We start from the raw sequence: 115343 nt of genomic DNA on the forward strand, positions 1-115343 counted from the left end.
GGTCTTGTGCTAGCGGCTCGTTGTACACATCAATATCTGTGCGGCCTGCAATAGCGTAGGCTACAACAAGTGGTGGCGAAGCTAAAAAGTTCATTTTCACATCTTGGTGAATACGACCTTCAAAGTTTCGGTTACCTGATAAAATAGAGCTGACTACCAGTTTGTGCTTTTGAATGGCTTCGCTGATCTCATCAGCCAGTGGGCCAGAGTTGCCAATACAGGTTGTACAGCCATAGCCAACAAGATTAAAGCCTAACGCATCTAAATCATCCATTAAGTCTGCTTTTTTCAGGTAGTCAGTCACTACTTGAGAGCCAGGTGCCAATGAGGTTTTAACCCAAGGTTTCACTTTTAAGCCTAATTGTTTTGCTTTTTTAGCGACTAAGCCCGCTGCTAAAATAACACTGGGGTTTGAGGTATTTGTACAGCTTGTAATTGCAGCAATGACACACGCACCGTCATTCAGCTCAAACTCCTCGCCTTTAAAGTTAACCTTAGCCGCCCCCATAAATTGTGCTTCGTTTACTGGCTCATCAGGGTTGGTTGTAGGGCCCTCATCTTCAATGCGCGCCTCTTGAATATCGCTTTTATCGCGATGCTGCATACGTTCATCTTGGAAGCCCTTTAAGTGCTCACCAATGATGTCGCCCGCTTTATCAAGGGCAATTCTATCCTGTGGACGTTTAGGACCCGCAAGGCTTGGCACCACATCATCAAGCGATAGCTCAAGAGTATCGGTGTAATGAGCTTCATCGCCAGGGTTTCGCCATAAGCCTTGATGTTTTGCATAATCTTCTATCAACTTAAGTTGTTTATCATCGCGGTTTGTTAAGCGCAGATAGTTAATGGTTTCATCATCAATAGGGAAAATACCGCAGGTTGCTCCATATTCTGGTGCCATATTGGCGATAGTAGCACGGTCAGCAAGTGGCAAATCGGCGAGTCCGTCACCATAAAACTCAACAAATTTACCCACCACACCATGCTTACGCAGCATTTCTGTTACGGTTAGCACAAGGTCAGTTGCAGTCGTGCCTTCTGGCAGACGACCATTTAGCTTAAAGCCGATAACTTGTGGGATCAATAAGCTGATTGGTTGGCCTAGCATGGCGGCTTCGGCTTCAATACCACCTACGCCCCAACCAAGTACACCAAGACCATTAATCATGGTTGTGTGTGAATCTGTGCCGACAAGGGTATCTGGGTAAGCCAGTGATTTACCATTTTTTTCATCATTGAACACCACACGGGCTAGATATTCTAAATTGACTTGGTGAACGATACCGGTTGCTGGTGGCACAACTTTCAAGTTATCAAAAGCGGTTTGTCCCCAGCGTAAAAATTCGTAACGTTCTTTATTGCGCTCGTATTCAAGTTTCGCATTTAAGTCGAATGAGCCATCTTCACCGTAGCCATCAACTTGCACCGAATGGTCAATCACAAGTTCAGCGGGTGAAAGAGGGTTAATTTTTGCTGGATCGCCACCGAGTTTTTCCATGGCGTCACGCATCGCGGCTAAATCAACAATGGCGGGCACACCTGTGAAGTCTTGCATGACAACACGGGCAGGCGTAAACGCTACTTCTGCTGATGGTTTAGCTTGCGGATCCCAGTTTAATAAAGCTTCAATATCTTGCTTTTTGATATTAACGCCATCTTCATTACGTAATAGGTTTTCGAGTAAGATTTTTAACGAGAATGGCAAGCGCTTTGCTTTATCGCCTAAGCCTTGTAAAGAGTGAATATGGTATTGTTCACCATTGATTGTAAGCTGTTTTTGGGTATCAAAACTGTTATTCATTATTTGCCCCTGTGGTTTTAACAAGCCGAGCTTGTTTTGTGTTTCCTTTTCGAGATATACACTAGCCTGTTGCAAACTTAATACCAGCTAGTAAATTTATTTTGCTGACGAAAAAGTATGCTACTTAAATAGTGTTGATGCCGACACGATTTATTTCAAGGGCAAAAAGATAAATGGTCAGTTAACTAAGTAAGGTTTTTATAGATAAGTAAGTATCTTTAGTCGAGCCAGTGTTTCTGTTTGCCTATATGGCTGACAAACATAAGTACTAAGCCAATAATAATGACACAAAATGGCGTTGCTAATGCGCTTACGCCAAACATACCAAGGCTATCAATCACCACAAAATTATAATATTGCTGGACTAATACGGCGATAAACGAGATTAAAAAGAGCTCTCTGGCAAGGGCTTTTTTTGCTAGCAATAAAATGCTCGCGAAGCTTGCTGTAAATACGGCTATCGCGAAGGCAGACGTTGACCAGAGCGGGATATCACGGTATGCAGCTTGTTGCTCAAGTGGGAGTTGGTTAATCATTTCGGGCGTGATTAATTGCTGCATTATAAATGCAATGACGCCTAAAAGATTCCAAACAAGAGCTGCCCAAGCAAGTGGCTTAAGCCAAGCGGGAGGAGTCATAAATCACCTTTTATTGTTGTTATTATCGCATTCAATTAAAGGTGATTTATGTTAACTAAGCAAGCTCTAGTTAACCAAAAGAAATAGGGCGACGGCCTGTTTTTTCGTCTACTTTTGGTTTTTTAGTACGCTTGCGTTTTGTTTTTTTCGGTGCCGTTTCGCTCGTTTCCGGTTGCGCTTTTTTCGGTGTTTCTGGTGGACGAGGATTCGGTGTTGCATCTTCGCTTAATGTTAATTGAAACAACTCACCATCAAAAGCGAGCACATCACCACTGTATAATTTTTTCCGTTTTATTGTACAAATTTCATGGTTTACTCCAACATAACCTTCACCTATTAGTGCTTTTGCCTGGCCTCCGGTTTCGACTAGGTCGAGCACTTTTAGCAAATTGCATAACTCTATAGGCTCTTCTTCTAGTTCAATTTCTATGAAATCTTCGTTCATGTTGGTCTCTCGTCATTTAATCCTAGCCATTATAAAGCCTAGCACTGGATTGAACCAAGATTAAATTTTTAACTTCTTAAAAGGGTTAAAACTGCTTTCGGAAAAATAATGATATTTTTTCAAAAGTAGTAAAAAAATTGCAGCATTTGCTGGGTACACTGCGCCCGTTCTAAATTGGTGTACTAATTGCTATAAGCAATCTCGTTTCATTTTAAATTCGTTCTGGAGAAGTAGTAATGGGCGTAAGAACAGCACTAAGAAAAGAGTTAATGGGGTTACAGGATTCGTCACTATTAGCCGCAGATGATGTGCGAGCTTTGCTTACAAAAGCAATCAAAGCTAAGCCCGAAAAGTCAGAACAAGGCTTCGCGTTAATTTCACGATTTAATGATAATCACAGTCAACTGGTTTTTGGTGAAAGTAATAAAGAAAAACTACTCGAATACCAGACCCATCGTTTATTCAAAGAGATTTTATACACACGAAAAAGTTTTGATAAGTGGTTAAATAAATATTTAAATTAATTGTATTGTTTTCTCATTTAGATTACATTTGTAATCTTTGTGGGGGAGCACTATGAAGAAGATTTATATACTATGCATGCTGTTTCTGTTAGCTAGCTGCCAGCAACCTACGGTCTACGTTTACACCGAAAATCTTGATGCACAAAAAAAGAGTCAATTAGAGTTAGCACTACGCAACCAAAGTTTGCCTTACGAGTATGTTCAGCTTGATATTCCACGGGAGTTCTCTGAAGCCACACTCATGCTTTCGCAAGATAAAATACTGACTCATGAAGCAGAGCAACTAGGTGACATTATGCTGCAGCTTGGCTATCAACCCGTTATTAAATACATCACTGAAGCAAATCATGTTTACAAAAATGGTAACATCGGCTTTTACTTGAAAGAGCCAAGTGAGCAAGGCGAGTTTTCAATGCCTAGTCGCGTTTTAACAACGGGGTGTGATGAAGATAAGTTCAATGATCTTGTTGTGACATTCACAGATACACAGGCAGAGTTCACACTTAGAAGCGGTACGAAAGTGGTGCTCAACTGGGAGTATTTATACGGTTACCTAGTTATTTACTATAAAAATTACTCGCAAACGTATGCGCATTCTCAGCCTTTTATTAACACCCCATTTGGTGAAAAGCCCTCAGACACCTATTGGTTTACTGCACGGGTTAATGAACCAAGCTGGCTGAATTGCTCGTTACAAATTGTGTATATGGATTAGCCGCGTGACTCTAAATAATTACTGAGCTTAATGATGCGTTCACTCATTCCTTCGATGATACGATCTTTTATTTTCTCACGTATTACGTTTGGTAGGCGAGTAAGCGCTTCTGGTGTGATTGCAAGTACGATAGTATCGATCTTAGCCCGCGCACTGGTACTTCGTTCACGGTTATTGATAAACGCGCCTTCACCAATAAATTCACCAGGCTCTATACTGCCTAGCTCAACTAAATGGCTTTGCTTAAACACGGTAAGAGAGCCACTTAGTACAATATAAAGACGTTTGTCATTATCAAATTGTTTAAAAACCGCACGGCCTTGTTGTACTAAATATAAGTGACTAAACGATTCTAATAACACCTGTCGTTCACTAAGAGAAAACTCTCTAAAAAACGACAGCCTGTTAATAATTTCCATTTGTTTAATAAGCGGAATATGCTCGATTAACTTCATTGATTCACTGTGTTCATAGTGTGAAATTTAGCTAATATTGCGCTCTTTTAGCTTGCGGGTCAATGTATTACGCCCCCAACCAATTTTGATGGCTGCTTCTTGTTTGTGGCCTGCACAGTTTGCTAGTGCGGTTTTAATTAAGCGAGTTTCTAATTGTGCTTGAATGGCAGGCCAAATATTCTCTTTACCTTGTTTAAGTTCAAGATTAAGCCATTGTTGAAATGCATCTAGCCAGTCGCCTTCATGCTCTGTAGGGGCTGCGGCAATAATTTCGGGAGGTAAATCTTGCTCGCTGATAAGCTCACCTGGCGCCATAACAGTTAACCAACGGCAGGTATTCTCTAGTTGGCGAACATTGCCAGGCCAATTGAATAGGCGTAATTGCTCAGTGGCTTTAGGGCTTAATATTTTGCTTTCGACTTGCAGTTCTTTAGCACTTTTATGTAAAAAATGTTGTGCGAGGCGCTCAATATCTTCGGTACGTTCACGCAGGGCGGGTAGGCGTAAACGCACCACGTTTAAACGATGGAATAAGTCGTCACGAAACTTTCCTTGTTTTACCAAGTCTTCAAGGTTTTGGTGGGTGGCGGCGATGATTCGTACATCGACCTTAATGCTTTGATGACCGCCAACACGGTAAAATTCACCATCGGCGAGTACACGTAATAAGCGAGTTTGCACATCAAGTGGCATATCACCAATTTCGTCTAAAAATAATGTGCCGCCATTTGCCTGTTCAAAGCGGCCTTTACGAATGCTGTCAGCTCCTGTGAATGCGCCTTTTTCATGGCCGAATAACTCTGACTCCACTAATTCTTTAGGAATGGCAGCCATATTAAGGGCGATAAACTGGTTTTCTTTGCGTGGGCTATGGTTGTGTAAGGCGCTGGCGACAAGCTCCTTACCTGTACCCGATTCGCCATTGATTAACACACTCATACTTGAAGCTGATAATTTACCAATCGCACGAAACACCTCTTGCATAGCAGGTGCTTCACCTATGATATGCGCATTGGTTTGCGGTGCTAATTTACGTTTGGTTTTTTTTGTTGAGTTAGCACGACATGCGCTTTCTACCAATGCTACGGCTTCATCTAAATCAAACGGTTTGGCAAGATACTCAAAAGCCCCCTTTTGAAACGCATTAACTGCTGAGTCGAGATCTGAGTGGGCAGTCATGATGATCACAGGTAAGCCAGGATTTTGATCAGCAATTGTTTCTAGCAATGCCATGCCGTCCATACCTGGCATACGCACGTCAGAGACGAGCACTGTGGGCTGGCTAAATTTTAATGCATTAAGTACATCTTGTGCATTTGCATAGCTTTGGGTTTCAAATCCTGCTCTTGCCAGCGCTTTTTCTAATACAAAGCGTATTGAGGCATCATCATCAACTAACCAGACTGTTTTCATGATTACTCCAAAAAACCATTAATCCGTAAAAGGCAAATAGATATTAAATTCTGTATGACCAGGCCAACTGTCACAGTCTATGTGTCCGTCATGTTGGTCAACCAAGGTTTGCGCGATGGATAAACCAAGCCCTGAACCATTTTCTTTATTGGTGATCATTGGATAGAACAAAGTTTCTTTTAGATTCTTATCTATACCTGGACCATTATCCGAAATTTGGATCAGCAAGGTTTTTTTCGGCGCTTTACCAGGACGTCTATGCTGGTGGTTAATACGGGTTTTTATTCTAATTTCACCACCATCAACGAGAGCCTGTTGGGCATTACGAATAATGTTCAACACCACCTGCTGAATTTTACTTTGATCGATATACACATTAGGTATGCTCGGATCATAGTCTTTTACTAGGGTGATATTCGCACTATTATCTAGCATGCTTAGCTTGATTACTGACTCAAGTGCTTGGTGAATATTGCCATAGGATTTGTGTGGCAACTGATTCGGACCAAGTAATCGGTCGACTAGCTCTCGCAATCTGTCTGCTTGCTCAATAATAAGCTCTGCACATTGATCTCGTTCTTGCTGATCAACCTCGTACTGCAATAATTGCGCCGCTCCGCGAATTCCACCTAACGGATTTTTTATTTCGTGCGCTAAACCGCGTATTAAATTACGCGCAGCTTGATATTGATGCATTTGATTGGAGGCTTGATCATGACGAATTTCATCGTCCATTTGGCGGCATTCAAACAAAATGTAGTTTTCATTTTTGCTGCTGAGCCGTCGCGTACTGATTGTTAATTTAGCATGACGAGAATCGATGAACACCACGTCAGCTCTATGCTGGTGGCAATCAACACCATCGAACAACGAGTACTGGGCGATACGTTTTAAATCAATTGAGTGATAGTTAAATAGATTATCGAATGGTTGGTTGATAATACGTTTTGGGCCTAAACCTAAAAGCTCACTTGCACTGTCATTTGCATAAACCAGTTTGAAGTTTCGGTCGAGCAAGATAACTGCAGTACTTAAATTTTTCCAGATACTGTCGAGTATTTCTGAGTCGAAGGGAGTATTACTGAGCATGTTTGCACCATTTTAGTGCGTTGCGATTAAGCATAGCTTAGCACAGCCATTCTGCATTGTGAGGTATCTATTATAAAAAGTTAATTGCCGTTTAATACAGATGCTCGATGCATAAAAAAGGTGCTTACTGGGCTAACCGAAACGAGTTTATTGTTCTCATTAAAAAGCTTAGCTTGCAGTGTGTGTTCGCCTCGATTGACTTCTCTAAGTGCAAAGGTTGTACTGCTACTGGCAACACCTAAAGGAGTGCCATCAACAAAGAGTTGTACCTTAAAGCCTGTTGCAAAGCGTGGGCTAATACGAGTCGTTACATAAACGGAACCGGTATTCTCTCTAACGGTGGCTTCATTTTCAGGTGAGGCTATTGTCACTTTAAAATTAACCGGTGTAACGTTAGGGCTGCTATCTAGAATGCTCGTATCGGTTGCTGGCATAGTGAGATTTTGCGTATTTAGCTTTACTTCAGTTGCGCCTGGACGTGGTGTATCAGAAAAGACTAAAACACCATTTCTATCCTTCCACGAATACACTTTCTTCTGAGCGGTACCATGACTAAAAGTACTAACAAAAGTTAGTACTGCTAACAATAAAGTTATGCTTTTCACTCTGCAACCCTGCATTTCTTAATCTATTTAAAACTGTAGAGGAGAATACGTCGAATTACCATTAAAAAAGCCCGCAAAGCGGGCTTGAGAACACACATTTATTATCTGATATAGATAATTCTGCTACAGCGTAATTACACGCTGTAGTACATTTCAAACTCAACTGGGTGAGTTGTCATGTTAAGCTTTTCAACTTCTTTGTTCTTCAGTGAGATGTATGCATCGATTAGATCGTCAGTGAATACACCACCTTGGGTTAAGAACTCACGGTCAGCGTCTAAAGAAGCAAGTGCTTCGCTCAGTGAAGAGGCAACTTGTGGGATCTCAGCAGCTTCTTCAGCTGGTAAGTCGTATAAATCTTTATCCATAGCGTCGCCAGGGTGGATCTTGTTTTTGATACCGTCAAGGCCAGCCATAAGCATTGCTGAGAATGCTAGGTATGGGTTAGCTGTTGGATCAGGGAAACGTACCTCGATACGACGTGCTTTTGCAGACGGTACCACAGGGATACGGATTGAAGCAGAACGGTTACGTGCAGAGTATGCAAGCATTACTGGTGCTTCGAAGCCTGGTACTAGACGTTTGTACGAGTTAGTTGACGCGTTAGCGAATGCGTTGATTGCTTTAGCGTGCTTGATGATACCACCGATGTAGTAAAGTGCTTCTTCAGAAAGACCCGCGTATTTGTCACCAGCGAAGATGTTTACACCATCTTTACCTAAAGATTGGTGACAGTGCATACCAGAACCGTTATCACCTACAAGTGGCTTAGGCATAAAGGTTGCTGTCTTACCATAAAGGTGAGCCATGTTATGGATAACATATTTCATCTCTTGGATTTCGTCTGCTTTTAATACCATGGTATTGAAGCGTGTTGCGATTTCGTTTTGACCCGCAGTTGCAACTTCGTGGTGGTGAGCTTCTACAACTTGGCCTAGTTCTTCAAGAACTAAACATGTAGCTGAACGCCAGTCGTGTGATGAATCAATAGGTGAACATGGGAAGTAGCCACCTTTAACACCTGGACGATGGCCTTTATTGCCACCTTCGTAGTCTTTATCTGAGTTCCATGCAGCTTCGATATCATCAATTTTGTACATAGAACCAGACATGTCTGATTTGTATTTTACATCATCAAATAGGAAGAACTCTGGCTCTGGGCCGAATAAAACAGTGTCAGCGATACCTGTTGAACGCATGTATTCTTCAGCGCGCTTTGCAACAGAGCGTGGATCACGCTCGTAACCTTGAAGTGTTGAAGGCTCAACAACGTCACAACGTACGATTAAAGTAGCTTCTTCAGAAAATGGGTCCATTTTAGCAGACTCAGGTACAGGCATTAGTACCATGTCTGATTCATTGATGCCTTTCCAGCCAGCAATTGAAGAACCGTCAAACATTTTGCCATCTTCAAAGAACTCTTCATCAATTTGGTGATGAGGAATAGAAACATGCTGTTCTTTACCTTTGGTATCAGTAAAGCGTAAATCAATGAACTTAACGTCATTTTCTTTGATAAAATCTAAAACCGATTGTGACATGTGTCCTCCAATTGTTGGGTTTTATTTTTGCTGCATTATTGCTTTTGTTTTATATAAGCTGATTTCATGCCATATTTTTAACATGTTGTTTAGGCTTATAAAAAAAAATAGAATAGGGTTTTGTTAAAACTTTTTGCACAATTTTGGTGCGTAAAAGTTTCATTGTGGTGCATTGCTTTTTCACGATGCCAAATGCACAGAAATTGAACATACCTAATCGTTGAACTCTGCGCTTAATTTACTCTCAAAATATGGCTCATTACTCAGAATATCGCCAGTTTTTACTATTTGAAATGAATAAATTTCATAAATTTGTCATTTATAAAACAGATACTTAGAAAAAGCCTGAAGAAAGTTTATAAATTTATATTGGATAAACTTTCATCCATGCCATTATTAAGGGATAATATGCGCCCTTTTAAATCCTATGCTGGGACATCTGGTGAAAACTCAGATGAGTGCGTAGATCTTGCAGGATCAATGAGATTCAATTTCTCTGAGAAAAAATATGAGCATCGAAAAGTTAAGAAATATAGCGATTATCGCCCACGTTGACCACGGTAAAACAACTTTGGTTGATAAACTGCTTGAGCAATCAGGCACATTAGAAACGCGCGGCGGTAACGAAGAGCGCGTAATGGACTCAAACGACATTGAGAAAGAGCGTGGTATTACCATTTTAGCTAAAAATACAGCTATCTCTTGGAATGACTACCATATCAATATCGTAGATACCCCAGGACACGCCGACTTCGGTGGTGAAGTAGAACGCGTACTTTCGATGGCTGACTCAGTATTACTACTTGTTGATGCTCAAGAAGGTCCAATGCCACAAACGCGTTTCGTAACGCAAAAAGCATTCGCACAAGGTTTAACGCCGATTGTTGTTATCAACAAAATCGACAAACCAGGTGCACGTCCTGACTGGGTTATGGACCAAGTTTTCGATTTATTCGATAACCTAGGTGCAACTGACGAACAGTTAGACTTTAAAGTAATCTATGCATCAGCTATCAACGGCTGGGCAACAATGGATTTAGACACGCCATCTGACAACATGGAACCTATGTTCCAGATGATCGTTGACGAAGTATCTCCACCGGATGCAGATCCTGAAGGTGCTCTTCAAATGCAAATTTCTCAGCTTGACTACAACTCATACATCGGTGTTATCGGTGTAGGTCGTATCAAGCGTGGTACTGTTCGTCCTAACCAACAAGTAACGATTGTTAGTGCAGACGGTACTAAGCGTAACGGTAAAGTTGGCCAAGTAATGAGTTACTTAGGTCTTGAGCGTCACGAAGCAGAATCTGCCGGCGCGGGTGACATCATTGCTATCACAGGTCTTGGCGAGTTAAAAATTTCAGACACTATCTGTGATGTAAATACCGTTGAAGCATTACCACCACTAAGCGTTGATGAGCCTACAGTAACAATGACGTTCTCTGTAAATACATCACCATTTGCTGGTAAAGAAGGTAAATTCGTAACTTCACGTAACATCCTTGAGCGTTTACAAGCTGAGCTTGTTCACAACGTTGCGCTACGTGTTGAAGAAACTGACAACCCTGATAGCTTCCGTGTTTCTGGTCGTGGTGAATTACACTTAGGTATCTTAATCGAGAACATGCGTCGTGAAGGTTACGAGCTTGCTGTATCTCGTCCACAAGTAATTTTACGTGAAGTTGATGGTCAAAAAGAAGAGCCATACGAAACTCTTACAATCGACTGTCAAGAAGAGCACCAAGGTTCTATCATGGAGCAAATTGGTCTTCGTAAAGGTGAACTAACAGACATGTCTCCAGATGGTAAAGGCCGTGTACGTATGGACTTTATGATCCCAAGCCGTGGCTTAATTGGTTTCCAAACTGAATTTATGACATTAACCTCTGGTTCTGGTCTTCTTTACCATACATTCGATCACTATGGTCCACATAAAGGCGGTACTATTGGTGCACGTAAGAATGGTGTAATGATTGCGAACGCAACGGGTAAAGCACTTACTAACGCGTTATTCAACTTACAAGACCGTGGTAAGCTATTTATCGGTCACGGTGTTGAAGTTTACGAAGGTATGGTTATTGGTATCCATAGCCGTGATAACGACCTAACTGTAAACGCACTTAAAGGTAAGCAACTTACAAACGTTCGTGCATCAGGTACTGATGAAGCGCAAACATTAACGCCACCACTAAACTACACGCTTGAGCAAGCGATTGAGTTCATCGATGATGACGAGTTAGTGGAAGTAACACCTGAGAGCATTCGTATTCGTAAACGTCACTTAACTGAAAGTGACCGTAAACGTGCGAGCCGTCAAGCTAAAGACTAATAACGTCTTTTAGTTTTAAAAAAATATAAACCGCCGTATTGAAAAATACGGCGGTTTTTTTAGGCCTTTAAAATAAAGAACTTCTAGCTCCAACCTTTAACTTGTAAAATAAGGCTGCCTACAAAAACAAAGGAATCGATTTAATGGACAAGGATCAAGTGGACGCGCAAATTGCTTTTTCTCAGATGCAGCATAATGAATCCATCAATGAGAAAATAGATGCGCTCAGGCCTAAGTGGTGGTCTATTATCAGTAAGTATGCAAGTTTTATTTTCACGCTTTTAGTTGTGCAATACTTCTTTCCTGAAACGATTGACCAGCCTGTTTTCTACTTTATTTTACTAATGATTTTTAATGTAAGTACTGCCCAATACTATGCAGATAAACAATTACATAAACGATTAGACTTACTTCATAGTTTAATAAAAGAGACGAAAGTCTAACCGCTTTAGTGTGCTAGATTGATAGGGGCAAGATCTTACTACAGTGACACTTGCTCACCTTCATTCAATATGTATAGAGGAACTTGGCTGCTCATGGCCTTTTGCATGTGCAGTAATCGCAGTAATGCAGAGTGACTAGAATGGTCGCCCATTTGCCAGCTTGAGTTACCATACCCCCATGGGATCATCACTTTACAGCTTAGCTCCTCAGCTGCATTTAACGCATCTTCAGGTGTTGTGTGTACATAGCGATACCACTTGCCGCTTTCTTGGTGGAAATAGGACGCTATCGGCATCAAACACACATCAATTTCGCCGTATTTTTGTTTAATATCCTGAAAATGTTTTGAGTAACCGGTATCGCCAGCGAAAAATAAGGTTTTTCCGTTTTGTTCGAGTAACCAACCATTCCATAAATCTTTATTGTGATCTTCATAAATAAAAGGCACTAAGATACGGCTGCTAAAGTGGTGAGCTGGCACGGCATGAATCGTTAAATCATTAATTTTAGTGCTTGCGTACCACGCCATCTCTGAGATAGTAAAACCACCGGTAGGAAAGTTATCTGCAAATCCTAAAGGCACTAAATAGCGTGGAGCATTGCCAATTTCTTCTATATCCGCTTTGTTAAAATGATCATAATGGATGTGTGAATACATCACCGCATCTAGGCCATCAAGCTCTACTTTTGTTGGCCAAAAACCAGGTTTGCGATAGATACCGCCTGCGAGTTTGAAGGCCAAGTCTACAGGTGAGTCAAACTGATCCTTAACGGGGTCAAACAACAACTGCTCACCACTGGGTGATTGAATATAAAAGCCTGCATGACCCAACCAGCGAACTGTAAAGCCTGAATCGACTTTAGGTACTATTTGTTCGCCTTGATAGTGGCATTGTGAGTTGCTGTCGTTGCATACAAGCAGTTCAGACGTTTCATAGCAATTGTCGGTGCAGGTTGTTGGGTATTCTTTGTCACCGGGGTAAAGGTTATGGTAACGACCTGCCTGCTCTCCTTCGGTTTTTAACGGGGTAATCGTACCTTCGCCAGCAATAACATCAACAGTGTTAGAGTTGCTACACGCTGCTAAAAGTGCAGCGGCGATAAGTGTAGGAAGTGTTTTTAAATGCATAACATGCTTACTTTTTATTCTTTGCCATGAGTTTAGCAAAATAAGATTTAAGATAAATCATTAAAAAGTAACAAGAGGTTACATAAAAAAGCCTACGTTTAAGTAGGCTTAGTGAAATGTGCGTAAGATGACTAGCTTGCTTTATTCATTTGCTCAATGAATTTATTTGAGTCTTCAATCGACTTATTCATGTCATCCATTAAAATTTTGATGTCGCGTTTTAGATTCGTAAACTCGCCTTTGATAGCTGTTACAGCTTGTGCATTAAGATTATGTTTTAGATACAGCACGTTATCGTGAAGCGATGTTAATACAGGCTCCATTTTACTCTCAGCACTGCGCATTGAGCGTAACAGTTGGTCAAATTGGCGCTTGGTTGCATTAAGCTTTTTGCTGCTTTCACGCTTTAGAGAAGCGCTTTTATATTGTTCAAGCTCATCGCTCCATTCATCGAATAGCGCTTCGGCTACATCTTCAACTTTGTTGATGTTGGTGGTTACTTGATTCGCAGCTGCAAGGCTTGATTCATAATCATCATTGAGTTGGTTGTAGGCATCTTGTAGTTCGCCACCATCAAAGTTGATTAATGTGGTCAGCCTCTCTAATGCTGATTGAAATTCTTCTTGTGACTCTTGTTGAGACTCTTTAGTTTCTTCAACACGGTCAACTAAAATATCGCGCTTATGGACACCTACAGACTCCATGGCTGAATAATAAGCTGACTGACAGCCTGATAATGCCATGGTAACTGCAAATAGTGGTGCGCTTAAAAGTGTCAGTTTTTTCATTGAGTTCCCTTTTTGGATGCCTGTCATTTCAAATTATGTGGCGGATTGCTATGATTATCAAAACATTTTAGCAGAAAGTTGATTCTATGGATGAGAAGCTCAGTCGTTATAAGCTGCAAATAAGTATTTTCCTAAAGCAGCAACCTAGTTGGTGGATGCAGTATTTGACGCGATGTATCGATGATCAAATTACGGTTAATGCTGGCTATTTGGCGTATGTGACCTTGCTATCGATTGTGCCACTTGTTGCCGTAGGCGTAGCGATATTTTCAGCATTTCCTGGGTTTGAGAGTACCTTAGTGACAATCGAAAACTTTCTATTTACTAACTTAGTTCCCACATCGACCGATGTGATTAAGGAGCATATCAGTTCTTTTGCTGGTAACGCAAATAAGATGACGGCAGTTGGGGTCGGCTTTTTAGCTGCTGTGTCGTTGTTATTGATTAGAAATGTCGATGCCACTCTCAATCGTATTTGGCGAATTAAGAAAAAGCGGCCGATGATGATTTCTTTTGCCGTGTATTGGATGGTTTTAAGCTTAGGGCCTGTGTTATTGGGCGCAAGTATTGGCGTGACCTCTTATATTGTGTCGTTAGTGTCGTTTGCTGATCAAGGAATCCCCGGTTTTAGTGGATTCCTATTAAAGCTTTTACCTTACGTTATTTCTATGGTGGGCTTTATTATGCTCTATACTTTAGTACCTAACACACGAGTTCCATTTAGAGCGGCAATACCAGGGGCTTTATTTGCAGCTATGTTGTTCGAGCTGACTAAAAAAGGCTTTGCACTGTATATCAGTCATTTCCCATCCTATGAAGTTATTTATGGGGCCCTGGCGACCATTCCTATTTTGTTTGTATGGGTATATTTGTCGTGGATTGTTGTATTACTCGGTGCAGAGTTTACGGTCTGTATCAGCCCAGAAAATATTGAAGACACCCCTGATATAGATATCTAAACTGACTGCACCTAAGGAGAACGAGGTGCAGTTTCATCCACAATACGTAGCTAACCGCGACTATCATCTGAGTGTAGGGGATGGTCATCAAATTCATGTTCAGGAATTCGGAGAGCCCAGTGGCATTGCTGTCGTTGTCTGTCATGGGGGACCTGGTTCTGGACTATGTCCTGAAAACTGCCGATTTTTTGATCTTCAGCGCTATCGTGTAATCATGTTTAGTCAGCGAGGATGCGGTCACTCTACACCTCACGATACGCAAGCGAATACGACACAGGATTTGATCTCTGATCTTGAATTTTTACGTATCCAACTTGGCGTTAAAAAGTGGCTTGTTAGTGGTGAATCTTGGGGGGCAACATTGGCTTTGCTTTATGCTATTAGTCATCCTGAATCCGTTGCAGGGCTGCTTTTACGAGCTAGTTTCTTAGCCTGTGAAAGTGATTTTGCATGGTTGTATTCACAACAAGGTGCAGGCGCCCAATTTTACCCAGAAAGCTATAGAGAATTTGCAGGAGAACTACACGATTGGTCGCAGCTATTAGATTTTTATCAATGCCAGCTTAGTAGTGAAGACCAAATAAATGCTAATAAGTATGCAAAAAGATGGTGTCATTGGGAGCAGGTTTTATGTCACGCCGAGCCATGTACAAGCTGGTGTATATCTGAACCCCACTCAGCACTGAATCAAGCACGATTAATGGTTCACTACTTTCGTCATCGTTGCTTTATTGAGGATCACTATATTACGAAACACAGTGATATATTGGCACATATTCCTACTTGGTTTATTCATGGTCGAGCTGATTTGGTGTGTCGTTACAGTGCGGTGCAGCAATTAGCAGAGCAGCTCAATGCGCAATTGTTGATATTAGATGGCATTGGGCACAGCAGTGATAATCAGGTATATTTGGCGGCAATGCGACGTGCCGCAGATTTAATGTATATCAAGTTATCGAGGGATCAATGCAAGGCTTAATTCAAAGAGTTACACAAGCGAAAGTTGAAGTGGCAGGCGAAGTAGTGGGTGAAATTTCACAAGGTATTTTGCTGCTATTAGGTGTGGAAAAACAAGATTCTGAGCAAAGCGCTCAGAAGCTTTTACATAAAGTTAGTAATTACCGCATTTTTACCGATGAACAAGGAAAGATGAACTTAAGTTTGAATGATATCAAGGGAGAGCTTTTAGTGGTTTCGCAGTTTACGCTAGCGGCTGACACTAAAAAGGGCATGCGTCCAAGCTTTTCAAGTGCAGGCACACCAGCGCAGGCAAATGAGTTATATGAGTATTTTATCGCTCAAGCAAAAGACGCTGGTTTACGTGTAGCGACTGGGCAATTTGCAGCTGACATGCAAGTGAGCCTGCGCAACGATGGCCCTGTAACGTTTAACCTATCAGTATGATTACTTTGTGATCATGACGATATGATTGACGTAGTTAGGGATTTTTTCAATACTTGGGCGTTTACCAAATTCAGTGATGAGTAAATGCTCAAGTTGTTTTAGTTGTGATGGGTGGTTAGATAAAAAGTTGATGAATAGTAAGCCATTTTTTGCCATTGCTGCACGTAACTTGGCATAAAATTGATGTTTAAATAAAAATAATGGTGCATCTACTTCACTGAATAAATCTAAAATAATCCAATCATACTCATGCCCTTGCTCTAACACCTGCTGAGCATCGAAACAGCGTAAATTATTATCATGATGACCACCAAAATAACGTTTGTAGCAGTGAATAATATCGGGGTTTTTATCAACAGAAGTTAAGTGGCTTTGTGGGTAGGTATGCTGTAAATAATTTCGGATAGCACCTCCACCTAACCCCAGCTCGAGTATTTTGTTGGGTTCTTCTAACTCTTGCCAAAGCCTTGCAAGGTACTGTAAGTGAGGGAAAAGTAATCGTGCAGGGCGGCGCTTTTCGACTACAGATTGTAATGTTTCATTAATTAACAGCCAGCGAAACTGGTTCATTTGTCTTACTTGAATAGACTCTCTACCTTGCTTGTGCCAATAAATAAGTTGCCCGAGCCTGTGGCAATCTTCAATAAAACACTGTTTTATCGCGCCACTGGGTTCAAAAAAATGTTCCATATTTCGGGCCTTTAACTTTTTATGTATAAAGTATGACAATTACTTCAGCATAGACTAGCCTCGCTAAAGTGCCAATTGTGCAGTAGTTTTTACAGCGAAGAATAATAATTTTGGCTAGGTCACCAAAGTATTATTCCAACTTGATGGAAGATAGCGTATCGTAATTTGCATTCGTTAGGCCACGAAAAAACAACATGAGATGGCTGAATTATCACAGGAGTATTTATGTTTAAAGTGACCACCCCACAAAGCAGCGAAGATTGGCAAGCGTATTATTCATTGCGTTGGCAGGTTTTAAGAGCGCCATGGGGCGAGCCGCGCGGTTCTGAACAGGATGATTTAGAACAAGACGCAGAGCACCGCTTTATCAAAAATAATGATGGTGAAGTATTAGGTGTGGCACGCCTTCACTTTAATAATCATCAGCAAGCGCAAGTACGTTACATGGCGGTAGCCGAAGGTAACCGCAATCAGCATATTGGTAGCCGTTTATTACATGAATTAGAAAAAATCGCATGGACTCAAGATGCCGATGAGCTCGTGTTGTTTGCTCGTGAGCGAGCTCTTGATTTCTATAAGCGTCATGGCTATGAGTTAAAAGAAAAAGCGCATTTAGCTTATGATGACGTACAGCACTGGAAAATGGTTAAACAAAAACCTTCTGAACCAGGCTGGTTCCGCCACCCAAACTGGACACAAGTACTACAAAATACATGGCGTGAATCAATTCCAATTAGTGATGCGATGGGTATTAAAGTTGAAAGTTATACTGATTGGCAGTTTACTACCCGCGCTGATTTAGATGCGAACTTAAACCTTCATAACACCATGTTTGCTGGCTCTATTTATAGTTTAGCTACATTAACAGGGTGGGGAGCAACTTACCTTGCGCTGAAAGAAGCAGGTCTTGAAGGAAATATCGTGTTAGCTGATGCTAACATTAAATACTTAAAACCACTTAATACCGACCCTCGAGGTTGTGTTGATGTGAAAACTTGTAAAGGTAACCTTAGCGAACTGGAAACAAAAGGCAAAACCAGTTATGTAGTGCCTGTCACTATATTTGATGGCAACGACGTTGTTGCAGAGTTTGAAGGGGTGTTTGTTGTGGTTATGTAGCATTAGTTGATTTTATGTTGATCTCTTAGATTTCTTGGCTATAGTTTAAGTTCCGATTATGGATACATTGAACTAGGGATTGATATTATGTATAAATTTATTATCTGCTTAGTTTTGCTAAGCGTGTCAGGGAAAACATTTAGTCAGGATTTTAAGGCTAGGATCTGTAAAGACTGTACTTATTCAGAAGCTAAAGAAATTGCGAAAAAGTTAAAGCCAAAACTTGTATGCCAGCAAGTTGGTAGAAATCCTAATCCTGTATTTGGAAGTGAAGAGCAATGCTATTCAACAACAAATAAAGTATTAGTGGTTAACCAAGCTACCCGTGAAATATTCGGTTTTTATAATGAGCATAGTAATCAAGGTACACCGCGTTACAATATGTCAAATACACTTAGAGATATGAGTAGCTACCCTACAGCAGTTGATACTTTGATTAATGACGTACTAGATACATATGCTCAGCTAGATGAGATCGCAGCGCAAGTTACAGCTGACTTTAATCAAGGGACGATGCCAAGTAGTACAGAAAAATTAAAATTCAATACATACAGTACTGCTAACACAACAAATGCGACTTGTGATAATGCGCCTGAGGCTAAAGCTATGAATGCGATGCTTGACGGACGAAATATGGCGAATGTTCAAAACCGTGCACAAGAATACGCAAGGCAAAAACAATTAGATACTCGCTCATTTCATAAGACACGCTTCACTGGAGTTAATTTTGGGGTCAGCGCAGGAGGTGTTTCTGTTGGTGGGACTTGGGAGTATGTCCCTGAAAATAGAACTGTCATTCAAAATTTTACACTAAATACTGACGTGCCAGTAAACTATCCGCGAAATCAAGTTGCCTATGAATTAAGTTTAGATAGTGCTGGATTTATCGGGATTGAACTTAATAAAAATGCCACCATACTCGACGGTATATCTCTAGGCGTATTGAAGCAAGTTAATTTCTCTGTTTCACAAATTTCAAACTGCTTAGCTGAGTTGTTTGACAAAAAATTTCCAAAGTCAATAAGTAGCCCTGGAGGTGGTGCCATAGGTACTCCTGCAGGATCAGGAAGTGCACCTTTAGGTTGGGGAAATATACCAGTTGTAAGAGGTGGTGGTAGATTAGGCACTTCTGGAGGTGGCGGCACGTGTACCCACCACTATTATGATCATCATGGCCATCCAATGGCGAGCATCCAGGGGGCATGCCCTTAACTTATAGTTAACTAAGCTAAAATGTAAAAGCACTAAACGTAGAATTGTTTAGTGCTTTTTGCTTCTCACTTAAAATCAACTAAATTAATACAAGCTAAAAATGAAACTTAAAGTAAGTCAGTTAACAGAATACCCACGCCAAAGCGTTCAATATCGGCGTTGTAATCAATCAAACTCTCACCATAACCATTAAAGTACTGTGCGTAACCTCGTAATCTGCCCCAAAGAGGGAAAGACCAATCGAGTTGAATTGCCCCGCGATTATCTGAGTTTAGATTATTGCGTGTCATAAAGCTGAATTCATGTTCGTTATAACGATAAGCGCCAGAAAACTCAAAGTACCCCATGTATTTATAGATATCAGGGTTGTCATCACCACTGGCTTCTAGCTCATCTTCTTTTTCATCTTCTGGGATGCGGTACCAAGGTTTAAAGCTAAACACAAAACCATCTTTTTCCCATAAAAAGTCTGCATAAATGCGATTCCATGAACGAGAATTCGGTTGGCTTCGGCCATTTGATTGATGTGATGCACCAATCGCAATTGCCATTTCATCTCCCCATAAGACATTTTCTTCATCAAGGTAGTTTATCCAGAATACCTCTGGCTCATAGTTGGTTTCACGAAATGGTGAAGAGATATCTTTGTTGTAAAATTGCCAAAACGACTGCATCGTAAACGCAAAGTACACACCTTGATCTTTATCTGAGAAGCCTTCAAAGATAGGTACCTTAATTGACAGCTGATATTTTACTTCGAGGTTGTCGAGTGGCTCACCATTTGTTTCTTCTGCTAGATCTTTTAAACCGTCAAAAGGGCGAGTATTTGGATGCGATACGTAAGACAGTGGCAAGATATAGTTACGTTTATGTGGCGTGATTACATTGCGGTTTTTTTTACTTACTTCTTCGCGTGCTTTTCGTTTATCAAGTGCTGTAAGTTTTTTACTTTCATCTAAATCAGAGCATTTTTTTCGAAGCTCTTCGAGCGTTTGTTTACCGTCACCACCAATCGCTTCATTTAAAATACATTGTTTTACTAATTCGAGCGCGTCATCTTGTTCATTGGTTTTTGTTTCTTCTGTCTGCGCCATAACAGGTACAGAAAATAAACTAGCGACAGCTAGCCACGTGCGCCATCCCATTGCGATTTCCTTATTGAATAGAGGTGAAGTTAAGATAAGTATAACGATTTTTACATAAGTAACCGTGAACTTGTACTGAATTGTTAAATTTTTAGGTAAATAGAGCCCCAAGCGAAACTTGGGACTCTGCTGTTACGGCCTAAGCCGTGACTCTCACGCAATGAGAAGGGGTGAGCTTATAGCTCAAATACGTTGGTAAAAAACTTATATAATTCGGTGCCTTGATTCACGCTTGCTGAAGCAAAATGTAAAATGGCTATTGCATCTTTATCAAAACTGAGTGTTTGTAATGGTTGTTCTGATAGGTAGCGCTCCATTCTTAAAATATGGGCTATAGGTTCACCTGCTTTAATATGGCCACCCAGTGGCGCTAGGTACTCCACCATGCCGCCCATGGGAGCGTAGTAAGCAATATAATCTTTAAGCATACAGGCATAACGTGTCATCGCTTTGGGTTGATACGCTGCATCAACTAATACCTTTTTGTGGTTGAGGTAACTTAAAATGCTATTTGCATCTTCAAGAGCTGCACTTAAATCGATTTTTTCTTGGCTACCTAGCTCAACGGTGAATGCCTCGACTTGGACAGCGAATTCACGGCCTTGTTTGCCAAGCTCTTCAGATAACGACCACCATGGACAGAAACTCGCTTCATCCATCGCGCCATCAAAATCATTCGGGATCAATAACACATGCTCTATGTTGAAATAGCGCGCGCTGTCTTTGGCGTATTCAGGGCAATATAAGTGCTGACTTGAGATAGGCCCAGTGTGAAGGTCTAAAACAATATCAGCCTGATGGGCAAGCTTTTGTAAGTTAAGCGCAATACGTTTACCGGTTGTTAGGCTGTAATCAGGGCCTGTTAGTTGGCTGTCGATATCAGCAACCAGTGCTTCTTTAAACGCCGCTTTAAGGATCGCATCATCACTGTCTTTGTGCTGTTCAGCAATTTGTGATGGTAAGGCTTTGTTAAAGCGGTACATGCGGTTCCAGTTGGTGCCCGTAATTGGATCGAAGCGACCTAGCGTAAACTCGCCTGATTTTTGGTTACAACCAATTGGGTTGGCATAAGGCACTAGGGTAATATCGCCATGCAGCTTGAGTGATTTTAGCTGCTCTAGCAATTGATAAATTACTGCATTACCTTGCACCTCAGCACCGTGCATATTGGCTTGTATATACACGTTTGGGCCTGTGCCATCGCCTTTTAAGCGATACACAGGGATTGTCAGTGGTAGGCCGTTGGCAATCTCGCCAACCACAATATTCTCTTGGCTAATGAATTCTTTACTCATGGCGATTACCTCAAATAATAGCTGGCATCTTCAGCGCTACGAATGCACTCAATATTGCCTTGTTCAAGGATGTATTCAGCCGCTAATTCGTGGCATAAAAAGTACGGCATACTTTCGGTAAAGCCATATGCCCCACATTGGCTGAATACCAACCAGTCTTGTTCATTTAAATCGCTTGCTAATTGGTGTTCACCCAAGCAATCAAGGGCGGTGCAAAGCGGGCCGTATAAAGTCATTGCCTTAGGTTCAGCCGTTGATTCGCGTAGTAACGCCGCAGGGAAATCTTGGCTTGTTACAGCAGGGCGAAGTAAATGGTTAATACCGCCTGATAAAATCACCTGCTGTTGATTGTAATTCTCTTTGCGCTCAACAACCGGTGTTGCGTAATGGCCACATTCGCCCACCGCATAGCGGCCAAGTTCCATCCAAAGCTCTTTGACACCAGCATCTGCTTTAATGCTCGCCAGGGTCTCGATAAGTGCAGACCAATCAAGTTGGTTAGCATCTTGGGTATAAGGAATGCCTAAGCCACCCCCTAAATCGAGAATATGAAGGTTAATATTTAATGAGCGTGCTAGCTGTTGTAATGGCGCAATCATCGCGCGCCATAGCTCGGCGAGCTTGTTAGTGCTCAGCATATTGCCCCATTGGAAAATATGCAGACCATCAAAGCTAAGAGCTGGGTAATCACTTGCAGTGAGTGCTTGCCACTCATCACAGCCTAAACCAAAAGGAGTAAGGCTATCGCCGCCAAGTGGATTCTTTTCGCTGTCTGGCCAACGTAATTGAACACGCAATAGAATTTGCAACTGACAATTTGCTTTTGTTGCTTCCTCATTTAACCAGCGAACTTGGTTAATGCTCTCGGCCACAAAAGTACGTACGCCGCGAGCAATAAAATGTGAAATTTGTTTAGGGCTTTTTGCAGGCCCTGTGTTGAGCACGCGCTCGCTATCGATGCCTTGAGCAAGTACTTGCTCAAGTTCACCTTTACTTGCAACATCAAAGTTAAACCCTGCGCTGTCTAAACATTGAATAATGCGAGACAGTGGGTTGGCCTTAACGGCATACCAAAGTTTCACATCGGTTTGTGCAGTCAGTTGATTTAGATGTGCAGTTAATTTATCTAAATCATAGATAAAAAATGGCGTATCAAGATGCGTTGAAACGTGTTCAACCGCTTGCTTGATGGGCGTGCTCAAAAAGCTCATTAACGTAAAACCTCTTCTAACAGTAATGATGCATCGCTTTGTTCGTCACGGTATTTCACGATCAATGCACACGACATGCTTAGACCTTGTTCACGACCCCATGCATTTGAAGCTGGGCGAGAGCCTGGGATCACAATCGCGTTTTCTGGGATTGCTTCACCTTTGTCTAGCTGGCGCTCGTTAACGCAATCGTAGACAGGAATGGTTGCAGATAAGCGTACACCCGGCGCAAGTACGGCACCTTTTTTCACAACCACACCTTCAACAATAACGCAGCCTGCGCCGATGAATGCGTCATCTTCAATTACCACAGGGCTGGCACCAATTGGCTCAAGTACGCCACCTAATTGTACTGCCGCACTTAGGTGAACATTTTTACCCACTTGTGCACATGAACCCACTAGTGCGTGGCTGTCGACCATTGTGCCTTCGTCGATGAACGCGCCAATATTTACATACGCTGGTGGCATGATAATGGTGCCTTTGGCAACGTGTGCACCACGACGAACACTGCTACCACCTGGTACCATACGCACGCCTGCATCTGCTGCAAAGCCTTGTGGTGCTAAGTTGTGCTTATCAACAAAACCACCTGGGAACTCGGTATTTGTGCCATTTTTAAAGGCTTCTAAAATGCCTTGTTTAACTTCAACATTGGCGTGCCAGTTGCCGTTCTCGTCTTGTGTTGCTGCGCGAACTGCGCCTGATTCTAAGTTGTTTAATAATTCTAACCAGCTCATGATAAAACCTGTTTTTAGTTCCAAGATAAAATTGTGTTGTTTGCGTGGGTGATGCTGTCTGTTTGCTCAAGCTCTAAATGTGTAAGCGGCGGACGTAAATGCGGGGTATTTATTTTACCTTGCAGGTGCATCAGTACTTTTACGGGGATTGGATTTGCTACAGCGAATAAACTTTGGATTGCTTGCGACCAATCGGTGAATAGATTTGGGTATTGACCACTTAAACTGCGTTTAACAAACTCATGGGTTTGACTCGGCCAAGCATTCGCGGCAACCGACACTAAACCTTTTGCACCAGCTTGAGCAAAATACGGCATAAGTGCATCATCGCCACTGAAAATGGCCAGTGTTGGAGATGCCGTTCTAAAACCTTCAAATTTACTAATGTCGCCACTGGCTTCTTTTAAAGCCCAAAGGTTTTTGTGCTCAGCAAGGTTTTTGATCACCTGCGGTGCAATCTCAACTGCACTTCTTCCTGGTACGTTATACAACATACAAGGGTGATGACTTGCGTTAAGTAGGCTTTCAAACCAATGTGTTTGGCCAACAACCCCTGGCTTTGCATACAGAGGTGAGCCCAATAAATAGCCATGAATAGGTAGTTGATTGCAGTATTCAACCCAAGCAATTTGTTGCTTAAGGTTCATACCGCCCACAGCAACCATGAGGGGGACACTCGGTGCTAATTGGCAAACATGCTCAACAATGGCTTGTTGCTCTTTAAGTGAAAGCGCCAGTCCTTCACCGGTACTGCCAAGCAATAAAATGCCGTTATTTGCATCTTGCTGCTCAGCCACCAGTTGTTCAAGGGCCGTGTAATCGACCTCGCCAGATTCAGAAAAAGGCGTGACAAGCGCTGTCCATAATGGATAGTCGTTTAAATCAAAATTGTTGATCATCTCTCACGAACTTATAAGGTATTCGAAGAGTTTATGCGGGAACATTTGAATGGAGCCGCATGTCGTCGTTCGAACAAGGTATAATTCGAAGAGCGAATGGGCTTAAAATAATAAAGACGCGACGGCCTTATTATACTAAGACCAGAAGCTCTCCACCAAACTAATCAATAGCAATTTGCTATTGTTGGTGACAGTCGCTGGGATTCAGCCCAGTCGCCCGAAATAAGCACCTCACAAACGGTGTTACTTCTCGGCGTTAATTCCCCTCACGTATGATCAACAGAGTCTGTGCTCTTCCCATACGCTACCTGAATAACGCACCTCTTCCAGCCCTTTATGCTCGCTTTAAAGGTTAAAGCCAACATAGTTAAATAGGGTATATTCGGCGATTAAAGCATTTTAGCCATCTAGGTGTCAAGGCGAAGGATTTGTTTTTTAGTGACCGATTTTGCAACATGGTTACGTATAAGCGTGTTTTTACGTACACTTAGCGTTAACCAAATAAATTGGAAAAATGATGGAAAAATTTAACGATATTTATCAACGAGCCGTATCTCGAAAGGGCAGCGAAGAAATGCTGCATGCACTGTTATCAAACCCGCTCGATGATACTGATATTGCCAAAATGCATGACGATTTATGGTTAGAAGAGTTCACGCGTAAAGTTTTTCAAAGCGGCTTTTATTGGTCTGTTATCAATAACAAGTGGGCAGGTTTTCGCGACGTGTTTTGGGATTTCAGCGTAGAGAAACTGTTGATGATGCCGCCAGATATGCTTGAGCAAAAAGCCAGTGACGAGCGAATTGTTCGTAATTTTAAAAAAGTACAAACGATCCCAGAAAACGCATACATGATCCACGAAGTTGCCGAAAAACATGGCAGCTTTAGCCAGTTTATTGCGGATTGGCCAACTGACAATATTATTGGCTTGTGGGCCTATCTTAAAAAACATGGTGCGCGTTTAGGGGGAAATACTGGCCCTTACGCTTTGCGAGCGCTTGGTAAAGATACCTTTTTACTTTCTCGCGATGTAGAAACCTACTTGCGTGCCCACGAGTTGATAGAGGGCGGCTTACAAACTAAAAAATCGTTACAAGCAGCACAAGATTTTTTCAATGAATTACAACAGCAAAGTGGCTATAGCCTGCAAGCACTTAGTCAGCTTGTGGCCTATGGGGTAGGTGATAACCGCGTAGGTGTAGCCACACGTTAAGGACAGTTATGAAACTGCAAACTCGATACACAGATATCAGTGAACTGCTCGCTATTAAAGATATGCCGAGCACCGCTGCTAAGCCGCAATTACTGCTCTTCAATGACAAGCTAGCTGATAACTTTTCAATTAAACATGACAGCGAATTTTTAGCTAAATTACTATCTGGTTCGACGATAGATAACGCCGTGGCACCGGTTGCACTTGGTTACTCAGGTCATCAATTTGGTCATTTTTCACCGCGTCTTGGTGATGGCAGGGCGCATTTGCTTGGCGCTATTACAGATAAAGATGGCACATTGTGGGACTTGCAGCTAAAAGGCGCAGGAGCAACAGTGTTCTCGCGCGGTGGTGATGGTCGCTGTGCCATTGGCCCTGCAGTGCGTGAGTACATTATGAGTGAGGCGCTTCATGCGCTAGGTATCGCGACTACGCGCTGTTTAGCTGTGGTGACTACTGGTGAAACGGTATATCGAAATCCTCCTCGACCTGGTGCGGTCGTCACGCGTTTAGCTAAAAGCCATATCCGTGTTGGTTCATTTCAATACTTAGCAACACAGGGTGATATAGAAGGGTTAGAAAAGCTTGTCGATTACGCGATCTGTTGTCATTTTCCTGAAATTAATAGCACGGATGAAAAGCGCTATATCGACTTTTTAACAGCTGTACAAGACAAGCAAATTGAGTTGATAGTAAGTTGGATGCGTGTCGGTTTTATACACGGTGTTATGAATACTGATAACACCTTGATAAGTGGTGAAACCATTGATTATGGTCCTTGCGCTATGATGAACAACTTTGATTTTGATACTGTGTTTAGCTCAATTGATCACCAAGGGCGCTATGCATTTGGCAATCAGCCGACGATTGCTAATTGGAATTGTGCGCGCCTAGCTGAAAGCCTATTACTTTTATTTAAAGACGAAAAACAAGCGCTTACAGACCTTTCGGCGGTTATAAATAGCTTTTCAACTCGGTTCAATGACGCCTTTAATTTTATGTGGCAAAAAAAGCTGGGCTTAGAAAGCCTGGAAGAAGATGACCATATACTTGTTTCTGAATTGTTGACGTTAATGAAGCAACATAAATTGGATTATACCAACACATTTAATCTTTTGACTGAGTCATTACAGTCTCCAGTAACCATACCTGCCAATATAAAAGAATGGTATAAAAAATGGTTTTTAAGAACATCTACTCAAAGTTATAAAACGATGCGTGCTGTTAATCCTGCAGTCATTCCACGCAACCATAATATCGAAATGATTATAGGTGAATATGAGAACTCTGGAAAAAGCGCTTCACTGGAAGCATTTTTGAAAGTGATATCAAATCCTTATATTTATAAAGCTGAAAATACACATTGGTATGAGCCTCCTAAGGAGGGTGATGCGAATTATCAAACTTTTTGTGGAACTTAAAAAATTCCAGAAAAGGCTGATTGTTAGCTACTGTGCCTAAGTGTAATATTTAACACCTATGCTAAGAAATATGACTGAACACTTTTTATATATAAGTTAACGCACCTAGTTATTAAGTCTATTTTTTAGTTAATTTATAGTCGTTGTTAATTAACAATAATAACGAGTTGTTAATTTGAATGACGATTTAACTATAGTATTAGGTAAGTTTTATATTATCACCTATAGTTTCTAATGACCTGAATCAAACTATGATTTGAGTTAGTAGTATAACCTGTTACCTATTAAGTATAGGTTAACAAATCGAAGAGTATTCTGCTTATAAAATGGGCTGGGATGACTTAGCTGAAAATTTTAATTGTGAAAATGGGAAGGAAACAATGAAATTAAAATCACTTACTATGGCGATCGCATTAGCTGCAACTAGTGCATCAACATTTGCTGCAGAGAAAGAAGGTTTTTATATCGGTGTATTCGGTGACTACTACGATGCATCTTGGATTGCAACAGATTACTCACCTAATGTGAGAACTGGTTATGCAACAGGTTTCGGTGCTGAGATTGGTTACCGATTCTCAGATTACTGGAGCGCTCGTTTAGAGTACGCTGATGGAAATATTGATACTGAACACCTAATCACGGGTGATAAGTACGACATGGACATGGATAGATACGGCATCGACATGCTGCACCATTTTTCTGGTGGTCCATTCTACGGTGTGTTAGGTCTTAAAGAAATTGATGTGTACGAGAAAAGTACATTTGCAAATATTGGTCTAGGTTACCAGCACTTTGTAACTGAGGGTCTATCAGTTAACTTTGAAACATCTTACTACAGAGGTTTAGAGTTCAGTGAGTCAGACTTAAATGCTAAGTTTGGTGTAAGCTACTTATTCGGTCAATCAAGCGAGCCAGCGGCACCTGTTGAGCCAGCGCCAGTTGTTGTTCAAGAGCCAACAGATTCAGATTCTGATAACGATGGTGTAATTGATGCTGATGACCAATGTGCAAACACGCCGATGACAGACGCTGTAGATGCAACGGGTTGTACTTTGTATGAAGAGAAGCCAGTAACAATTAGCCTACTAGTTAGCTTTGCTCATGACTCAGCGGCTGTTCCACAACGCTACTTTGATGACATTGCTGAAGTTGCTACCTTCATGAAGGAAAATACAGACGCAACGGTTGTTTTAGAAGGCCATGCTTCAGCAGTAGGTGATGCTGAGTACAACATGACTCTATCTAAAAAGCGTGCTGATGATGTTGCTGATGAATTAATCAAAGACGGCATCTCTGAAGATCGTATTTCAACAAAAGGCTATGGTGAAGAGCGTTTGAAGAATGAAGCAAACACTTTAGAAGCTCACGCTGAAAACCGTCGTGTTGAAGCGCAACTAACATCAACTCAACGTGTAAAAGTTATGCGTTAATAGTGAGTTGTAAGTTTTGAGAAACCCAGCCATATGGCTGGGTTTTTTTATGCCTAAAATAAGAATGATTCTTACTTAATAAATATTCATCTGAATAGCTTTTTTTTTAACTACTATTCATGTTATTTATAGTGAATATAAAGTGCCTAACCGCAGCATGGATTTTCATCTATACTTAAAAGCTTTATAATCAATCGTCAGAATACTATAAGTACTGGGTTATATATTTGGTATTTAGTTTAATACTACCGAGTACTTTCACGTCACCAAGAGGGCAATATTGTGCTACAAGAATATCGTAAACACGTAGAAGAACGTGCCGCGTTAGGTATCGTACCAGCGCCATTAGATGCTCAGCAAACGGCTGATCTTATTGAACTAATTAAAAATCCACCAGCAGGCGAAGAAGAGTTTATTCTTGATCTTCTTGTTAACCGCGTACCACCAGGTGTTGATGATGCAGCTTACATCAAAGCAGGTTTCTTAGCTGCAGTTGCAAAAGGTGAAGCGAGCTCTCCATTGGTATCAAAAGAAAAAGCTGCTGAGCTACTTGGTACTATGTTAGGTGGTTACAACATCGCGCCTATGATTGATCTTTTAGATGACGCAGCGTTAGCACCAATCGTTGTTAAAGGTTTATCAAATACATTATTAATGTTCGATGCTTTCTACGATGTAGAAGAAAAAGCGAAAGCAGGTAACGAATTTGCTAAGCAAGTAATCGAGTCTTGGGCAAATGCAGAGTGGTTTGTAAATAAGCCAGCTGTTGCTGAAAAAATCTCAGTTACGGTATTCAAAGTAACTGGCGAAACAAATACAGATGACCTTTCTCCTGCACCAGATGCATGGTCTCGTCCTGATATTCCATTACACGCTTTAGCAATGCTAAAAAATGAGCGCGAAGGTATCAACCCTGAAAAACCAGGTGAAGTGGGCCCTATCTCACAACTAGAAGAGCTTAAAACGAAAGGTTTACCTCTTGCTTACGTTGGTGATGTAGTTGGTACGGGTTCTTCTCGTAAATCTGCAACTAACTCTGTACTTTGGTTCATGGGTGATGATATTCCTCACGTGCCAAACAAACGCGTTGGTGGTGTATGTTTAGGCGGTAAAATCGCGCCTATCTTCTTCAACACAATGGAAGACTCTGGTGCATTGCCAATCGAACTTCCTGTTGACGAGCTAAACATGGGCGACCAAATCGATATCTTCCCATACGAAGGTGTTGTTAAGCGTCACGGTACTGATGAAGTAATCTCTACTTTCTCACTTAAATCAGATGTAATTCTTGATGAAGTGCGTGCTGGCGGCCGTATTCCACTAATCATCGGTCGTGGTTTAACGGATAAAGCGCGTGCATCACTAGGTATGGAAGCTGAAGATATCTTCCGTAAGCCTGCTCTTGTAACTGATTCTGGTAAAGGCTTCACACTAGCTCAGAAGATGGTTGGTAAAGCATGTAACATGCCTGGCGTACGTCCTGGTCAATACTGTGAGCCGAAAATGACCACTGTTGGTTCGCAAGATACAACAGGTCCTATGACGCGTGATGAACTTAAAGACCTTGCTTGTTTAGGTTTCTCTGCAGACTTAACAATGCAGTCTTTCTGTCATACATCAGCTTACCCTAAACCAATCGACGTAAACACTCATCACACACTTCCTGATTTCATCATGAACCGTGGCGGTGTATCACTACGTCCAGGTGACGGTGTAATCCACTCATGGTTAAACCGTATGTTATTACCAGATACAGTAGGTACTGGTGGTGACTCGCATACTCGTTTCCCTCTAGGTATTTCATTCCCTGCGGGTTCAGGTGCGGTAGCATTCGCAGCAGCAACAGGTGTAATGCCTCTTGATATGCCTGAGTCAATCTTAGTTCGTTTCAAAGGTGAAATGCAGCCAGGTATCACACTACGTGACCTAGTTCATGCTATCCCTTACTTTGGTATCAAAGAAGGTCTTCTAACAGTTGAGAAGAAAGGCAAAATCAACGAATTCTCTGGTCGCGTACTAGAAATCGAAGGTGTTGAGCACCTAACTGTTGAGCAAGCTTTCGAGCTTTCTGATGCATCAGCTGAGCGTTCAGCGGCAGGTTGTACAGTTAAACTTTCTAAAGAGTCTATTGCTGAATACCTAGAGTCAAACATTGTAATGCTTAAGTGGATGATCTCTGAAGGTTACGGCGATGTTCGTACTATTGAGCGTCGTATCACCGCAATGCAAGAGTGGTTAGCGAATCCTGAGCTTATGGAAGCGGATGCTGACGCAGAGTACAAACATGTAATCGAAATCGACCTTGCAGACATTAAAGAGCCAATCCTTTGTGCGCCAAATGACCCAGATGATGCGCGTCTTCTTTCTGACGTAACTGGCGAGAAAATCGATGAAGTATTTATCGGTTCTTGTATGACTAACATCGGTCACTTCCGTGCTGCAGGTAAACTACTAGATGGTTTCAGTGGTCGTATCCCAACTCAACTTTGGGTTGCACCACCAACGAAGATGGATAAAGATCAACTTACTGACGAAGGTTACTACGGTATCTTTGGTCGTGTAGGTGCACGTATCGAAACTCCTGGGTGTTCACTCTGTATGGGTAACCAAGCGCGTGTTGCTGATAAAGCAACGGTTGTGTCTACCTCTACGCGTAACTTCCCTAACCGTCTAGGTACTGGCGCAAACGTATTCTTAGCATCAGCAGAGCTTGCTGCAGTAGCAGCAATCTTAGGTAAACTTCCTACACCTGCTGAGTACCAAGAGTACGCAGCTAAGATCAATGCAACGGCAGCTGATACTTACCGTTACTTAAACTTCCACCGTATGCCTCAGTATACGAAAAAGGCAGATGAAGTAATCATTCAGCAAGCTGTTTAATAAGTAAATAGCGTATTTTCACTTTAAAGCCCGCATTTTTGCGGGCTTTTTATATTTTAGATTAAATTTTCATTATTTTGACTTTATCGATCTTAAAATTGATCAATAACTGCATTGAGTTTACATAATAACGCAATATTTTCCCTTCAATTGCATTAAAATCCTCGCCAATATTCTCAACATTTAAGGCGAGATCTTTATGACTACATTAAACAACCAGAACCTCTTACAACTTCGCTTTGTAAGCCAAGCACATATTGACGCAGTAAAGCCTTCTTTTGCTAACCTTCCTGCTAATCCATACGCAGATGGTGAATTTCGTAAGCGTCGTTATTCAGTAATTAAAGTTGTTGATGGCGAACTAAAACTACAAGCAACAAAAGCATTCGTACAAGACGACTCAATCAATACCTTTCAAGGTAATGTTGAGCGTACTTATGAGAACTTAGAAGATAGCTTATTAGCCACTGATGGCATGAAGCAAATCGTTAATCAGTTCCGCGATATGACCGGTATTAGCGATGACCGCGATATTGAAATTCACCAATTCAGAATGCTTGCGATCGACAGCGACACACCTGCTGCGCCAGAAGGTGTTCATCAAGATGGTTTTGATCACGTGTGTGTATGTGGTGTATCGCACGAAAACTTAGAAGGTGGTGAGCTACTTGTTTATGAACACCAGCAAGCAGAGCCATGTTTCAAAATGGAAATTAAAGACGGTATGTTCGCACTGATTAATGACCGTGAAGTATGGCACAACGCTACACCAATGAATAAATTAGACGCAAGCAAAGAAGGTTACCTTGATTGCTTCGTACTCACTGCGTAAGGGTAAACCATGAACTTAACGCAATTACGTCGCCAATTTCCTGCACTTATGCAACAAGTTGCAGGTCAGTCACCGGTTTTCCTTGATGGTCCAGGTGGCTCGCAAGTGCCACAGTCAGTTTTAAGTGCCATGACTGCTTATTTGGGTTACTACAACTCAAACTTAGGCGGTGCATTTTTCTCAAGTGATAAAACTGTTGAGCTAATGGCAAACGCTCGCCAAGCCGCAGCCGATTTATTAAATGCGCCAGCTAAAGAGCAAATCGTGTTTGGTGCAAACATGACAAGCTTAACGTTTAGCTTTAGCCGTGCCATCTCGCGTGATTGGACTGAAAATGATGAAATTATTGTCACCAATGCAGATCACTTCTCAAACGTTTCATCGTGGCAGCAAGCTGCTGAAGATAAAGGTGCGACAGTAAAAACAGCGCTTATCAACGAAGCTGATTACAGCTTAGACATGGCGCATTTTGAAAGCCTTTTATCTACCAAAACAAAGCTTGTTGCAGTGACGTATGCATCAAACACCACTGGTTCAATTAATGACATTAAACGCATTGTTGAGCTTGCTCATGCCGTTGGTGCGTTAGTCTATGTTGATGCCGTTCATTACGCACCTCATGAGCTGGTTGATGTACAAGCGCTTGATTGTGACTTTTTAGCGTGCTCTGCATACAAGTTCTTTGGTCCTCACCTTGGTATTGTATATGGTAAACGCGAGCACCTTGAAGGTTTCACACCATACAAAGTTGAACCTGCAAAAGATGTTGTGCCAGGTCGCTGGGAAACCGGTACACAAAGCTTCGAAGCCCTGGCTGGCCTTATTGCTGCGGTTGATTACATTGCTGCAATTAGTGAGCTTGATGATAGTCATTCACGCCGAGAAAAGCTCGCTGCTGCATTTGCTACCACTAAACAACACGAAATGTCACTCAGTAAGCATTTCTTAACTCGCTTAGCAGATTATCCACGTATTAAGTTATTTGGTATTAATGATTTGGCGCGTTTAGAAGAGCGTACACCGACTTTTGCTTTAACGTTTGAAGGTATCGAGCCGCGTATCGTGTCTGAATTTTTAGGCAAACAGCATATCTGTGTGTGGGATGGTAATTTCTATGCACAAGGTTTATGTAAGCAGCTAGGTGTATTAGATACCGGCGGTGTAGTACGTATTGGTTGTATGCATTACAACACTATTGAAGAACTCGATCAGGTTTTCGATTTATTTGATCAGTTATTAAAGATGTAAACACGTTACTAGTTAGCTATCAGAATGCCGTTTCTGATAGCTAATATAACAAGTTTAGGACTGCGGCTGTCCATAAATTTGTTCTGCGCGGTTGAATAAAATCCACGACGTTAAAATATACTTATCATTTGAAATGGGCTTGTTGCCACGGTGAGTATGCGTGAAGTAACCTGGCGCTATCACCATAGAGCCTTGTTTTGGCGATATTTTACGTTGTTGATAGTAAAACTCTGTTTCTCCACCTTCTTCGACATCATTTAAGTAAAACATAAATAACAGCACACGATGCAAGGCTTCGTTATGGCCAATTTGTGGGTATACCTCACTATGCCAATACGGGTAGCCACCTTTATTAATATCGTACTTTTGTGCCTGAATAGGACCCATTCTAAAAATTTGCTGGACTAATAATGGCAGTTGAGGTTTACCGACTTCTTCATAGTTATCTTGTGTTAAATCAACTGGTTTTCCTGTTTTGGGATGATACACTTTCAACCCAAAGGCACCAATCATCATGAATATGTGCTCTTCAATGTATTTAAAGACGTAACCAGCAGTAACTTGCTGAATGTGTTTTAATTGTTCAGCATATTCTGGATGATTACTCAGATATAAGTCATGACTATCTTTCTTTGCTAAATCGATGCCGCCAGAGGTCATGCCCTGCTTTAAATGCGCGCTTTGTTCAAATAGCGTGATAAAGTTGTCGCAAAATTCTTTACTAAGGGCGTTTTCGTATACACGAATAAAGTCCGTCATGAGCTACCTTTTATTTATATTTTTTATAGGGTTACTATGTTTACAGAAAAAATCTCGCCTCGTTTTAGCGAAACGGATGTTCTAGGGCACATCAACAATACCGTACTCCCCGTATGGTTTGAAGCAGCGCGTGTCCCTATTTTTAAATTTTTTACACCTGATTTAAACCCTCACGACTGGAAATTGATTATTGCTAAGGTTGAAGTCAGTTTCGTCGGCGAGCTTTTTTACGGCCATGAGGTTGAAATAAAAACAAGCGTGGAGCATATCGGTTCAAGTTCATTTGTAGTGAGGCAAGAAGCTTGGCAGCAGGGCACATGTTGTGCAGTCGGTAAAACAGTGTTGGTGCGCTATGATTTTAATAATAAATGCTCAAAAAAGCTTGATGAAGATGAAAAAACGGCACTTGCAGCACATTTATTCGCTTCAGAATAGGGCATTTATGCCGACATTCTTTAGTGCTTGAGGTAATATACGCGCTCATTATTTTGAGTCCGTATTTCTGGGTTACATGCAATGCTGTTAATGATTGATAATTATGATTCGTTTACCTATAACTTAGTGCAGTATTTTCAGCGCTTAGATCAAGATGTATTGGTAAAACGAAATGATGAAATCAGTATTGCTGAAATCAAGCAGCTCAAGCCTGAGCATATTGTGCTTTCACCTGGGCCTTGCTCTCCCAACGAAGCTGGTATTTCACTTGAGGTTGTTGAACAATTAAAAGGCCAGTTGCCAATTTTGGGAATTTGTCTTGGTCATCAATCTATTGCACAAGCTCTTGGAGCAAAGATCATTCGGGCCAAGCAGGTGATGCATGGTAAAACATCCGTTATTCAGCATACCAATCAAGGTGTTTTTACTGGGCTTGAAAACCCGCTTCGCGTGTGTCGTTACCACTCTTTAGTTGTTGATAAGCAAACATTACCCAATGAATTGACGGTTACCGCATGGACTGAAGTAAACCATGATTTAGACGAGATTATGGGCTTAATGCATTGTAACTTAGCGCTCGAAGGGGTTCAGTTTCACCCCGAGGCAATTTTGACAGAGCAGGGACTTGAACTACTTGCTAACTTTTTAACTCGCTTCTAATCTTAAGTTTATTGAATTAACAATTATGAACGAAAAAACGCCTGTGCAAATAACTGAAAAAGATCGCCAACAAAGGATTGCAATGATGCTCGACGAGCGTGCGCATGACTTATTGCTTGGTCATAGTTTTGCACAACGTCAAATTGGTTATATTCATACACTTGAAATTGACTATGGTGAAAAAATCGAGCAACGCACTTTATTAGAGGTGGAAGTTGCCGCTCATAAGAAGCGACAGAAATCCAGCACGGCCCACCATAAATACCGCGCACAAGCGAGTAAGCAATTACACCAAGTTATCGAAACGGCAATGAACAAGCAGCTCGAGGATATTGATTCTGTTATCCATGAAACAATTGGTATACAGGATGCTGTTCCAGCAATTATTGATATCCTCGCTGTAAAATCGGCTTCTGTAGGGCGAATTGAGCCTTTGGTACAAGACTTATCTTGGTTAGGGCGAGAGTTGGTCGCGCTTGTTAATTTGCCTTTTTATCGTAAGCAACGCAGTAAAAATACATCAGTTAAGGTCGATAACCCGTTATTAGCACTACGTTATATCGGGCTGGATAATTTAAAGTTTGTTGTGCCTACGTTTGCTGTACGTCATTGGATGCCTCATAGCACTGAACCATTTCCATTGTTAAAGCGTCGCTTACGTGATAATTCGATGGCGTGTGCGATTGCAGCGCAAGAGATAGCAAAGTTGAATGACGTTAATGAAGAACAGGCATTTACTCTTGGCATGCTAATGGATGTAGGCAAGATTGCCTTGGTAAGATTGTACTTGCGTACATTCGAACGTGTATGGCAACGTAAAGTGACTATGGCACGTGAAGAGCAGAATAAGGATCTTCATACCGCCCTGCTTGAACTTAAACCAGACCCATTATTTTTAAGTTCTTTATTGAGTAAGTTATCAATGACGATTACTGCTAAAGTGATTGAACAAATGGCTTTTCGTTATTTGCCTTTCAAAGCGGTCATGGAGCAACTTATCTCGCCACATCCGATTAGCGATGAAAGCTTACCTTTAACTCGTGTTATTTTAAAAGCACGATGTTATGCACAATTTTTGAGCTTGAACGAACATCAGTTAGTTGAAAAAGACGAAATTCAGTCTTGGTTTACGTATTTTGGTTTTACTCAAACAGAGCTAAAACATCTGGCCAAGTGCAATTTTGAGAATTTCAATATCAAAATAAATTAAAAAAATTAACATTTTTTTTGCGACTATTCATTCATAGTTGAGTTCAATTCATCAACAATGTTTCGCTAATCTATATAAGCTTGCCCTCCTAGTATCGCGCCTTATTCTTGTAATTTACTGATAAAATCACTTTCAAATACTTATTCACTATCTATGAAAAAATATCTCAAGCCCTTTATTTTCAAGGGCTGCATGAAAGTTTTCTAAGAGACAGATGGCAAATTTTCTGAAATAATGGATGAATGAAAATTGAACCAAAGAGTAATTTTGGTGATTTTGCGCTAAGCTCAATCGGCTCATTAAAAGGGCTTGTTTTTTACTTGCTAGTGCCATCTTACTCTGTGTGTGCTTACAATTATGAGGATATAAAATGACAGTCAATCGCGAATTATTTGATCAAGTAATGGTTCCAAACTACGCACCATCAAGTGTTATTCCAGTTCGAGGCGAAGGCTCTCGCGTGTGGGACCAAGAAGGTCGTGAGTTTATCGACTTTGCAGGTGGTATTGCTGTTAACTGTCTTGGCCATTGTCACCCAGCTCTAGTAAATGCATTAAAAGAACAAGGCGAGAAAATTTGGCATCTATCAAATGTAATGACCAATGAGCCTGCACTACGTCTTGCTAAAAAACTTACTGACGCTACGTTTGCAGAAAAAGTGTATTTTGCTAACTCGGGTGCAGAAGCAAATGAAGCGGCGCTTAAATTAGCACGTCGTTTTGCACTTGATAACTATGGTGAGCAAAAGTCACAAATTATCTCATTTAATAAAGGTTTCCACGGCCGTACATTCTTCACAGTAACGGTAGGCGGTCAAGCCGCATACTCTGATGGTTTTGGTCCTAAGCCGGGTGACATTGTTCACTGTGATTACAACGATTTAGCAGCATTTGAAGCGCTTATCTCAGACAATACCTGTGCGGTAATGATGGAGCCTCTGCAAGGTGAAGGCGGTATTATTTCTCCAACTGCTGAGTTTGTTGAAGGTGTGCGTGCGCTGTGTACGAAACATAATGCATTATTAATTTTTGATGAAGTACAAACGGGTGTTGGTCGTACTGGTGAGCTATACGCGTACCAAGGTCTTAATGTAACACCAGATATCTTAACGACTGCAAAAGCGTTAGGTGGTGGTTTCCCAATCGGTGCGATGATCACGACAACTGATATCGCTAAGCACTTAAAAGTAGGTACGCATGGTTCTACTTATGGCGGTAACCCACTTGCGTGTGCAGTAGCAGAAGCAGCGTTTGATACAGTAAACACACCAGAAGTACTTAATGGCGTTAAAGAAAAATCTGCATTATTCCGTGAGCTACTAACGAATATTAACGACAAGTACAATGTATTCACTGAAATCCGTGGCGAAGGTCTTTTAATTGGTGCAGTGGTGACTGAGCAATTTAAAGGTCGTGCAAAAGAATTCTTAGTTGCTGGTACAGAAGAAGGCGTTATGTCTTTAGTTGCTGGTGCAGATGTTGTTCGTTTCACACCGTCACTTGTTATTCCAGAAGCTGATATCCGCGAAGGTATGGCTCGTTTCGAAAAAGCAGTGGCTAAAGTCGTAAACGGCTAATTATCCAACTGTCATTTCAGGGCAAGTATTTGCTTGCCCACATTTCTTATTTACCGTTATTTATAAGGGAGCAAGCGGACTCATGATGATCCTTCGCCCAATCCAGCAAAACGACTTTTCAGCATTAGTAAAAATTGCTGATGAATCAGGCCATGGCTTTACGTCTTTGCCGAATAATGAAGAGTTGTTACAAAAGAAAATTGATCACTCTGTAAGCTCGTTTGCTAAAGCTGCATCGCAACCAGGTGATGAAGGTTACTTGTTTGTTCTTGAAGATAGCGAAACCGGTGAAGTGGTTGGTACCTCAGGTATCGAAGCGGCGGTTGGCTTGGATGATGCGTTTTATCACTATCATTTGAGCAAGGCAATTCATTCATCGCGCACACTGAATGTTTACAAAGCGGTTGATATTCTTACGCTATGTAATGACTACACGGGTGCAACAGAGCTTTGTACTTTGTTTTTAAAAGATGGTTACCGTAAAAATAATAACGGTAAGCTTCTTTCAAAAGCGCGTTTTATGTTTATTAATCAACATAAGCAACGTTTTGCAGAAACAGTTATTGCAGAAATGCGCGGTGTTTCAGACGAAAATGGTGAAAGCCCATTTTGGCAATGGCTAGAAGAGCACTTTTTTTCAATGGATTTTCCGACTGCCGATTACTTAACAGGTATTGGCCAGAAAGTCTTTATTGCTGAGTTAATGCCTAAATACCCAATTTACGTCAACTTACTGAGCAAAGACGCACAAGCAGTTATTGGGCAAGTGCACGACAACACACGTCCAGCCATTGAACTGCTTAAAAGTGAAGGGTTTACCTTTAATGGCTATGTGGATATTTTTGATGCAGGCCCGACAGTGGAAGCAAAAGTAGATAATATCGCTACCATTCGTAACGCTAAAACACTTAGCGTAGAAATTGGTGAATGCCAAGGTGAAACTACCGCACTGATAGCAAACGATAAACTTGTCGATTTTAGAGCGACTGTAGCGCAAGTTAATTTGCCATGTGATGCAGATACAATCACATTATCAGCAGAACTTGCAAAAGCACTCCACCTTAATGCAGGTGACAGTGTATCAGTTGCCGCACTTTAAATTTAGGAGAGACAGTCATGACGCATGCAGCGCAATTTATTAATGGTCAATGGCAAGCAGGCCTTGGTCATGCATTTCAATCTGTAAACCCTGCAAACAACGACGTTATTTGGCAAGCAAACACAGCAACTGCCGAACAAGTAGATAGCGCAGTTAGTGCTGCGCGTGAAGCATTCTACAGCTGGGCTGACGAATCATTTGCAGCGCGTTTAGCGATTGTAAAAACATTCGCAGAAACATTAAAAGAGCACAGCGAAGAATTAGCGGTTGCTATCGCACAAGAAACCGGAAAACCACTTTGGGAAACACGCACTGAAGCGGGTGCTATGGTGGGTAAAATAGCTATCTCTGAAAAAGCATTTTTAGAGCGTACAGGTGATGTTGAAAACCCAATGCCACAGGGCCGTGCGATGATTCGTCACAAGCCTCATGGTGTTGTAGCTGTGTTTGGCCCTTATAATTTCCCAGGTCACTTACCAAATGGCCACATTGTACCTGCATTATTAGCTGGTAATACCGTGGTATTTAAACCGTCTGAGCTAACACCAGCAGTCGCTGAGTTAACGTTAAAGTTATGGCAAAAGGCGGGTCTCCCTGCAGGTGTTATCAACCTTGTGCAAGGTGAAGTTGAAACTGGTAAAGCACTTGCGTCTCATAAAGGGATCGACGGTTTATTCTTTACGGGCTCTTCACGCACAGGCCACATTTTACATGAACAGTTTGCAGGTCAGCCTGGTAAAATCTTAGCCTTAGAAATGGGTGGTAATAACCCACTAATCGTTACAGATGTTGCAGATACAAAAGCAGCTATTCACGATATTATTCAATCAGCGTTTATCTCTACAGGTCAGCGTTGTACGTGTGCGCGTAAGCTGTTTTTACCAGCAGGTGAGCAGGGTGATGCAATCCTTGCAGGCCTTATTAAGGCGACTAAAGCGATTAAAGTGGGTGACTACGACGCTGAAGATCAACCTTTCATGGGCTCGATGATTTCAGCAGCGGCTGCTGCCGGTATGGCTGCTGCGCAACAGCAACTTGTTGAGCTTGGCGCTGAGGTGCTAGTTGAGCTAACGCACAAAGAAAATACCGGCTTTGTAACACCGGGTATCCTAGAGTGTACAAATGTAGCTAACTTCCCAGACGAAGAGCACTTCGGACCACTACTTAAAGTATTCCGTTTCACTGATTTTGATGCTGCTATTGATAAAGCGAATGACACAAGCTTTGGCTTGTCAGCAGGCTTATTAAGTGACAGCGCAGCAGATTACGACCACTTCTTACGTCGTATTCGTGCTGGTATTGTGAACTGGAACCGACCAATCACGGGCGCATCAAGTGCTGCACCATTTGGTGGTATTGGCGCGTCGGGTAATCATAGAGCGAGTGCTTACTATGCGGCCGATTACTGTGCTTATCCAGTTGCTTCGGTTGAGTTAGAAAAAGTAGCGATGCCGGCTACCTTAAGCCCAGGTCTAAAAATTGATTAATCGGTACTTATAGTTAAAAAAGCAGCCTAGGCTGCTTTTTTTGTATTAGCTTTATAGCAAAGGTAGCAATTAAAAGCGCTTTCTGCTTAAATCAATAGAGTTATAAATTTTATTAGGTGTACAGTGGTATGGTTTTAGATAGGCAAGGATACGATGATCTCGTCATGTATCTCACTCAAAATTTAGCGCTATTTGAGAAGCCTGGTCAAATAAAACCAGGAGCTCCTACCGTTTTAGAGTTAATTGAAGATGTTATTGCTGAGAATGTGATGCTTCTTTGTGAACAACATACAGAGCTAAACACAGAACAGCGAAGCCAAATAGTCCGTGAAGTTGACGGTATTGTGTATGACTTACAAGAAGTACTCAGTAGTGTAACTAATCAGCCAGTCACTGTTGAGCAGCATGCGTTTATCGATGAGTTTGCTGGCCTTGTGAAAAACTTGTTCGACAATGCCGTTATAGAGAGCGCATAACCTTTCAAAGCCTAATATCGTTTTTCGATTGCATATCAGTGTGACTTGCTTACAATCAAGCAAAAATAATTGTAAGAGACAAAACATATGCAAGCGAATGTAAAATGGGTAGAAGGTGACACTTTTATCGGCCTTTCAAATTCAGGCCATAATGTAGTATTTGATGCGGGTAGTGACAGTGCTGCACCAAGCCCAATGGAAATGGTGCTGATGTCAGCGGGCTGTTGCTCATCTGTTGATGTAGTAAGCATTCTTAAAAAAGCCAAACAGTCGTTTAGTGATGTACAAGTAAAGTTAACTGCTGAGCGTGCTGAGTCAGCCCCTCGCGTGTTTACTAAGATTAATCTACACTTTGTGGTTACTGGCGATAATGTCTCTGAAAAACACCTCGCCCGTGCTGTTCAACTGTCTGCTGAAAAGTATTGTTCGGTAGCCTTAATGCTTGATAAAACAGTAGAAATCACTCACAGCCATGAAGTTGTGCAAGAACAGGTAAAATAACGCTTTTTCCGAGCAGAAAATTCGTATAAAATCCGCGAACTTTTATTTCTGCTGGTGCAGGTTTCACTCGTTTTAAGGTTGGTTTAGCATGAATAAACCCTTCGATAAAATTAAGCTTCATGGCTTTAATAACTTAACTAAGAGCTTAAGCTTTAGTATTTACGATATTTGTTACGCAAAGACGGAACAACAACGTAAAGAATACATTGAATATATCGACGAACAGTACAGTGCTGATCGCCTTACCGATATTTTAGGTGAAGTTGTGGATATTATTGGTGCAAACATTTTGAATGTTTCTCGCCAAGATTATGATCCGCAAGGTGCCAGTGTAACTATTTTGATTTCTGAAGAGCCGATTGAGCAACAAACAACGTATGACGTTGATGAAGCGCCAGGTCCTCTTCCTGAAACGGTTGTAGCACACTTAGATAAGAGCCACATCTGTGTTCATACATACCCAGAAGCTCACCCTGATGACGGTATTTGTACGTTCCGTGCCGATATCGAAGTATCAACCTGTGGCATTATTTCGCCATTAAAAGCGTTAAACTTCTTAATCCACAGCCTAGAGTCTGATGTTGTAACAATTGACTACCGTGTACGTGGTTTTACCCGTGACGTAGATGGCGTTAAGCATTATATCGACCACGCGATTAACTCAATTCAGAACTACATGACTGAAGATACAAAAGAAGCGTACCAAATGATGGACGTAAACGTGTATCAAGAGAACTTGTTCCACACTAAGATGATGTTAAAAGAAACTGACTTAAATACTTATTTATTCGGGGTTTCTACAGCCGATCTTTCTGAAGAAGAAGAAGAAGTTATCTATTCTAAATTAACCCGTGAGATGCAAGAAATCTTCTACGGTCGTAATTTACCTGATACAGAGTAAGTTACAGGAAGAATTAAAAAACGGCGTATAAGTTAGCTTATACGCCGTTTTTTTATGCTTCTAATAGAGCACTGAATTGACTGCGCTTTTAAGGACTTATATGCTGATAAAAAGCTTCTGTTAAGGACAACTATGACAGTTAATCTCTCTCATTCTGTATTTCTTGCCGAGCAAGTCCGCAAAAATGAAGGGCTTGCTGCTACAACAAGCGCAGTAACTCTTTATGAATTGATGGAACGTGCAGGAAAGGCCGTTTTTGACCATACGTGTGCTTATTTTCCTAATGCTAGCAGGTACGTGGTATTAGTCGGTGTGGGTAATAACGCCGGTGATGGCTATGTGGTTGCCCGATTAGCAAAACAAGCGGGTAAGCAGGTGACAGTGATCGCCGCTTTGCCTGACAAGCCATTAAAAGGCGATGCACTCACTGCTCAACAAGCGTGGTTTGATGCTGGTGGTACAATTACGAAGAGTTTAAGCTCATTCGATCAAGCCGATGTCATCGTTGATGGTTTACTTGGTACGGGTATTCAAAATGAAGTTCGCACGCCGTTTAGTCAACTTATTCAATTAGCGAATAGTAGCCGTGCCCCAATAATTGCGATAGACCTGCCCTCAGGTATTCATGCTGATACTGGCTCAGTATTAGGTGTCGCGATTAACGCCTCTGTTACTGTTACCTTTGTTGGGATTAAGCAAGGCCTTGTTACGGGGCAAGGAAGAGCACAAGCAGGCGTATGTGAATTTACCGACTTAGGTATTGGTGAGGCCTTTTTAAAGCTTACAGAGCCAACGGCAGCGCTTATTAGCTATCAAAATTCCGATGCACTGCCTGCCAGAGAGAACAATAGTCATAAAACAAGTCATGGCAAATTACTATGTGTCGGTGGTAATACGGGTACTGCAGGAGCAATTCGTTTAACAGCAGAAGCAGCTCTGCGTACTGGTGCGGGTATGGTTAAAGTGTTCACGCATTCAGAATCTGTGCTTAGTGTGAGTATTGGCAGGCCAGAGCTGATGGTGAGTGCCGCAAACTTAACCGCTGCACTTGAGTGGGCAAGTTGTATAGCAATAGGCCCAGGACTTGGTTTGGATACTTGGTCAGAAGAGGTCTTTGAAACGGTTATGCAGTATTGTTTTACGCATAACAAACCTTTGGTAATCGATGCAGATGCACTGACATTGTTGGCTCAACACGCCTCTTCATTTCCAATTGTCAATTCGGTGATCACTCCACACCCTGGTGAAGCTGCCCGCTTACTTAACTGTAAAGCAAGTGATGTTGAAGCAAATCGCTTTGCTGCGGTAAGTGAGCTTGCACATAGCTACACAACAACCTGTGTTCTAAAAGGAGCAGGAACCTTAATGGCTAACAAAAACCAAGTATGGGTGTGTACAGATGGTAACCCAGCACTTGCTGTTGGTGGTAGTGGTGATGTGCTGACTGGCATTATTGCAGGGCTGCTTGCACAAGGGATTAATACAACGCAAGCGGCCACTTTAGGTGTTACCTTACACGCAAAAGCGGGTGATATTTCAGCAAAGGCTGAAGGAGAGCGTGGAATGTTACCCAGTGACTTATTTAGCGTTGTAAGGCAGTTGATTAAGGAATTGGCGAGCAATGACAAGTTTAGCAGGTGAGCCAAAAAAGTTTTCGGCTCAGTCTAACACAATCCTAGCTTGAACAAGCCAATATTGAGTTAACATTTTCATTGATTCAACTAAATCAAAATAACTAGATGGTTTGGTCATGAAAGCATTCGTACCTAAGCTGTAACATTGCTTAATATCAATTTCTGAGTCAGAGGTTGTAAAAATAATAATCGGAATATGACGATAACGCTCTGATTTTTTTAGCTCAACTAATGCTTCTTTTCCGCCCTTTCTTGGCATGTTTAAATCTAATAAAATAAGACTTGGTAAAATTTTATTTTTATCAAGTGACTCAAGTAATTGCATGCCGTCATCGACAAATTGAATTTTATTTTCGTCGACATTGTTTTCAACAAGGGCGTCACGGATGAGCTCTTGATCATCAAGATCATCATCAGCAACTAAAATATAGCTCACAGAGCGTAATTTTTTAGTAAATAATTTGTCGTTAAACATTGGAAACCCCTGAATTTATAGAATGTGGCTTATCTGTGTTATGTAGCTACTTCTTCATAAAAAACAACAAATTAAATAATTAGTTACTCGAGTAGTATATACTTTAGCTAAGCAAGTGTTATATTAACTTGCTTATACCTATAATACAAACATAAGTTTATTAATAACGCGATGATATTAAATAACACTAGTACAAATAGAGTGACAGCTCTACGCGAAAAATTGAACCTTTCTCAACAAGAGTTTGCGGATAAAATAGGCATAACTCAAGGTGCTTTATCGCAATTAGAATCTGGCAAGTCGACCTTATCTCTCAGTACGATTACTAAAATCAGTCAAGTGTTTAATGTTGACTGTAATTGGCTTATTTTGGGAATAGAGGGGTATGATGATTCGCATTTTCAGAGCTATCAAAAAGTTTTAGAGACTTCATTCATTCCACTTGTAAAGGAAGAGGCGCATGCTGGTTATATAGACCAATGCAATGATGAAGGTTACATCAAAACTTTAGATGTCTATAAAATTCCAGGATTTGAAAATGGTAACTATCGACTCTTTGAAGTAGAAGGCGACAGCATGTTACCCACTATTCGCCCGAGAGAAACGGTTATCACTGAGCAAGTGAAAGACATTACACAGTTAGAAAACGGTTCTATATGTGTTGTTGTCACTAAGGATGGCATTGTTGCTAAGCGCCTGTTCCGTCATGACACAAACCCTGTCAGTTATTTATTTAAGAGTGATAACCCTGAATACAAAACATACTCTATTCAGGGAGATGATATTTTAGAGATCTGGCATGTGAAGGCAAAGATAAGCTCAATAACTGATCAGGAATCATATATTCAAAATCAGCGTTTTCAGTCCATTGAAAATGAAATTAGACAACTAAAAGAGCATATTAGTAGAGTTTTACCGCCACAAACGTAGCGGTAAAATACTAAAGTTGAGTTAACTCTACTTCTCTTAGCGGCAAAGTAACGTAAAATTGCGCACCTTCATTGATACTCGCTTGTGCTGTAATTGAGCCATAGTGGCGTTCAACTATTTTCTTACAAATTGCTAAGCCTAGGCCTGTTCCTTCGTAGGCATGTTTAGAGTGAACCCGTTCAAAAAGGTTAAATATTCTGTCTTTAAACTCGCTATTGAAGCCGATTCCGTTATCAATGACAGCGATAACAATATGCTCGTCTGTTCGCTCAACTGACTTAATTTCTATAATGGGTGGTTGATTTGGATGGCTAAATTTAAGTGCATTGAGAATTAAGTTTTGAAACAAACGCTGGATTTGTCGTTTGTCGCCATAAATCTCACCCACCTCTTCGATGTGAAACACCGCTGACTTGTCAGCTATAATTAGCTCAAGATCATCAAGAATATCATCAAAAATATCTTGTGCTAAAAAGCGACGAAAATCTTCACCTTTTCGATTGATCCTAGAAAAGCTCAATACCCCTTTGATGAGTTTTTGCATTCTTTCAGCAGAGTCCATCATGCGTGAGATATACGACGCGTTTCTTTCTCCAATCTGCTCTTTAGAGTTTTGTAGACGATCGCCGAACATTTGAATTTTACGTAACGGCTCCTGTAAATCATGAGATGCAACAAAAGCAAAACGTTCTAACTCTTTGTTAGACTCCTCCGCTTTTCGAAGTGCGATTTCAAGGTCGAGCTCGGCTTGTTGTCGGGTCAGTATTTCCGCTTTTAAAGCGACGGTTCGCTCATTCACTTTAGTTTCTAACACGTTGTTTAGCTTTTTAAGTCGCTCTGACTTTTCGATTACATGATTAATCAAATGATTGCGAAACTTCAACGCGCAAGAGATTTCGTTGGCTTTCCAAGGAGTGCACTTATTGCGAACATTTTCTTGCCATAAACGGAACGAGCTGCGAGGCATCAGGCGGTGACTACCGTCATCAAGAAACTCAATTATTTTTTCGGGTTTCCCTCCCCAATTCTTTGTTTCAATGACCTCTTTACGGAACCACATAATGAATAGGTTTTCATTCGTAGAGATAGGCATAGCTAGTACGCCACTTGCTACATTAGCAAACTTATTAAAGTCAGCATGCTCATTAGATAAATGATGATTATGATAAAGTAACTCATCTTCTAGATGGTGTTCTTTTATCCATTCAAATAAATCATTAATATCATCGTTTGCGGGCACATCACCAAAACTTTCAATATCTTTTTCTAGTCGCCATGCAACGCCATCTGCGTTTAGCATGCTAAGCAGAGCAGGGGTCTGTTTGCGTAAACCATCAATAAAAAAGACCTCTTCAGACATATGCTCTGCTATTTCTGCACTGATTGAAGTGGCATTGGCCTCTTGAATTGCTTCAACTGACTGTGTTTTCAGTGAGATAATATAAGAAAGCATCAAGCCCATATATTGTGCAACTTGTCGTGCTTCAAATGGAACAACATGACTTGAATAATGGTGGCAAGCAATCAGTCCCCATAATTTACCAGCAATAATAATACTGATGGACATTGATGCCTTAACCCCCATGTTGCGCAAGTATTGGCAATGGATAGGGGATACACTTCTTATTATACACGTGCTTAAATCTACCGGTTTATCTTGTGGGTAGATAGGGGATACCTCAGCATCTACATCGGCAAGTAACCTAATAGGGTTACGCAAATATAAAGCGCGCGCTTGCTTTGGAATATCTGACTCGGGAAAGTGTTGGTGCAAAAATGAGTTTAACTCATCTTTTTTGGCTTCTGCCACGACCTGACCATTATATTCATGGTCAAACTGATAGAGCATCACGCGATCAAAGCCGGTTAAGTTGCGAACCTCTTTTACCGCCGTGTCGTATGATGAGCTTAGCTCTTTTGAATCCGCAATCAAATGAAGTGATTGTTTCATCAAATAATTCATAGGGTCGAAACTTGAGTGCTCTTTCTTTTTATTAAACTCAAGCTCAATAAGTAGGTATTCATCGTTACGAGAAATAGCGCCTTTAATCGAGGTATCGGGCGATATTCCTTTTATCTCAATATTAAGAGGATTAATTGCATGAAAGTCTTTTTCAGCTTTATTTTTCTCGATAATGTCGGCTGTATTTGCTGCAAACACATCACTGATATGTGAGCCCAGTAAGCGCTCTTTTTGTGTGTTTAAAAGTGCTAAAATGTTTTCGCTGAAATAGCATACTTTGAGTGTTTGAGGGTCAACAACAAGCAAGTAGCCATGCGGTTGAATAGAGCCTGGAATATGAATGGGTTCTTTATGGCAATTATCTAATGAGACTTCAAACTTATTGCTCAATTTATATCTCCAAGTGATTGAGAGATTACGCTAAATGCGGTGTTCGCTCCCAATAAAATATCATCAGCCGAATTTGGATTATGGTTATGATACTGTTTTAGTGCTTGTATATATTGAGCCCACTTTTCACCCCTGAGATCGCCATAACTATAAAAAAAGCGGATCCCTTCAAGCTCATTTATCCAACTGTGCTTTTTAAGCGCTTTAAATATGTGACCTCCACCCATAGTGGCACCCTCCATTACATACATCATTCCAAATGCTTGTGATACGTTATGGATATTATTTAGATCAACGTGCTTGTTTGAATTAGCAGGTGGGGCTTTTTGGGATGCCTGTAAATAAGCAATATCTTGCTTTAACCATTCAAGCTTACTGCGGCCAACAAGCAGTTGCTGGGTGGCACCATAAGCTGATACAGAGTGCTCCATTATTGAATAGCTATTACGCATCGCGATTAAAATGTTTAAATACGATTGCTGCGTCATATTTTTATCGAACAATACCGCACCGAGTTGTTTTTCTACGCGAGAATGAAGCGGGTCGGTACTCTTTTTTATAAAAGTATGAATGTTACTTTGACTGCTATCCTTAGTATTTATATCGGTGGCGTGTAATACAGCTGAATCCATTATTATCCTGAAGGCTTTTTAGTGCATGTGTGACGTACTTTGACCAGTATATACTTAGGTACAAGTATGTAAAATAGAAATTTAAGACTTTAGTAGGTGAGTGATAACTAAACTGTGTTTTTTAAATAACTTATTCCGCTAGTAAGTAACTATTTACTTTTAAACGATAAATCAAAAGCAAAAACCCAGCCGAAGCTGGGTTTTAAAGCAAAGAGCTTAGGAAGAGATGTTTATCACATCATGCCGCCCATACCACCCATGCCGCCCATACCGCCCATGTCTGGAGCAGCTGGTTCATCTTTAGGGATCTCAGCAACCATTGCTTCAGTTGTGATCATAAGACCCGCGATTGAAGCTGCGTACTGTAGTGCAGAACGCGTTACTTTAGTTGGGTCTAAGATACCCATCTCAATCATGTCGTTGTACTCGCCTGATGCTGCATTGTAACCGTAGTTACCTTCACCACCTTTTACTGAGTTAACAACAACAGATGCTTCATCGCCTGCGTTAGTCACGATTTGACGAAGTGGTGCTTCCATCGCTCGTAGTGCAACTTTAATACCATGGCTTTGGTCTTCATTGTCACCAAGTAGTTCAGCAAGTTTGCTTGCTGCGCGTACTAGTGCAACACCACCACCTGGTACTACACCTTCTTCAACCGCTGCGCGAGTTGCGTGTAGTGCATCTTCAACACGATCTTTCTTCTCTTTCATTTCGATTTCAGTCGCTGCGCCAACTTTGATTACTGCAACACCGCCAGCTAGTTTAGCCATACGCTCTTGCAGTTTCTCTTTATCGTAGTCAGACGTTGCTTCTTCGATTTGTGCTTTGATTTGTGCAACACGGCCATTGATGCCGTCTTCTTCACCTGCACCGTCGATGATCGTTGTGTCATCTTTAGTGATCACAACGCGCTTCGCTGTACCTAGGTCTTCGATTGTTGCTTTTTCAAGCTCTAAACCGATTTCTTCAGAAATGACAGTACCGCCGGTTAATACTGCGATGTCTTGCAGCATCGCTTTACGACGGTCGCCAAAACCAGGTGCTTTAACCGCAGACACTTTAACGATACCGCGCATGTTATTTACTACAAGTGTTGCAAGTGCTTCACCTTCAAGGTCTTCAGCAATGATAAGTAGTGGCTTGCTCGCTTTAGCAACCGCTTCTAATGTAGGTAGTAGCTCACGAATGTTAGATACTTTTTTGTCTACAAGTAGAATGTAAGGGCTGTCTAGCTCTACCGCACCTTTTTCAGCGTTGTTGATGAAGTAAGGAGACAGGTAACCACGGTCAAACTGCATACCTTCAACTACGTCTAGTTCGTTTTCTAACGACTGACCTTCTTCAACTGTGATAACACCTGAGTCACGGCCCACTTTTTCCATTGCTTGTGCAATGATGTCACCGATTTCTTTGTCAGAGTTAGCAGAAATAGTACCTACTTGTGCAATCGCTTTCGTGTCTGCACAAGGAACAGAAAGCGCTTTAAGCTCTTCAACTGCTGCAATGACTGCTTTGTCGATACCGCGCTTAAGGTCCATTGGGTTCATACCCGCTGCAACCGCTTTTAAGCCTTCGTTTACGATAGCTTGAGCTAATACTGTCGCAGTTGTTGTACCGTCACCTGCAGCGTCATTCGCTTTAGACGCTACTTCTTTAACCATTTGTGCGCCCATGTTTTCGAATTTGTCTTCAAGCTCGATCTCTTTAGCTACTGATACACCATCTTTAGTGATGACTGGCGCGCCGAATGATTTGTCTAATACAACGTTACGGCCTTTAGGACCTAAAGTTACTTTTACTGCGTTTGCTAAAATATTTACGCCAGTTAGCATTTTGCCACGTGCGTCACCTGCAAAAAGTACTTCTTTTGCTGCCATGATTAAATTCCTCTTAAATTCTATAAACGGGTTGCTAAACGAAAAGTAGGATTAGCCTACAATGCCTAGAATGTTGTCTTCACGCATGATCAGGTACTCTTGACCTTCGATCTTTTCAGTTTTTTCAACGTATGAGCCGAATAGCACTGTGTCACCAGCTTTTACTTCTAGAGCTCTTACTTCACCGTTGTCTAAAATACGGCCATTACCAACAGCGATTACTTCTCCGCGCGTTGATTTTTCAGCTGCAGAGCCAGTTAATACAATACCGCCAGCAGACTTAGTTTCTTCTTCTAGACGCTTAACGATGACGCGATCATGTAAAGGGCGAATGTTCATTTATTTAGTTCTCCTAACAGTTTCTGAACAGTACAGAAAAAATCGTGTGTTTTGCATGGGAGGTTGAGCCACCCGATGCATTTCATTGCCTTCAATAATGGGGGTGGCTTAAAAAAATCCAAGTATAAAAATTAAAAAATTTTAATCTTTTCTTTCATACTCACCATCAATTGTTGTTGGTTGGTGAGTGGGCTCTTCATGTTGTGGGGTTTTGCTATGGTATTGAAAGTGAGCAGAGCTGTGATTTGCTTGTGAACTCATACGCACCGTTGCTTGACTAGCAAGGCTTGCAGCAAGCTTGTTACGAATCGCAGGTGTTAGCAATAAAAAGCCAAAAACATCAGTCATAATGCCTGGTGTAACGAGTAAAACACCGGCAATAATCACACATAACCCTGTAAATAACTCTTTTGCTGGCATTTGCCCTTGTGCCATCTGTAATTGCACGCTTTGAATGGCGCCTATACCTTGTTGCTTCACTAATTTCGCGCCAACTATGGCGGTCACAATTACAAGTGCTATGGTGGCAAAGCCGCCGATCACTTCACTCACTTGGATGAGTAAAGCAATCTCCACGATGGGTACTAAAATAAATAATAAAAACAAAAATCTAAACATAACACTCTCTAAAAATGCCACTCTTACGAGTCAATGAAATATAAATAAGGGTGAACAGGTCTTTTTTCAAGGTGGAACCATGGATCACTGTCGCCGCTACACATTGTATCCGCTATCGGCTACTATGGTGCGACTCAAGTAATCAAATAAAGGTTCCTTATGACAACGCATTTTCGACTTATTTTTACGACCTGCGCAAATGAAGCAGAGGCTCGTCAGTTAGCACAACATTTAGTGAAAGAGAAACTAGCTGCGTGTGTGAACATTTTGCCAACTGTTGAGTCCATTTACATGTGGGAAGGTGAGGTAACGAGTGAAACAGAAAGCAAGTTACTGATTAAAACTAAGTCAGAGAAAATGAATGAGGTGATCCAAACTATCAAGAAGTTGCATAGTTATGAGATACCTGAAATTCAGGTCGTTGATGTTGCTACAGGCAATTTAGCCTATTTTAATTGGATGGATGAGGTACTCAGTTAATGCGATCGTTCTTTTTATTACTCTGTGCGCTATGGCTAATGCCAGCCAGTGCAAGTAATAGCAACTTACTTGGAAACTTATTACAGCAACCCGCTGAGCAAACCTTTTTACCCGTTGATCAAGCATTTGTTTTTGACTTTGATCAGCAGGGCAAAACGTTATTTATTGGTTGGGATATTGCGCCAGATTACTATTTGTATAAAAAGAAAATTGAAATTATTGCAAAAGGTGCTGACATTGAAACGCCTGATCTGGGTGAGGGAGTCATCATCGAAGATGAGTTTTTTGGAAAGACTGAGGTATTTTTTAATTCTCTCAGTATTATCAATAAAGTCAGTAATGTTACTGAGGGAGCGGTTGTAAAAGTACGTTTTCAGGGCTGCGCTGAAGCGGGGCTCTGTTATCCGCCAGAAGTGCGTACTATCCCTTTATCTGTGATTGCTGGTGAGCAAGTTTCTGACAATGCGTCAACGGGTAACGCCTTGGCTGCATTAGGTGTAAATGCTGAGTCAGCTACTGTAAACCAAACGACTATTGATGAGAGCGCCAAGCCAGCTCAAGAGCAATCTTATACTGATAAATTGGCATCACAAGGACTACTTACCAATCTAGTTATTTTCTTTTTAGTGGGTATTGGCCTTGCGTTTACACCTTGTGTATTTCCGATGTTCCCTATTTTGTCTAGCTTGATCGCGGGTCAACAAAACCTATCAACCAAAAAGGCGTTTTCGTTGTCGTTTGTTTATGTGCAAGGCATGGCCGTCACATACGCTGCATTAGGGTTAGTGGTTGCGTCACTGGGTGGCCAAGTGCAAGGGTATTTACAGCATCCGACAGTGCTTATTAGTTTTAGTATTTTATTTGTGCTTTTAGCAATGTCGATGTTTGGTTGGTACGAAATTAAGCTGCCAAGTGGCATGATGAATAAGCTCACTCAGGTAAGCAACCAGCAAAAAGGCGGTAACTATGTGGGCGTCTTTATGATGGGAGTTTTATCTGGCTTGATAGCCTCACCGTGTACAACAGCACCGCTATCGGCAGCGCTTTTATATGTAGCGCAAAGCGGTGACTATCTAGTGGGTGGTTTAACCTTGTATGTGCTGAGTTTAGGCATGGGCATACCCTTGTTATTGTTAGGTACATCAGGCGGTAAGCTATTACCCAAAGCGGGTGGTTGGATGGAGCAAGTAAAAACCCTGTTTGGTTTTATCATGCTCGTTGTGCCGCTTATTCTGCTAGAGCGTATTGTTGATATTGACATTATTTGGTTAATGGCGGGTTTATTAGCACTTGCAACAGCGCTTTATTTACACCATTGGCAAAGTGGGCAATCACAAGGCAAGTTAAAAACTGCATTATGGTTTGCTGCAACTTTATTAGTTGTTACTGGTGCGAGTTTAACAAAAAATTATTTTTGGCCCAGCCAAACTTCTGTAGTTGGAGCATCAGCGCAAACACATGGCTTTAAACAAGTTGCTAATTTAACTGAATTGAAAGAAGAGATTGTTCAGGCAAGTAGCGAAGGGCGTTTAGTGATGGTCGACTTATATGCCGACTGGTGTGTCGCGTGTAAAGAGTTTGAACATTACACTTTTCCAGATACAGCTGTACAAAGCGAGTTTGCACATTTTGAACTGATCCAAGTTGATTTAACTGAAAGTGACGCTAAAACCATCGAGCTGATGGAAGAGTACACCGTATTTGGTTTACCGAGTATTTTATTCTTCGACACACAAGGTAATGAGTTAGTTGAGCAACGCGTTACAGGTTTTTTAAATGCCAAAGATTTTGCTGAGCATTTAGCAAAAGTACGAAAAACAGCAAAATAAGCGTAACTTTGCAGCGAAATCTTAAAACGCTACTCACTCGAGTGGCGTTTTCGTTTTTTATACCACTTTCAATTTGCAAATCTAATACATTAGGTTTGCTTTTTTTGAGGATAACTAGTTTTGTTTAGACTCAAAGCGTTTTCCTAATGAAGTTGTGTGCCTTGCTATACCTGCTCTTCACTTATTTGGATAGTGATTAGACCAGTATTTTGCTGCTATTTACGTCGAAATATCTATAATAGGTGGTTAACGTGAGAAATAGTTGCTATTTTTCATTTGAGCCCTTAAGTTAAGGAAGGGTTTAGAGTGAATATAGTTAAACTAGTTACTTAAAGGATATATCGCGTATTATGGCTGCAAAATTAAAGCTTTTAGTTATAAATGGGCCTAATTTAAACATGCTTGGCAAGCGAGAGCCTGAAAAGTACGGCACACAGTCTCTTGACGAGATTATGGCTGAACTTAGCAAGGTTGCTGTTGGTCACAATGTTGATTTGGCACATTTTCAAAGCAATAGTGAAGCCGCGCTCATTGAGCGTATTCACCAAGCTTGGCAAGCGGTTGATGCAATTATTATCAATCCTGCAGCCTATACGCATACCAGCGTCGCATTGCGAGATGCATTATTGAGTATAGACGTTCCCTTTTACGAGGTGCATTTAAGTAATGTACATGCTCGAGAAGCATTTCGTCATCATTCGTATTTTTCGGATGTAGCACAAGGCGTTGTAATCGGATTAGGTGCAATGGGTTATAAAGTAGCGTTGGAAGCTGCTGTTAACCGATTGCAAAACACACAATAATTTTTAAATAAACTAACAGGCGGGTCGTTCAATGGATATTCGCAAGATCAAAAAACTTATCGAATTAGTAGAAGAATCTGGTATTGCTGAATTAGAAATCACTGAAGGTGAAGAGTCAGTACGCATCAATCGTAACAATATGTCTGCAGCACCTGCAATGCAGTATGCACCACAACAGTTTGCAGCACCTGCGCCAGCAGCGGCACCAGCTCCAGTAGCAGAGGCACCAGCAGCAGAAGCGGCTGCTCCAGCTGCACCGACTGGCCACCAAGTTAAATCACCTATGGTAGGTTCATTCTACTCAGCAGCTTCTCCTGAAGCAGCACCTTATGTAGAGGTAGGTTCTAAAGTAAATGTTGGCGATACGTTATGTATCGTTGAAGCAATGAAGATGATGAACCAAATCGAATCTGATAAAGCAGGCACAGTAAAAGCTATTTTAGTTGAAAATGGCGAGCCGGTAGAATTCGATCAACCTTTATTCATCATTGAATAATAGTGCAACAAAAGGCCAACTCTATGTTAGATAAAGTAGTCATTGCAAACCGAGGTGAAATTGCACTTCGCGTATTGCGCGCCTGCAAAGAGCTTGGGATCAAAACTGTTGCTGTGCATTCAACGGCAGACCGTGATCTTAAGCACGTGTTACTGGCAGACGAAACAATTTGTATTGGTAAACCAGCAGCTACTGAAAGTTACTTAGATATTCCGCGCATTATTGCAGCGGCAGAAGTAACAGATGCGGTTGCGATTCACCCAGGTTACGGTTTCTTATCTGAAAATGCAGACTTTGCTGATCAAGTTGAGCAAAGCGGCTTTGTATTTATCGGTCCTAAAGGCGACACGATTCGTTTAATGGGTGATAAAGTTTCTGCAATTGAAGCAATGCGTAAAGCCGGTGTACCTTGTGTACCAGGCTCTGATGGCCCATTAACGGCTGACAGCGAACGTAATATCCAAATCGCTAAGCGTATTGGTTACCCTGTAATCATTAAAGCAGCAGGCGGCGGCGGTGGTCGTGGTATGCGTGTTGTACGTAATGAGAAAGAGCTAATTGATTCAATCGCACTTACACAGCAAGAAGCGAAACAGTTCTTCGGTAATGGTATGGTTTACATGGAGAAATTCCTTGAAAACCCACGTCATATCGAAGTACAAGTACTTGCCGATGGTCAAGGTAATGCGGTTCATTTAGGTGAGCGTGATTGTTCAATGCAGCGTCGTCACCAAAAAGTAGTTGAAGAAGCGCCAGCACCAGGTATCACGGCTGAAATGCGTAAATTCATCGGCGACCGCTGTACTCGTGCATGTATCGAAATTGGTTATCGCGGTGCAGGTACGTTCGAATTCTTATACGAAAACGGCGAGTTCTATTTCATCGAAATGAATACCCGTATTCAGGTTGAGCACCCAGTAACAGAAATGGTCACTGGCGTTGACTTAATCAAAGAACAGCTAAAAATTGCAGCTGGTCAACCATTATCATTCACACAAGAAGATGTGGTTATTCGTGGTCATGCAATTGAGTGTCGTATAAATGCGGAAGACCCTGAAACGTTTATTCCATCACCAGGTAAAATCACGCGATTCCACCCTGCTGGCGGATTAGGTATTCGTTGGGACAGCCACATTTACGCAGATTACACAGTACCACCTCATTACGATTCAATGATTGGTAAGCTTATCTGTTATGGTGAAAACCGTGATGTAGCAATTGCCCGTTCACGTAATGCACTGAACGAATTAGTGATTGATGGTATTAAGACGAATACACCACTGCACAAGAAAATTTTGTCAGATGAAAACTTCCAAAATGGTGGAACCAATATCCACTATTTAGAGAAAAAATTAGGTCTGTAAATCGTTTTAAATTGAAAAAGCCGGCACTTTGCCGGCTTTTTTGTGTCTGATTGAAGGTATGCTGGATTCTCGCCTTAAAAAAATATTCTGGTATGATTAATAAAGTAATGTGTTTCAAGTATTTCATGAGGTAATAATGACCAACAGCGTTGGCTTTCCATTGGCAGATGAAGCTGCCACAGTAAATATGGGCAAGCAACTTGCAATATTAATGGAGCAAGGGGCTGTGATTTATTTACATGGAGACTTAGGTGCCGGTAAAACCACCTTAACGCGTGGTATTGTGCAAGGTTTTGGTCATCAAGGTAAGGTTAAGAGTCCCACTTATACACTGGTTGAGCCGTACCAATTAGCTAAAGCTGATATTTATCACTTTGATTTATATCGCTTGGGCGACCCTGAAGAGCTTGAGTATATGGGGATCCGTGACTATTTTTCTCCACACGCTATTTGCGTAGTAGAGTGGCCTGAAAAAGGGGGAGAGTTTATACCCACGCCAGATCTTGATGTTACATTACGCTATGAAGGTGAGGCACGTGCTATTTTAATAAATAGTTTAACTGAGCGTGGCCATTCGATTGTAGAGAAATTGAAGAGCACGCAATAATAAACAGATAAAAATAAAGGTGTATTAGCAAAAATGGGTCGTTGTACATTTAAACTATTAACTATCTTAATGTTTTTGGTTGTAAGCCAAGTTGCGCTTGCACAAAATACAATTAATAGCGTACGTGTGTGGCCTTCCCCAGACAACACTCGGGTGGTGTTTGACTTAGATGATAAGCCTGACTTTAGCTATTTTATGCTGAAAAACCCAAGCCGTTTAGTCATTGACTTGAAAGACACTGACAAACTTAAAACGTTGCCAAGTATTCCTAAAGAACATCAAATTGTATCTAAATTACGTTACTCAAAACCTAAAGATGCAAAAAGCGTTCGTTTTGTATTTGAACTAGCCGGTGCAGCGAAGCCTGTTGTGTTTGCTTTATTACCAACAGGTCCTTATAAGCATCGTTTAGTTGTTGACTTACATGATAAAAGCTATCAATCGGCGCCCGCCGCGACAAACAGCACACCAGTTAAGAAAAGAGCAATAAACCAAGAGCGTGATATTGTGATTGCGATTGACGCGGGACACGGTGGTGAAGACCCAGGCTCAATAGGTCCATCTGGTACCTATGAAAAAGATATTACATTACAAATTGCTAAGCGACTCGAGCGTATGATTGACGCTGAACGAGGCATGATCTCGCGTATGGTACGCCGAGGCGATTATTTTGTGAATTTAAATACCCGTACTAGTCGAGCTCGCGAGAAAAAAGCAGATTTCTTTGTGTCAATTCATGCTGATGCGTTTACCAGTCCTCAGCCTAGTGGTGCATCAGTGTGGGTGCTATCACTGCGTCGTGCCAATTCAGAGATTGGTAAGTGGCTAGAGGATAAAGAAAAACATTCAGAGTTGCTCGGTGGCGCAGCCGGTGTGTTGAAAGACACAGCAAGCGAAAAGTATTTAGCCCAAGCACTGCTTGATATGTCAATGGACCACTCAATGAAAACAGGCTTTAGCGTTGCAGAAGAAGTGATGAATGAGCTAAAAAAAGTGGCTAAAATGCATAAGAAACGTCCTCAAGCAGCAAGCTTTGCTGTTCTTAAATCGCCAGATATCCCTTCTATTTTGGTAGAAACGGGGTTCATTTCTAACCCTAGAGAAGAGCGTTTATTAAAATCAGCTAATTACCAAGAGCGTCTAGCAGAAGCAATCTTTAAGTCTCTAAAAAGTTATTATCTACAAAATCCACCCGACGACTCATTATTTGCGAAGTTAAAGGCGCAATACCCTACCAAGCATAAAGTAAGGCCAGGTGAGTCATTAAGTATGTTAGCGAATCGTTATGGCACATCCGTTAATAAACTCAAAACGGTTAATAATTTAAAATCAAACACCTTGTTCATTGGTCAAGAGCTTGATATTCCGCAAAGTTAATCAATTTTTGTGTTAGGAAGATTATGAGTATTGAAATATTACCTGCACGATTGGCTAACCAAATTGCAGCAGGGGAAGTGGTGGAACGGCCCGCCTCGGTTGTCAAAGAGCTTGTAGAAAATAGTTTAGATGCAGGTGGCACACGAATTCAGATTGATATTGAACGAGGCGGCCATAAGCTCATACGCATTCGCGATAATGGTAGCGGCATCAGTAAAGACGAGTTAACTTTAGCTCTCTCACGCCATGCAACCAGCAAATTAAAGTCACTCGATGACCTTGAAAATATTTGCTCACTGGGTTTTCGAGGGGAAGCTTTGGCCTCAATAAGCTCGGTATCGCGATTAACGCTAAGTTCAAAACCAAAAGATCAAGAAGCAGCGTGGCAAGCCTTTGCTGAAGGGCGTGATATGGCTGTGCAAATAAAGCCAACAGCTCACCCAGATGGCACCACTATTGAAGTTAAAGATTTATTTTTTAACACCCCCGCACGACGCAAATTTCTGCGCACAGAAAAAACAGAGTTTTCACATATTGATGAGCTTATAAAGCGGATTGCATTGAGCCGGTTTGATGTCTCAATTACGTTAACGCATAACGGCAAAGTTGTGCGTCAATACCGTGCAAAGCCTAGCCCAGAACAAGCAATTAGCCGTGTTGCACAAGTTGCCGGTAAAGTCTTTAGTGAACAAGGTTTGCATATTCAATCTGGTGAAGCAGGGTTAATGCTAAGAGGGTGGGTACTGCCTGTTGGTTCAAGCAATACGACTCAGTATACCTATGTGAATAACCGCATGATGCGCGACAAACTTATTTTGCATGCAATTCGCCAAGCATTTGAAGAAGTTGCAGGTTCTGAGGAATTACCTGGCTTTGTTATCTACATTGATATTGACCCACGTCAGGTCGATGTAAACGTGCATCCAGCCAAGCATGAAGTACGTTTTCATCAAGGCCGTTTAGTGCATGACTTTATTTTGCAGGCAATAAAACAAGTTGTGGTGCCGCTGCAGCATGAAGCTGGTTTTACTGAGCACAATGACACGGCTTTTCAGCAGGCCCCGTTTGCAGAGTCGAGTCAGAGCAGCACGCAGTTAAGCTATACTGCATCAGTGCCTACAGAGCACTATGATTATCCTAAATCAGATTTACAGCCAACACGCTCAGCGAGTTACTCTGGCACAACAGGGCGTTCCGAAGGGGGTGTTAGTCGCGACAGCCAAGGGCGTAGTAAAACATCACATCAAGATGTCAATGCATTTTATCAAGGGATCAGTGAGCAACATGCTGCGCATTTTGATCAAGTACGGCCTGAGCCAAGCATTGCCACACCGGTTGTGGAGCAGACAAAACTTGCTAAGCTCATTCACGTACACGAAGGTGAATGCGTATTTAGTGAAGATAACCAACTATTTGCTGCGCATTTTAAGCATGCTTTAGCACTCGACTGGCAAGCGTACGTAGAGCAAGCAGGTAGCCTTGAGGGCAAAGCTTTGTTGTTACCTGTGCGAGTAAACACAAGTGCTGATGATATTAGTGCTTTAAATGCTCAGCAGTCGTGGTTTACCCTGCTAGGTTTTGATTTAGTGATTGAAAAGCAATTTGTGATGGTTAAAAAGCTTCCGCCTTGTGTCTATTTACTTGATGTTAGCAATGCTATTGAGCGGCTCATCATTGCTTGCAAAACCTCGCCAAGTTCCCTCGATGCATGGCTAAATTGGTTAGCTCAGCAAATTCCGACACGTTATTACACAAGCCAAGCCTTTATGGAGCAAGTTGCTCGGTTAGAAAATAATCCACAAACTATGCAACGTTTACGTCAAAAAGCGGTTAAAATAGAACTATCTCAGTTTTTAAACTAAGCAAGGTATTTAGGCTTGAATAACTTACCCGTGATTTTTTTAATGGGACCAACCGCTGCAGGGAAAACAGACTTAGCAATTTCGCTGTGTGAGCATTTAAACACAGAAATAATCAGTGTGGATTCAGCGCTGGTGTACAAAGATATGAATATCGGTACAGCCAAGCCAGATGCTGATGAATTAGTACGAGCGCCTCATCATCTAATTGATATTATTGATCCTGCAGAAAGTTATTCAGTTGCTGATTTTCGTCGCGATGCGATTGAAAAGATTGATCTATTTCATAAGCAAGGTAAAGTACCTGTATTAGTTGGCGGTACAATGATGTACTTTAAGTCATTGATTGATGGTTTGTCGCCACTACCAGAGGCATCACCCGAAGTGCGGGCTGAACTCGAAAAGGAAGCAAAGCAGTTTGGTTGGCCACATTTGCACGCAGAGCTCGTTAAAATCGATCCTGAGGCTGCGAATAAAATGAGTGAAAATGATTCACAACGTATTAATCGTGCGCTCGAAGTTTTTCGTATAACTGGCAAAACAATGACAGAGCTACAAAAACAAAAGCAGCCAGCGCTTCCTTATACTTTTCATCAATTTGCTATCGCGCCTGCCGATCGCAGCGTTTTACACCAGCGAATTGAGAAAAGGTTTAAAATAATGCTTGAACAGGGGTTTGAAAATGAAGTTTCATCCCTATATAAACGTAAGGATTTACACCCAGATCTACCTTCGATTCGTTGCGTAGGTTATAGACAAATGTGGGATTACATTGCAGGCGAAATTGACTATGATGAAATGGTCTTTCGTGGTGTTGCTGCCACGCGCCAGCTTGCCAAGAGGCAGTTAACTTGGCTAAGAGGTTGGCCTGATGTTACATGGTTGGCCACGGGTGATGAAGAAAACTTGCAACGTGTAGTAAGTTCGCTAAGCTAGTAGTAGTTGAAAAATTTTTAGCTTTGTTAAATTAGTTCAGCTACTTAATTATAATAACACCTAGAACGAAGGAAAATAACATGGCAAAAGGCCAGTCGTTACAAGACCCATTTTTGAATGCGTTACGTCGTGAGCGCATTCCAGTATCAATCTTTTTGGTTAATGGCATTAAGTTACAGGGTAAAATCCAGTCATTTGACCAATTTGTTATTTTACTTGAAAACACCGTGAATCAAATGGTGTATAAACACGCTATTTCTACCGTAGTTCCAGCGCGTACTGTTAACTTCCAAGGTGCACAAGGAAGCGATGATTCAGAAGAGCAAGAGCCTGGAAATTTTTAAATTTAGGAGCGTAATGCTTGTTTGACCGTTATGAAGCCGGCGAACAGGCAGTTTTAGTTCATATCGACTTACCTAAAGAAGGGGATCGTGAAGATCTTCATGAATTAGAGTTGTTGGTATCTTCTGCTGGTGTTAGTAGTTTGGCGATTGTGCAAGGCAGTCGTCAAGCACCACATCCGAAACTTTTCGTCGGTACCGGAAAAGCAGAAGAGATCGCTGAAACTGTCAAAATCCACAATGCAGATGTCATTATTTTCAACCATCAACTAAGCCCGTCACAGGAACGTAACTTAGAGAGCGTTTGTCAGTGTCGTGTACTTGATCGTACGAGTTTGATCCTTGATATTTTTGCCCAGCGAGCGCGTACTCATGAAGGTAAACTTCAAGTTGAGTTGGCTCAGCTACGTCACATTTCAACACGCTTGATCCGTGGTTGGACTCACCTTGAGCGCCAAAAAGGTGGGATAGGTTTACGTGGTCCTGGTGAGACGCAGCTTGAAACCGATAGGCGACTTTTACGTGCAAGGATTAAGAATATTCGTGCACGTTTAGATAAGGTTGCTGTGCAACGTGAACAGGGGCGACGAGCGCGTACCCGTAATGAAATACCCACAGTCTCGTTAGTTGGTTACACTAACGCAGGCAAATCGACCCTGTTTAATAGAATAACAGATTCAGATGTGTATGCAGCTGACCAATTATTTGCAACACTTGATCCAACATTGCGTAAGTTAGATATTGGCGATGTAGGTCCGGTAATCCTCGCGGATACAGTTGGATTTATTCGTCACTTACCACATGATTTAGTGGCAGCTTTTAAAGCAACATTAACTGAAACCCGTGAAGCTGATTTACAGCTACATGTTATTGATGTAGCAGACCCGCGCCGTAAAGAGAATATTGAGCAAGTTCAGTCAGTTTTAAAAGAAATTGAAGCAGATGAAGTGCCGCAATTATTAGTGTATAACAAAATTGATGCGCTAGATGACGTTGCGCCACGTATAGATAGAAACGATGAAGGCCAGCCGATTAGAGTGTGGTTATCTGCTCGAACGGGTGTGGGTTGTGAGTTATTGTCAGAGGCAATTAATGAGCTGCTAGCAAAGAAAATGCTGGCAGAGTCACTTAAATTACCTCCGCAGCATGGTCGTATTCGAGCTGCACTATTTAACCTAAATGCCGTTCATGAAGAGTGCTTTGATGAACATGGTAACTGGTTGCTTTCGGTTCGTTTACCGATGGCTGAGTGGAATCGTTTGAAAAAAGAAATGGGACAGGATCTCGATTCTTTTATAGTTACGGACTAAAAATCGTCAGCATTTGTTAATTTTAGTATGAGAAATGCTGTAGATTTGATAGATTTAACCCAATTCATTTAGATAACAATGGAGTATAGCTATGGCCTGGAATGAACCGGGTAATAATGGCAATGATAAAGATCCGTGGAATAACAAAGGCGGAAAAGATCAAGGCCCACCTGATTTAGACGAGGTACTGCGTAAATTCGGCAACAAGTTTGGCGGTTTATTTGGTGGTAACAAGCCAGGTAAAAACGGCGGCGGACTTGGTGGCGCAGGCATTTCTTTCATATTAATTATTGCCATCATCGTTTGGGCATTAAGTGGTATTTATACAGTTAAAGAAGCTGAGCGCGGTATTGTTTTACAATTTGGTCAGTTTAGTCGCATTGCAGAGCCAGGCTTACGTTGGAAAATGACGTTCATCGAACGTGTCATTCCGGTTGATATTGAGGCGGTACGCTCTTTATCTGCGAAAGGCTTTATGCTGACAGAAGATGAAAACGTCGTAAATGTAGAGTTTGAAGTGCAGTATCGTGTTATCGATCCTCACCTATATAAGTTCAGTGTAACGGATGCTGATCACAGCCTACAACAAGCGCTCGATAGCGCACTTCGTTATGTTATTGGTCATGTGAAAATGGACCAAGTATTAACAACAGGTCGTGAGGTCGTTCGTCAACAAACGTGGGATGAGCTAAACAAAATTATCGAGCCGTATAACCTCGGTATTATTGTCAGCGACGTGAACTTTAAAGACTCACGCCCACCAGGTGAAGTAAAAGATGCCTTTGATGATGCCATTGCAGCACAAGAAGATGAAGAACGTTTCATCCGTGAAGCAGAAGCTTATGCCCGTGAGATAGAGCCGCGTGCCCGTGGTCAAGTAACACGTATGACGCAAGAAGCTGAAGCATATCGCGAGCGCATTACATTAGAAGCGCAAGGTGAGGTAGCACGCTTTGAAAAGCTATTACCAGAATACCAAGCAGCTAAAGAAGTAACGCGTAAACGCTTGTATATCGATGCAATGGAAGAAGTACTTGGTAATAGCTCTAAAGTACTTGTTGATGTGAAAAACGGTAATAACATGATGTATTTACCACTTGATAAAATTATGGAAAAGCAAGGCACCGCGACCCGTGTTGCACTGCCAAGTTCAAGTGATATCAAAGATTTGCGCAACAAGTTGAATACATCACGCAACAGTACGGTTAACTCGAGTAATGACCGTTTTGCAACTGATCGCTTTAATGAGGGGAGATAAGCAAAATGAAAAATTTTAGTTTAGTAATACTTGCCCTTGCGGTTGTTATGTCTTTTTCATCTATTTTTGTCGTACAAGAAGGTGAAAAGGCGATTGTATTGTTGTTCAGTAAAGTGCAGAAAGACAGTAATGACACAGCAGTAGTTTACGGCCCAGGCTTGAACTTTAAAGTGCCATTTTTCAGTCAAGTACGCCGTTTAGATGCACGTATCCAAACATTAGATGGTGCACCTGATCGTTTTGTAACAAGCGAGAAAAAAGACTTAATTGTTGATTCATACGTGAAATGGCGTATCAACGACTTTAGTGCATTTTACCTACGTGCTCGTGGTGATAAGCAGTATGCTGAAACGCTATTAAAGCAAAAGGTAAACAATGGTCTACGTACTAACTTTGGTTCTCGTACCATTAAAGAAATTGTTTCAGGTGAGCGTAGTGAGCTTATGGAAGAAGCGTTAGTACAAGCTTCAGAAAGTGCGCAAGAGTTAGGTATTGAAGTACTTGATGTGCGTGTTAAGCAAATTAACTTACCACAAGAAGTCAGTAGTTCAATCTTCCAACGTATGCGCGCAGAGCGTACTGCTGTGGCGAAAGAGCACCGTTCTGAAGGTCAAGAAAAGGCAGAAACAATTCGTGCTGAGGTTGATCGTCGCGTAACAGTTATGCTGGCAGATGCCGAGCGTAATGCGCGTACTGTACGCGGTCAAGGTGATGCAGAAGCGGCGGGTATCTATGCCAATGCGTATAACAAAGATGCTGAGTTCTTTGGTTTTGTGCGTAGTCTCGAAGCTTACAAGAAGACCTTTAAAGATAAGCAAGATGTTATGGTTATCTCTCCAGATAGTGATTTCTTTAATTACATGAAAGGCGCAAATGCCCAGTAATTAAACATCTGATGATGAAAGCCCTGCACTTTTGCAGGGCTTTTTTATTTCAGTTCTAAACTAATTTCTACGGGTTATAGATTTATAAGCCCCTGTTCTGGCTGTGGTTGTTTTAGTGAGTATGATGATAAAAAGCCGACCGCAGAAAAAATAAGCTAAACGGGGTGATCTTTCACCTCGTTTTCTGGTAAAATCTCGTCCTAATTTTTTCTAAGTGAATTTGCAATGGGTAAAAACGTTGTTGTACTAGGCACCCAATGGGGTGACGAAGGTAAGGGTAAGGTAGTTGACCTCCTTACAGACAAAGCATCTTTAGTAGTTCGTTATCAAGGTGGTCATAACGCAGGCCACACTCTGGTAATTAACGGTGAAAAGACGGTTTTACACCTTATTCCATCGGGTGTATTACGTGACAATGTTAAGTGTGTGATTGGTAATGGTGTTGTTTTATCACCAGAAGCGTTGATGAAAGAAATTGGCATGCTAGAAGAGCGTGGCGTGCCTGTGCGTGAGCGTTTATTAATTAGTGAAGCGTGTCCGCTTATTTTACCTTTCCACATTGCATTAGATTTAGCCCGTGAAAAAGCACGTGGCGATAAGCCAATCGGTACTACAGGTCGTGGTATTGGTCCAGCTTATGAAGATAAAGTAGCACGTCGTGGTTTACGTGTTGGCGATTTATTCAATCCTGAATTATTCGCGAGTAAATTAAAAGAAGTATTGGAATACCATAACTTCACGCTAGAGCATTACTACAAAGTAGAGCCAGTTGATTTCCAGAAGACATTTGATGATGCAATGGCTATTGCTGATATCTTAAAAGCAATGGTTGTTGATGTAACTGAGCTACTTGATCAAACGCGTTTAGCGGGCGACAACATCTTATTTGAAGGTGCGCAAGGTACATTGCTTGATATCGACCACGGTACTTACCCGTATGTAACATCATCAAACACAACGGCTGGTGGTGTAGCAACAGGTGCTGGTTTTGGTCCATTACACCTTGATTACGTACTAGGTATTATCAAAGCTTACACAACACGTGTGGGTTCTGGTCCTTTCCCTACAGAGCTTTACGATGGTCTTGATAAGCAAGATTCAGTAGGTAAGCACTTAGGTGAGAAAGGCCATGAATTCGGTGCAACGACAGGTCGTTTACGCCGTACTGGTTGGTTAGACGCAGTGGCAATGCGCCGTGCGGTTCAAATCAACAGCATCTCAGGTTTCTGTTTAACTAAACTAGACGTTCTAGATGGTTTAGAAACCTTAAAAATCTGTACAGGTTACCAGTTAGAAGATGGCACAGTAACGAACGTTACGCCATTAGCTGCTGAAGGTTACGAGAAAGTAACGCCAGTATACGAAGAGATGCCAGGCTGGTCAGAAAACACAGTAGGTGTAACCTCAGTTGATGAGTTGCCTAAAGCGGCACTTGATTACATCAAGCGTATTGAAGAAATCACGGGTGTTCCAGTTGATATCATCTCTACTGGTCCTGATCGTGTAGAGACTATGGTATTACGCAACCCGTTTGCATAATCATCATAGATACTAAAAAAGCTGCTTCGGCAGCTTTTTTTGTGCCTAAAATTCACTCTGGAATGATAATTGTATATTATTTGCTAAGACTGACTTTATTTAAGTGATTTTGATGCGTGTTTTATTGCCTTTAACATTACTCTTTTCAAGCCTAAGTATGGCTGAAGAGCCTATTTCTGCGGTACCTCTGTATACAGAGAGCGAGCTAATAGGGCTTATTAATAAAAATACACATTTAGCACGTGTGAAGGCAGATGATTGCCAGTTAGTACAAGATATTGAAGCGCGAGCCAATAAAATGGCGCTACCATCGTATCAGTTCCTGTATGGCGATATGCTGGCCTATGCCGTTTGTGTTGATCGTAACGTAGAGCTGGGTGTGTATTATATGCGTCAAGCCGCTGAGCAAGGGTTAGCAGCAGCATTAGAACAACTTGGCCGCTATTATGATGTTGGGCGGTTGGTTCAGCAAGATAAAGCCATGGCCGTGACCTATTTGCGTGAAGCATCTGCACAAGGCAACTTAAAAGCACAAATGCGCTTAGTTAAGCTATTCAACCAAGGATATGGTAGCCCAAGAGACTATGAGGATGCTTATCGTTGGTTGTTTCACTCTATGGTTGCAGATAAAGCGCAGCATAAAAAAGTCGAGCAATTACTAGCAAAACTTGCGCAAAAAATGCCTGATAGTGTGGTTCGGCGCGCACGTTTACCTATGTAATTTAAACTGCTAAAAATAAGGCCAGCATATGCTGGCCTATTATTATTTATCTTCTTTTTTATCTTTATTTTTGCTCTGGCTAGGGTCTTTAAGCACCGATAACTTGGGTGGTTGTAAAGCAACGATGCGCTCACCTACTTGCGGTGTTTTCTCCATATTTGTAGTAAATGGTCTAATACGAACAGGAGAGTCGTCATCATCATCTTTTTCACCGTTTAAAATAAATAACGGAATAGCTTCACTATTAACTTCTTTATATTGCTCCCAGCTAAACTCATCTGAAATGCGTGTAGCACTCACTTTACCGCCTTTGGCAATTAGACTGCTTAAACGTGCATATGCGCCATTGTCACCAAATAGAATCTGGCGAGACAAAAATGTTGCGCTATCTTTGTTTGCTTTAGCGTGGTTAGTTGAAGAGCGAAGAGAAAATACATCCTTTTCATCTAGCAAATGCGAGAAATACTGCACACCCAATGCATTATGGTGACGGTTTGGTGAAAGTGCTAAAACACTACGAATGGTTGTTAAGGGTAAATAACGTTCGGCATGTTCAGACTGTGGATTACCATAGTAACAGGGCAGGCCATCCATACGTGCCATTTTACAGTTCTCCCATGCTGGATCAGAAAGATGCACAGGAATATTCTGTTCTTTCAGTCCACATGCTATGGCACGTGCAACATGGTTTGCACCAATAATTAAAATAGTATTTGGTGCAGGTTGACGCACTTTTAATAGTTTAGCCAGTGGTGTAGCTGTCAGGCTTTGCAGTACTACAGTGACGATGATTACCGTGAAAATCAGCGGCACGATTTTCTCTGCGTCCGCGATACCTGCTTCAACCATGCTCAGTGCAAACACTGAGCCCACAGCGGCTGCGACGATACCTCTTGGTGCTATCCATGAAAGAACAAGGCGAGACTTTAATGGCAGGTCTGAGCCGATAGTTGAAATAGCGATACATGCAGGGCGCGCGATAAATAGCACGATAGCTAAGAAAATAAACACATCACTGTGTAACATCATTAAGTCTGAAAGCTGTAAACGTGCGGCAAGTAATATAAATAACGATGAGATTAAGATCATCGATAAGTCTTCTTTAAACTCAAGCACGGAGTCTATTTCTAAGTCATCTTGATTGGCTAGCCAAATGCCAAATACAGTTACAGCCAATAATCCCGATTCATGGCTGAGGTGATTTGATACGGTAAAGCTAATCAATACCAATGCCAAAATACCAAATTTATGTAACTCAAAAGGTAACCATTCACGGCGAATCAGTAAGGTTGTTAACCAACCTGCGACTACACCAATCGTTAAGCCAACCCCTAAGGTTTTAAACAAAGCAATAATTGTATGGCTTAATACTTCCCCTTGCCCAACAAGCATAACGGCTTCAAAGACAAGGACTGCGAATAGGGCTCCTATGGGGTCAATGACAATGCCTTCCCACCTGAGGATGCGGTCGATATCTTGGTTAGGGCGCATTGAATTAAGTAAAGGTGCGATAACTGTGGGTCCTGTAACAACAAGCACAGCCCCTAGTACTGCGGCGACTCGCCAATTAAGTTCTAAGATCCAATATGCGCTTAAACTAATAATAATACAGGTGGTTATCATGCCGATGGAGCAGAGATTTCGGACAACTTTTCCTATGCCTTTAAGTTCTTTAAAGTGCAATGTCAGCGAGCCTTCAAAGAGAATGACTGCAACACTCAACGAGACCACGGGGAACAACAAGTCACCCAGAAGGGCGTCGGGTTCAAGAACGCCACTGAAAGGTCCGAGTAATAAACCCGTTAGAAGTAAAAATAAAATAGCCGGTACACGAAACGCCCACGCTACCCACTGTGCTATTACAGAACACAAGGCGATCCCTGCTATATAAATTGCTGACATAGAATGAATTATCCTTTTAGCTTAAGCACCAACATCATAGATAATTGCTATTGATGACGATAAATTGTCGCTGACTTACAAATAAAATTGCTTACCTATTAAAGCTTACTCACCGCCATAGACACAAGAAAACTTATTACTCTAACTACGATTTTAGTCGTTATTAATACTTTTTGGGCTGTTATTGAAAACAAAACTGCCATAAGGTGATGAAAAATTATTAATAATAAAGTGTATGCATTTAACTATTTGTTAAGTATGAACTATTTTCTATATTTATGGTAAGTATAAAATTAGTGATTAATATTTGCCCTTGATCTTTCACCTCTTTATACCGTATTATATTTCGTGTTCAAACAATTTGATATCTAAATGATTAACTTTACTTTTCATTAGTAATTAGAGTGTAGGCTCTAAGAAATCAGTTGTTTGCTTTATATATCGTGTTTTATACACTTTGTTTTCTAATTAAATAGAAATGAGCTGACGATTGTTCAGTGCGTATTTATTACGAGTTGAATACAATAAAAGTTCATTATCTTATCAATGTTTAGCTCCCATCGTGGCGGCTAAATCTCGGTCATACAATCTACACCCTATCTGTCGGTGTACCAGATTGTATAGGCTCTATGTATGTTGTTATTAATAAAAGCCGCACACAGCTTTTTACAGCGATACATAAACAACACTTATCTTTTTTTATCAACTTATGGTTTATAACCGTTTGGTCTACTGACTGAATAAAAGTTGTGCTATATCTAAACGCAGTCCATGCGCGGACTAGTTGCGTGTGCAGATAAGTGTCTGTGACAAAGTGAGAATACTCAGCACGTTTAGTTTTTCTAAACGTGAGTCTTTTAATCAGCGGCTTTGATGACGCTGAACAGATAGTAAAATGGAAAAGTTGAACAGTTATGCAAAAGTTTAAATGGCGACGTATTGTACTTAAAGTTGGTAGCGCATTGATCGCACCGGAACAAGATGGGTGTCGTTCACGTTATTTATTGACCATTGCGCAGTTCATCGTTCGCTGTCGAGCACGAGGTATCGAAGTGATTTTAGTATCATCTGGTTCGGTGGCAGCAGGTTCGCACTTATTTCCTGAGCAAGAAACTCGCTCGGTAACGATGAAAAAGGCAATGGCAGCTGCCGGTCAAACAGAAATGATGGCTATGTGGGATCGTTTTTTCGACTTCCCTTCTGCGCAAATATTATTAACACACGGTGATTTACGAGACCGTGAGCGTTATACCAGCATTCGTGAAACGGTGTTCACTTTACTCGAACACGGTGTGCTGCCTATCATTAATGAAAATGATACGGTCACTACGGATGATTTAAAAGTAGGTGATAATGATAATTTATCAGCGATGGTTGCAGCGGCAGCAGACGCAGATGCTCTGATGATTTTTTCAGATGTTGATGGTCTTTATGACAAAAACCCGAACTTGCATGATGATGCTCTATTATTACCTGAAATAGAAAGTATCGATGAGTCAATCTATGCAATGGCAGGATGTGCAACCAGTGCAGTTGGTACAGGCGGTATGAAAACCAAGATTGAAGCGGCAGAGAAGGCGACATCGCACGGAATTACAACCTTTATTTTAAATGGTTTCAAAGAAGAAACCTTTAATCGCCTGCTTGAAGGTGACAACCCTGGCACTATTTTTATGCCTTATGAAAAACCAATGCAAGAAGCGGTGCATTGGATGACACACACTGCGAATGAGCAGGGAGAAGTTGTCGTTGAAGGCTCGTTTGATGAGTCTGACAGTCATGAGGATGGGTGTATTCGCAGTGATGAAATTGTTGCGGTGCACGGAGAATTTGGCGTAGGCGATACTATTTTAGTTCGTAGTGACGATGGTACACGTCTAGCAAAAGCAACAGCGAATTACAGTAGCTGTTTATTGAATTTTATTGCTGACAACGAGCAAAGTGAATTTAGCGAAAAAATGCAAGATTCAATCGGCCCCGTTGTTTCAGAGAAAGATATCGCATTATTGGAGAAGTCATGAGTTTAATTACGGATATTTCGAGTCAAGCTGCAAAAGCTGCAACCCAGTTAGCTTTGCTTGATACAGCCACTAAAAATCAAGTTTTAACTGAGATGGCACAGGCGTTACGTGAAAGCAAAGCCTTTATCATCAAAGAGAACGAAAGCGATTTAGCGGCAGCACGTGATAACAACCTTGCAGCATCAATGATTGACCGTTTAACGCTTAACGACGAGCGTATTGAAGCAATGGCTGAAGGCATCGAAGTAATTGTTAGCCTTGATGATCCTGTGGGTCAATTACGTGAAATCTCAGAGCGTCCAAATGGTATTAAGATTAGCAAGATGCGCGTACCACTTGGTGTTGTATGTATGATTTATGAAGCACGTCCAAATGTGACGGCTGATGCAGGTGCCCTATGCTTTAAATCTGGTAATGGTGTTATTTTACGTGGTGGTAAAGAAGCACTACGTAGCTCGCAAGCCATTGCGAGTGTGATGCATAAAGTACTTGAAAAGCATGGCTTGCCTGCTGCATTGATTTCAGTGATCCCAGACCCTGATCGTGGCTTATTAATGGAACTTATGCAGCAGCGTGACACAATTGATTTAATCATCCCACGAGGTGGCGAAGGTCTAATTAACTTTGTAACTGAAAACAGTACCATTCCTGTTATTCAACACTTCAAAGGTGTGTGTCACCTTTATGTTGATAAAGAGGCTGATCTGAATGTAGCCATTAACTTGCTGTTAAATGGTAAAACTCAGCGTACTGGTGTGTGTAACGCATTAGAAGGCCTAGTTGTACATCAAGATATTGCTGATGAGTTTTTAAACCTGTGTGCTGTTGTGCTTCGTCAAGAAGGCGTGAAAGTAAATGCAGATGCAAAAGCGGCTGAATATTTTGACAACGCGACAGTGCTTGCTGATGATGAGTTTGGCGAAGAGTACTTAGACTTAGAAATCGCCATTAAGGTTGTGCCAGATTTTGCTGGAGCGATTGATCATATTGCTCAATTTGGTTCAAACCACACAGAAGTCATTTGTACTAAGGACCAAGCAGCAGCAGAGTTATTCCAGCGCAGTGTTGATGCGTCTGTTGTGATGGTTAATGCGTCATCGCGTTTTTCTGATGGTTCACAGTTAGGCTTAGGTGCTGAGATTGGTATTGCGACCACTAAGCTACATGCTTACGGTCCTATGGGGCTAGAGTCGCTTACAACTGAAAAATACTTAGTGAATGGCGAAGGTCAAATTCGTGAATAATCGCTAAAAAGTAACTACTTCTAAAAGCCGGGCTTTGCTCGGTTTTTTTATGTCTGATATAAAACGAAGACAATAATAAGACTGATTAAATAGATGATGCTTTTAGTTGGTAACTCGGCAGATTGCCTAAAGAAGAGTAGGAAAGTGGTGGAGCTAAGCAGGATCGAACTGCTGACCTCCTGCGTGCAAGGCAGGCGCTCTCCCAGCTGAGCTATAGCCCCACATTCCTAAAATACAGGATGCTTAAGTCTTGCGTCTCAAGCGGGGTGAACTTTAATTATTTTTGTTTATTTGGTCAAGTGTTTTTTAAAAAATCATCGAATTTTTACCTAAGTCTTTTATTTTTGATAGACTAATGAGCATATACTGTTCAAGGCTTATCCAATAATGAAAAAAATAGCATGGCTTTTGGTTATTCTACTAACGGCTTGCGCCAGTCAAGACGACGCGCCTCCTTTCGAAATTAATAACAAACAGTTTTACGGCAAAAATGATGAACAAGGTAGCAAAATTTTTGCATACGTCGTCTCTGTGAAAGCACAAGGCAGGAAGCCACTAAACCTTGATAAGCCATTAACGCGAAGACAGTTTAAAGATTTTGCCGAGCAAGAGTATTTTGAAGAATCGAGCAGTTTAAAACTGATGCTTGAAGATCAAGCCGTTGAATTATTAAACCAAGAACTTAAGGCGCGAGAGTATTGCAACGATGAGCATATTATTGATGATGTGCTTTGGCGTGACTTAAGTGTACAACTACGAGGACGTTGTTTGTAAATGTATGCAGATAAAACCAAGCTTGCCGCTGCATTAGCTCAGTTAGATATTAACTATGATGTGATTGAGCACCCACCATTACATGGCAGTTTAGATGCCGACAAGTTCATGGTTAATAGACCTGGCACGCGATTAAAGAATTTATTTTTGCGTGATAATGAAGGAAAACGCCATTTTTTAGTGATCACAGCGCATGACAAACAATTAGATTTAAAAGCAATAGCACAAATGCAGGGGCTTTCTCGTTTGGGTTTTGCATCTGATGAGCGATTAGCGCGTTACTTAAAAGTGCCACCTGGTTGTGTGTCCATGTTGGCACTGTTAAACGATAAACAAAATAATGTCACACTGTGGCTCGATCAAGAAGTGTGGTTTAACGAACTATTTCATTGCCATCCGTTTGAAAATACCGCGACATGGCTAATGAAAAAAGATGATTTAGAATTATTTTTCGAAAGCACTGGGCATCAAGCCCGTATTGTTTTCTTACCAGCTAAATAAACTAAGCTGAGGCCGACTAAACATACCAACAGCAATACCGCCATAAATGCAACTTGGCCGTGATGTTGGTATACCAGCCCCGGCAGCAAAGAGCCTAAAGCACCGCCGCTGTAATAAAAAGAGACATATCCACCATTCGTTACACTGGCAGGTGCGCTGCTGATTTTATTTACTAAAGGCGCAGCACTTGAGTGGATCACAAACATTGCGCCACAAAAGCCAGTAAAAGCAATCACAAAAAGTAATAACTGTTGGCTCATCAATAGCACCATCGTCAGGCTATAAAATACAAATACCCAAGTTAGTAAGCGCCAAGGTGTTGATGATTTACGTAATAGCCAAGGTGTCGCTATAGATGCTAGTGCACCAAGCAAATAACCGCTATAAACAAGGCCAATATCTCGAGTATTCGTGATAGCGAAACTGTCTTGCAGGATAAATGGTAGGTAGTTTAGTAATGCTGCAAAGCAAAAAAACATACAAAACACCGCTCCGTAGAGCTTTAATACCAGCGGATCTTTTAATTGTTTTAGATACAATAGCGGCGATTTAGCTGCATGAATGCTCGCACCTTTGCTTGCTTTGGGAATGGCGATTGCAAATATGATTAATCCTAACGCAATCACATAATAAAAACTTTGCCAGCTTAAAAAGTCAGTAAATAAAGCGGCAAGCATACGACCAAAGTAACCACCGACAATCGTGCTGCCAATATAGAGCGTCATATTACGCTGTAGCTCATCGGCCTGATAAGTTACACCAATGTAGCTTGTCATGGCGGTGAGTGCTGCAGGTAGAGTAAGCCCTTGAATAAAGCGTATTAATAGCAATAGCTTAAAGCTTGGTGCGTAGGTGAACGCAACGCAGCTTACAGCTAACACAAACATGGCAATCTTTAAAATTGTTAAGGGGTTTCGTTTAGCTAAAAACAAGCCATACACTAAAGGTGCAATGGCTAACGGCAGCATAGTCGCAGTCATTAAACTGCCAGCAGTGGCAGGTGATACAGAAAAATGCCTGGCAAATAATCCGAGTAAGGGTTGTGGGGCGTATAAAACAAAGAAAATAAATACAGAGCAAAGTAACAAATGTCGCAGCTGCATTTTTAGCTCCCTAAAGATAAAGCATAAGCTTATCGGGTATGGTTTTTTTTACAAGTTAAAAGGCGATTAAGATAATAAATATTGCGTTAAATCAAGGTGTCATGATTTCATCGCGTGTTAATCTCAAGGCGTTAAAGTAGATATCATGGAATCAAGTTGAGTCAATACTGTTATTTGTTTGCATAGCTGATTAAAATAGCCTTAATTAGGCATTTTATTATTGGAATTTCGTTATGGGTTCATTACAAGATCAATTACTTAAGGCGGGGCTTACTACTTCGCATAAAGCTAAGGTAGCTAAAACTGAAAAGCGCAAACAGCAAAAGAAAAAAAAGAAAGGCGCCACCAGTAACCCCAGCGATTTACAAAAGCACATTGAGCAAACTAAACTCGAACAGCAAAAAAAAGCAGATGAGTTAAATAAAGCGCGTTTAGAAGAGCAGAAGCAGCGTGAACAAGTTGCACGCGTTAAGCAAATTTTAGAGCACCACAACCAAGATGAGATCCGTGGTGATCGCACTTTCAATTTTACGTACCAAAACAAAGTGAAAGAGTTGGACGTAAATGAAAAAACACAAAAAGCCCTTGCGGGTGGTCGCCTCGCGATTTGTGTTTTAGAAGGTCAGTTTTTTGTACTGGAAGATGAACCAGCACGAAAAGTCGCTGAAGTCAGCGAAGAATATATAGTGTTCCATGTTGAACCAGAAGATAAGCAAAAGGATGAAGATGATCCTTATGCTGATTTCGAAGTACCTGATGATTTAATCTGGTAAATACAGTTACTGTATAGGGTGTTTAAGTTGCGGTAACAATAATGTGTTTTTTTCGGGTGCAATATTCCTAAATCATGGTCTACACTAAAGAAAATGTTTTCTAACCCGTCACAAAGAGAAGATACAATGAGCAAGATAACTAAAATACTATGTGGGGCAAGCTTAGCAATGGCTGCTAGCTTTTCGTTTAACTCAATGGCAGCTGATGGTGCCACACTTTACACAGCAAAACTTTGCCAAACTTGCCATGGTGCTGAAGGTAAAGCACCAATTATGGCGCAATACCCTAAATTAAATGGCCAAAATAAAGAATATTTACTTGCACAAATGAAAGACATTAAGTCTGGTGCGCGTAGTAATGGTATGGCTGCAGCAATGAAAGCAATGGTTGCAAATGTATCTGAAGAAGAAATGTCAGCAATCGCAGACTACTTATCGCAAGTAAAATAATCTTCGTTTGTTATTTTTAAAGGCCACATCAATTGATGTGGCCTTTTTGTATCAGCTATTGATTATCATTAAATAGTTATTTAGACTTCTATACATCTATTTGTGCAGTGTCACATATACAAGGTTTTCCATGTTTGACTTACCAAAACTCGATTTAAAAAATAAAGTATCTGAACAAGAATGGCAGTTACGTGTCGATTTAGCGGCATGTTACCGCTTGATGGAACACTTTCGTTGGGGTGATCTAATTTACACTCACCTTTCGGCACGTTTACCAGGTACAGATCATTACTTAGTCAATGCCTTTGGTTTAAGTTTTGATGAAGTGACAGCATCCAACCTAGTTAAGGTTGATTTAGCCGGTAATATTCTTGATGACACGCCGTTTAAGATTAACCCTGCAGGTTTCACAATTCATAGTGCTATTCACGAAGTACGTGATGATGCTCACTGCGTTATTCATCTACACACAAAAGAAACCATTGCTGTGGCAACCCAAGAGAAAGGTCTGTTGCCACTAAGCCAGTATTCAATGTTTTCATTACCTTCATTGTCTTATCATGGCTACGAAGGCTTAGCGGTAAACAGTGACGAGAAAAAGCGTTTGCAAGATGATTTAGGCACCACCAATCACATGCTATTGGTTAACCACGGCGGCTTAACTGTTGGCCCAACAGTCGGTGATGCGTTTATGCGCTTTTATGATTTGCAGCGTGCCTGTGAAATTCAATTGGCGATTCAAGCCAGTGGTCAAACGGCAATCCCTGTACCACAACCTATTATCGATAATATTTATAATCAAGCGAATGTCGTGCACAGCGGCAGCACCGGTGGGCAGCTAGCTTGGCCGGCAATGCTGCGTAAAGCTTATCGTCTTGATCCTAGTTTTGCTCAGTAAGGAGTAACCAATGAAAGTTAATCGCGTCGAAGTGTTCGATATTCATTGTCCAGACAGACCTGCTTGGACACCTGTTTTTGTGCGTATTCACACCGATGAAGGTATTAGCGGTGTGGGTGAAGCGGGTCTGGCTTATGATTTAGGTCATAGCGCAGCTGCGGCAATGATTAAAGAAATGGCTGATGCCTTTTTAATTGGTCATGACCCATTTCAAACAGAAAAACTATGGTCACGAATGCTACGCGAAAGCTTTTGGGGTTTAGGTGGCGGGCCTGTTGTGTATGCAGCAATGAGTGCCATTGATACCGCACTTTGGGATATTAAGGGTAAAGCGCTAGGTTTACCTGTTTACCAGTTACTAGGTGGTAAAGTTAACGATAAGCTTCGTACTTATGCATCGCAACTACAATTTGACTGGGATAGTGAATTCAAAGCACTTGTTCACCCACAGGAATACGCAGAAGCAGCACTAAAAGCCATGGCTGAAGGGTATGATGCGGTAAAAGTTGACCCTATCCAGTACGATAAAAACGGCAATACTTATTACGATCGCACTAACATTATTTCTCGCGCAGAAATGAAGCTATATCGCGCGCGTATGCAAGCTATTCGTGAAGCGGTAGGTGATGAAGTTGACATTATTTTTGAATGTCACAGCTTACCTGGCGCAACATCAGCAATTCAAATTGGTGAAATTGCTGAAGAGTTCGATTGTATGTATTACGAAGAGCCAGTGAACTACTTAAATCATTCATTACATGCAAAAGTTGCTGATAAAGTAGCGGTGCCAATTGCAGGTGGTGAACGTTTGTATAACCGCTGGGGTGTGCGCCCTTACTTAGAAGATCAAAGTATTGATGTATTACAGCCAGACTTAGGCCTGTGTGGTGGTTTTACTGAAACTAAAAAAGTGTGTGATTATGCTGATATCTTTGATGTGCGTATTCAAGCTCACGTGTGTGGCGGCCCAGTAGCAACAGCTGCTTCCTTACACCTAGAAACCGCTATTCCTAACTTTTTAATTCACGAACATCACACCTATGCGATTAAAAAGTGGAACCGTGAGCTATGTATACAAGATCCACAACCTAAAAATGGCTTCTTCCAAGTATCAGAAGAGCCAGGGATCGGTATTGAGCTAAATGATGAAGTTGTTATGCGCTCACAGCGTGTTGAGATAAAGTAAAAGCGTTTAGGTAATGCCCCGTTAAGTGGAGTATTACCTGATAACTTCGAGGCGATTGTTAATGTTTAAGATGGCTTCACATTCGGTCGTATCATTAAATGAAACGAGTACAGCTCTCTCTAGCCATGATTCGGGTTCAATAATTTCTCCCCATTTGACAGAACCAAAAGATAGATAAAACTTAAAAGGTGGCACAGGCCACATAAATGTTAAATTAGGTTGGGCATCAACTAAGAATAACCCTGAGCCCGAAAGCCCTATTCCAATACCTGCGGCTATTTGAGATGATGTAGTTTTTGAGTTAGGTACTTCAGAATCACAGGTGATCGTTATTTGACCATTGTTGCTTTTTTCAAGTGTGCTAAAACAGTAACTTAACTGCTTTTTGTTGTATTGTAATGTCGTACATCCTTTTTCAGGCGGGTTAATGTCAAGGCATTGAGATGCAGCGGCGTTTATTTTAATGTTTCGACTTAATGATGAGAAACTAGGTTCCCTAACATCGCAAACAACACCTGGTTGTAAATGGCTTCCAGGTTGTGACCAAATAACATTGAAGATATCGCTCCATGAAAATCTTACCATTGTATTTGGTTCTGCATATTTAACCATCCATGCCAGTGTATAGAACGAACTATTCTGAGCTTGTTCTTCAGGCAACGTCATAAAGACACAAAAACTCGTTGCATTGCTGGAGTTATTTTTAACTTTTAAAGTATAGTTAGTCATTGCTCTGGCACACCTTCCTAAAAGATATTAAGCCCACTTAATTGTAAATAATTCTGCAATATTGATTGGACGTGTTTCAAGGTCACCCTCTGTCGTGATCTGAGTTTGAGTGCTCGCTGTAGGATTAACACCATAGGCTGGGGCTCCTTTTTCAGGATTAAGCATATTTACAGGCTTAAAAGTAATGGTATGTTGATGCTCTTTAAATATGTCGGGCTCTGTTGTACCCACTAGATCCCCCGTATTATTCGAATCACCTGACATTTTACGTTGTTTGGCATTTTTATCTCTACCTGCTGAGTTATCCCAAGCACGGCTGAAATATCCTCTAAAATCAGGTAATAAAGAGAACTCTCCTTGCTTGCCAAAGCGATAGTTTATGACCGAGTTTAGCCGTGTTTGATCACTGTTCAATGCAATTGGTATAGCACATAAAGGTAGTTCTTCCGCTGGTGCTTGTTCTGTTGCTACGTATTGTTTTCGCTCACCAATGACACCTGTAACAATGCAAGGCAGGCTAGCTAAAGCTATATAGCCCTTGTTTGCGAATATTTTTTTTACAGAAATAACGACAGACGGGGAAGAGCAAGAAAGTTCAACAAAAACAGTTTTCGCATCCATTGCAATATCTAATTCGGTAGATATATTGAGCTCTTGACTGTTTTGGACTGTATATGTTCTTTGGACATATGTAATACCGTCTGACAAGCAAAAATGAAGCTCGCCTTTTCCTTTAACATTTAACTGTGCCACACAGCTAATGTGTTCAGAACATAGGGTTTCTTTCCATCTTGGAAACTCGTGAATATTTTGTCGAAAGCGCATTGTGGCGTTTTCTTCTGTACTGGTAACGATTCGACAGCCGTTATTTTCTGAGCTAATTTGTGAACCACTGCCTGGATCACTGTATACCCAGCCATCGGGGTGGTTATACTTAATAGGTTGGGTATTTGTTTGATTACTAAAATAACGAAAATCGTGGTTATACACTAAATTTCTTTGTTGCATTGCAAATAATAAACTATCTATATCATAAGTATGTTGATTATCTAGAACAGCCATATCTGATTCCCTCCAATTAATGTGTGCGCCATCAAGCAGCGCACACAAATTAGCGTTAATTTAGTACTAAAACATTTTGGCTATTTAAGGTTGCGCTCTGCGTTAAAATTCCTTGATATGGAATTTCGAGGGCTCTGCCGCTGTTCATGATTGTTTGCGTATCTAAAATTTCGCCAGTTTTGAAGTTACCAGCAATAAGGTAATATTTAGGCTTGGGTGTCCATGTTAAATTCATATTTGGTTGCGTACTGACTAAAAAAGTACCCGCACCACTCATAGCAATACCGATCCCCGCAGCAGCTGATGGCGTGGTGTTTGAATTAGGTACTGTCTCGTCACAATTTGTAAAAATACTACCACTATTGCCTTTAACAGGAGAGCTCATGTTAAAGGCATCATTAACATTGTCGTAGCCTAAACTGACTGTATTCGCACCATCTAAATCAACTCGTTTTGATTGTGATGTTTTACAGATAACGCCAGGGCGAAGCTCTTGACCTGGTCTTGACCAAATTGCACTGTAGTCAATTTCCCAAGCAAATTCGGCAGTTGTTCCTTGATATGCGTACTTGCTAAACCAAGCTAATGTGAATACATTACCGCCAACATCTAATGATGGCTTTTCTTGGAAAATTGCAAATCGTGTTGGGTTAGTTGAGTCGTTTTTAACTGATAATTTATAAATAGACATCCTCGTTTCCTTTTAGTTGTGTTACATCGTGTAAGTAGGTGTGTACTTGGTATGTCAACCAAGTCACCAAAAGGTAGGTCTTCTATTTAGAGATTGTTATTACGAAGTATTACCAGCACTGTGTAATACTTTGTTATGGATTATTTCTCCCTAGTATCTAGATTGAGAAAGGAAGAGTGACTTCCTATCAATTTAGATTACAAAGGAGACAGTAATGAAATTAATTAATTCGGTTATCTATTGCAGCTTTATCAGCTGCCTATTTATTTCTGCGACTCAGGCGGCTGCAGACCCAAAATGTGATGTAACAGCACAATCTTTTGCTCATATTGAATTAAGGCATTGCACTGCAGGTGTACAAGCCAGTCAATTTTTACCTCAGTATTGTGCAACAATTAAAGATGCACAAAAATTTTGCGAACAAGTGCAAAATGCAACGAATAAATCACGAACGGTACAGCCTGATGGTCGTATTAGGTATGATGCTAACTTGGGGATAGTCGTTGGTACTCAGCAAGAGAAGTGCGCTCGCTTGATAATTAGACCAGATGGACAGGTCGTGACTCAGTTCCCTGAACTAAATGGTGCACCAGGAAACTGTTCTTAATGTTAATTTTGGAATAGATAATTATGAGAAAGGTCGTTCTATCATCTACAACATTAAATCTCGATGAGCCTGAATTTCAATGTTCTTTGACAGATGAACTTTGGCATGATGGTTATGAGTATGTAATGATGTTAGATGATGCTCCTATACTACAGCGATTTTGGAAGCATCAATATGGCCTAGAGGCTGAAAATCCGATACGAGTAAGTATGCTTAATCAGCTTACAGAAGAGCTTGATAAGTGTATTGCATGTTATCCTATGAATAAGTCGCTTGTGGCATTTAGCCTTGAATTTAAATCATTGATAAATAAAGCTGTAAGTTACAATTGTTCGCTACAAATAATAGCTCAGTAATCGACCAATGAATGGCTGTAGCTCAGCTCGTTGCCACAGCCATTTCTTAATTTTTAGGCTCTGTTGATTCACAATTCGGCCCCTTTACAATTGTAAAACACTTCCCTGCAAAACGAACTTTACCTCGTTTACGTTCAATCAAAACATCAGCAGAGAGTGTATTATTGAAAGATTCCATAAATTGTTTTCGCGCACGGTGGATCTGAATATTGACATGGCATTCATTAATACCAAGATCGCGTGCTAATTTCTTAACTGGTACCCAGCCCTGTACATCTTTCTCAAATTTATTTTCAATATCGGCCAGTTTATTGCGAGCCAGCAGCACGGTGAGATAGTGATGAGAGCGAACATCTAGGTCAAGTAATGTGTTGTGTTGTCTTATTTTGAGTTCAGTTTGCTCTTCATCTAGGCTCAAGTTGAATATAAATTGAAGGTCATTAATAGGTGTTGGGCTTAAATTCAGAGTATTTTCTTGCGATGTCATTTCAGCTTGAAAAAACTGCCACAGCTGCTCTCCTATTGTTATTTGATGACCATCTTCTAAAGTAACTAATTGGTGAGTTTCAGTATTTTCATAGCACCAAGAGAGCCTATCAGGATCGTAAAAAATAACGGCTGTTGGGTGTTGGCTATCAGGTAAAAAATGATAACGTTCGAGCAAAATACAATGTGTGTTTGTGCCATTGATAGGTAGTAAAAGATCTCTGGGCGGATCGATAGAAGTTAATTGGTAATCTAAGTTATTTATTTCTGAAAAGCTTAGACGATCATTTAAGGCTAATGGGGAGTTGATTTGTTTATCAAGCCGTTTCCCGTTTAGCCAAATACCATTTTTGCTTAGATCACGAATATACCAGTGTGGCTCGACCCATTCTATTACAGCATGAATACGTGTCACTTCTGGGTAGTTTAATAATGTGTCAACAGAGTGGGCTAGCCGACCAAAGCGATGAAAGTCGCGCAGATAAAAGCTCACATCTGAGTTTAAACTAGCCAGTATAGCCATATAACTCTCTTTTAGTCCTTGAATAGAAATATAACTCTATCATAGTGTGTACATTAATTTTGCATTTAATTAACATTGAATACTAAACTAATTATTTATATGTGATGGATCGAGTAGTTTGTGTTAGAGGATTACTATAAAAATATACAAGTCTTGGCGCAAGGAGGCATGAGTACGATATACCTTGCAACGGATCGAGAGCTGAATAGACAAGTCGTACTCAAAGTCATGAAGTTAGCTGAAGACAATACTGAGCGAGCCATCAGTGAAGCAAAATTAATAGCGAGTTTTAATCACCCAAATATAGTGCAGCTTTATAAAATCATTCATCGAGACCAACAAGTTTTATTAGAAATGGAGTATGTTAAAGGGACTACGTTAGCTCATATAATGAAAGAGCAGAGGCTTACACTGACTGAAAAGCTAGAAATACTCATTCATATTAGTGATGGTTTAGCTGCAATTCATGATAAAGGTATATTACATCTCGATTTGAAACCGGCTAATGTGCTAGTTAGTAATGAAGACACAGTGAAAATAACTGATTTCGGTATCTCAAAAATCAAAGGAGTAGAAGCAACCGATATAACCAATGATTATGGCAGTTTAAACGCCATGTCGCCTGAGCAATTGAATAGTCAAACTATCGATTTTCGTAGTGATTTGTTTTCATTAGGGTTAATCGCTTATCAATTATTAACGGGCTATCATGCTTATTCAAAACAAGCCTCAAGCAGTACAGCGCAAGATTTAGCAAAACAAATCAAATCATTCCCTTGTTGCGCAAATTATGAACCGATCAAAGAGCTATCTGCTGATTTAGTGCCTTTACTAAAACAGTTATTAGCATTTAAAGTGGACAAACGTCCTGAAAGCGCTCGTGCCGTCGCATCTCAGTTTAGAGACGTTTTAGCCTCGCTTAGTTTCGACAACTTGACCGTAGATGTTACAAGTTACAAAAATCATAACAACCTAAGCAAAAATTTTTTCAATAAAAGATTATCTCTTGTTGTGATTCTTTTTCTGTTATTAAGCGGTGGCAGTTGGTTCTGGTATTCATCTAAACCAATAGAAAGAATAGCTTTATTACCCGTAGAATTTATAGCAAATAGCCAAGTTACGGATGCACAAAAACGTTTACTCAGTCTTGGCGTCAAGGATGCAATAACCGAATATGTACTTGCTGATCGGAAGCTTGCTTTAATTGCGAGCAGGGAAGTTAAACAAACACAATTAATACTTGGTAAAGAAGCTGGCCTGAATGATTTAGCTGCTGCGCTTGGAGCTACTAAACTATTAATACCTTTATTAGACTGCAACCTTTTATCGTGTGATTTCACACTAAACGAACTAGATCAAAACGCCACAATGATAGGCACAACACGAAGTGCAACAGATAAAGAAAACTATCTAAATATTTATAACTCAACTCTATCTTCGATACAAAGCTTGCTTACTCCAAGCAGCTTGTCGAATAGGGAGCTGTTATTGTCAGATGAGTTTATCAGGCAATATGTGTCATTAGTTGCTCTGACTGCTAATGATTTAGGTAGCAGTCAAAAGCAACGCGCCATGGCTGAGTCTTTGTTGTTGCAACAGCCTGATTTTAAGCCTTTATACCCTTTATATCGAAAAATAGTGTTACGCCTTTATAAATCGTCAAAAAATGTAGAGCTCATAACAAACTTACAATTTCAACTTGAACGATCGCCCACTTCATACCGTGAAAGTCCTGCTTATTTAGTTGATCTACTTGAAATATACCAGCATACGGGAGAGCACATTAAAGCTGAAAAAATTATTAGCAGGATTCAAAGCTCATCATTAGAGGAATACCAAAGAGAAATTATTTTGGCTATTTATTTTAAGCGTACAGGTCGCCTAGAAGAGTCTTTAAAGCACGCGAAGATGGCATATAAAATTAGACCCACTTTATTGGCAACCAGAAACCTTGCAATCGCGTACCTCACCTTGGGGAAACGTGCTGACGCATTAAAATATTTAAAGGAAGTATTAAGTTATAACTCTGATGATGTTGTAACGCTCAAAACAGTCGCGGATGTATCTTTGTTATCAGGCGACTTGACGGCGGCAGAGGATAATTATCAAAAACTGATAGATTCGGGACAGCAAAGTGCCTCTATTTATAGTAATTACTCAATTGTTCTTTCTTTACAAGGTGAGCTTGTAAAAGCATTAAACCTGGCTGAAAAAGCCATGATGTTAGATACCAAAACAACCACCTTACAACTTAATTATGCTGATTTACTTTATTTGCAAGGCCGCTTTACAGAGGCCGAAAGCTTATATTTAAAAATTAGCGAGCAGCTTGGTTCTTCGCCGAAAAATGTTGCAGACCAGCTTGAAAAAGCGCAAGTGTTGATTCACCTAAATAGGAATCAACAAGCGATGAATCAGGTTGAACAGCTGTTAGCTGCTCAACCCAATTTGGCTGAGGCATATTTTATCAAAGCAATGCTGCAAAGCTTATTGAATGAAAAATACTCAGCACTCGCATCGGTAGAGCAAAGTATAAATTTGGGATGGAGTCCAGTTTTTTACCGTCTACCTTGGTTTAAGGGGTTATGTTCTGAAAGTAAGCTAATGGGCTTAATAGGTAAAGAGCATTATTACTTTTTATGTTCTGTAAAAAATAACGCAGAGTAACCTCTGCGCTGGAGTTTTAAAGGGTTGGCTCCATATCTTCAATTATAACCCGTGGATCTTGTGAAAAATAACGCATAAGAGAGTTAGCGTCAGTGCTCTTTTTCGCAATTAATCGAAAATTAATTTCATAATTTGCACCTTGATCTAACTTGCCAGATACCGCTTTTTTTGGATTATCAGCTAATTGTTTACTCAATTCCGTTGATAAAGCGTGATGCGGTAAAATACTGGATATTGTGACAATTAATGATTTTCCATCGTTGGCAACAATACTATTGAGTTGGTAATTAAAGTTGTCTTTAGCATCTGAGAAATAGCTACCGTTTTCGGCAAAAGCCCACTCTGATTTGTTTGCAAGTTCGAAATAGAGATTCAAACTACCACCTGCAATAAGATCTTTGTAATTTACTTTAATTTCTTCTGCACTTGCTCCAGACTGAGAAGTGAGCTCCCATTGGCCATGGTCATTGGGAATAACAAAAAAGCTGAGATCATTCATGATATAAAGTCCTGTTTTGAAATTGAGGAGCTGCTTATTTATTTGACAAGCAGCTATTACTATAGGCTATCTAACAAGAACCCCAAATCGTGCCAGTCCATAACGGAGTGTTATTTGCGTATACCGTAGCTTTAATACCATTAAAGGGTGGAACACCTATGCGGAAACCACACGTTTGCATACATACTTTAACCGATGTACCGCTTGGAATGGGTAAACTAACTGAAAAGCAAATATTGCCGACCACTGGAAAGTTTACGCAAATTTTGCCATTTTCATAGCTTGCACCAACACATGCTGAAATCTGTGCGGCTAAAGTTGATGGATGAAACTCAAGAGGCTGATTAGATGCCGCTTCGTTTGTTGCTAGACTAACTGAATGATCTTGGGTTAGATCCGGCACTAGGCTATTGTTTTTATCACTGTCACACATGGTAAAATTCTCCTTGCTTAATTTTAAAGGTGGCAATAAGCAAATGAAATTCTGAAAAGTTAATTAGCTTATTGCCTGTTTGTGTAAGGAAAAGAATAGATAGATCTGTTTTAGGTTGTTATTACAGATTATTACATGGCTAGTTTTTTATTAAAATCAATCAATTTCTCTACATTTTACCTGTGGTAGTAGCTCGGTAGCTTTACTATCTAAATGCCGGATAAAACATTGCTTATTTTTGATCAGCAGCTCAAAGCTGTCCGGTGTGTTATTAAACCCTTTATCTTGTGATTCATGTCCTTTCATATTACCTATTACCAACACGCTATTGTTTAAAAAAGCATCTTTATCGAGGATGATTGGCTTACTGTGCATTAGTCGGGAGATTCTTTATGGCTGATTGTCAAAGTCTGCTTCAATATGTACGAGCGCTTCTAGCTCAAATGAACAGGTTGATTCCAGTTGCTATACAGTTATAGGTGCTTCATTGCACTTAGAGACCGCGACCCCAAACTTCTTAATTCACGAGCATCACACCTATGCGATTAAAAAGTGGAACCGTGAGCTATGTATACAAGATCCACAACCTAAAAATGGTTTCTTCCAAGTATCAGAAGAGCTAGGGATCGGTATTGAGCTAAATCATGAAGTTGTTATGCGCTCTCAACGTGTTGAGATTAAGTAAATTTGGCTAACAATAATAAGCCTGTGAGGCTTTTTTATTGCCAAAAAAGAAATTCAAGAGCCGTAATGATGAATTTTATTTAATATATTTTAAGTGTTTTTTAACATGTTTTGGTTGTTTTTATTGTTAAAAAGTTAACTTTTTAATTTTATCATTTTATCTTAAAACATGAAATTGCACTGTTCTTAAAGAGATTTTATCTACATAAGTGTTTCTTTTGTTTACTTTATTGGTACTAAATTAACTTAAAGTACAAAAAATTCATAATGTATACCCTTTTTTATTTACATTTTGCTTTCTATTTTATAATGTTGTTGAACCTTTTTTAAAAGGTAAATAACAACAAGTTTAACAGGGAAAAACAAAATGAAATCTTTATTTCGAAAAAGCATAGCAGCGGTTGCTGTTTCTGCTTCACTCGGTTTAGCTCTTCCTGCGTCTGCATCAGATGTTATTGGTGCAGTACAAAACGTAGAAAATACCTCTTCTTATACAGTTAAAGTTAAAAACCCAGCAACAGGTCTGGAACGTACTTTAAATATTTCAGAAAGTGGAACGTTCCGTTTTGCATCATTACCTTCGGGTAACTACGACATCCAAGTTCTAAAAGATGGTAATGTGGTTGCAGAAGATAAAGTACGTGTATCTTTAGGTGCAAACTCTCGTGCAAACTTTGACTTGAGCAGTGTTGCTAACTCAGGTCCTGAAGTTATCCAAGTTGTTGGAGCACGAATCTCATCAATTGATTTATCAACAGCTGACTCTGGTTTAGTTGTTACTGATGCTGAGATTGATCGCATGCCGATTAGCCGTGATTTAACTTCAGTTGCATTACTAGCACCTGGCGCAGTGAAAGGTGATGGTGCATTTGGTAACACCGCGTCATTTGGTGGTTCATCAGTTGCAGAGAATGCATGTTATATTAATGGATTAGAAGTAACCAATACACGTCAAGGTCTTGGTTGTGGTGAAGTTCCTTTTGAATTTTATGACCAATTCCAAGTAAAAACAGGTGGTTACTCAGCTAAATTTGGTCGTGCGACCGGTGGTACAATTAATACGACAACAAAAAGTGGTACCAATGAGTGGGAATTTTCAGCTGTAGTTCAATATCAACCAGATTCACTTCAAGAAGAAGGCTCTATTTCACGTGGTAACCAAGGTGCAGGCCAAATCTTTAGAGATGAAAGTTTAGCGTCAGATAGCAAAACTGATGTGACTTTAGCTGTTGGTGGCCCGTTAATTGAAGATACATTATTCTTTTATGGTTTAATAAACCCTCGTGATACAGAGTCTACTTATACATGGGGTGGTGATGAATTTTCTCCAAATGATCAATATCGTAAGGAGTCAGCATCTGGCGGTGATAACCTATTCTGGGGCGGTAAACTAGATTGGGATATTACGGATAACCATCGTTTGAGCTATTTTGCATACTCAAACCGTCGTGATATTGAACGCTCAGTTTACGGTTACAGCGATGGTGTAGTTGGTGACCGTATTGATGGTGCTATTTTAAAACGCGGTGGTGAAGCACAAAGCCTAAGTTATACAGGTATCTTAACAGATGACCTAGTAGTGACAGCCATGGCAGGTAAGATTGAAACCGAATATGAAACTCAATCTGAAAACCTTGATTGCCCAAGTGTAACTGACTCACGTGGTACTTCAAACCCGATTACTGGCTGTGGTGCAGGCGGTAGTTTTGGTGCAAATAATGATGAAAACACACAATATCGTTTAGATGTTGAATATGTGTGGGAAAATCATGAATTTAGTTTCGGTATCGATTACCAAGAGCGTAAGTCAGAAAGAATTAGTCAGCCTATTGGCGGTCACAGCTATGACTATCGTACTCTAGCTGCGAATGGTAGCTGGCAAGCAGATAATGGTGCGCTTACCAATGATACTGGTGCTGCGCTTGATTATGTAGAAGATCGTATCTTTGATGGTGGTGGTAGCTTTGAGTCTGAGCTAACAGCATATTATATTGAAGATCACTGGCAGGTGACTGATGATTTTGCAGTGAAAGTGGGTTTCCGTATCGATGAGTTTGATAGCTGGGGTACAACAGGCAAGCTATTAACAAGCTTTAAAACGGATATCGCACCTCGCTTAGGCTTCACTTGGGATCCTACTGCAACGGGTGATACTAAAATTTATGGTACTTATGGTCGTTACTACTTACCAGTTGCGAATAACACGATTTTCCGTGCTGCATCTGGCGTAAGTGATATTACGACAGCTTATACTTACACAGGTGTTGATCCAACAACCGGTGCGCCAACAGGTCTTGCGCCTTTAGCTGATTCTATTGGTAATGGCGGCCTTGCAAACTCACAGCAAGTAAGTGGTGTTCCGGTTATTCCTGAAAAAGACATTTTCCAGGCTAAAGAAGCAGACCCATTCTCTAAAGATGAATATATCCTTGGTGTACAACAAGCTATTAATGAAGAGTATACAGTAGGTGTTAAAGGTATTTATCGTGAAGTTGCAACGGCGCTTGATGATTACTGTGGCCGCTATGCATACCCATACTGCGTCATGATCAATCCGGGCTCTTCATCTAGCTGGTATAGCGATGGCTATTACTGGAATGGTACAGACTGGGGTGACTCAGACTTTAACAATGACGGTGTTCCAGATGAAGGTTCATTAACAACGTATTCTGCTGAAACTATTGGTCTTCCAAAAGCGAACAATGAATATACAGCGGTAGAATTTAGCCTAGATTATCAAGCTGATACTATTCGTTATCAATTTGGTTATACATGGGCACGCAGTGTAGGTAACTTTGAAGGTGCTGTTAAATCAGATATCGGTCAAGCTGATGCTGGTATTACGCAAGACTTCGATTTCCCTGCTGTAATGGATGGTTCACAAGGCTATCAGCCGAATGATCGTCGTCATACATTTAAATTCTTCGGTAGTTGGGAACCTGTTGAAAACCTGACTGTAGGTTGGAATGCAACGTTGCAAAGTGGCCGTCCTCAAAGCTTATTTGGTCAAGGTTATCCATCAAAAGATCCTAACTTAAATGGCGGTTGGGGTGACACATTCTACATCTATACTAATGAGTGTCCTGACACGAATGGTGATGGTGAGTGTCAACAAGAAGAAAAAATCTATGAAAAGCACACTCGTGGTACTGCCGGACGCACACCATGGACGTTTAACCTAGATTTATCTGCAGCATATGACTTCACTGTATCAGACATTGATATGCGTGCGTCTATTAACGTATTTAACGTACTTAATAGCCAGTCAATTACGTCTGCGAATGAGCACTATGAGCAAAATGAGGGTGAAGTTAACTCTTATTATGGTTCAGCTTACTCATGGCAAACACCTCGCTATGTTCGTCTAGGCTTTGAAGCGCGTTTCTAAGCAAATATTTAGTTAATGTGAGAACAGTAAAAAAGCCCGCAAGGGCTTTTTTTATTTTCGGCTCTAAATTACTTCAAAAAGTGGTAATTATCATTGGGGCTTTGTCTGAAAACTTACGAGCACATTTAATCAGGATGTAGGTATTAAATAAGCGTAAGAAACCGCTGTAGTCGGGATTTTATAGCAATAACACCCTCTTTTTCAGAAAGCGTTTTTTACTAAGTTTAGTTTATTGCCTCGCAACTCACACCTGGTAGTAGCTCGGTAGCTTTACTATCTAAATGCCGGATAAAACATTGCTTATTTTTGATCAGCAGCTCAAAGCTGTCAGGTGTGTTATTAAACCCTTTATCTTGTGATTCATGTCCTTTCATATTACCTATTACCAACACGCTATTGTTTAAAAAAGCATCTTTATCGAGGATGATTGGCTTACTGTGCATTAGTCGGGAGATTCCCTGTGCTATGAGCTCACTTTGTGGTTCTGTAAGCTGTGCATGTTGGAGTTTTGGAGTGGGCTGCTGTGTTTGATGACTACAGCTATATAGGGCAAAGGATAAAACAAAACAGCTAAGTTGCAATTTCATAGGGGCTCCTAACGAGCAAGACTTCCTTTATGTATAGTTAGTCTTTAACTAATTTGATAGATATAACGGCTATTTTTGTTGCTGAGTTGTTGCCAAGTGTGATGGGTATCACACAATGAAAAATAGTGCAGCCAACAATTGTTGTAGTCTACGTCAATTTGGCAAACAGGGAAATTACTGGCAAACATAATACGTTGCTCACCAAAGTGATTTAGTAAATTCTTAAGAAGCCATCGATGTGTGTCTTTACTCAATGAGCTAAATTCTAGTCCTGAAAATTTAATAGCAATATTACTGCAGCGGCTGAGTTTAATGATTGCTTCAAGCCATCTTTGCTCATCACTAATAAAGCCTAAATGATTAATCACTACACGTAATGAGGGAAGAGCCTGGCAGTATGTAATGAGCTGTTCGGTTACTACATGGTTTTCAATTTCAAATTGGGCTTCAAACAGTAAGTTTTCGGCTGCTAGATAGGCAAGATTTTCAAGGCTATTTGGTGCACGTAATCGCCTTGCATCATCACCTTCGGTAATATCACGAATACCAACAAGCGTTGGTTGCCTAAGCACAGTTATTGCGTTTATAAACTGGCTATCAGGGGCATCAATCTGACTATAGCTAATCGCTCTATAAGCAATATCTTTTAAATGTGTTGCAAGCCAATTAAGCTCATTCACTGGCGCTTGATTGTCAAAGCCAGCTTCAATATGTACGAGCGCTTCTAGCTCAAATGAACAGGCTGATTGCAGTTGCCCTACAGTAACAGGTGCTTTTATTTGTGTAAGGTTAGGCCACGCAGGGGGGCGTTCGCCTTGTAGCCAAGTGTATTGACCCTCGCTGAGGTTAAAAAAGTGCACATGGGGGTCAATAATTTTGTCGCTCATTGCGTGGTGTACCCACCATCAATGCTTTGTAAGCTGCCAGTAATAAAGCTCGCTTCAGGGCTTATTAAAAAGTTTATCAAAGCAGCTATTTCTTCAGGCTGCCCTAAACGGTTTAAAGGTTGCAATGCAGCTTCTTCGGCAACAATGTCAGCTTTATTAGCGCCGCTTCTTTGGCAGTAAGCATCAATCGCGTTATGAAATAATGGGGTTTCAATAGTGCCTGGGCAAACTGCATTTGCGCGAATATTAAACGCGGCATAATCCAGCGCAGTGGTTTTTGCCATGGAAGCTAGCGCGTGTTTGGTTAGGTTATAAGCAAACGAGTTTGGTTTGCCAATGATTGCCTGATCAGAGGCAACCAATACGATGCTGCCCCCTTGCTGGCTTTTCATGCTAGGTAATACAGCTTGAATTGCAGCATAGGCACCTTTCACATTGAGCGCAAACAGAGCATCAAACGTTGCTTCATCGGTGTTTTCAATGTTGGCACTTAAATGGCGACCTGCGTTTGATATTAATGCATCAACTCGGCCTGTTTCTGCAATTATTTCGTTAATCACAGATTTAACTTGCAGAGCATCACTGACATCACAGTGGCGATAGTTGCCCTCTGATGGCGTGATATCTAAGTTATAAACTGTGTATGCTTCGCGCTCTAAGCGCTCAACAACCGCTTTGCCTATGCCTTTACTGCCACCAGTGACAATTGCAACGTTTGTCATCATTTATCCTTAGTGGCTGTGGCCACAACCGCCTTCACCGTGCACGTGGCCGTGTGATAATTCTTCGGCTGTTGCTTGGCGAACATTGATCACTTCAACATCAAATGTCAGTGTTTTGCCAGCAAAAGGGTGGTTTAAGTCACAATCCGCATTAAAGCGACCTACTTTCACGATAGTCACTTGGTGGCGACCTTGGTTTGAATGCACGATTGCAGTCATACCTGGCTTCCACACTTTTGTGTTGCCTTGTAAGTGCTTAAGTGGGATGCGTTGGATTAGGTTATCAACGCGTTCGCCGTAAGACTCGCTAGGCTCAAGTGTTACGCTAAAGTTATCACCAGCTGCCTTACCTTCAAGGGCTTTTTCAAGACCTGGAAGCATGCCCTCAGTACCATGGATATATGAAAGCGGCTCGCCATCTTTACTTGATTCGATTTGCTCGCCTGCTTCACTTAATGTGTAGTGAAACTCAACCGCTGAGTCTTTGCTGATTTGCATGTTTTTACTCTTTAGAATTTAAATATAAATGCCGATTTTACGCTAACCGCTTTGGCTGAGCAATCAAGGCTTTTTTAAAGAGCTTTCGATACCCGACAGTATCGTCTCGCTCGCTGGTGTATTATGTTTTGTGGGCTCGGCTTGTGGCAAATGTAATGTCAAAATCGTGCCTGGCTTTAATACGCTTGTTGCATTTAACTTATTCCACATCGCGACATCCTTGTGGGGGACATCATAGAGCCGGCTAATGCTCCAAATAGAGTCACCGGGTTTGACTTGGTAATCAACGGCAATAGTGGGGATTGTTGGTTCATTTTGCTCTAAGTAAGGACTAATTTTATAATCGACCAACAAGGACTTTTGTATTGTCTGTGGTTTATTTAAATGGAGCTGTTCACCAACTTTGATTAGGTTTGAGGCTTTATTATTTAATTTTTTCAGTGCCTCGACTGACATGCTAAAGCGTCGTGCAATACTGTATAAAGTATCGTCTTTTTGTACGGTGTATTGGCCTGCAAAGTTATTACGGAATAGTTTGCTCTGTAGTATAGTTTGCTGCTCCATTGGGAGTAATAAAGTATGTGGGCCATTCGGCGAACTTTGGTTTTTTAAGTAACCAGGGTTAAGTTTGTGCAATTGACTGCGGCCGATTCCTGATAGGTTTGCAATCACAGAAAACTCAAATTGTTGGCCAACATTAAATTCAGTTGTGAGTGGTTTATTTACCAGTTTTGGGCGCTTAAAGCCTTTTTCGGGATGCCTTACTAAGTAGCTGAGGGCTAATAATTTGGGTATATAGTCTGCGGTTTCTTTTGGTAATGAGAGCGACCAGTAATCTGTTTTTTTTCCTCTTTTTTGATTGTCTTTAATGGCCTTCTTTACTCGACCCTCACCACTGTTATAGGCTGCTAATGCATGAAGCCAATTACCATTAAAGCGCTTGTGTAGGTAGCTTAAGTAAGCGAGTGCAGCATCGGTTGAAGCTAAAATATCTTGACGACCATCATACCATTGGTCGCTTTGCACACCGAAATGATAGGCCGTTGCGCCTACCAATTGCCATATTCCCACAGCATGTTCTGAAGAGCGAACTGTAGGTCTAAAATCACTTTCAACAAAGGGTAACAGTGCAAGCTCCATAGGGAGGTTCTGCTTTTCGACACGTTTAACAATGTGATAAAGATAAGGAGCGGCTCTACGGTTTACTGTTTCGAGATACTCAGGCTGTTTTAAATACCACTTTAAACGCGCAGTAGTCAGTTTATTGGTCTGAAAAACCAAAGAAAGATTATTTGCTATATGTTGCCATAGGTCATCAGAAGTTGGCTCAGAGGCTGGAATAGTTACTTTGGGTGACGGTAGCGCGGCAGTGGGTGATGCATCTAATTGCTCACTGGTTTTTTCTTGATAGCTTAAGTTAGGCTCAAAGTGGTTAAAGATCTTTGGCTTATCATCTTGATTTTGTGGCGATTCTTTCTTAGTGGTTTGGCATCCTTGTAAACTAATAAATATGCACAGCAATAGAAAATATTTCAAACGTAATAGAGCCATATAATAAAATCCCTTTATTATTTTAGCGCTATTTTGAAGTTTTAGCCTGCTTTAGTCCAGCCTCAAGAAATATATTAAATGCACGTTCGCCAATTTCGTCGCTCTGATAGCTTTGTTTTATGGTTATAGGGAATGTTGTTATTAACTCTTTTACGGGGGCATTCGGCTGAGCTTTTACCTGCTCTTCAATCGTACTTAAAAATGCTATTGGTTTTGCAAGCATCGCGGGTGTGAGCTTTTCGCCATGGCCAGGTAAAATGGTTGTGATGGTTTTACTTTGCGCAAGCTGTGTGAGTGCGTTAAGCCATGGTGCTAGTTGTCCATGACCTGGATAGGGCAGGCTATCAACCATATCGCCACCCAATAAGATTTGGCCATTATCAGCAAGTAAGGTTAAATCACCATATGTATGCGCGTGATAGGGTTCAATGGTAACTGGGTAATCGCCTAGATCAAGCTTGGTTTGTTCTGAGATGATAAGAGCGGGCTCTTTAAGCGATAACTCACGCCAGCGTAGCAAACGCTGTTTCGCAAGCGTTAACTTCTCTCGCCATGTATGTTGTTGTTCCTTGGGCAAATTAGCAAGGCGTTGGTAGCTAAGCTCAATACTTTTTTCATAGCTATCGAGTTTATCAGTAAACGCACGTTGTACGTGTGCAAAGTTTTTTGCAACCTGTTGATGAACAACGAGCTTTGCTTTGGGAAATTGGGCTTGCAGTACGGCCATGCCAAGGAGGTGGTCGTCATGATAATGGCTGCCAACCAAATAACATAAAGGTGTTTTCAAGCGTTGCTTGAGGGTGCTGGCTAGTTGCTCTACCGCTGCAAAGTCGCCACTGGCATCGAACATTAATGCACACTCTTTTCCTTCGATAAGAACTTGGTTCGAATCGTAAAAGCGTAGCTTAGCTTGTTGCTTTAAAAATTGAATTTCTGGTGTAATGGTATGCCAAGTAACATTAGCATTCACGGTAAAACAGACAGAAAATAAAGCAGTTATAATTCCTTTTAGAAAAGCACGTGTACGCATTGTTAATTCGCTTGTTATTATTCGAATGGAGAGTGTAAACAAAAAAAGCGCGAAATGCGCTTTTTTAAGGATCTAAATGTTGGCTTAGCTTATCGATTAATGAGTCATGCTGTTGCTCTTGTTTTGCTTGTTGCGATTTGACTTCGAGCAACTCATGACTTAAGTGCAACGCGGCCATTAATAAGGCTTTTTGTTCGTTACGAACAGCAGAGCGTTGCTTCATTTGTTCCACTAAGTCATTTAAATGTTGAGCTGCATCAACGAGCGCTTTTTCCTGCCCTTCAGGACAAGAAAACTCATGCTCTTTGCCAAGTAGCTCGACTGTGACACGCTGACTTTGTGGAGTGGCCATTAGCTAGCCTGATTAGCGCTTTGTAGTTTTTCAAGTAAGCCTGTTAATGTGCTGCTGGCATCCTTTTGCTTTTCTTCACTTTCAAGTACTTCAAGTTGTAGTGTTTCGTTTTCATCAAGTAACTTGGCGGTTTGATCTTTTAAGCTTTTAACTTCGCTTTCAAGTTCGCTATTTCGGTTAATTAGTTTGTCGATCAGTTGTTCGAGTTGGGAAAGAGTTTCGTTATTCATAAATGCGCTCATAAAACTGTGATTATTGTCATGCAAATGTAAAGGAAACTGTATCGATATGCCAGCATTTACGCCTGTTTTAGCGCATTTTTATTAAAAGTTAAGCTTCAATTCAGCCTCGGAGTATTTTTATTCATTTATGATTCACTTAGTGCTGAGTATTTAGGATCATTATCGGTTTATCGTGTACAATGAGGGCATCTATTTTTTGCGCACACTCGTATTTGGCGACTTATAAATATGCTTAGTTACCGACATTCTTTTCATACAGGAAACCCTGCTGATGTAGTTAAACATTTAGTTTTAGCTGAAGTTCTTAAATATCAAACAATCAAAGATAAACCACTTGATTATATTGATACGCATTCTGGAGCTGGCTTTTTTGAACTTGCCGGAAGTGATGCACAAAAAACACAAGAGTATTTAGAAGGGATCGCTAAACTATGGCAACATCGCAGTGAGCATAGTGCACTTAATGAGTATATCGAACTAATTAAGTTGTTTAATCAACAGGGTGATTTAGATTTCTACCCAGGCTCACCAAAAATAGCTGAACACTTCTTACGTCGCCAAGATAAAGGCTGGTTCTTTGAGTTACATCCACGTGATTTAGAACTATTGCAAAATAATATGCAAGGTAAGCGTTCTATTCGGGTACGTGGCGAGAACGGTTTTCAAGGGCTCGTGGGCTTATTGCCTCCTGCGTCACGTCGTGCTTGTGTATTAATTGATCCACCGTACGAAATTAAAGCTGACTACGACACGGTTGTTAATACTATTATTAAGGCTTACAAACGTTTTGCTACGGGTACGTATATGATCTGGTATCCGGTTGTTGACCGTGAACGTATCGATAGAATGGAAGCTGGTTTAATTGATTCAGGTGTGCGCAATATTCAGTTATTTGAATTAGCAACTGAAGCTGATACCGAAGTGCATGGTATGACGGCCTCTGGCATGATAGTCATTAATCCACCTTGGAAATTAAAGCAAACCATGGACGCTATCTTGCCCGAGCTAGTACAATTACTTGCACAAAACAGCGGTTTTTATCGCAGTGAACAACTGGTAGACGAATAACTTTATTCTAAACAAAAACCCCCAGTCTCTGCTGGGCGTTTTTGTTTGTAAACTAGTTCATATAGGTTGCAATAAACGTTGCCAATGGTTCATTGCTATCATCGAGTAAAATTAATTGCTCACCATTAATTGAAAACTGTGCTGTTGATGCCAGTAAGGCTGACATTGCAGCTTCGATATCCATTTGCTCCACACACATTTTTTTAGTGCTTGCAAGTGGGTTAAAGGTGAGAGTTTGCTCACTGATTTCATAGCTCCCAGAGAAACTATTACAACCTAAGAAGCCATGAGTTGAGCCATCATCTTTAAATTGAACAAAGGGCTCCTTTGTTTCAACGTTGAGCGCTTCACCAGCAATTGTAACTGCTTTCCAATAGGTATTGGTTAATGTCACATCTGGTTTTTTAGCGGATACCTTAGAGACGGTTACTTTGTATACATCGTCCATTGTGTTTTCTGAAAATGGGTTATTATGGGTTGTACTTATGTAAAGCAACTTACCTTGGTTTTCTATGCGCGCACTGACGCTGTAGCGGTGACGATCGGCAATTTTGCTTTCGTCATATTCTAGTGCCACGTTATAAGGTGGAGCCCCATTTAATTGTACTTCTTGCTCACTGATCACATCTGCTTTTGCATCCATCTTTGATACATCGGCCAGCTGTACTTTTAGCACTGAGCCTGGTGGCAACATGCTACGGTCTAAATAAGTCACTTGGGTATTGAGTGTTTTCATTGTTGATTGCTCAGCTTGCGGCTCAGCTGAATCTTCACTACAACCGCTTAATACTAAGCTGCTGCCTAATATCATTAAGCTACACAGTGAGGCACGTTTAAAAGAGGAGAAGGTATCCGAAGCCATGATGTTTTCCTTGCGTTTGGAGGACTATCTGTTAAATAGCTTAAAATTCGCTGACTTAATCATAGCTTAATTATATAAAAAATGGGCATAAAGCCCATTTTATCACTCGTTATTTTTTAACGTATTTAGTTAATATGACAATACGTTGGCCATCTACGCGCCCTTCAATATGTTCAGGGTTACTGGTTAAGCCAATATTTCTAACCGCCGTGCCGCGTTTAGCGACCAAGCTACTGCCTTTAACATCAAGATCTTTAATAAGTGTGACTGTGTCACCTGCTTGAAGTACAACGCCGTTGCTATCAATATGTTTAATATCGTCATCTTCAGCAAGAGCTGTTTGCGCCCACTTTAGTGTGTCTTCTTCAAGGTAGATCATGTCTAATGCATCTTGAGCCCAGCCGTTATCTGCCGCTAGGCGTTTTAGCATGCGATAGGCCACAACTTGTACAGCGGGTGTTTGACTCCACATACTGTCGTTTAAGCAATGCCAATGATTTGCAGTAAGGTCGGCATTATTTTCAATTTGATCTTTGCAGGTTTGGCAAACATAAATGCATTTATCAGAGTGAGCCTCTGTAACAGGTGGCACTTCGTACACAGATAAGTTATCTGTGGCAGTGCAAAGTTCACATTGGTTATTACTACGTTCAATAAGGGCTTGTTCAATGCTCATGGGAGGCTCTTTTCAGTTTGGAAGACTAATGCCAATTGCTTAGTTAATTGATCTATCTTAAAGCAAATCGCTAATAACAGCGTCCTAGTATAACAAAACCGCAGTTAAAGCGGAATAACCTTGTTTAGTGTAAGGGTATGGTTTTTGTGTACTTACTAATAATGGCTTCAATAGTGCCATCTTTTTTTAGACTGCGAATGGCGTCATTTATAACTGGCAGCATGGCTTGATGCTCTGATCTAAGTCTTATTTGTAAGTAGCCGTTTGAGTGACGTGCACCAAACGCAATCGAGGCATCCAATTGGTTTGCCCAGTACTTCGCACTAAGCTTGTCGATTATAATGACCTCTATTCTATTCATTTTTAACGCTTTTATTAGTTCTTTTTCTGAATGAAAGTCCACTCGTTTAAAGCGTTTATCATCATAATAGTAATAACCCAGTACGGTTCCGACAGGCTGTTTAGTAAGGTCCCTTAACTGTTGCCAGTTTTGAATATTTTCCTCAAGGCTAACGAGGTATTCCTCAATTGCGAATAAGTTCTCAGAATAACGAAACAAATCACTTTTTTGCTCCTGCTCACTTAGCCACGCACGGCTGATAACATCAAAATCAATATTGCCTAAATGAAGGTATTTAACCGTACGCTTAGCAGGCAGCTCTATGTGTTCAGCATCAATATTTGCGCGGGTAAGTATTTGAGCAATAACTTCAGGAAGAATACCCGGATTGCGTCTATTATCTATGTAATAAGGGAAAAAATTTCCAGAGCCAGTAACATTATATTTTAACACAGGAAATTGTTCGGCATGGACTACCTGCTCAGAGCCTAAAAAGAATAAAAGTAAAAATAATGAGTAAGTTAGTCGCAATGGGTTATATTAAAAGTTTGTCATACACTGAGTGTGGTTGGATTTTTCTTGTTTGGCAAGAAAACACCTTTCACTATACTAAGAACAGTTGTAGTGTTGATTTTTACAATTAAGCGGGATGTAAAATGTCAGAATTAAATATAGAAGGAAGTAAGAGTCAAAGTGTGACTCAGTATATAGCTAGGCAACCGATATTTAATGCTGATAAAACTCTATATGCCTACGAGCTATTATACAGAGAGTCAACTGACAACGTATTTCCTCAAGGCACAAGCGATGGTCAAGCGACAGGGCGGTTGTTTTTTAATGCGCTCATGTTAATGGGGCTAGAGAAACTTACTGGCTTTCAACCTGCATTTATCAACTTGTCTACCGATGCAATATTGGATGATTTTCCAAAGTTATTGCAGCCTCAAAGTGCAGTCATCGAAATTGTTGAGCGTACAACGAGCATTCCTCACGTCGCTCAACGTGTAAAACAACTAAAAGATGAAGGCTACTTTTTTGCTTTGGATGATTATGACGGATGCGAAAAGTGGCAACCTATTTTGCCATTAATGGACTTTATTAAACTTGAAGTTGAACAGCCGATCATTAAAACAAATATGATGATCAAAAAACTGAAACGTAGTTTCCCTAAAGCTAAAATTATTGTTGAGCGAATTGAAAATTACGAAGAGTTTGAGCAATTAAAAGCGGCAGGTTGTGACTTATTTCAAGGTTACTTTTTTGCTCGCCCCGAGTTATTAACGTATGGCAATGTTGAGCCTTCTAAAGTCGCAGTATTAGAACTTTTAAACTGTACGGCTCAACCGAATATAGACTTTGCTGCTGTACAAGAGCGCGTTGCAAAAGATTTGGGGCTGACTGCACGCATCTTAAAATTAGTAAATGCACGTTCAAGCAGTGCCCAGCAGACTATCAAATCTATTTCACAAGCTGTTATCTACTTGGGTGAAGACGCCATAAGACAATTTGTCCGCGTGCTTGCCTTGAGTGAACTGGGTAATGATAAACCCTCTGAGCTGACAAAGTTAGGGTTAATGCGTGCTAAATTTATTTCGTTAATGTTAGCACCTGGTGGAAAAGAGCTGGCAGAGCAAGGCTATTTGGTTGGTATGCTATCTGTTTTAGACGCTATTTTGGATATGGAGATTGACCTTGTTGCAAAAGAGTTTTCGTTAGGCGCTGAGTTGTCCAGTGCGCTGTTAAGTTTTAACGGTATGCTTGGCGGAACATTGAAACTCGTTAAAGCTGTAGAGGAAGAACATTGGCAGTCAGCAGATGAATTACTTGTGATGATTCGCCCCGCCTCAAAAATGGATGTTGTTTATGCAGCCATGTACGAATCAAGAGCCTATGCTGATGATGTATTTTCTACGCTCTCCTTAGTTACTGACTCGACTAGTTAAGTTAGTTATTATACCTAGTCTATTCATTTTTTTGGTTAGTTAAAATGCGTGTTATCTTTCCAGTTATCGCCATTATCGTTGCTTTAGCTTTACTAATTCCGGGTGTAACTCAGCCAGTGTTGACTTTAGAAGGCAAAATAAAAAAGTCAGAGCTGGCTAAAACAGGTATTGAAATGATTGCCGATGAAGGCGACAGAAATACCCGTAGTGTATTAATGATGGCATCAAGCATGTTAGGGCTTGATAAGCTTGAAGGTGAAATAGATGCCTACAAAAAAACACGCAGCATTTGGGGCACAGTGAATGAGCTTGCCAACAATAAAAATTATTTGGTGGCAGCACTGATTGCTGTGTTTTCAATTGTTATCCCCACATTAAAATTATTGATGCAGTTAGTTTATTGCTTTTTACCCGCCACCAAGTTTAAGTGCGTACTTGGCCAACTAGTACAAGGCTTAAGTAAATGGAGTATGGTTGATGTATTTGTGATTGCATTGATCGTGGCCTATCTAGCTGGTAATGCCGACGGGCAAATGGGTGAGCTGATAAGAATGCATGCCGAGCTGGGCGATGGATTTTGGTTTTTTACCGGCTATTGCCTGTTTGCTATTGCAGCAACTAGCAGCATAAAAATAGATAAACCCTTGTCGAGTGCGTAAATTTCGGGCTACAATTTGGGCAGTTAATTTTTAAGGTATGATGATGGCGCGACTTTCAAGCTACTTATTGATAGCTATGATGCTGCTCACTTTTGTGGGTCAGTCAGTTGCGTCTGTTGCTATGGTGTGTGATATGCCACATGCCAGCATGCAAATGGACCATCACGCAAATATGAGCGCTGATAGCGACATGAGTGATATGGATTGTTGCCATGAAGATATCATGGATAACAGCGATTGTGCGTGTCCGTTCAATGCCTGTACAGCTCACTCACTCCTTCCTCTAAATAGCTTAGTTGTTAGTTCAATTAAGCAATCTGAAAAAGTCACCGTGTTAGGCGTAAGCCAACTCAGCTTTCATATAAGCTCCTTATACCGCCCACCTATTACTGCTTAAGCAGGATAGGTCTGTCTAAAATTCAGCATCACGCTGCAAGAACACCTCATTCTGCACCCTAAATCTATTGTTTTTTACCATTATTTAAGATTTTTGGAGCATGTGATGATTCACAGCAAATTGATTAAGGCGCTTTCTCTAGGCGCAGTATTGATAACCTCAAGTTTAGTGAAAGCAGAGCCGTTGGCACTCAATCAGGTGATTGATTATGCATTGACTCACGAGCCTTGGTTACAGGCAAATAAATATCAGCAACAGGCAATAGAAGCGCAAAGCATTGCTGCGGGTACCTTACCAGATCCGGTATTAACTGTTGGCCTAATGAACTTACCAACCGATGGCTTTGCCTTTGACCAAGAAGGTATGACGCAATTCAAAGTGGGCTTATCACAACAATTTAGTCGTGGTGATAGTCTTGCCCTACAGCAGCAAGCATTACAGCAATCGGCTGAGCAATACCCTTGGCTTAGAGCAGACCGCCAAGCTCAGGTTAAAGCCATTGTTAGCGAAGCATGGCTAAACGCTTATCGCGCACAAAAAAGCATTCAATTGATTAACCAAGATAAAGCATTATTCAATCAACTCATTGATATAACAGAAGCAAGCTATGCTAATACACTTGGTGCGACTCGCCAGCAAGATATTATTCGCGCTCAGCTAGAGCTAACACGTCTTGAAGATAAGCTGGTGATGCTAGAGCAGCAGTTTGATAGTGCCAAAAAGCGACTGGCGCAATGGCTACCTATTGACATGCTAAATGGTGCAGTGAGTGATGAAAGTACCAAAGTGACCGCATTAATGCCTTATCAAAAGCTCGTCCCATCGGGTGTCACTGAAGTGTTGATGGGTCATCCAGCAATTATTGCTATTGAACATGCACTACGTGCTAAAAACACCCAAGTGCAAGTGGCTAAAGAAGCCTACAAACCACAATTTGGTATGAACCTAGGCTATGGCTATCGTGATGATACCCCGATGGGTGACTCTCGCGCTGACTTATTCTCAATTGGCGTTAGTGTTGATTTACCGCTATTTACTGATAATCGTCAAGATCAACAAGTGAATGCGGCAATAGCTAGTGCAGAGGCGGTAAAAACTAACAAGCTTATTACTCTACAAAAGCTGCAAGGTCAGTATTTTAAAGAGCTTAGCCAACTAAGCCGACTAGCCCAGCGCAAAGCGCTGTATCAGCAACAGCTATTACCGCAAATGGCTGAGCAAGCCGAGGCGACTCTAAATGCATACACCAACGATGATGGCGACTTTTCAGAAGTGATGCGTGCTCGCATTAGCGAACTAAACGCAAAAATTGATGCGTTAAACATCGAAATCGATAAACAAATAACCCTCGCTCGCCTCAATTATTACGCAGCAGCAAAAGATAACCGCATAAATGCAGCACAAAGCCAAGGAGCTAGCAATGAATAACACAGTGAAATTAGTTGTCGCTTTGGCGGTAGGTGCAGCATTGGCAACGGCTGTAAATAAGTTTGCTGCGCCAGATCATGCACAAATGCCAAGCGCTGAGAAAAAACCATTGTATTGGGTGGCGCCCATGGACAGCAATTACCGCCGTGATGAACCAGGTTTATCACCGATGGGTATGGAATTGGTCCCCGTTTATGAGGAGCAAAGTAGCGCTGAAGACAGCCCAGGTACCGTTAGAATTTCCCCCGCGGTCGTTAATAACTTAGGGGTAAGGACAGCGCCTGTGCGTTTTAAATCATTACAGACTACCGTTGATACGGTTGGTTATGTGCAATACGACCAAGACCAACTCGTGCATATTCACCCTCGTGTTGAAGGTTGGATAGAAACCTTATATGTCAAAGCCGCAGGTGACCAAGTTAAGCAAGGCGAGCCTCTTTATACATTATATTCTCCACAATTAGTAAACGCACAAGAAGAGCTATTGCTTGCCCTTAAACGTAACAACGCGGTGCTGATTCGTGCGGCAAAAGCACGTTTAGCCTCACTGAATGTTTCTGATGATTTTATTGCGCGATTAGAGCAAAGCCAAAAGGTTAGGCAAAACATTACCTTTTATGCCAAGCAAAGTGGCGTATTGGATGAGCTAAATATCCGCGAAGGCTTTTACGTGAAACCAGGCACAACCATGATGAGTATTGCACATCTAGAAGAAGTGTGGGTTGAAGCTGAAGTTTTTGAGCGTCAAGCAGGGCTTATTCATAAAGGCTTGCCAGTGACTATGACACTCGACTACTTACCAGGACAACGCTGGCAGGGTAAGGTCGATTACATTTACCCAACTCTTGATGAGAAAAACCGTACCCTGCGCGTGCGTTTGCGCTTTGCCAACCAAGATGGCTTATTAAAACCGAATATGTTCGCTGAAGTCAGCATTACGACTAAGCCAACTGAACCACAATTAGTGATAGCCAAAGAAGCTGTGATCCGCACCGGTAGCCAAGACCGTGTCGTGATTGATTTAGGCGAAGGGCGCTTTAAATCAGTTGCCGTGACGTTAGGTCGTAGTGACAATCATGATGTCGAAATTTTATCAGGCTTATTGAAAGACGATAACGTCGTGGTTTCAGCGCAGTTCTTAATAGACTCAGAATCAAGTAAGAGTTCTGACTTTATGCGTATGCAAGAACCGGATAGTGACAGCGCAATGGTGAATGGCGTGATCAACAGTATTGACCGCGAAGCCCGCACAGCCGTGATCAGTCGTGAGGCTATCCCTAAGTGGGGCCGCGAGGCTGCAACCATGGAGTTTCATTTTTCTCCGCGTATCGATATGTCTAGTTTACAAAGTGATGATGAAGTGCATTTTACCTTTAAATTGGTGGACGGTGAGTTTGTGATTTTTGACATCATGACCCTAAGCCACCCTATGCAAGGAGAAATGCAATGATAGCAGCCGTGATCCGTTGGTCAGTCGGTAATCGTTTCTTTGTATTACTGCTGTCTTTAATGTTGGCGGGCTTTGGGATTTTTTCTTTAAAGAATACCCCAGTTGATGCCTTGCCTGACTTATCTGATGTACAGGTTATTGTAAAAACCTCTTACCCAGGGCAAGCGCCACAAGTGGTGCAAGACCAAGTAACGTTTCCTATCACCACAGCGATGTTGTCGGTGCCTGGGGCTGAAACGGTAAGGGGCTTTTCGTTTTTTGGTGACTCTTATGTATACGTTATTTTTAACGAAGACACTGACCTTTATTGGGCCCGTAGTCGAGTGCAAGAGTATTTGAGTCAAGTAAGTGCTCGCTTACCTGATTCAGCGAGGCCTGAGCTTGGCCCTGATGCAACAGGGGTGGGTTGGATTTACTTGTATGCGCTGGTGGATAAAACCGGTAAGCACGATATTAGCCAGCTACGAAGCCTGCAAGATTGGTTTTTAAAGTTTGAACTGCAAACTGTACCTGGTGTATCAGAAGTGGCGTCTGTTGGCGGCATGGTTAAGCAGTATCAGGTGAATGTCGACCCCGATAAATTGCGTGCTTATGGTATTCCGCTGAGTTTAATTCAAACAGCAATTAAGCAAGGTAACCAAGAGCGTGGTGCCTCGGTGGTCGAAATGGCTGAAGCCGAATACATGGTATCGAGCACAGGCTATATTAAAAGTGTGGCTGATTTAGAAGCCATTCCGCTGGGTACTAATGCCAATGGTACGCCACTGCAATTACGCGATGTGGCTGATATAAAACTTGGGCCGCAAATGCGCCGTGGTATTGCCGAGCTTAACGGTGAAGGTGAAGTAACTGGTGGTGTGGTGGTGATGCGCTTTGGTGAAAACGCCGAAGCAACCATTAAACTAGTAAAAGAAAAGCTAGAGTCGCTTAAAAAAGGCCTGCCAGAGGGCGTTGAAATCATCCCTGTGTACGACCGTTCAAACCTAATTACCCAAGCACTTGATAACTTAAGCTCAAAGTTAATTGAAGAATTAATCGTCGTGGCCTTAGTGTGTGTGGTGTTTTTATTCCATATACGCTCATCGATCGTAGCCATTATCACGCTGCCAATGGGTATTTTAACGGCTTTTGTGGTGATGTATTGGCAAGGTATAAACGCCAACATCATGTCGCTTGGCGGGATAGCGATTGCCATTGGTGCCATGACAGATGGTGCTATCGTAATGATAGAAAATATGCATAAGCATATGGAGAAAACCCCACTGACCGACGAAAACCGTTGGCAAGTGGTGATGGACTCAGCCGCAGAAGTCGGGCCCGCATTATTCTTTAGTTTATTAATTATCACAGTCAGCTTTATGCCGGTGTTTATTCTTGAAGCACAGGAAGGGCGCATGTTCTCGCCACTGGCTTACACAAAAACTTATGCCATGGCGGCATCGGCAGGTCTAGCGATTACATTGGTGCCGGTATTAATGGGCTACTTTATTCGCGGTAAGGTTATTTCGGAGCAGAAAAACCCTGTAAACCGCTTATTGGTGGCAGCCTATAAACCCTTGTTAAATGCGGTGTTAAAAGCGCCGAAAACAACGCTGGTACTGGCCTTAGTGTTGGCTGCTATCGGCTTTTATCCAGTTAATAAAATTGGTAGCGAGTTTATTCCTCCCCTTGATGAGGGCGACTTAATGTATATGCCAACGACTTACCCAGGTATTTCCATTGGTAAGGCCCGTGAAATCTTACAGCAGACCGATAAGTTAATTGCCAGTGTGCCAGAGGTTGAATCAGTATTTGGTAAAGTAGGTCGTGCCGATACTGCGACAGATCCCGCACCGCTCACCATGATCGAAACCTTTATTCAGTTAAAGCCAAAATCACAGTGGCGCGAAGGTATGACAACCGAGAAACTGAAAAAAGAGCTCGATAATCTGGTTAAGTTCCCAGGGCTCACTAATGCGTGGGTTATGCCAATCAAAACGCGAATTGACATGCTTGCCACTGGGATTAAAACGCCTGTGGGGATCAAAGTTGCAGGGCCAAAACTGAGTGAAATTCAAAAAATTGGTGAGCAAATTGAAGTCATCTTAAAAGATTTACCGGGTACGGCTTCGGTTTATTCAGAGCGCGTTGCTGGTGGTCGCTACATCAAAGTCGATATCAACCGTGAAAAAGCAGCGCGGTACGGTTTGAACATTGCTGATGTACAACAGGTTGTTGCCACTGCTATCGGTGGCATGAATGTGACTGAAACCGTTGAAGGGCAAGAGCGTTATCCAGTTAACTTGCGTTATCCGCAAGATTATCGCGACTCGCCTGAAGAGCTTAAGTTGTTACCGATAGTGACGCCAAACGGCCAGCGTATCGCATTGGCCGACGTAGCCCATGTCTTTATCGAAGATGGCCCGCCGGGTATTAAAAGTGAAAATGCGCGTATCAATGGCTGGAGCTTAATTGATATTGAAGGCAGTGATATCGGCAGTTACGTTGAGCGTGCGCAACAAGCGCTGCATGAGCAACTCGAGCTACCTGCTGGTTACTCAATTACTTGGGCGGGGCAATACGAATATATGGAGCGCGCAAAAGCTAAACTCAGTTATGTATTGCCATTAACCTTGGCAATCATTGTGGTGCTGTTATACCTCAATTTTAGAAGCTTTATTGAGGTGGCAATGATCATGCTGACCTTACCGCTTGCGATGATAGGCGGTATTTGGCTGATGTACCTTGAAGGTTTTAACTTCTCTGTTGCCGTTGGAGTCGGCTTTATTGCGCTTGCGGGGGTTGCCGTTGAAATTGGCGTAATCATGCTGGTTTATCTCAACCAAGCTTATCAAGATGCCAAAGCGCAATCAGCACAATTTACGGTTACAGAGCTGCGCCAAGCAATTATTAATGGTGCTGGCCTTCGGGTTAGGCCTGTGATGATGACAGTGGCAACCATTATCATTGGTTTACTGCCAGTGCTTTATGGTACAGGAACGGGCAGTGAGGTGATGAGCCGAATAGCCGCGCCTATGGTCGGTGGTATGCTAAGTGCTGTTGTGTTAACACTTTTAGTCTTGCCTGCGCTTTATTTTATATGGCGTAAACGACACCTATAAATTTTACAGTGGGTGTGTAACTTGTACGTTCTTCTTACTATAAGTTACATACCTTTATATTTAAGGTTTTGATATTAATTAAGTTTTTTTCTGGTGTGATTTATGCAGAGTCTTATTAAATTGATTTTAGTAAGGAATGCACATGCAAGTTAAAACAATACAACAAGTTTATGATTGGACTGTGATGTTTCACACCCAGATGGCAGCGAATTTTCATAGTGTTAAAGATTTATTAGACGAGCATAATCAAATGCTGGTGGATTATTATCTACAATATGAGAAAAAGCTTGCTGAAGACTTGGTTGGCTTTAAAGCGATTACTGAAATTAATACCCTAGATACGTATTGCTATGAGTATTTTGCTGAAAATCCTGAGCTTATTACTTTTAAAGACATCAGTACTGATCAGCAAATAGATGAGAAAGCTATTCAAGTCTATTTAACCTCACAACACCAGAAGGTTATTGATCTATATGAATATTTAGTATCTCGTGCCGAGACCCCTGAAACGATTGAGAAACTTGAACGTCTACTTGAGTTAGAGCAACAAGGTTTAAAGCAAATGATGCAAAGCTCTAACCGCCATATGGATATGTAACCTATTAACCTATTAATCTGCTTAATGAAAATCGAGTAAAAAGCCGACCTTTTTGAGGTATTTTTGCTCCTGCTGTAAGTCAGCCAAAAGCAAGGTATGTTCTTTAAGCCAGTTAGTATTAAATTTTAAGAACATACTATTTTGCTTGGCTGTGATTTCAAGTTTAAAACCTTGATCGGTTGTGCGTTTTTGATTCAGTAGTACTGCTAAGCGCAAAATCACAATGAGCCGTAATATTTCATAATGCTGCATGGTATGCAGTGTAGGAAACTCCTCCAAACGAATTTTTTTACGGTAAAAGCGGATCATACAACTTAGTAGAATTTGTTGTTGCTGCGTAAAGCCAGGTAATTGGCTATTCGCTACGATATATGCACTGTGTTTATGTAATCCCGACGAATTAACCCCTAAGCCAATTTCATGTAATTGCGCAGCCCAATCCAGTAGATTTATGTGATCAGAGTCAGTCAGGTGCCATGTTTCTCTTACTTGTTCGAATAGCCACTTTGCAGTTGTTGAGACGCGATTAGCATGCTCTTTATCTATGACATTGCGCTCAGATAGGTTCGCTATGGTATTCGTGCGAATATCTCTATGGGCGAGCTTTTGCTGCATTTCATGAAGCAAGCCTTCACGAAGTGAAAAGTCGCTGTATTGCATCGTTTTTATCTTAAATAGCCTGAATATGGCAATTAAAATAGCTAAACCACCACAAATACTGACTTGTCGCTCAGCTGTGAGACCTTCAATGTGTAGTGCGGGTATTTGTTTAGCAGCAATGAACTGAGTTTTTAGTTCTAATAATCGTTCTAATGTAATTAGCTCTTGCTCGGTATCGTTAGCATTAATCATGGCAAGGATAGATTTAATCGTGCCCGATGTACCCACCACGGATTGCCAGCCTGCCGATAAGTAGTTTGCAAATATCACTTCGAGTTCTTGTTCAGCACGAACCTCAGCTTTGGCAAAGCGCTTAGCGGTAATTTGCCCATCTGCAAAAAACTGCTTGGTATAGCTGACACAGCCCATATTTCGACTCGCCAGTAATGTGTGCTTAAAGTGTTTGCCAATGATGAGTTCGGTACTGCCGCCACCGATATCAATGACTAAGCGGTTATCATCGTGATGGATGTAATGAGCAACACCTTGATAAATTAAACGCGCTTCTTCTTGCCCTGATATTACTTCGATTGAATAAGGAAACACTTTGCTAGCTTGGGTTAGGAACGAATGAATATTTTTAGCACGGCGTAATGTGTAAGTGGCGGCTACTTTGACATTCTCAAGGGGGAAGTCCTGTAAGGTAGTGGCGAATTGTTTAAGAATGGCTAGTGCACGTTCAATAGCTGCTTGGCTTAAGTGATTTTTATCATCTAAACCATCAGCTAAATAAACACGTTGTTTTTCTTTATGTAAGATTTGCAAAGAGCCATCAACCTCTCTTGCCACCACTAAATGAAAACTGTTTGAGCCTAAGTCAACGGCAGCAATAGAGGAATAATCATTCATTATTATAGTTACTTTCCCATTTTTTGAGGTGGTCATAAATAGCTATTTGCGAACGTATTTTCTTACGATTGCCACGGCGCACATAGCTGTTTTTTTGTTCGCTATCGATTATGCGCGCTTTAGTTCTATCTTTAAACTGTAGCTCAAGAATATCAATAATGAGCTGCTTTAATTTTGCATCATATATTGGTGTGGCCACTTCAACACGGTGGTCGAGGTTTCGGGTCATCCAATCGGCTGAGGAAATATAGACTTTCTCCTTGCCATTATTGTGAAACACCATTACCCGGGGGTGCTCTAAGAAGCGGTCTACAATACTGATAATACGAATATTATCATTGCCACTAAGTGATGACGGAACTAAAGAGCACATGCCACGTACAATAATGCGTATCTTTACCCCACGCCTTGCGGCGAAATAAAGATGATCAACGAGTTCTTTATCGACAAGGTTATTGATTTTTACTGTAATTCGACCCGTTTTACCCTGCTCAGCATGAGTTATTTCTTTATTGATCAATGAGGTGATTGTTTCTCTGGCATTGACAGGTGAAATCATCAAGTGATCGAATTGGAATGGTTTGTAACTACTTTCAATAAACCTAAATACGCTGTCAGATTCTTCCGTTATGCCCTCATGCTTAGTAAACAAACTAAAGTCGGTATAAATTTTTGCGGTTTTTTCATGAAAGTTACCCGTACCAATGTGCGCGTATTTAACGATGTTATGCTTTTCTTTGCGATGAATGACGCATAATTTACTGTGTACTTTTAAAGCAGGGATACCAAAGATAACTTTAATACTTGCATTACTGAGCGTTTTCGCCCATTCGATATTATTTTGTTCATCAAAGCGCGCTTTAAGCTCTACCATTACCGTGACGTGTTTACCGTTTTTTGCTGCATTTATTAGCGTAGAAACAAGGCGAGACTGGCTGGCTACACGATAAATGTTGACCTTAATCTGTGTGACATCAGGGTCAAAAGCTGCTTGGCGCACAAACTCAAGTAAATGATTAAAGGTGTGATAGGGGTAATAAAGTAAAATATCTTGTTCTGAGATGGCATCAAACACACTCGAGTGATTAGTAAAAGCAGTGCTTTGTAATGCGGGCAGGGGCTTGTTTTCTAAATACTGACGGCCCACATTAGGAAAGGCAATAAAATCACGGAAGTTACGATATCGACCCCCTGGGATCAATGCATCATGTTGACTTATATTAAGGCGCTTTTTCATCACTTTAAGCATGTCATCAGGCATACTTTCGTCATAAACAAGGCGCACAGGCTCGGCAGAAATTCGTTGTTTCAGGCCTTTCGACATTTTGTCGAGTAAACCTTCTTCAAGCTCATCATCTAAGTTGTATTCAGCATCGCGGGTGAGTTTTATGGCGTAGCATTGAATATCATCAAAACTAAAAAAGCTGCTAAACACATCGCGAATAAAATAAGCGATGATGTCATCTAGCATCACAATGGTTTTGTGACGGCGTGTTTTTTCGGGTGGCAAAATAACAAAGCGAGACACGCGATCTGTGGGAACTTCTAGCATCGCGTAATGACTTTTTTGATTCGTCATTTCGACAAACAAATAGGTCATGGTGTCGTTTATTTGATCTGAGTAGTCTTTCTTTTCAGAGAGTAAAATCGGCAATATATATTGCAGCACATTGTCGTGAAAAAACTTTTTAAGCCAGGTTACGTGAAATTCAGATAGTTTTTCAGGGAGTTCTACGTGAATATTGTGCTCATTTAAATCATTTAAAATATCTTTATGAATCTGATTAAATTTTTTGCCAAGCTGTAGCACTTTGCTTTGGATCTGATGAAGTAAAATCTCATCTTCTTCAAAGTTCGCATCAGGAATTTTATTAAGTAAAATTCGCCGTTTCACATCCGCAACACGTACTCTGAAAAACTCATCCATGTTATTTGAATAAATGCCTAAAAAGCGCATGCGTTCAATAATTGGGTTGGATTTATCTTTTGCTTCTTGTAGCACGCGCTCATTAAAAGATAGCCAGCTCAGTTCTTTGGCGAAATAACTCATTGCTGGTGATGAGGAAGGGGTGGCATTCATCTGATTTCTCAAATATTTATTATTAAATAAAAGATAGAGGATACAGATGACACAAGTATGACAAGCGTGTCAGTTTTGTGACACGCTTAATCTAGCTTAAGTTGTAGAAGTGGTACTTGGTTTAAGCATCCTCAATATCAACAATCAAGTCAGTGGTAATTGACTCAAGCGCTGTTATTACTTCATCTTTGTTCATGCCTACAGGCAAGGCGACCGTTGCAACAGCACTAAAAATAGGGACTCCCCAGTTAGGTGCGCTCTGCTGTTTTGAGTTCAGGTGTGTAATGTTTGCGCCTTTATGGCGTATTACACTGGCGAGCTCTTGTACGATTCCAGGTCTATCGTTGCCTGTTATTACAAAATTAATTTGCTCCGTCGACACCTCTGGAAGGATATCTGAACCACGCTCGATTCGTACTTCTAAATGAGGTAAACCGTGCAAAGCATCTTGTAGCTCTTGTAGATGCTCCTCTGGTACAGCAGCTTCGATAATGCCTGCAAAGTGACCTGCTAAATGACTTAAATTACTCGATAGCCAATTGCCGTGATGGCTTAAAATTGTGGCCGAAATATCTTCAACGAGCCCCGGTTTATCGGGACCAAGTATGGTGATTACTAACTGCTTCATGCTTAAATCTCTATAAAATGCCTCTGAAAAAAATGAAAAAGGAGGGAGGCTTTGGTTAAAATGATTCTTATTATTGAAAAATAAGTCATATTGAGTATTGATGCTGTTTGAGTATTTGTCCAATTTTTTTCATATAGTTATAAAAGATTAGTTATAACAAAATCTTAGTCAAAGACATTGAACTTTCTTATGGCACGGTTTAAGCCATACTTTAAAAAGATGTTAACTCCCCAAATAAAGTCGTTTATTACACTCAATTATGACGTTTGTAACAATACTGTCATCTTGGTGAAATATAATCCGCCCAACGTTAAGATTTAAGGGTGTTTTGATGACTTCCAATCCGAGTAAACCGACCTTTCATACGGATAGAAGCCGTCTATTTAAAGACAGGTTTGCCAAATGGGGTATTTCCGCAGGTGGTGTAATGGTGCTGATAGCACTGTTACTTATTTTCTTTTACCTTCTTTATGTTGTTCAGCCTATTTTTGAGTCAGCAAAAGTGGAAACACGTAACAGTGTGAAGCTAACGAATGCATCTCAAGTTGTAGGGTTGGGCATGGAGGAGCAAACCGAAGTTGCTTTCTTACTAGGTGAAACAGGTAATGTGGACTTTTACAATATTGAAAAAGACCACTTTGGTAAGAAGATCACCACTCTTAATACAGAATTACCAAGCGATGTGAGCAGTTTTGCAAGCTCAGCACCGTTTCAAGGTCAATACGCTTATGGTCTTGAAAATGGCTCTGTGGTTGTCGTAGCGCCAAAGTTTTTAGTCACGTTTCCGAATAATCAGCGCCAGTTAACACCGCGTTTAGATTATCCTTTAGGTGACATTGCCCTTGAGGTTGATGATCAGGGTGCGGCGATTACTAAATTTGCATTTAGCCACTATGAAGATAAAACCGCGGTTGTTGCTTTAACAGCAGACAAGCGCGTTTTATTTAGCAGCTTTGTGGGTGAAGAAAATATGTTCACAGGCGAAGTTGAGTGGGTTGTTGAACGCACTGAGCTTGATATTGAAGGACGTGTTGATGAGCTATTAATCTCACCTGATACAACGCGTACATTCGTGCGCTCTGCAAATCAAATTTATGTTTATGATACGCGTTACCCTTCAGAGGTTGAGCAAATCCAATTGCTTGCTGCAAATGAAGAGAACGCAAATCTTGTTTCAACTCAGCTATTAGCTGGTGCTAACTCGTTAATGCTTGCTAATGATAATGGCGAAGTCTCACAGTGGTTTGAAGTAAATACAGAAGATGGCCGTGAATTTAAAAAGATTCGTGCTTTTGAAACCAGTAAACAGTCTAAGTTAAATATTTTTACTGAATTTTATCGTCGTACTTTCTTCACCGCAGGTGCTAACGGTGAGTTAGGTATTTATTACACCACAAGTGATGCAAAACTGTGGCAAGGTAAAGTAAGTGACGGCCCAATTCAAAACTTTGCAATTGCACCACGCTCAAATGCTGCGCTTATTTTAGCGGATGATGCATTAAAAGTTGTAGAAGTCCACAATGAACACCCTGAGGTGACTTGGTCTGCACTATGGCAAGAAGTATGGTACGAAGGCTACCCAGAGCCAGGTTATATTTGGCAGTCAACCTCTGCAAGTGATGACTTTGAGTCTAAGTTCTCATTGGTACCCATTTCATTTGGTACGATTAAGGCAGCGTTATATGCCATGCTATTTGCCGTGCCAATTGCACTTTCTGCGGCAATTTATACAGCCTACTTTATGTCGAGCGAACTACGTAAAGTGGTTAAGCCAACAGTTGAAATCATGGAAGCACTACCAACGGTAATTCTTGGTTTCTTAGCTGGTCTTTGGTTGGCACCATTAATTGAAGAGCACTTACCAGCGATTATCGGTTTATTAATTCTTTTACCATTAGGGATTTTATTAACTGCTTTTGGTTGGAATAAGTTACCGAACTCAATTCGTCATCGCATTCCAGAAGGTTCACACTCTATTCTATTGATTCCAGTCGTGTTATTCATTGGCTGGTTATCATTTGCTATGAGCGGCACAATTGAACTTTGGATGTTTGATGGTAATGTGCGTCAATTTCTGACTAACGAATTAGGCATGACATTCGACCAACGAAATTCACTTGTTGTGGGGATCGCAATGGGCTTTGCTGTCATTCCGACTATTTTCTCTATTGCTGAAGATGCCGTATTCAGTGTGCCTAAGCACTTATCAAATGGCTCTTTAGCGCTTGGGGCTACGCAATGGCAAACCCTTGTTCGTGTTGTGTTATTGACAGCAAGCCCTGGTATTTTCTCGGCGGTGATGATGGGACTTGGTCGTGCGGTAGGCGAGACCATGATTGTACTGATGGCTACAGGTAATACACCAATTATGG

At 41.1% G+C, this 115343-nt stretch carries 108 protein-coding genes, 1 tRNA gene, 1 pseudogene and 1 riboswitch (2 of these 111 cut by a window edge); of the genes and pseudogenes, 63 read left to right on the forward strand and 47 right to left on the reverse strand.

Translation table 11 applies throughout. The annotated features are described in order from the left end of the window. The 3 genes from acnA to LY624_RS00970 all read right to left on the reverse strand — a co-directional run. Positions 1-1801 carry the 5' portion of an aconitate hydratase AcnA gene (acnA, locus tag LY624_RS00960; protein WP_341803664.1) on the reverse strand. 950 nt of this gene lie to the left of the window's left edge, so the window shows 1801 of its 2751 coding nt (coding positions 1-1801); the start codon lies at positions 1799-1801; its stop codon lies off the left edge, out of view. A gap of 218 nt (positions 1802-2019) precedes the next feature. Continuing rightward, a complete protein-coding gene (locus tag LY624_RS00965; protein ID WP_341803665.1) occupies positions 2020-2439 on the reverse strand; it encodes a hypothetical protein in 420 nt (139 codons plus the stop codon). 70 nt (positions 2440-2509) lie between these two features. After that, complete coding sequence (locus tag LY624_RS00970; RefSeq protein ID WP_341803666.1) at positions 2510-2884, reverse strand: RNA-binding S4 domain-containing protein; 375 nt, start codon at positions 2882-2884, stop codon at positions 2510-2512. A gap of 236 nt (positions 2885-3120) precedes the next feature. On the opposite strand from LY624_RS00970, the gene LY624_RS00975 reads away from it, so the two are divergent. Further along, a complete protein-coding gene (locus LY624_RS00975; RefSeq protein ID WP_130151487.1) occupies positions 3121-3408 on the forward strand; it encodes a hypothetical protein in 288 nt (95 codons plus the stop codon). A 52-nt stretch (positions 3409-3460) separates the two neighbouring features. Then, on the forward strand, positions 3461-4123 hold the full coding sequence (locus LY624_RS00980) for a hypothetical protein (protein ID WP_130151488.1): 663 nt from the start codon (positions 3461-3463) through the stop codon (positions 4121-4123). Here the strand turns inward: LY624_RS00980 and LY624_RS00985 are convergent. From LY624_RS00985 to glnA, 5 genes are all read right to left on the reverse strand, one after another. Continuing rightward, positions 4120-4578, reverse strand: a complete 459-nt coding sequence (locus tag LY624_RS00985; protein WP_062568218.1) for a cyclic nucleotide-binding domain-containing protein — start codon at positions 4576-4578, stop codon at positions 4120-4122. The genes LY624_RS00980 and LY624_RS00985 overlap by 4 nt on opposite strands. A 27-nt stretch (positions 4579-4605) precedes the next feature. Then, a complete protein-coding gene (gene ntrC / locus LY624_RS00990; RefSeq protein WP_341803667.1) occupies positions 4606-5991 on the reverse strand; it encodes a nitrogen regulation protein NR(I) in 1386 nt (461 codons plus the stop codon). An 18-nt stretch (positions 5992-6009) separates the two neighbouring features. Then, entirely contained in the window at positions 6010-7080 is a 1071-nt protein-coding gene (gene glnL / locus LY624_RS00995) for a nitrogen regulation protein NR(II) (RefSeq protein ID WP_130151490.1), read from the reverse strand. Positions 7081-7160: 80 nt separating this feature from the next. Continuing rightward, positions 7161-7685, reverse strand: a complete 525-nt coding sequence (locus LY624_RS01000; RefSeq protein ID WP_341803668.1) for a DUF4124 domain-containing protein — start codon at positions 7683-7685, stop codon at positions 7161-7163. 134 nt (positions 7686-7819) lie between these two features. Continuing rightward, entirely contained in the window at positions 7820-9226 is a 1407-nt protein-coding gene (gene glnA / locus LY624_RS01005; RefSeq protein WP_062568222.1) for a glutamate--ammonia ligase, read from the reverse strand. Between the two features lie 508 nt (positions 9227-9734). On the opposite strand from glnA, the gene typA reads away from it, so the two are divergent. Both typA and LY624_RS01015 read left to right on the forward strand, forming a co-directional pair. Continuing rightward, the gene (typA, locus tag LY624_RS01010) at positions 9735-11558 is read left to right on the forward strand and encodes a translational GTPase TypA (protein WP_062568223.1); all 1824 of its coding nucleotides are present in this window, start codon (positions 9735-9737) and stop codon (positions 11556-11558) included. 143 nt (positions 11559-11701) lie between these two features. Beyond that, positions 11702-12001: a hypothetical protein gene (locus LY624_RS01015; protein WP_130151492.1), complete on the forward strand. Its 300-nt coding sequence runs from the start codon at positions 11702-11704 to the stop codon at positions 11999-12001. Positions 12002-12039: 38 nt separating this feature from the next. On the opposite strand, the gene LY624_RS01020 is transcribed toward LY624_RS01015, so the two are convergent. Further along, positions 12040-13131, reverse strand: coding sequence for an MBL fold metallo-hydrolase (locus LY624_RS01020; protein ID WP_130151493.1), 1092 nt, complete (start codon positions 13129-13131; stop codon positions 12040-12042). 131 nt (positions 13132-13262) lie between these two features. Beyond that, entirely contained in the window at positions 13263-13919 is a 657-nt protein-coding gene (locus LY624_RS01025; protein ID WP_062568226.1) for a DUF2959 domain-containing protein, read from the reverse strand. A gap of 86 nt (positions 13920-14005) precedes the next feature. On the opposite strand from LY624_RS01025, the gene LY624_RS01030 reads away from it, so the two are divergent. Genes LY624_RS01030 through dtd form a run of 3 tightly spaced genes read left to right on the forward strand, consistent with a single transcriptional unit; the run spans position 14006 to position 16282 of the window. Next, positions 14006-14878: a virulence factor BrkB family protein gene (locus tag LY624_RS01030; protein ID WP_341803669.1), complete on the forward strand. Its 873-nt coding sequence runs from the start codon at positions 14006-14008 to the stop codon at positions 14876-14878. A 25-nt stretch (positions 14879-14903) separates the two neighbouring features. Continuing rightward, on the forward strand, positions 14904-15857 hold the full coding sequence (locus tag LY624_RS01035; RefSeq protein WP_341803670.1) for an alpha/beta fold hydrolase: 954 nt from the start codon (positions 14904-14906) through the stop codon (positions 15855-15857). Further along, a complete protein-coding gene (gene dtd, locus LY624_RS01040; protein WP_341803671.1) occupies positions 15845-16282 on the forward strand; it encodes a D-aminoacyl-tRNA deacylase in 438 nt (145 codons plus the stop codon). The genes LY624_RS01035 and dtd overlap by 13 nt, the downstream gene beginning before the upstream one ends. On the opposite strand, the gene LY624_RS01045 is transcribed toward dtd, so the two are convergent. Then, positions 16283-16972 (reverse strand): spermidine synthase, encoded by a 690-nt coding sequence (locus tag LY624_RS01045; protein ID WP_130151497.1) that lies wholly within the window; start codon positions 16970-16972, stop codon positions 16283-16285. 225 nt (positions 16973-17197) lie between these two features. Between LY624_RS01045 and LY624_RS01050 the strand changes: the two genes are divergently transcribed. Together LY624_RS01050 and LY624_RS01055 are read left to right on the forward strand one after the other, a co-directional pair. Next, positions 17198-18091 (forward strand): bifunctional GNAT family N-acetyltransferase/hotdog fold thioesterase, encoded by an 894-nt coding sequence (locus tag LY624_RS01050; RefSeq protein WP_130151498.1) that lies wholly within the window; start codon positions 17198-17200, stop codon positions 18089-18091. 87 nt (positions 18092-18178) lie between these two features. After that, complete coding sequence (locus LY624_RS01055) at positions 18179-19303, forward strand: hypothetical protein (RefSeq protein WP_341803672.1); 1125 nt, start codon at positions 18179-18181, stop codon at positions 19301-19303. A gap of 107 nt (positions 19304-19410) precedes the next feature. On the opposite strand, the gene LY624_RS01060 is transcribed toward LY624_RS01055, so the two are convergent. The 5 genes from LY624_RS01060 to dapA form a co-directional block, all read right to left on the reverse strand. After that, positions 19411-20397, reverse strand: coding sequence for a phospholipase A (locus LY624_RS01060; protein WP_371354397.1), 987 nt, complete (start codon positions 20395-20397; stop codon positions 19411-19413). 227 nt (positions 20398-20624) lie between these two features. Beyond that, positions 20625-21743, reverse strand: coding sequence for a succinylglutamate desuccinylase/aspartoacylase family protein (locus LY624_RS01065; RefSeq protein ID WP_341803673.1), 1119 nt, complete (start codon positions 21741-21743; stop codon positions 20625-20627). 5 nt (positions 21744-21748) lie between these two features. Further along, a complete protein-coding gene (locus tag LY624_RS01070; protein ID WP_341803674.1) occupies positions 21749-22954 on the reverse strand; it encodes a PLP-dependent decarboxylase in 1206 nt (401 codons plus the stop codon). Continuing rightward, positions 22954-23694, reverse strand: a complete 741-nt coding sequence (locus LY624_RS01075) for a 2,3,4,5-tetrahydropyridine-2,6-dicarboxylate N-succinyltransferase (RefSeq protein ID WP_119853750.1) — start codon at positions 23692-23694, stop codon at positions 22954-22956. The genes LY624_RS01070 and LY624_RS01075 overlap by 1 nt, the downstream gene beginning before the upstream one ends. Before the next feature lie 14 nt (positions 23695-23708). Continuing rightward, positions 23709-24593 (reverse strand): 4-hydroxy-tetrahydrodipicolinate synthase, encoded by an 885-nt coding sequence (dapA, locus tag LY624_RS01080; RefSeq protein ID WP_341803675.1) that lies wholly within the window; start codon positions 24591-24593, stop codon positions 23709-23711. A gap of 137 nt (positions 24594-24730) precedes the next feature. Continuing rightward, positions 24731-24927: riboswitch (Lysine riboswitch) on the reverse strand. Positions 24928-25110: 183 nt separating this feature from the next. Here dapA and LY624_RS01085 point away from each other — a divergent pair. The 6 genes from LY624_RS01085 to LY624_RS01110 all read left to right on the forward strand — a co-directional run bounded on the left by LY624_RS01085 (position 25111) and on the right by LY624_RS01110 (position 33617). Then, on the forward strand, positions 25111-25806 hold the full coding sequence (locus LY624_RS01085) for a DNA-3-methyladenine glycosylase I (RefSeq protein ID WP_341803676.1): 696 nt from the start codon (positions 25111-25113) through the stop codon (positions 25804-25806). An 8-nt stretch (positions 25807-25814) separates the two neighbouring features. Then, entirely contained in the window at positions 25815-27227 is a 1413-nt protein-coding gene (locus tag LY624_RS01090; RefSeq protein WP_341803677.1) for a protein adenylyltransferase SelO, read from the forward strand. 380 nt (positions 27228-27607) lie between these two features. Continuing rightward, positions 27608-28657, forward strand: coding sequence for an OmpA family protein (locus LY624_RS01095; protein ID WP_130151506.1), 1050 nt, complete (start codon positions 27608-27610; stop codon positions 28655-28657). 282 nt (positions 28658-28939) lie between these two features. Beyond that, positions 28940-31537 carry a bifunctional aconitate hydratase 2/2-methylisocitrate dehydratase gene (gene acnB, locus LY624_RS01100; RefSeq protein WP_130151507.1) on the forward strand — a complete coding sequence of 866 codons (2598 nt, stop codon included), beginning with the start codon at positions 28940-28942 and terminating at the stop codon, positions 31535-31537. Between the two features lie 199 nt (positions 31538-31736). Then, positions 31737-32369, forward strand: coding sequence for a 2OG-Fe dioxygenase family protein (locus tag LY624_RS01105; RefSeq protein ID WP_130151508.1), 633 nt, complete (start codon positions 31737-31739; stop codon positions 32367-32369). Between the two features lie 9 nt (positions 32370-32378). Next, on the forward strand, positions 32379-33617 hold the full coding sequence (locus LY624_RS01110; protein WP_341803678.1) for a cysteine desulfurase-like protein: 1239 nt from the start codon (positions 32379-32381) through the stop codon (positions 33615-33617). A gap of 54 nt (positions 33618-33671) precedes the next feature. Here the strand turns inward: LY624_RS01110 and LY624_RS01115 are convergent, their stop codons facing one another. Then, positions 33672-34376: a 2OG-Fe(II) oxygenase gene (locus tag LY624_RS01115; RefSeq protein WP_130151510.1), complete on the reverse strand. Its 705-nt coding sequence runs from the start codon at positions 34374-34376 to the stop codon at positions 33672-33674. A 36-nt stretch (positions 34377-34412) separates the two neighbouring features. Here LY624_RS01115 and LY624_RS01120 point away from each other — a divergent pair, with 36 nt between their 5' ends. The 10 genes from LY624_RS01120 (at position 34413) to LY624_RS01165 (ending at position 44362) form a co-directional block, all read left to right on the forward strand. Continuing rightward, a complete protein-coding gene (locus tag LY624_RS01120) occupies positions 34413-34811 on the forward strand; it encodes an acyl-CoA thioesterase (protein ID WP_130151511.1) in 399 nt (132 codons plus the stop codon). A gap of 81 nt (positions 34812-34892) precedes the next feature. After that, positions 34893-35471: an anthranilate synthase component II gene (locus tag LY624_RS01125; RefSeq protein WP_341803679.1), complete on the forward strand. Its 579-nt coding sequence runs from the start codon at positions 34893-34895 to the stop codon at positions 35469-35471. Between the two features lie 49 nt (positions 35472-35520). Next, positions 35521-36681 carry an HDOD domain-containing protein gene (locus tag LY624_RS01130; protein WP_130151748.1) on the forward strand — a complete coding sequence of 387 codons (1161 nt, stop codon included), beginning with the start codon at positions 35521-35523 and terminating at the stop codon, positions 36679-36681. A 370-nt stretch (positions 36682-37051) separates the two neighbouring features. Continuing rightward, on the forward strand, positions 37052-38257 hold the full coding sequence (locus LY624_RS01135) for an aspartate aminotransferase family protein (RefSeq protein ID WP_237119852.1): 1206 nt from the start codon (positions 37052-37054) through the stop codon (positions 38255-38257). Between the two features lie 82 nt (positions 38258-38339). Beyond that, entirely contained in the window at positions 38340-39356 is a 1017-nt protein-coding gene (astA, locus tag LY624_RS01140) for an arginine N-succinyltransferase (protein WP_130151514.1), read from the forward strand. Between the two features lie 17 nt (positions 39357-39373). Then, a complete protein-coding gene (astD, locus tag LY624_RS01145) occupies positions 39374-40843 on the forward strand; it encodes a succinylglutamate-semialdehyde dehydrogenase (protein ID WP_341803680.1) in 1470 nt (489 codons plus the stop codon). Positions 40844-40971: 128 nt separating this feature from the next. Next, positions 40972-41319 (forward strand): DUF3802 family protein, encoded by a 348-nt coding sequence (locus tag LY624_RS01150; RefSeq protein ID WP_062568248.1) that lies wholly within the window; start codon positions 40972-40974, stop codon positions 41317-41319. An 87-nt stretch (positions 41320-41406) separates the two neighbouring features. Beyond that, positions 41407-41820 (forward strand): OsmC family protein, encoded by a 414-nt coding sequence (locus LY624_RS01155; protein ID WP_054552421.1) that lies wholly within the window; start codon positions 41407-41409, stop codon positions 41818-41820. A gap of 88 nt (positions 41821-41908) precedes the next feature. Then, a complete protein-coding gene (gene speD, locus LY624_RS01160) occupies positions 41909-42721 on the forward strand; it encodes an adenosylmethionine decarboxylase (protein ID WP_054552422.1) in 813 nt (270 codons plus the stop codon). Positions 42722-42853: 132 nt separating this feature from the next. Continuing rightward, positions 42854-44362 (forward strand): NAD(P)H-hydrate dehydratase, encoded by a 1509-nt coding sequence (locus LY624_RS01165; protein ID WP_341803681.1) that lies wholly within the window; start codon positions 42854-42856, stop codon positions 44360-44362. Positions 44363-44380: 18 nt separating this feature from the next. On the opposite strand, the gene LY624_RS01170 is transcribed toward LY624_RS01165, so the two are convergent. Then, complete coding sequence (locus LY624_RS01170) at positions 44381-44830, reverse strand: response regulator (protein ID WP_062568251.1); 450 nt, start codon at positions 44828-44830, stop codon at positions 44381-44383. Between the two features lie 201 nt (positions 44831-45031). Here LY624_RS01170 and LY624_RS01175 point away from each other — a divergent pair, with 201 nt between their 5' ends. Beyond that, positions 45032-45760 (forward strand): XRE family transcriptional regulator, encoded by a 729-nt coding sequence (locus tag LY624_RS01175; protein WP_341803682.1) that lies wholly within the window; start codon positions 45032-45034, stop codon positions 45758-45760. A 10-nt stretch (positions 45761-45770) separates the two neighbouring features. Here LY624_RS01175 and LY624_RS01180 read toward each other — a convergent pair whose 3' ends face one another. From LY624_RS01180 to LY624_RS01200, 5 genes are all read right to left on the reverse strand, one after another. Continuing rightward, entirely contained in the window at positions 45771-48113 is a 2343-nt protein-coding gene (locus LY624_RS01180) for an ATP-binding protein (RefSeq protein WP_341803683.1), read from the reverse strand. Then, the gene (locus LY624_RS01185) at positions 48110-48745 is read right to left on the reverse strand and encodes a biliverdin-producing heme oxygenase (protein ID WP_130151520.1); all 636 of its coding nucleotides are present in this window, start codon (positions 48743-48745) and stop codon (positions 48110-48112) included. The genes LY624_RS01180 and LY624_RS01185 overlap by 4 nt, the downstream gene beginning before the upstream one ends. A 233-nt stretch (positions 48746-48978) precedes the next feature. Next, a complete protein-coding gene (groL, locus tag LY624_RS01190) occupies positions 48979-50625 on the reverse strand; it encodes a chaperonin GroEL (protein ID WP_341803684.1) in 1647 nt (548 codons plus the stop codon). Positions 50626-50676: 51 nt separating this feature from the next. Further along, positions 50677-50964: a co-chaperone GroES gene (locus tag LY624_RS01195; protein WP_062568255.1), complete on the reverse strand. Its 288-nt coding sequence runs from the start codon at positions 50962-50964 to the stop codon at positions 50677-50679. 141 nt (positions 50965-51105) lie between these two features. Beyond that, on the reverse strand, positions 51106-51582 hold the full coding sequence (locus LY624_RS01200; RefSeq protein ID WP_130151522.1) for an FxsA family protein: 477 nt from the start codon (positions 51580-51582) through the stop codon (positions 51106-51108). A gap of 159 nt (positions 51583-51741) precedes the next feature. Between LY624_RS01200 and cutA the strand changes: the two genes are divergently transcribed. The 15 genes from cutA to LY624_RS01275 all read left to right on the forward strand — a co-directional run bounded on the left by cutA (position 51742) and on the right by LY624_RS01275 (position 67386). Next, the gene (gene cutA, locus LY624_RS01205; protein ID WP_062568257.1) at positions 51742-52062 is read left to right on the forward strand and encodes a divalent-cation tolerance protein CutA; all 321 of its coding nucleotides are present in this window, start codon (positions 51742-51744) and stop codon (positions 52060-52062) included. Continuing rightward, positions 52062-53891, forward strand: coding sequence for a protein-disulfide reductase DsbD (locus LY624_RS01210; protein ID WP_341803685.1), 1830 nt, complete (start codon positions 52062-52064; stop codon positions 53889-53891). Before cutA ends, LY624_RS01210 begins: the two co-directional genes overlap by 1 nt. Before the next feature lie 350 nt (positions 53892-54241). Next, positions 54242-54694, forward strand: coding sequence for a type II 3-dehydroquinate dehydratase (gene aroQ / locus LY624_RS01215; RefSeq protein ID WP_062568259.1), 453 nt, complete (start codon positions 54242-54244; stop codon positions 54692-54694). A 31-nt stretch (positions 54695-54725) separates the two neighbouring features. After that, positions 54726-55190: an acetyl-CoA carboxylase biotin carboxyl carrier protein gene (gene accB / locus LY624_RS01220; protein ID WP_054552429.1), complete on the forward strand. Its 465-nt coding sequence runs from the start codon at positions 54726-54728 to the stop codon at positions 55188-55190. A 23-nt stretch (positions 55191-55213) separates the two neighbouring features. Continuing rightward, the gene (gene accC, locus LY624_RS01225) at positions 55214-56554 is read left to right on the forward strand and encodes an acetyl-CoA carboxylase biotin carboxylase subunit (RefSeq protein ID WP_130151525.1); all 1341 of its coding nucleotides are present in this window, start codon (positions 55214-55216) and stop codon (positions 56552-56554) included. A 136-nt stretch (positions 56555-56690) separates the two neighbouring features. Further along, positions 56691-57161, forward strand: coding sequence for a tRNA (adenosine(37)-N6)-threonylcarbamoyltransferase complex ATPase subunit type 1 TsaE (gene tsaE / locus LY624_RS01230; RefSeq protein ID WP_130151526.1), 471 nt, complete (start codon positions 56691-56693; stop codon positions 57159-57161). Between the two features lie 69 nt (positions 57162-57230). Continuing rightward, complete coding sequence (locus LY624_RS01235) at positions 57231-58538, forward strand: N-acetylmuramoyl-L-alanine amidase (protein WP_237119898.1); 1308 nt, start codon at positions 57231-57233, stop codon at positions 58536-58538. A 23-nt stretch (positions 58539-58561) separates the two neighbouring features. After that, on the forward strand, positions 58562-60400 hold the full coding sequence (gene mutL / locus LY624_RS01240) for a DNA mismatch repair endonuclease MutL (RefSeq protein WP_341803686.1): 1839 nt from the start codon (positions 58562-58564) through the stop codon (positions 60398-60400). Between the two features lie 15 nt (positions 60401-60415). Next, entirely contained in the window at positions 60416-61333 is a 918-nt protein-coding gene (gene miaA / locus LY624_RS01245) for a tRNA (adenosine(37)-N6)-dimethylallyltransferase MiaA (RefSeq protein WP_237119843.1), read from the forward strand. A gap of 80 nt (positions 61334-61413) precedes the next feature. Then, entirely contained in the window at positions 61414-61677 is a 264-nt protein-coding gene (gene hfq / locus LY624_RS01250) for an RNA chaperone Hfq (RefSeq protein ID WP_062567174.1), read from the forward strand. A gap of 17 nt (positions 61678-61694) precedes the next feature. Then, a complete protein-coding gene (gene hflX / locus LY624_RS01255) occupies positions 61695-62984 on the forward strand; it encodes a ribosome rescue GTPase HflX (RefSeq protein ID WP_130151530.1) in 1290 nt (429 codons plus the stop codon). A gap of 91 nt (positions 62985-63075) precedes the next feature. Beyond that, positions 63076-64242, forward strand: a complete 1167-nt coding sequence (gene hflK / locus LY624_RS01260; RefSeq protein WP_062567176.1) for an FtsH protease activity modulator HflK — start codon at positions 63076-63078, stop codon at positions 64240-64242. Positions 64243-64247: 5 nt separating this feature from the next. Further along, entirely contained in the window at positions 64248-65126 is an 879-nt protein-coding gene (gene hflC / locus LY624_RS01265) for a protease modulator HflC (RefSeq protein WP_130151531.1), read from the forward strand. Between the two features lie 225 nt (positions 65127-65351). Continuing rightward, complete coding sequence (locus tag LY624_RS01270; protein WP_130151532.1) at positions 65352-66665, forward strand: adenylosuccinate synthase; 1314 nt, start codon at positions 65352-65354, stop codon at positions 66663-66665. A 112-nt stretch (positions 66666-66777) separates the two neighbouring features. After that, positions 66778-67386 carry a tetratricopeptide repeat protein gene (locus LY624_RS01275; protein WP_130151533.1) on the forward strand — a complete coding sequence of 203 codons (609 nt, stop codon included), beginning with the start codon at positions 66778-66780 and terminating at the stop codon, positions 67384-67386. A 42-nt stretch (positions 67387-67428) separates the two neighbouring features. Here LY624_RS01275 and LY624_RS01280 read toward each other — a convergent pair whose 3' ends face one another. After that, positions 67429-69288, reverse strand: a complete 1860-nt coding sequence (locus LY624_RS01280; RefSeq protein WP_341803687.1) for a cation:proton antiporter — start codon at positions 69286-69288, stop codon at positions 67429-67431. 914 nt (positions 69289-70202) lie between these two features. On the opposite strand from LY624_RS01280, the gene proB reads away from it, so the two are divergent. Continuing rightward, positions 70203-71309 carry a glutamate 5-kinase gene (proB, locus tag LY624_RS01285; RefSeq protein ID WP_130151535.1) on the forward strand — a complete coding sequence of 369 codons (1107 nt, stop codon included), beginning with the start codon at positions 70203-70205 and terminating at the stop codon, positions 71307-71309. Beyond that, the gene (locus LY624_RS01290; protein WP_237119841.1) at positions 71306-72553 is read left to right on the forward strand and encodes a glutamate-5-semialdehyde dehydrogenase; all 1248 of its coding nucleotides are present in this window, start codon (positions 71306-71308) and stop codon (positions 72551-72553) included. Before proB ends, LY624_RS01290 begins: the two co-directional genes overlap by 4 nt. Positions 72554-72698: 145 nt before the next feature. On the opposite strand, the gene LY624_RS01295 is transcribed toward LY624_RS01290, so the two are convergent. Beyond that, positions 72699-72774 (reverse strand) — tRNA-Ala (locus LY624_RS01295). Between the two features lie 166 nt (positions 72775-72940). On the opposite strand from LY624_RS01295, the gene LY624_RS01300 reads away from it, so the two are divergent. Together LY624_RS01300 and LY624_RS01305 are read left to right on the forward strand one after the other, a co-directional pair. Then, positions 72941-73327, forward strand: coding sequence for a hypothetical protein (locus LY624_RS01300; protein WP_130151537.1), 387 nt, complete (start codon positions 72941-72943; stop codon positions 73325-73327). Further along, positions 73328-73828 (forward strand): prolyl-tRNA synthetase associated domain-containing protein, encoded by a 501-nt coding sequence (locus LY624_RS01305; RefSeq protein WP_130151538.1) that lies wholly within the window; start codon positions 73328-73330, stop codon positions 73826-73828. On the opposite strand, the gene LY624_RS01310 is transcribed toward LY624_RS01305, so the two are convergent. Beyond that, positions 73795-74931, reverse strand: a complete 1137-nt coding sequence (locus LY624_RS01310; RefSeq protein ID WP_341803688.1) for an MFS transporter — start codon at positions 74929-74931, stop codon at positions 73795-73797. The two genes, LY624_RS01305 and LY624_RS01310, sit on opposite strands and share 34 nt — an antisense overlap. A 233-nt stretch (positions 74932-75164) precedes the next feature. Here LY624_RS01310 and LY624_RS01315 point away from each other — a divergent pair, with 233 nt between their 5' ends. The 4 genes from LY624_RS01315 to LY624_RS01330 all read left to right on the forward strand — a co-directional run bounded on the left by LY624_RS01315 (position 75165) and on the right by LY624_RS01330 (position 78238). Beyond that, positions 75165-75704, forward strand: coding sequence for a DUF2058 domain-containing protein (locus LY624_RS01315; RefSeq protein WP_062567186.1), 540 nt, complete (start codon positions 75165-75167; stop codon positions 75702-75704). Between the two features lie 126 nt (positions 75705-75830). Further along, positions 75831-76154, forward strand: a complete 324-nt coding sequence (locus LY624_RS01320) for a c-type cytochrome (protein ID WP_237119839.1) — start codon at positions 75831-75833, stop codon at positions 76152-76154. A 130-nt stretch (positions 76155-76284) separates the two neighbouring features. Further along, positions 76285-77052, forward strand: a complete 768-nt coding sequence (locus LY624_RS01325) for a class II aldolase/adducin family protein (protein WP_341803689.1) — start codon at positions 76285-76287, stop codon at positions 77050-77052. Between the two features lie 10 nt (positions 77053-77062). Next, positions 77063-78238 (forward strand): mandelate racemase/muconate lactonizing enzyme family protein, encoded by a 1176-nt coding sequence (locus tag LY624_RS01330; RefSeq protein WP_062567189.1) that lies wholly within the window; start codon positions 77063-77065, stop codon positions 78236-78238. A gap of 33 nt (positions 78239-78271) precedes the next feature. Here the strand turns inward: LY624_RS01330 and LY624_RS01335 are convergent, their stop codons facing one another. Genes LY624_RS01335 through LY624_RS01345 form a run of 3 tightly spaced genes read right to left on the reverse strand, consistent with a single transcriptional unit; the run spans position 78272 to position 80720 of the window. Further along, the gene (locus LY624_RS01335; protein ID WP_341803690.1) at positions 78272-78967 is read right to left on the reverse strand and encodes a hypothetical protein; all 696 of its coding nucleotides are present in this window, start codon (positions 78965-78967) and stop codon (positions 78272-78274) included. A 27-nt stretch (positions 78968-78994) separates the two neighbouring features. Beyond that, positions 78995-80029 (reverse strand): hypothetical protein, encoded by a 1035-nt coding sequence (locus LY624_RS01340; RefSeq protein WP_237119837.1) that lies wholly within the window; start codon positions 80027-80029, stop codon positions 78995-78997. Positions 80030-80084: 55 nt separating this feature from the next. Continuing rightward, positions 80085-80720 carry a hypothetical protein gene (locus tag LY624_RS01345; RefSeq protein ID WP_130151545.1) on the reverse strand — a complete coding sequence of 212 codons (636 nt, stop codon included), beginning with the start codon at positions 80718-80720 and terminating at the stop codon, positions 80085-80087. A gap of 214 nt (positions 80721-80934) precedes the next feature. Here LY624_RS01345 and LY624_RS01350 point away from each other — a divergent pair, with 214 nt between their 5' ends. Further along, entirely contained in the window at positions 80935-81327 is a 393-nt protein-coding gene (locus tag LY624_RS01350) for a hypothetical protein (RefSeq protein ID WP_237119836.1), read from the forward strand. Between the two features lie 23 nt (positions 81328-81350). Beyond that, on the forward strand, positions 81351-81683 hold the full coding sequence (locus LY624_RS01355) for a hypothetical protein (RefSeq protein WP_237119835.1): 333 nt from the start codon (positions 81351-81353) through the stop codon (positions 81681-81683). A 46-nt stretch (positions 81684-81729) separates the two neighbouring features. Here LY624_RS01355 and LY624_RS01360 read toward each other — a convergent pair whose 3' ends face one another. Beyond that, entirely contained in the window at positions 81730-82692 is a 963-nt protein-coding gene (locus LY624_RS01360) for an FHA domain-containing protein (RefSeq protein WP_130151548.1), read from the reverse strand. Positions 82693-82860: 168 nt separating this feature from the next. Between LY624_RS01360 and LY624_RS01365 the strand changes: the two genes are divergently transcribed. Next, positions 82861-85359, forward strand: coding sequence for a protein kinase domain-containing protein (locus LY624_RS01365; RefSeq protein ID WP_445936717.1), 2499 nt, complete (start codon positions 82861-82863; stop codon positions 85357-85359). Between the two features lie 16 nt (positions 85360-85375). On the opposite strand, the gene LY624_RS01370 is transcribed toward LY624_RS01365, so the two are convergent. The 3 genes from LY624_RS01370 to LY624_RS01380 form a co-directional block, all read right to left on the reverse strand. After that, on the reverse strand, positions 85376-85858 hold the full coding sequence (locus tag LY624_RS01370) for a hypothetical protein (protein ID WP_062567194.1): 483 nt from the start codon (positions 85856-85858) through the stop codon (positions 85376-85378). Between the two features lie 70 nt (positions 85859-85928). Next, positions 85929-86291 carry a hypothetical protein gene (locus tag LY624_RS01375; RefSeq protein WP_130151550.1) on the reverse strand — a complete coding sequence of 121 codons (363 nt, stop codon included), beginning with the start codon at positions 86289-86291 and terminating at the stop codon, positions 85929-85931. 156 nt (positions 86292-86447) lie between these two features. Beyond that, entirely contained in the window at positions 86448-86666 is a 219-nt protein-coding gene (locus LY624_RS01380; RefSeq protein WP_341803692.1) for a hypothetical protein, read from the reverse strand. 106 nt (positions 86667-86772) lie between these two features. Between LY624_RS01380 and LY624_RS01385 the strand changes: the two are divergent. Continuing rightward, a pseudogene (locus LY624_RS01385) lies at positions 86773-86976 on the forward strand (enolase C-terminal domain-like protein); the annotation flags it as partial. 366 nt (positions 86977-87342) lie between these two features. Continuing rightward, positions 87343-90363: a TonB-dependent receptor gene (locus tag LY624_RS01390; RefSeq protein ID WP_130151552.1), complete on the forward strand. Its 3021-nt coding sequence runs from the start codon at positions 87343-87345 to the stop codon at positions 90361-90363. Between the two features lie 224 nt (positions 90364-90587). Here LY624_RS01390 and LY624_RS01395 read toward each other — a convergent pair whose 3' ends face one another. From LY624_RS01395 to LY624_RS01430, 8 genes are all read right to left on the reverse strand, one after another. Further along, positions 90588-90950: a hypothetical protein gene (locus tag LY624_RS01395; RefSeq protein ID WP_341803693.1), complete on the reverse strand. Its 363-nt coding sequence runs from the start codon at positions 90948-90950 to the stop codon at positions 90588-90590. A 44-nt stretch (positions 90951-90994) separates the two neighbouring features. Beyond that, complete coding sequence (locus tag LY624_RS01400) at positions 90995-91837, reverse strand: amidohydrolase family protein (RefSeq protein WP_341803694.1); 843 nt, start codon at positions 91835-91837, stop codon at positions 90995-90997. Beyond that, a complete protein-coding gene (locus LY624_RS01405; protein ID WP_237119831.1) occupies positions 91834-92559 on the reverse strand; it encodes an SDR family NAD(P)-dependent oxidoreductase in 726 nt (241 codons plus the stop codon). Before LY624_RS01405 ends, LY624_RS01400 begins: the two co-directional genes overlap by 4 nt. A 9-nt stretch (positions 92560-92568) precedes the next feature. Further along, positions 92569-93057: an FKBP-type peptidyl-prolyl cis-trans isomerase gene (locus LY624_RS01410; RefSeq protein WP_130151556.1), complete on the reverse strand. Its 489-nt coding sequence runs from the start codon at positions 93055-93057 to the stop codon at positions 92569-92571. A gap of 63 nt (positions 93058-93120) precedes the next feature. Continuing rightward, positions 93121-94593 (reverse strand): transglycosylase SLT domain-containing protein, encoded by a 1473-nt coding sequence (locus LY624_RS01415; RefSeq protein WP_445936729.1) that lies wholly within the window; start codon positions 94591-94593, stop codon positions 93121-93123. A gap of 43 nt (positions 94594-94636) precedes the next feature. After that, positions 94637-95638: an MBL fold metallo-hydrolase gene (locus LY624_RS01420; protein ID WP_341803696.1), complete on the reverse strand. Its 1002-nt coding sequence runs from the start codon at positions 95636-95638 to the stop codon at positions 94637-94639. A 64-nt stretch (positions 95639-95702) separates the two neighbouring features. After that, complete coding sequence (locus LY624_RS01425) at positions 95703-95990, reverse strand: cell division protein ZapA (protein WP_341803697.1); 288 nt, start codon at positions 95988-95990, stop codon at positions 95703-95705. Beyond that, positions 95990-96220, reverse strand: a complete 231-nt coding sequence (locus LY624_RS01430) for a cell division protein ZapB (RefSeq protein WP_130151560.1) — start codon at positions 96218-96220, stop codon at positions 95990-95992. Before LY624_RS01430 ends, LY624_RS01425 begins: the two co-directional genes overlap by 1 nt. A 240-nt stretch (positions 96221-96460) precedes the next feature. On the opposite strand from LY624_RS01430, the gene LY624_RS01435 reads away from it, so the two are divergent. Next, entirely contained in the window at positions 96461-97300 is an 840-nt protein-coding gene (locus LY624_RS01435; RefSeq protein ID WP_341803698.1) for a 23S rRNA (adenine(2030)-N(6))-methyltransferase RlmJ, read from the forward strand. A 52-nt stretch (positions 97301-97352) separates the two neighbouring features. Here the strand turns inward: LY624_RS01435 and LY624_RS01440 are convergent, their stop codons facing one another. The 3 genes from LY624_RS01440 to LY624_RS01450 form a co-directional block, all read right to left on the reverse strand. Continuing rightward, positions 97353-98162: an META domain-containing protein gene (locus tag LY624_RS01440; protein ID WP_341803699.1), complete on the reverse strand. Its 810-nt coding sequence runs from the start codon at positions 98160-98162 to the stop codon at positions 97353-97355. A gap of 109 nt (positions 98163-98271) precedes the next feature. Beyond that, a complete protein-coding gene (locus LY624_RS01445; protein ID WP_130050406.1) occupies positions 98272-98838 on the reverse strand; it encodes a PhnA domain-containing protein in 567 nt (188 codons plus the stop codon). Between the two features lie 124 nt (positions 98839-98962). Beyond that, entirely contained in the window at positions 98963-99631 is a 669-nt protein-coding gene (locus tag LY624_RS01450; RefSeq protein ID WP_165381498.1) for a transporter substrate-binding domain-containing protein, read from the reverse strand. 203 nt (positions 99632-99834) lie between these two features. Between LY624_RS01450 and LY624_RS01455 the strand changes: the two genes are divergently transcribed. The 7 genes from LY624_RS01455 to LY624_RS01485 all read left to right on the forward strand — a co-directional run bounded on the left by LY624_RS01455 (position 99835) and on the right by LY624_RS01485 (position 108754). Then, positions 99835-101121, forward strand: coding sequence for an EAL and HDOD domain-containing protein (locus LY624_RS01455; RefSeq protein ID WP_341803700.1), 1287 nt, complete (start codon positions 99835-99837; stop codon positions 101119-101121). A 44-nt stretch (positions 101122-101165) separates the two neighbouring features. Continuing rightward, on the forward strand, positions 101166-101780 hold the full coding sequence (locus LY624_RS01460; protein WP_341803701.1) for a paraquat-inducible protein A: 615 nt from the start codon (positions 101166-101168) through the stop codon (positions 101778-101780). A gap of 43 nt (positions 101781-101823) precedes the next feature. Continuing rightward, positions 101824-102177, forward strand: coding sequence for a hypothetical protein (locus LY624_RS01465; RefSeq protein ID WP_237119822.1), 354 nt, complete (start codon positions 101824-101826; stop codon positions 102175-102177). Between the two features lie 105 nt (positions 102178-102282). After that, positions 102283-103605: a TolC family protein gene (locus tag LY624_RS01470; protein WP_341803702.1), complete on the forward strand. Its 1323-nt coding sequence runs from the start codon at positions 102283-102285 to the stop codon at positions 103603-103605. Then, positions 103598-105055, forward strand: coding sequence for an efflux RND transporter periplasmic adaptor subunit (locus tag LY624_RS01475; protein ID WP_341803703.1), 1458 nt, complete (start codon positions 103598-103600; stop codon positions 105053-105055). Before LY624_RS01470 ends, LY624_RS01475 begins: the two co-directional genes overlap by 8 nt. Then, positions 105052-108156 (forward strand): efflux RND transporter permease subunit, encoded by a 3105-nt coding sequence (locus LY624_RS01480; protein ID WP_341803704.1) that lies wholly within the window; start codon positions 105052-105054, stop codon positions 108154-108156. The genes LY624_RS01475 and LY624_RS01480 overlap by 4 nt, the downstream gene beginning before the upstream one ends. A gap of 142 nt (positions 108157-108298) precedes the next feature. Next, on the forward strand, positions 108299-108754 hold the full coding sequence (locus LY624_RS01485; RefSeq protein WP_130151571.1) for a hypothetical protein: 456 nt from the start codon (positions 108299-108301) through the stop codon (positions 108752-108754). Between the two features lie 21 nt (positions 108755-108775). Here LY624_RS01485 and ppx read toward each other — a convergent pair whose 3' ends face one another. The 3 genes from ppx to LY624_RS01500 all read right to left on the reverse strand — a co-directional run bounded on the left by ppx (position 108776) and on the right by LY624_RS01500 (position 112971). After that, entirely contained in the window at positions 108776-110263 is a 1488-nt protein-coding gene (ppx, locus tag LY624_RS01490; RefSeq protein WP_341803705.1) for an exopolyphosphatase, read from the reverse strand. Further along, the gene (gene ppk1, locus LY624_RS01495) at positions 110256-112343 is read right to left on the reverse strand and encodes a polyphosphate kinase 1 (protein ID WP_341803706.1); all 2088 of its coding nucleotides are present in this window, start codon (positions 112341-112343) and stop codon (positions 110256-110258) included. The genes ppx and ppk1 overlap by 8 nt, the downstream gene beginning before the upstream one ends. Before the next feature lie 121 nt (positions 112344-112464). After that, positions 112465-112971 (reverse strand): glycine cleavage system protein R, encoded by a 507-nt coding sequence (locus LY624_RS01500; RefSeq protein WP_062567215.1) that lies wholly within the window; start codon positions 112969-112971, stop codon positions 112465-112467. 331 nt (positions 112972-113302) lie between these two features. On the opposite strand from LY624_RS01500, the gene LY624_RS01505 reads away from it, so the two are divergent. Next, positions 113303-115343: the 5' portion of an ABC transporter permease subunit gene (locus tag LY624_RS01505; RefSeq protein WP_341803707.1), read on the forward strand. The gene runs 194 nt beyond the window's last position; 2041 of the gene's 2235 nt are visible here — the first part of the coding sequence; the start codon lies at positions 113303-113305; its stop codon lies beyond the right edge, outside the window.

Origin of the sequence: Pseudoalteromonas sp. N1230-9 (assembly GCF_032716425.1) — a bacterium.
In the GTDB taxonomy this organism is placed as follows: Bacteria; Pseudomonadota; Gammaproteobacteria; order Enterobacterales; family Alteromonadaceae; genus Pseudoalteromonas.

What these genes read in the sequence shown, in the direction of transcription:
- LY624_RS01275 (WP_130151533.1), top strand. Translation starts at nt 66,778, where the DNA reads ATGCGTGTTTTATTGCCTTTAACATTACTCTTTTCAAGCCTAAGTATG.
- LY624_RS01155 (WP_054552421.1), top strand. Translation starts at nt 41,407, where the DNA reads ATGCAAGCGAATGTAAAATGGGTAGAAGGTGACACTTTTATCGGCCTT.
- LY624_RS01315 (WP_062567186.1), top strand. Translation starts at nt 75,165, where the DNA reads ATGGGTTCATTACAAGATCAATTACTTAAGGCGGGGCTTACTACTTCG.
- LY624_RS01165 (WP_341803681.1), top strand. Translation starts at nt 42,854, where the DNA reads ATGACAGTTAATCTCTCTCATTCTGTATTTCTTGCCGAGCAAGTCCGC.
- LY624_RS01345 (WP_130151545.1), bottom strand. Translation starts at nt 80,720, where the DNA reads ATGTCTATTTATAAATTATCAGTTAAAAACGACTCAACTAACCCAACA.
- LY624_RS01210 (WP_341803685.1), top strand. Translation starts at nt 52,062, where the DNA reads ATGCGATCGTTCTTTTTATTACTCTGTGCGCTATGGCTAATGCCAGCC.
- LY624_RS01200 (WP_130151522.1), bottom strand. Translation starts at nt 51,582, where the DNA reads ATGTTTAGATTTTTGTTTTTATTATTTATTTTAGTACCCATCGTGGAG.
- LY624_RS01235 (WP_237119898.1), top strand. Translation starts at nt 57,231, where the DNA reads ATGTTTTTGGTTGTAAGCCAAGTTGCGCTTGCACAAAATACAATTAAT.
- LY624_RS01360 (WP_130151548.1), bottom strand. Translation starts at nt 82,692, where the DNA reads ATGGCTATACTGGCTAGTTTAAACTCAGATGTGAGCTTTTATCTGCGC.
- LY624_RS01045 (WP_130151497.1), bottom strand. Translation starts at nt 16,972, where the DNA reads ATGGAACATTTTTTTGAACCCAGTGGCGCGATAAAACAGTGTTTTATT.
- LY624_RS01115 (WP_130151510.1), bottom strand. Translation starts at nt 34,376, where the DNA reads ATGACGGACTTTATTCGTGTATACGAAAACGCCCTTAGTAAAGAATTT.
- LY624_RS01420 (WP_341803696.1), bottom strand. Translation starts at nt 95,638, where the DNA reads ATGCGTACACGTGCTTTTCTAAAAGGAATTATAACTGCTTTATTTTCT.
- LY624_RS01425 (WP_341803697.1), bottom strand. Translation starts at nt 95,990, where the DNA reads ATGGCCACTCCACAAAGTCAGCGTGTCACAGTCGAGCTACTTGGCAAA.
- aroQ (WP_062568259.1), top strand. Translation starts at nt 54,242, where the DNA reads ATGGCTGCAAAATTAAAGCTTTTAGTTATAAATGGGCCTAATTTAAAC.
- LY624_RS01445 (WP_130050406.1), bottom strand. Translation starts at nt 98,838, where the DNA reads ATGAGCATTGAACAAGCCCTTATTGAACGTAGTAATAACCAATGTGAA.
- LY624_RS01270 (WP_130151532.1), top strand. Translation starts at nt 65,352, where the DNA reads ATGGGTAAAAACGTTGTTGTACTAGGCACCCAATGGGGTGACGAAGGT.
- LY624_RS01065 (WP_341803673.1), bottom strand. Translation starts at nt 21,743, where the DNA reads ATGAGTAAAGAATTCATTAGCCAAGAGAATATTGTGGTTGGCGAGATT.
- LY624_RS01325 (WP_341803689.1), top strand. Translation starts at nt 76,285, where the DNA reads ATGTTTGACTTACCAAAACTCGATTTAAAAAATAAAGTATCTGAACAA.
- speD (WP_054552422.1), top strand. Translation starts at nt 41,909, where the DNA reads ATGAATAAACCCTTCGATAAAATTAAGCTTCATGGCTTTAATAACTTA.
- mutL (WP_341803686.1), top strand. Translation starts at nt 58,562, where the DNA reads ATGAGTATTGAAATATTACCTGCACGATTGGCTAACCAAATTGCAGCA.
- astA (WP_130151514.1), top strand. Translation starts at nt 38,340, where the DNA reads ATGATGATCCTTCGCCCAATCCAGCAAAACGACTTTTCAGCATTAGTA.
- LY624_RS01085 (WP_341803676.1), top strand. Translation starts at nt 25,111, where the DNA reads ATGGAAAAATTTAACGATATTTATCAACGAGCCGTATCTCGAAAGGGC.
- LY624_RS01195 (WP_062568255.1), bottom strand. Translation starts at nt 50,964, where the DNA reads ATGAACATTCGCCCTTTACATGATCGCGTCATCGTTAAGCGTCTAGAA.
- LY624_RS01030 (WP_341803669.1), top strand. Translation starts at nt 14,006, where the DNA reads ATGGATGAGAAGCTCAGTCGTTATAAGCTGCAAATAAGTATTTTCCTA.
- LY624_RS01485 (WP_130151571.1), top strand. Translation starts at nt 108,299, where the DNA reads ATGCAAGTTAAAACAATACAACAAGTTTATGATTGGACTGTGATGTTT.
- proB (WP_130151535.1), top strand. Translation starts at nt 70,203, where the DNA reads ATGCAAAAGTTTAAATGGCGACGTATTGTACTTAAAGTTGGTAGCGCA.
- LY624_RS01020 (WP_130151493.1), bottom strand. Translation starts at nt 13,131, where the DNA reads ATGCATTTAAAAACACTTCCTACACTTATCGCCGCTGCACTTTTAGCA.
- LY624_RS01335 (WP_341803690.1), bottom strand. Translation starts at nt 78,967, where the DNA reads ATGACTAACTATACTTTAAAAGTTAAAAATAACTCCAGCAATGCAACG.
- LY624_RS01095 (WP_130151506.1), top strand. Translation starts at nt 27,608, where the DNA reads ATGAAATTAAAATCACTTACTATGGCGATCGCATTAGCTGCAACTAGT.
- LY624_RS01365 (WP_445936717.1), top strand. Translation starts at nt 82,861, where the DNA reads ATGAGTACGATATACCTTGCAACGGATCGAGAGCTGAATAGACAAGTC.
- LY624_RS01055 (WP_341803672.1), top strand. Translation starts at nt 18,179, where the DNA reads ATGTATAAATTTATTATCTGCTTAGTTTTGCTAAGCGTGTCAGGGAAA.
- LY624_RS01380 (WP_341803692.1), bottom strand. Translation starts at nt 86,666, where the DNA reads ATGCACAGTAAGCCAATCATCCTCGATAAAGATGCTTTTTTAAACAAT.
- LY624_RS01320 (WP_237119839.1), top strand. Translation starts at nt 75,831, where the DNA reads ATGAGCAAGATAACTAAAATACTATGTGGGGCAAGCTTAGCAATGGCT.
- LY624_RS01470 (WP_341803702.1), top strand. Translation starts at nt 102,283, where the DNA reads ATGATTCACAGCAAATTGATTAAGGCGCTTTCTCTAGGCGCAGTATTG.
- accC (WP_130151525.1), top strand. Translation starts at nt 55,214, where the DNA reads ATGTTAGATAAAGTAGTCATTGCAAACCGAGGTGAAATTGCACTTCGC.
- LY624_RS01435 (WP_341803698.1), top strand. Translation starts at nt 96,461, where the DNA reads ATGCTTAGTTACCGACATTCTTTTCATACAGGAAACCCTGCTGATGTA.
- LY624_RS01355 (WP_237119835.1), top strand. Translation starts at nt 81,351, where the DNA reads ATGAGAAAGGTCGTTCTATCATCTACAACATTAAATCTCGATGAGCCT.
- LY624_RS01290 (WP_237119841.1), top strand. Translation starts at nt 71,306, where the DNA reads ATGAGTTTAATTACGGATATTTCGAGTCAAGCTGCAAAAGCTGCAACC.
- hflC (WP_130151531.1), top strand. Translation starts at nt 64,248, where the DNA reads ATGAAAAATTTTAGTTTAGTAATACTTGCCCTTGCGGTTGTTATGTCT.
- LY624_RS01455 (WP_341803700.1), top strand. Translation starts at nt 99,835, where the DNA reads ATGTCAGAATTAAATATAGAAGGAAGTAAGAGTCAAAGTGTGACTCAG.
- LY624_RS01460 (WP_341803701.1), top strand. Translation starts at nt 101,166, where the DNA reads ATGCGTGTTATCTTTCCAGTTATCGCCATTATCGTTGCTTTAGCTTTA.
- LY624_RS01105 (WP_130151508.1), top strand. Translation starts at nt 31,737, where the DNA reads ATGACTACATTAAACAACCAGAACCTCTTACAACTTCGCTTTGTAAGC.
- LY624_RS01310 (WP_341803688.1), bottom strand. Translation starts at nt 74,931, where the DNA reads ATGCAGCTGCGACATTTGTTACTTTGCTCTGTATTTATTTTCTTTGTT.
- dtd (WP_341803671.1), top strand. Translation starts at nt 15,845, where the DNA reads ATGCAAGGCTTAATTCAAAGAGTTACACAAGCGAAAGTTGAAGTGGCA.
- LY624_RS01090 (WP_341803677.1), top strand. Translation starts at nt 25,815, where the DNA reads ATGAAACTGCAAACTCGATACACAGATATCAGTGAACTGCTCGCTATT.
- LY624_RS01060 (WP_371354397.1), bottom strand. Translation starts at nt 20,397, where the DNA reads ATGGCGCAGACAGAAGAAACAAAAACCAATGAACAAGATGACGCGCTC.
- LY624_RS01430 (WP_130151560.1), bottom strand. Translation starts at nt 96,220, where the DNA reads ATGAATAACGAAACTCTTTCCCAACTCGAACAACTGATCGACAAACTA.
- LY624_RS01120 (WP_130151511.1), top strand. Translation starts at nt 34,413, where the DNA reads ATGTTTACAGAAAAAATCTCGCCTCGTTTTAGCGAAACGGATGTTCTA.
- LY624_RS01070 (WP_341803674.1), bottom strand. Translation starts at nt 22,954, where the DNA reads ATGAGCTTTTTGAGCACGCCCATCAAGCAAGCGGTTGAACACGTTTCA.
- LY624_RS00980 (WP_130151488.1), top strand. Translation starts at nt 3,461, where the DNA reads ATGAAGAAGATTTATATACTATGCATGCTGTTTCTGTTAGCTAGCTGC.
- LY624_RS01500 (WP_062567215.1), bottom strand. Translation starts at nt 112,971, where the DNA reads ATGAAGCAGTTAGTAATCACCATACTTGGTCCCGATAAACCGGGGCTC.
- LY624_RS01350 (WP_237119836.1), top strand. Translation starts at nt 80,935, where the DNA reads ATGAAATTAATTAATTCGGTTATCTATTGCAGCTTTATCAGCTGCCTA.
- LY624_RS00965 (WP_341803665.1), bottom strand. Translation starts at nt 2,439, where the DNA reads ATGACTCCTCCCGCTTGGCTTAAGCCACTTGCTTGGGCAGCTCTTGTT.
- tsaE (WP_130151526.1), top strand. Translation starts at nt 56,691, where the DNA reads ATGACCAACAGCGTTGGCTTTCCATTGGCAGATGAAGCTGCCACAGTA.
- glnL (WP_130151490.1), bottom strand. Translation starts at nt 7,080, where the DNA reads ATGCTCAGTAATACTCCCTTCGACTCAGAAATACTCGACAGTATCTGG.
- dapA (WP_341803675.1), bottom strand. Translation starts at nt 24,593, where the DNA reads ATGATCAACAATTTTGATTTAAACGACTATCCATTATGGACAGCGCTT.
- LY624_RS01280 (WP_341803687.1), bottom strand. Translation starts at nt 69,288, where the DNA reads ATGTCAGCAATTTATATAGCAGGGATCGCCTTGTGTTCTGTAATAGCA.
- LY624_RS00975 (WP_130151487.1), top strand. Translation starts at nt 3,121, where the DNA reads ATGGGCGTAAGAACAGCACTAAGAAAAGAGTTAATGGGGTTACAGGAT.
- cutA (WP_062568257.1), top strand. Translation starts at nt 51,742, where the DNA reads ATGACAACGCATTTTCGACTTATTTTTACGACCTGCGCAAATGAAGCA.
- LY624_RS01025 (WP_062568226.1), bottom strand. Translation starts at nt 13,919, where the DNA reads ATGAAAAAACTGACACTTTTAAGCGCACCACTATTTGCAGTTACCATG.
- astD (WP_341803680.1), top strand. Translation starts at nt 39,374, where the DNA reads ATGACGCATGCAGCGCAATTTATTAATGGTCAATGGCAAGCAGGCCTT.
- ppx (WP_341803705.1), bottom strand. Translation starts at nt 110,263, where the DNA reads ATGAATGATTATTCCTCTATTGCTGCCGTTGACTTAGGCTCAAACAGT.
- ppk1 (WP_341803706.1), bottom strand. Translation starts at nt 112,343, where the DNA reads ATGAATGCCACCCCTTCCTCATCACCAGCAATGAGTTATTTCGCCAAA.
- LY624_RS01135 (WP_237119852.1), top strand. Translation starts at nt 37,052, where the DNA reads ATGACAGTCAATCGCGAATTATTTGATCAAGTAATGGTTCCAAACTAC.
- LY624_RS01185 (WP_130151520.1), bottom strand. Translation starts at nt 48,745, where the DNA reads ATGGATTCAGCTGTATTACACGCCACCGATATAAATACTAAGGATAGC.
- glnA (WP_062568222.1), bottom strand. Translation starts at nt 9,226, where the DNA reads ATGTCACAATCGGTTTTAGATTTTATCAAAGAAAATGACGTTAAGTTC.
- LY624_RS01075 (WP_119853750.1), bottom strand. Translation starts at nt 23,694, where the DNA reads ATGAGCTGGTTAGAATTATTAAACAACTTAGAATCAGGCGCAGTTCGC.
- LY624_RS00970 (WP_341803666.1), bottom strand. Translation starts at nt 2,884, where the DNA reads ATGAACGAAGATTTCATAGAAATTGAACTAGAAGAAGAGCCTATAGAG.
- LY624_RS01300 (WP_130151537.1), top strand. Translation starts at nt 72,941, where the DNA reads ATGAAAAAAATAGCATGGCTTTTGGTTATTCTACTAACGGCTTGCGCC.
- LY624_RS01395 (WP_341803693.1), bottom strand. Translation starts at nt 90,950, where the DNA reads ATGAAATTGCAACTTAGCTGTTTTGTTTTATCCTTTGCCCTATATAGC.
- LY624_RS01400 (WP_341803694.1), bottom strand. Translation starts at nt 91,837, where the DNA reads ATGAGCGACAAAATTATTGACCCCCATGTGCACTTTTTTAACCTCAGC.
- LY624_RS01125 (WP_341803679.1), top strand. Translation starts at nt 34,893, where the DNA reads ATGCTGTTAATGATTGATAATTATGATTCGTTTACCTATAACTTAGTG.
- LY624_RS01375 (WP_130151550.1), bottom strand. Translation starts at nt 86,291, where the DNA reads ATGTGTGACAGTGATAAAAACAATAGCCTAGTGCCGGATCTAACCCAA.
- LY624_RS01480 (WP_341803704.1), top strand. Translation starts at nt 105,052, where the DNA reads ATGATAGCAGCCGTGATCCGTTGGTCAGTCGGTAATCGTTTCTTTGTA.
- LY624_RS01440 (WP_341803699.1), bottom strand. Translation starts at nt 98,162, where the DNA reads ATGGCTTCGGATACCTTCTCCTCTTTTAAACGTGCCTCACTGTGTAGC.
- LY624_RS01170 (WP_062568251.1), bottom strand. Translation starts at nt 44,830, where the DNA reads ATGTTTAACGACAAATTATTTACTAAAAAATTACGCTCTGTGAGCTAT.
- accB (WP_054552429.1), top strand. Translation starts at nt 54,726, where the DNA reads ATGGATATTCGCAAGATCAAAAAACTTATCGAATTAGTAGAAGAATCT.
- LY624_RS01340 (WP_237119837.1), bottom strand. Translation starts at nt 80,029, where the DNA reads ATGGCTGTTCTAGATAATCAACATACTTATGATATAGATAGTTTATTA.
- LY624_RS01050 (WP_130151498.1), top strand. Translation starts at nt 17,198, where the DNA reads ATGTTTAAAGTGACCACCCCACAAAGCAGCGAAGATTGGCAAGCGTAT.
- LY624_RS01110 (WP_341803678.1), top strand. Translation starts at nt 32,379, where the DNA reads ATGAACTTAACGCAATTACGTCGCCAATTTCCTGCACTTATGCAACAA.
- LY624_RS01330 (WP_062567189.1), top strand. Translation starts at nt 77,063, where the DNA reads ATGAAAGTTAATCGCGTCGAAGTGTTCGATATTCATTGTCCAGACAGA.
- LY624_RS01370 (WP_062567194.1), bottom strand. Translation starts at nt 85,858, where the DNA reads ATGAATGATCTCAGCTTTTTTGTTATTCCCAATGACCATGGCCAATGG.
- hfq (WP_062567174.1), top strand. Translation starts at nt 61,414, where the DNA reads ATGGCAAAAGGCCAGTCGTTACAAGACCCATTTTTGAATGCGTTACGT.
- hflK (WP_062567176.1), top strand. Translation starts at nt 63,076, where the DNA reads ATGGCCTGGAATGAACCGGGTAATAATGGCAATGATAAAGATCCGTGG.
- LY624_RS01305 (WP_130151538.1), top strand. Translation starts at nt 73,328, where the DNA reads ATGTATGCAGATAAAACCAAGCTTGCCGCTGCATTAGCTCAGTTAGAT.
- typA (WP_062568223.1), top strand. Translation starts at nt 9,735, where the DNA reads ATGAGCATCGAAAAGTTAAGAAATATAGCGATTATCGCCCACGTTGAC.
- groL (WP_341803684.1), bottom strand. Translation starts at nt 50,625, where the DNA reads ATGGCAGCAAAAGAAGTACTTTTTGCAGGTGACGCACGTGGCAAAATG.
- LY624_RS01015 (WP_130151492.1), top strand. Translation starts at nt 11,702, where the DNA reads ATGGACAAGGATCAAGTGGACGCGCAAATTGCTTTTTCTCAGATGCAG.
- LY624_RS01390 (WP_130151552.1), top strand. Translation starts at nt 87,343, where the DNA reads ATGAAATCTTTATTTCGAAAAAGCATAGCAGCGGTTGCTGTTTCTGCT.
- LY624_RS01465 (WP_237119822.1), top strand. Translation starts at nt 101,824, where the DNA reads ATGGCGCGACTTTCAAGCTACTTATTGATAGCTATGATGCTGCTCACT.
- LY624_RS01150 (WP_062568248.1), top strand. Translation starts at nt 40,972, where the DNA reads ATGGTTTTAGATAGGCAAGGATACGATGATCTCGTCATGTATCTCACT.
- LY624_RS01405 (WP_237119831.1), bottom strand. Translation starts at nt 92,559, where the DNA reads ATGACAAACGTTGCAATTGTCACTGGTGGCAGTAAAGGCATAGGCAAA.
- LY624_RS01410 (WP_130151556.1), bottom strand. Translation starts at nt 93,057, where the DNA reads ATGCAAATCAGCAAAGACTCAGCGGTTGAGTTTCACTACACATTAAGT.
- LY624_RS00985 (WP_062568218.1), bottom strand. Translation starts at nt 4,578, where the DNA reads ATGAAGTTAATCGAGCATATTCCGCTTATTAAACAAATGGAAATTATT.
- ntrC (WP_341803667.1), bottom strand. Translation starts at nt 5,991, where the DNA reads ATGAAAACAGTCTGGTTAGTTGATGATGATGCCTCAATACGCTTTGTA.
- LY624_RS01475 (WP_341803703.1), top strand. Translation starts at nt 103,598, where the DNA reads ATGAATAACACAGTGAAATTAGTTGTCGCTTTGGCGGTAGGTGCAGCA.